Raw genomic sequence first — 107,943 nt, 5'->3', positions numbered from 1 at the left:
CTGGGTGTTCGACGACCTGTACCGCAGCGGAAGGATCGAGCTGGAACTCGTGCCGCAGGGCAACCTGGCCGAGCGGATGCGCGCTGCGGGCGCGGGCATCGGTGCCTTCTTCTGCCCCACGGCGTTCGGCACCGAGCTGGCCCGCAACGCAGACGGATCCAGCAAGGAGACGCGCGAGATCGACGGCAGGCAGTACGTGCTGGAGTACCCCATCCACGGCGACGTGGCGCTCATCAAGGCCGAGGCCGGCGACCGCTGGGGCAACCTGACCTACCGCATGGCCGCGCGCAACTTCGGCCCCGTGATGGCCATGGCCGCCAAGCAGACCATCGCTACCGTACACGAGATCAAGGCGCTGGGCGAACTCGACCCCGAGGCCATCGTCACGCCCGGCATCTTCGTGCACAGGGTGGTGCTGGTCGAGCGCGTGAAAACCCAGGCCGGCGGTTTCAAGAAATCTGCATGAAATTGGCCTCTGGCGCAGGAGATAAAAGCGTGAGTAGCTATCAAAAAAGAAGCAAAGACGAACTCGCCAAGCGCGTGGCGCAGGACATTCGCGACGGCTCTGTCGTCAACCTCGGCATCGGCCAGCCGACCCTCGTGGCCAACCACATTCCCGCCGGCATCGAAGTGGTGCTGCACAGCGAGAATGGCATCCTCGGCATGGGCCCGGCACCCGCTGAAGGCGCGGCGGACTACGACCTCATCAACGCCGGCAAGCAGCCCATCACCCTGCTGCCGGGCGGCAGCTATTTCCACCACGCCGACAGCTTCGCGATGATGCGCGGCGGCCACCTCGACATCTGCGTGCTCGGCGCGTTCCAGGTGTCGGTGTGCGGCGACCTCGCCAACTGGAGCACGGGCGAGCCCGGCGCCATCCCCGCCGTGGGCGGCGCGATGGATCTCGCCATCGGTGCCAAGCAGACCTGGGTGATGATGGACCTGCTGACCAAGAAGGGCGAGAGCAAGATCGTGCGCGAATGCACCTACCCGCTCACGGGGCTGGCCTGCGTGAAGCGCATCTTCACCGACCTGGCCACCTTCGCCTGCGGGCCCGAGGGGCTGAGGCTCATCGACAAGGTCGAGGGCCTGTCACACGGCGAGCTGGAAAAGCTCGTCGGCCTGCCCATCGCCGCCTGATCCGCGCCTGCATCATTTTCCACTTCCACTTCCACTTCGAGACAAGGAAACCGCCATGAGCACCCAAGCCTTCATCTGCGACGCCATCCGCACGCCCTTCGGGCGCTATGGCGGCGCGCTCTCCACCGTGCGCACCGACGACCTGGGCGCCGTGCCGCTGAAGGCGTTGGTGGCGCGCAATCCCGAGGTCGATTGGGAGGCCGTGACCGACGTGCTCTACGGCTGCGCCAACCAGGCCGGCGAGGATAACCGCAACGTCGCCCGCATGGCGCTGCTGCTCGCGGGTCTGCCGGTGTCGCTGTCGGGCGCCACCATCAACCGCCTCTGCGGCTCGGGGCTCGACGCCGTGGGAACGGCGGCGCGCGCCATCAAGGCCGGCGAGGCTGGCCTGATGATTGCCGGCGGCGTGGAGAGCATGAGCCGCGCGCCCTTCGTCATGCCCAAGGCCGAGAGCGCCTTCAGCCGCACCAACGCGGTCTACGACACCACCATCGGCTGGCGCTTCGTCAACAAGCGCATGAAGGAAAAGTATGGCGTCGATTCCATGCCCGAGACGGCGGAGAACGTGGCCGACGACTACAAGATCAACCGCGAAGACCAGGACAAGATGGCGCTGGCTTCGCAGTTGCGCGCCGTGGCGGCGCAAAAGGCTGGCCACCTGGCCGCCGAGATCACGCCCGTCTCCGTGCCGCAGAAGAAGGGCGACGCGCTGGTCGTGGACAAGGATGAGCACCCGCGCGAAACCAGCCTGGAGGCGCTCTCCAAGCTCAAGCCCGTGGTGCGCCCCGGCGGCACGGTGACGGCGGGCAACGCCAGCGGTGTGAACGATGGCGCCTGCGCGCTGCTGCTGGCCGACGAGGCCACGGCCAGGAAGAGTGGTCTGACGCCCAAGGCCCGCGTGGTCGGCATGGCCACCGCCGGCGTGGCGCCGCGCATCATGGGCATCGGCCCCGCGCCCGCGACGCAGAAGGTGCTGGCGCAGACCGGCCTGACGCTCGACCAGATCGACGTGATCGAACTCAACGAAGCCTTCGCTGCGCAAGGGCTGGCTGTGCTGCGTCAACTGGGCGTGGCCGACGACGACCCGCGCGTCAACGCCTGGGGCGGCGCCATCGCGCTCGGCCACCCGCTGGGCGCCAGCGGCGCGCGGCTCGCCACCACGGCGGTCAGCCGCCTGCACCGCACGGGCGGGCGCTATGCGCTGGCGACCATGTGCATCGGCGTGGGGCAGGGCATTGCCGTCATCTTCGAGAAGGTGTGAAACCCGCCATGTCCCAGCTACCCGCAGCCACCGTCGTCTCCGGCGCCAGTTCCGGCATCGGCCGTGCCATCGCCGAGGCGCTGCTCGGGCAGGGGCGCACCGTGGTCAACCTCGACTATGCTGCGCCGCAGTGGGAGCACCCGAAGCTCGCTTCGTTCCAGGCCGACCTGACGAAGGAGGACGAGACGCGCCAGCGCGCCGCCGACATCGCCGCGCGCTTCAACGTCACCGCGCTCGTCAACAACGCGGGCGCCACGCGCCCCGGCACCATCGACACGGCCACCACGCAGCAGTTGGACGACGTGGTCGGCCTGCACCTGCGCGCCGTGCTGCTGCTCACGCAGGCGTTCCTGCCGAGCCTGCGCGCCTGCAGGCAGGGGCGCATCGTCAACATGTCGTCGCGTGCCGCGCTGGGCAAGCCCGAGCGCATCGTCTACTCGGCCACCAAGGCCGGCATGATCGGCATGACGCGCACGCTGGCCATGGAGCTGGGGCGCGATGGCATCACCGTCAACGCCCTCGGCCCGGGGCCCATCGCCACCGAGCTGTTCCGCCAGAGCAACCCCGAGGGCGCGCCGCAGACCGAGCGCATCCTCAAGAGCATCGCCGTGGGACGCATGGGCACGCCGGAAGACGTGGCGCGCGCCGCGCTGTTCTTCCTCGCGCCCGAGAACGGCTTCGTCACGGGCCAGGTGCTCTACGTGTGCGGCGGCACCACGCTGGGCGTGGCGCCGGTCTGATTTCCGGCCCCTCTTTCTCTACCGTTTTTCCTGGCGGGCTGCCCTCAAGGCGGCCTGCCGCAACCCGAGTGCGCTTCGGCGGCACTATTTGATTCAGGAGGTTCTTCCATGTCTGCTTCCCGTCCCCAACTGCCGCGCCGCGCATTCGGTCTGGCTGCCCTCGCCGCCACGCTCGCGCTGGGCAGTGCCGTGCCGGCCCAGGCCCAGGGCGCCTATCCCAACAAGGTCATCACCATCGTCGTGCCGTTCGCGGCCGGCGGCACCACCGACATCCTCGCACGCGTCGTCGGCCAGTACCTCGGCCCCGAACTCGGCCAGCAGGTGGTGGTGGACAACCGCGCGGGCGCGGGCGGCAACATCGGCGGCCAGTTGGTGGCGCGCGCTGCACCCGACGGCTACACCCTCTTCATGGGCACGGTGGGCACGCACGCCATCAACCAGTCGCTCTACAAGAAGATGCCGTTCGACCCGATCAAGGACTTCGCGCCGATCTCGCGCGTGGCCAACGTGCCCAACCTGCTGGTCGCCAACCCGCAGCAGCCGTTCAAGACCGTGCCCGAGCTGATCGCGTACGCCAAGGCCAACCCGGGCAAGATCAACTTCGGTTCCGCGGGCAACGGCAGCTCGATCCACCTCTCGGGCGAGCTGTTCAAGTCGATGACGGGCGTAGCCATGCAGCACGTGCCCTACAAGGGCAGCGCGCCCGCCGTGACGGACCTGCTGGGCAACCAGATCGCCATCATGTTCGACAACATGCCGTCTTCCATCCAGCACGTGCGCTCGGGCAAGCTGCGCCCCATCGCCGTGACCACGGCCAAGCGCTCGCCCGAGCTGCCCGACGTGCCGGCCATCGGTGAGTTCGTGCCCGGCTACGAGGCCACTTCGTGGTTCGGCTTGCTGGCCCCGGCCAAGACGCCGCCCGAGGTCATCGCCAAGATCGACGCGGCGCTGTTCAAGGTTCTGAACAACCCCGAAGTGATGAAGAAGCTCAGCGAGCAGGGCGCCGACCCGGTGGTGGAGACGCCCGAGCAGTTCGCCGCCTTCATTCGGGCTGAAACCGCCAAGTGGGGCAAGGTGGTGAAGGAGTCTGGCGCCAGCGTGGACTGATTCCGCTGCGCCGCACTTACTACCAAAAAGATAGCTGCCAGCGCTTGTATATCAAGCGCTGGCAGCTTTTTTTGTATGTAACCTTGAAACGGCAGTTGACCGCTTTGCATCCCTTGCCAAGCCGCATGAAATCAACCTATTTCCGGCAGTTGAATCCCCAAAATTCGAGCAAGTGCCTGTCACGCATTGAGTTTCCATGCTTTCCAGACTCACCCATTTGGAACTGCTCTGCAGTCACTTGAAGTCTTTGGAAACCCGCATGGATATTGGGTTTCTTCAGTTTTTCGGTTGGTTCAACTGCCGGATTTAGGATCAAGCGTTGATGGCTTCGGTGGCGTTCACCTCGCAGGTGAGAGCGCTATGCACCTGCCAGCACCGCGCTCGGCGCGCCATGCGGCGTTGCTCCTCCTTGCGGGCACCAGCCCGCCGCGTCGTCTCCCTTGCAGGGCGCAGGTGCTATTGGAGCCGCAGCGCTCAGCCTTGCCTGGCACCCCGATCACGGCACCGGCGGGCGCATCCAGCTGCCGTTTCAAGGTAATCGGACGCAGCCGCTACCATACGGCCACGTTCACAAGCCGAGGAGGTTGTCATGCCGGTTGTTGTGGTTGCGAATCCCAAGGGAGGCGTCGGCAAGTCGACGCTGGCCACGAACATCGCGGGCTACTATGCCAGTCAGGGCCATGCCGTGATGCTCGGCGACGCGGACCGCCAGCAGTCCTCGCGCCTGTGGCTGGAGCTGCGGCCCCCGGCGGCGCGGCCCATTGCCACCTGGAACATCGGCTCGGAACTGATTGCCCGTCCGCCCAACGGCACCACGCACGCGGTGATCGACACCCCCGCGGGCCTGCATGGCTGGCGCTTCAAGGACGTGCTCAAGATCGCCGACAAGGTCATCGTGCCGCTGCAGCCGAGCGTGTTCGACATCTTCGCCACCAAGCCCTTCCTCGACGAGCTGGCCGAATACCGCCACGCCGACCGGCTGCAGGTGGGCATCATCGGCATGCGTGTGGACGCGCGCACCATCGCCGCCGAGCAACTGCACGGCTTCGTGGACAAGCTGGGCCTGCCGGTGCTGGGCTACCTGCGCCACACGCAGAACTACATCCATCTGGCCGCGCACGGGCTGTCGCTGTTCGACGTGGCGCCTGGGCGCGTGGGGAGGGATCTGGCCCAGTGGGAGGGCATCTGCGCGTGGCTTGACGCGTGAGCCGTGTCAGGACGTTGGCGCCAGGCGGTCCGCGCTGCCCGCGAAGCCGTTCTGGCGCCAGGCCTCGAACACCGTCACCGCCACGGCGTTCGACAGGTTCAGGCTGCGCTGGCCCGCGCGCATCGGCAGGCGCAGGCGCTGGCGCGCTGGTAATGCGTCGCGCAGTGCCGGCGCCAGCCCGCGCGTTTCCGAGCCGAACACCAGCCAGTCGCCGGGCATGAACCGCGCCGCGTGCATGGGCTGCGCGCCATGCGTGGTCATGGCGAAGATGCGTTCCGGGTCGGGCCGCGCGGCGTGCATGAAGGCGTCCCAGCCGGCATGGCGCAGCACGGTGGCGTACTCGTGGTAGTCCAGCCCCGCGCGGCGCATGAGCCGGTCTTCCATCGAGAACCCCAGCGGCTCCACCAGGTGCAGCGTGCAGCCGGTGTTGGCGGCCAGGCGGATCACATTGCCGGTGTTGGGCGGGATTTCAGGCTCGACCAGGACGATGTGGAACATGTGCGTATTGTCGCGGCGGCGTCAGCCCGGCTCGGGCGTGCGCGCCACGACGAGCGCCGCCACCGAGCGCGCGCCCGCCGTGCGCAATGCTTGTGCGGCGGCGAAAAGCGATGCGCCGCTGGTCATCACGTCGTCCACGAGCAGCACGCCTTTGCCCTGCAGCAGTGCGGCATGCAGCGGGTCGGCCATGAACGCGCCCTGCACGCTGCGCAGGCGCTCCGCGCGTGTCAGCCGGGCCTGCGGCGGCGTGGCGCGCAGGCGCAGCAGCAGGCCGCCGTGCGTCTTGCCGGGCGCCAGGTGCCGGGCCAGCAGCAGTGCCTGGTTGAAGCCGCGCTCGCGCAGGCGCGCATCCGCGAGCGGCATGGGCAGCACGAGGTCTGCCGCGTCCAGCGCGGGCTCGGCCCAGGGTGTGTGGCGCAGCAGATCGGCCAGCGGGCGAGCCCAACCGGTGTCGCCTTCGAACTTGAAGCGGGTGATCGCGTCCGACCACGGGTAGGCGTAGTCCACCGCCGCCACGCAGGCATCGAGCGGCGGCGCGTGGCGCAGGCAGGCGCCGCATTGCGCGGCACTGTCTGTCACGGATGCCGCCGGCAAGGGCAGGGCGCAGGTGCGGCAGCGTGCAATGGGCTGCGCGAAGCGCGCCACGCAGGCCCCGCACACGGGCCGGGCCGGCCAGGCGTGGCAAAACGCGCACTGGCTGGCGATGCGCGACGATATCCCTGCGAGAGCGCGGCGAAACATCGGCTCAATATACTCACACGCCCCGCCATGACTGAAGAGCGCCCTCCGACCATCGACTCCGCCGCCGCCGCGCGCTGGGCGCACGCCGCGCCGCCGCTGTCGCCCTGGCTGCACGAGGAGGTGGGGCGGCGCATGCAGGAGCGGCTGCAGTGGATCACGCTGCAGCCCGCCGCCTGGTGCGACTGGGGTGCCGTGCGCGGCGGCCTGCAGGCCCATGCGCTGGTGGCCAAGCGCTTCCCGCAGGCGCTGTGCCATGTGGTGGAGCCCGAAGGCCCGCTCGCCCAGGCCGCACGCGCGGCGCTGGAGCGCCCCTGGTGGAATGCCGCGCGCTGGACGGCGCCCGCCCTGCGCTGGGAGCCGCCCGCCTTGGGCAGCGTGCAGATGCTCTGGGCCAACATGGGGCTGCACATGGCCGCCGACCCGCGGGCGCTGATCGCGCAGTGGCACCGCTCCATCGCAGTGGACGGCTTCCTCATGTTCTCCTGCCTCGGGCCCGACACGGTGCGCGAACTGCGCGCGCTCTACGCGGCGCTGGGCTGGCCTGCGGCGGGCCATGAGTTCACCGACATGCACGACTGGGGCGACATGCTGATCCACGCCGGCTTCGCCGAGCCGGTGATGGACATGGAGCGCATCCGCCTGACCTTCGACACGCCCGCGCGGTTACTGCAGGAGCTGCGCGAACTGGGCCGCAACCTGCATCCCGCGCGCTTTCCCGCGCTGCGCGGGCGACACTGGCGGGCGCGGCTGGAGCAGGCGCTGTGCGACCGGCTGGCCGACCCGGTGGACGGCGGGCGGCTGGCGCTGACGTTCGAGGTTATCTACGGCCATGCCTTCAAGCCCGCGCCGCGCATCAAGGTGGCCGCGCAGAGCAGCGTCTCGCTGGGCGACATGCAGGCTGCGCTGCGGCAGGGGCGCGGTAAAACGCGAAGTCCTTGAGAATTGTCAAACTCTGCTGTGTGTAGGCTAAAATTTCCGTGGACAGCTTCCCAGGGCATTTTCCCGCGCAGCAGTCTTCCGAAAGCTTGGCACGTGCCCCATACCGCATTCCATTTCGCCCAGGTCTCCGGCCGCGATGTCGACTGGCGGCTGCAGCGCAACTGCTCCGTCACGCCGACCCAGCTCGGCTGGATGTATGGGGCGCTGTGCGCGCTGTCGCTCGCCATCGGCGCCTGGTTCTGGTATCTGGGTGCCAGGCTGGTGCTGGGATTCACGGGCATCGAGCTGGCCGCCGTGGGCGCCGCGCTGCTGGCCTATGCCCGACACGCTGCGGACGGCGAGCATATCCACCTGCATGATGGACGGCTCGTGGTCGAACTGGAGCAGGGTGGGCGCCTGCTGCGCGCGGAACTCGATCGCGCCTGGGTGCGCGTGGAGCCGCGCGCCGACGACCGCTCGCTGATCAGGCTGACCGCGCGGGGGCGGTCGGTGGACGTGGGGCGCTATGTGCGGCCCGAGCTGCGCCCGGCCCTGGCCTCGGAGATCCGCATGGCGCTGCGCAGCATCTGAGGGTATCCCAGTCTGGTGCGCCAGGCTGGGGGCAGACTACGATTCATAAATAGACAGAGGCAAACAACAAGTGGAAACGATGAAGCGCATCTCCAACAGGCTGGCCGTTCTGCCCTTGCTGGCCGGCACGTTGATCGGCACGGCGGCGCATGCCGTGAGCGATTTGCCCGGGGGGCCCGCGGTACGCCAGCTCAACCTCTCGCCACCCGCCACGAAGATCGCCGAGGAGCAGCATTTCCTGCACTGGATGATGCTCATCATCTGCACTGCGATCTTCATCGGCGTGTTCGCGGTCATGTTCTATTCCATCTGGAAGCATCGCAAGTCCAAGGGCCATCCCGCGGCGAGCTTTCATGAGTCCGTGGCGGTGGAGGTCGCCTGGACCATCGTCCCCTTCCTCATCGTCATCGTCATGGCGCTGCCCGCCACCAAGGTGCTGGTGGCGCAGAAGGACACCACCAACGCGGACCTGACCGTCAAGGTGACGGGCTACCAGTGGAAGTGGGGCTACGACTACATCAAGGGCGAGGGCGAGGGGCTGGCCTACATCTCCACGCTCGACAGCTCGCAGCGCGCGCTGTCCAACGCAGGTGCCAAGGGCGACGTGCCCGACAACTACCTGTTCAAGGTGGACAACCCGCTCGTCGTGCCCGTGGGCAAGAAAGTGCGCGTCATCACCACAGCCAACGACGTGATCCACTCCTTCATGGTGCCGGCCTTCGGCATCAAGCAGGACGCCATTCCCGGCTTCGTGCGCGACACCTGGTTCCGTGCCGAGAAGGTGGGCGACTACTACGGCCAGTGTGCCGAGCTGTGCGGCAAGGAGCACGCCTACATGCCGATCCACGTGAAGGTGCTCTCCGCGCAGGACTACGCAGCCTGGGTCGATGTCGAGCACAAGAAGGCCGCGGCCAAGCTCGACGACCCGAGCAAGGTCTGGGTGCTCGACGACCTCGTCAAGCGTGGCGAGAAGGTCTACGCAGCCAACTGCGCGGCCTGTCACCAGGCCAACGGCAAGGGCGCGGGCCCGATCAAGCCGCTCGACGGCTCGCCCGTGGTGCTCGATGCCGACCACAAGCAGCAGATCGACACGGTGCTCAAGGGTCGGCTCGACAAGGGCATGCCCTCGTGGGCGCAACTGTCGGACACCGACATCGCCGCCGTGGTGACCTATACCAAGAACTCCTGGTCCAACAAGACGGGCCAGTTCGTCCAACCCGCCGAAATCGTCGCCGAGCGCGGCAAGTGACGCACGCGCGCCGCCATCGATCGCATTGAGGAACCGAACATGAGTGCAGTTCTCGACAACCACGGCCACGCGGATGGCCACGCGCACGACGACGCCCACGGCCACCACGGGCCCACGGGCTGGCGCCGCTGGGTGTACGCCACCAACCACAAGGACATCGGCACGCTGTACCTGCTGTTCTCGTTCACCATGCTGATGATTGGCGGCGTGCTGGCGCTGCTGATCCGCGCCGAGCTGTTCCAGCCCGGCCTGCAACTGGTCAACCCCGAACTGTTCAACCAGCTCACCACCATGCACGGCCTCATCATGGTGTTCGGCGCCATCATGCCGGCCTTCGTGGGCTTCGCGAACTGGATGATTCCGCTGCAGATCGGCGCCTCCGACATGGCGTTCGCGCGAATGAACAACTTCAGCTTCTGGCTGCTGATTCCTGCGGGCATCATGCTCGTGGCATCGTTTTTCATGCCCGGCGGCGCGCCAGCGGCCGGCTGGACGCTCTACGCACCGCTCACACTGCAGATGGGCCCGTCGATGGACGCAGGCATCTTCGCGATGCACATCATGGGCGCGTCGTCGATCATGGGTTCGATCAACATCATCGTCACCATCCTCAACATGCGCGCCCCCGGCATGACGCTGATGAAGATGCCGATGTTCGCCTGGACATGGCTCATCACTGCCTACCTGCTGATCGCCGTGATGCCCGTGCTGGCCGGCGCCATCACCATGACGCTGACAGACCGCCACTTCGGCACCAGCTTCTTCAACCCTGCAGGCGGCGGTGACCCGGTGATGTACCAGCACATCTTCTGGTTCTTCGGCCACCCGGAGGTCTACATCATGATCCTGCCGGCCTTCGGCATCGTGAGCCAGATCGTGCCGGCCTTCGCGCGCAAGAAGCTGTTCGGCTACGCGTCCATGGTGTATGCCACGTCCAGCATCGCCATCCTGAGCTTCATCGTGTGGGCACACCACATGTTCACCACCGGCATGCCGGTCACGGGCCAGTTGTTCTTCATGTACGCCACCATGCTGATCGCCGTGCCCACGGCGGTGAAGATCTTCAACTGGATCGCCACCATGTGGCGCGGCTCCATGACCTTCGAGACGCCCATGCTGTTCGCCGTGGGCTTCATCTTCGTGTTCACCATGGGCGGCTTTACGGGGCTGATCCTGGCCATGGCGCCGATCGACATCCAGCTGCAGGACACCTACTACGTGGTGGCCCACTTCCACTACGTGCTGGTGGCGGGCTCGCTGTTCGCGCTGTTCGCGGGCGTGTACTACTGGGGCCCGAAGTGGACCGGCGTGATGTACAGCGAGGCGCGCGGCAAGCTGCATTTCTGGTGGTCCATCATTGCCTTCAACGTGACCTTCTTCCCCATGCACTTCCTGGGGCTGGCCGGCATGCCGCGCCGCTACGCCGACTACCCCATGCAGTTCGCCGACTTCAATGCCATCGCCTCGGTGGGCGCGTTCTTCTTCGGCTTCGCGCAGGTGTATTTCTTCCTCTTCATCGTGCTGCCCATGATGCGCGGCAAGGGTAAGCCCGCGCCGCAGAAACCCTGGGAAGGCGCCGAGGGGCTCGAATGGGAGGTGCCGTCGCCAGCGCCCTTTCATACCTTCGAGAACCCGCCCAGGCTCGACGCCACCGCCACCAAAGTGCTGGGCTGATGCCATGGCCGCGACACCCGAGCAAAAGAAGAACAACCTGCGCCTGGCGCTGATCCTGGCGTCGGTGGCTGTGGTGTTCTTCGTTGGCTTTCTCGCCAAGATGGTTTTCCTGGCCCGCTGAGGCGCTTGCGATGGGCCCGCACCGCCAAAACGCCAAAATGGTTGCCAAACTGGCCGTGGTGGCTGCCGGCATGTTCGCTTTCGGCTATGCGCTGATCCCGCTGTACAGGGCCATCTGCGAGGTCACGGGCATCAACATCCTGGCCATTGCCGAGCGCGAGTTGCCCGGCATGAACGCCGCCCGCGCGGCGGCCAGCGTGCGCAATACGCAGGTGGACATGGGCCGCACCATCACGGTGGAGTTCGACGCCAATACGCGCGGGCCATGGCGGTTCGCGCCCGCCGTGCGCTCGCTGCAAGTCCATCCGGGCGAACTGGCGACCGTGATGTACGAGTTCCAGAACATGCAGGATCGCCGCATGGCCGCGCAGGCCATTCCGAGCTATGCGCCGGCCCAGGCCGCCGCGCATTTCAACAAGCTCGAATGCTTCTGCTTCAACCAGTACACGCTGGATCCGGGCGAAAAGAAGCGCTGGCCCGTAGCCTTCGTCATCGACCCCCGATTGTCCAGGGACGTGACCACGATCACGCTGTCCTATACCTTCTTCGAGGTTGGCGGCAAGACCCCGCCTGCGCCCGAGTCGGTGGCCAGGGCGCCCGAGGCCGGCATGCCCGCGCTGCGGAGCGGCTCATGAGCGGCGGCACCGAGCCCGTCACCCCGGCGGCAGCGCGCAAGGGCTCGCCATGGCGCACGCTGCGTGCCGTCGCGTGGTCGTTCATCGGCTTGCGCAAGGACAGCGAATACCGGGCCGACATGGAGCGGCTCAACCCCATCCACATCATCGTCGCCGGGCTGGTTGGCGCGCTGCTGTTCGTGCTGGCGCTCGTCGCGCTGGTGCACTGGGTGGTGGCGAAGTAAAGAAAATACCGAGAACCATGGAGCATCAGGAGTTGACAACATGAGCACATCCACCACCCACGGGCAGGTGCCCTACTATTTCGTGCCGGCGCAGTCGCGCCACCCTGTCATGGCGGCGGCGGGCCTTTTCTTCGTGATTCTGGGCGCGGGGCAGTGGATCAACGGCCACGCATGGGGGATGTACGCGCTGGCGCTCGGACTGGTGTGGTGGCTGTCCGTGCTGTACCAGTGGTTTCGCGACGCGGTCCGCGAAAGCCAGGGCGGCCTGTACAGCCACAAGATCGACCTGTCGTACCGCTGGAGCATGACATGGTTCATCTTCTCGGAGGTGATGTTCTTCGGCGCCTTCTTCACCGCGCTCTGGTGGGCGCGGCAGCATTCGGTGCCTACGCTTGGCAGCATCGACAACGCGCTGCTGTGGCCCGATTTCAAGGCCGTGTGGCCCAGTTCCGCGCCCGGTGCGACGGCCTCGCCGGCGGACATCGTCGAGCCGTTCCAGACCATGACGCCGTTCTGGCTGCCCACCATCAATACGGCGCTGCTGCTGACCTCGGGCGTGACGCTGACCATCGCCCACCACGCCCTGCGCGAAGACCACCGCAGCCGCGCCGTGGCCTTCATGTGGGCGACCGTGGTGCTGGGCGTCACCTTCCTGTGCGTGCAGGGCTACGAATACTTCCATGCCTACTCGGAGCTGAACCTCAAACTGTCGTCGGGCATCTACGGTTCGACCTTCTACATGCTCACGGGCTTCCACGGCTTCCACGTCTTCGTGGGCATGCTGATGCTGCTGTTCATCACGCTGCGGCTGCAGAAGGGGCATTTCACGCCGCAGAAGCATTTTGGCTTCGAGGGTGCGGCCTGGTATTGGCACTTCGTGGACGTGGTGTGGCTGGGCCTGTACACGCTGGTGTACTGGCTGTGACGGCCCGGCCAAGCCGTCTTGGACAAAAAAGCGCCGCAAGGCGCTTTTTTGTATTTGCCGCAGCAACGGGGCGTCAACGCCCTGCAGGGATACCCGTGGGTTGGATGTAGCCCAGCTTCCAGGCCACGAGAATGCAGACGAACAGCAGAATGGAAAACCCGACACGCAGCGCCAGTGCGCGCACCATGTTGCTGGTTTTGGGCGTGCTGCGGCGGCCGTCGCGCATCATGAAGAAAAGCGCGGAGGCCAGGCTGCCGAGAATGGCTACGAAGGCGATCAGTACCAAGTACTTCATGAAGGTGATTATCCCGTGACCCGCGCCGCGCAGGCGTCGGGGCGTTTTTGGCGCATCACGCTCGCAGCGGTGGCGTGCGTGGCGGCGACCATGGCGCTCGGGCTGTGGCAGCTTTCGCGCGCCGCGCAGCGTGAGGCCCTGCAGGCAGCGGTGGAGACGCGCGCAGCGCTGCCGCCGCTCGATGCCGCAGCGCTTGCCGCCGGAGCGGGCGACGGCGTGGCGCTGCTGCACCGCCGCGTTCTTCTCGCGGGCCATTGGCTGGCCGATGCCACCGTCTACCTGGACAACCGGCAGATGCACGGCAGGCCCGGCTTTTACGTGGTGACGCCCCTGGCGCTGGAGCCGGGGCCGGCCGTGGTGGCCGTGCAGCGCGGCTGGATTGCCCGCGACTTCGAGCAGCGCACACGGCTCGCGCCGGTCGACACGCCCGCAGGCGTGGTGCAGATCGAAGGTCGCATCGACGGCGCCCCAGCGCGGCTGCTGGAATTCGGTGCCGCCGCTGCGGACGAGGGGTTTTCGCGTATCCGGCAGAATCTCGATCTGGCTGCCTATGGTGCCCAGATCCATGTCCCCCTGCTCACGGCCGTGTCGGTGCAGCAGACCGGCGCAGACAGCGAAGGCTTGCAGCGCGATTGGCCCCGCGCCGATGCAGGCGCCGCCCGCAATTACGGCTATGCGTTCCAATGGTTCGGGCTCGCAGCCCTGATTGCAGCACTCTATGTCTGGTTCCAACTTGTCCAACCCTACCGCCGCAACCGCCATGGATGAGCCGCTCGGGCTCACCGTGCATGCGCTGCCCGCCCCCGGTGACGTGGCGGCCCTGCAGCGCACGCGCAGCGGGCGCTGGAAGATGCTCGCGCTGCTGCTGGTATGCGCCGCGCCGGTGATTGCCTCCTACTTCACCTACTACGTGGTGCGTCCCGAAGGGCGCCGTGTGTTCGGCGCGCTGGTCGAGCCGCAGCGGCCCCTGCCCGACCTGCCCGCGCATGACTTGCAGGGGCGCGCCACCAACCTGCAGGCGCTTGGCGGCCAGTGGCTGCTGCTCAGCGTGGCCGACGCCGCGTGCAATGCGCTGTGCCAGCGCAACCTCTACCTGCAGCGCCAGCTGCGCGAAGCCATGGGGCGCGACAAGGACCGCGTGGACTGGGTGTGGCTCGTCACCGGCGACGGCCCGGTGAGCGACGCGCTGCAGCCAGCGCTGCAACAGGCCGACGTGCTGCGCGTGGACGCCGCCGCGCTCGCGCAGTGGCTGCAGGCCGCGCCAGGCCATGCACTCGACGAACACCTGTACGTGGTGGACCCGCTGGGCCACTGGATGATGCGTTTCCCGCCACAGATCGACGCGCAGGGCGCGGTGCAGGCCAAGCGCGACCTGGAGCGCCTGCTGCGCGCATCCTCGGCCTGGGACCAGGCCGGAAGGGCGGGGCCGCCATGATGGAGGCGCCTTCCCTGTTGTATGACTTCTCGCCCGCCGTGCGCCTCATGCTCATGGGCATTCTGGTGGCACTGGTGCCGCTGGCCTGGCTGTGGCTGCGCCAGCGCCGCGCCACCGGGCTGCAGCGGCTGCGCGCGCTGGCGGTGCTGACGCTCTTGCTGACTTTCGACCTCGTGCTGTTCGGCGCCTTCACCCGGCTCACCGACTCGGGCCTGGGCTGCCCCGACTGGCCCGGCTGTTACGGCAGCGCGAGCCCGGTGGGCGCGCGTGCCGAGATCGCCGCCGCGCAGAGTGCCATGCCCACCGGCCCCGTGACCCACGGCAAGGCCTGGGTGGAGATGGTGCACCGCTACCTGGCCACGGGCGTCGGCGTGCTCATCATCGGCCTGGCGGGGGCCAGTTGGTGGCTGCGGCGGCGCTACCCCGCCGTGCGGCCCTGGTGGGCCGCCGTCACCCTGCTCTGGGTCTGCCTGCAGGGCGCGTTCGGCGCGTGGACGGTGACGATGAAGCTGTTTCCCGCCATCGTCACGCTGCATCTCGCGGGCGGCCTGGTGCTGCTGGCGCTGCTGTGCGCGCAGGCCGTGCGGCTCGGGCAGGCAGTGCGTGGTCTGCCTGCCATCGGCATCGCGCCCGGCCTGCGCTGGCTCGCGGGCGGCGTGTTCGCGCTGGTCGTGGTGCAGATCCTGCTGGGCGGCTGGGTCAGCACCAACTACGCGGTGCTGGCCTGCACCGGGTTCCCCGTCTGCCAGGGGAGCTGGTGGCCGGTCATGGACTTCGGCCAGGGCTTCCAGATATGGCGCCCGCTGGGCATGCTGCAGGATGGCAGCCACATCAGTTTCGCGGGCCTCACCGCCATTCACTACGCCCACCGCCTGTGCGCCTATGCCGCGCTCGCGGGCCTGCTGCTGCTGGCCGCGCGGCTGCGCCGCATGCCGGCGCTGCGCCGCCAGTCCCGCTGGCTCGGCGGCCTGGCGCTTTGGCAGTTCGCCACCGGATTGTCGAACGTGGTGCTGGGCTGGCCGCTCATTGCCGCGGTGGCGCACACGGGCGGGGCCGCGGCCCTGGTCGTGGTGTTGACCTGGACGCTGTGCGCCAGCCGCGCCGCACGCCAGCCGCTGCCGCAAGAGGACGTGTGCGGGGCGCCGCTGCGGGGGGTCGCACTGTGAGCAGCATTGCCATGGCTGCGCCCTCGCGCCTGCGCCAGTTCTACGCGCTGACCAAGCCGCGCGTGGTGCAGCTCATCGTGTTCTGCGCGCTGATCGGCATGGTGCTGGCGGTGCCCGGCCTGCCCACGGGCAGCGACGTGGCGCGCGCGGCCATCGCCTGCCTGGGCATCTGGCTCGTGGCCGGGGCGGCGGCGGCGTTCAACTGTCTGGTGGAAAAAGGCATCGACGCGCGCATGAAGCGCACCGCCTGGCGCCCCACGGCCCGCGGCGAACTGCAGGACTGGCAGACGCTGCTGTTCTCCGCCGCGCTGTGCGGGGCGGGGTCGCTGCTGCTGTACCTGTGGGTCAATCCGCTCACGATGTGGCTGACCTTCGCCACCTTCGTCGGCTATGCCGTGGTCTACACCGTCATCCTCAAGCCGCTCACGCCGCAGAACATCGTGATCGGCGGCGCCTCGGGCGCCATGCCGCCGGTGCTGGGCTGGGCCGCGATGACGGGGCAGGTGGGGCCCGAGGCGCTGATCCTGTTCCTCATCATCTTCCTGTGGACGCCGCCGCATTTCTGGGCGCTGGCGCTCTACCGCGTGGAGGACTACCGCAAGTCCGGCCTGCCGATGCTGCCTGTGACGCACGGCAACGCGTTCACGCGGCTGCATGTGTTTCTCTACACGCTCATCCTGTTCGCGGGCTGCCTCATGCCGTTCATCTACGGCATGAGCTCGTGGATCTACCTGACTGCCGCCATCGTCCTGGGCCTGGGGTTCTGCGGTTACGGTTTTCGCCTGTGGCGCAACTATTCGGACGCGCTGGCACGGCGCACCTTCCGTTTTTCCCTGATCCACCTGAGCGCGCTGTTCGCCGCGCTGCTGGTGGACCACTACGTTCTGTAAGGTCTGCGATGCGCAAGCGTAATGCTCTTAAATTGATAGCTGCTTGCGCAGGAATATCAAGCGCTGCGGCCATTCTGAATGCATGTTCCAAGACGCCCGAGCAAAGCTTTCAAAGCGTGGACATCACGGGCGCCGAGTACGCCCGCGACTTCCGCCTGCCGGATTTCGACGGCCGCGAGCGCACGCTGGCGGACTTCAAGGGCAAGGCCGTCTTCGTGTTCTTCGGCTACACGCAGTGCCCCGACGTGTGTCCGACGACGCTGGCGGAACTGGCTGAAATCAAGCGCCAGTTGGGCCCCGACGGTGCGCGCCTGCAGGCGGTCTTCATCTCGGTGGACCCGGAGCGCGACACGCCCGAGGTGCTGAAGGCCTACATGGCCAGCTTCGACCCCGGTTTCATCGCCCTGCGGCCCACGCCAGAGCAACTCGTCGCGTTGGCCAAGGACTTCAAGCTCTACTACAAGAAGGTCGAAGGCAAGACACCCGGCAGCTACACCATGGACCATTCGGCGGGCAGCTACATCTATGACCCGCAGGGGCGGCTGCGGCTCTATGCGCGCTATGGCATGGGGGCGCAGGCGCTGGCGGGGGACATTGCCGCGCTGTTGCGTGGGTAACCCGCCGCAGGGGCGACGGTCATTGCGCCCGCAGGCCCTGTTCCCGGATCACCTGGCCCAGCACGGCGGTATCGGCCTCGATGCGGTTGGCCAGCCCCTCGGCATTGCTGCCGACGGTCTGCCAGCCCTGCTGGAACAGCTTGGTGCGGATGTCGGAATTGCGTGAGATCTCCACGAACAGTGCCGAGAGCCGTGCCACCAGTGCCCGCGGCATGGCGGCGGGTGCAGCGGCGGCGTTCCATATCTCCAGGTTGAAGTCGCGCACGCCGGCCTCGGCCAGACTGGCAAGCTCCGGCGCGAGGGTGCTGCGGCTGCCAGCGGTGACGCCGATGGCGCGCAGCTTGCCGGCGCGCGCCTGCGCCAGGGCCAGCGCGGGCGGCAGCAGGGCCAGTTGCAGTTCGCCGGCGATCATGGCGTTGGCCACCTGCGAGTAGCCGGGGTAGGGCACGTGCACGGGTTGGATGCCGGTGCGGGCCTTCAGCAGTTCCATGCCGATGTGGCCCACGGTGCCCACGCCGGGCGAACCGTAGCTCCAGCCGTCTCCCTCCGCGCGCGCGGCGTCGAGAAAAGCGTGCGCATCGGCGCCCGGCGCATGCTGCGGGGCGGCCAGCACCAGCGGTGAGACGCCGATCAGGCTGATGGGCTGCAGGTCGGTCAGCGGGTCGTAGGGCACCCGCGCATTGAGCAGGCGCGAGATGGTCATGTTGCCGTTGATCATCAGCCCGATGGTGTGGCTGTCCGTGGCCTTGGCCACGATGTCGGCGGCAATGTTGCCGCCCGCGCCCACGCGGTTCTCGACCACGACGGGCTGGCCCAGGGCCTTGGCGAGCGGGTCGGCGAAGGTGCGTGCCGTCAGGTCGGGGGAAGAGCCCCCCGGGAAGCCGACGACGATGCGCAGCGGCCGGGTGGGCCACGCGGGGCTGCCCGCCGCCTGGCTGTGCGTGGAGGCGAAAGGGCTGGCCATGGCGGCCAGCGCGGTGGCCAGCACGGCGCGCCGCGGTGGGGATGCGGGTGGGATGTTTTCCATGGGGCAGGTTGCAATGGGGGAAAGGAGTCCGCCCAAGACAAACCGCCTGGGCATGGGAGCAGCCGCAGGCGGTCGGGTTTGCAGGGGCGCGGAGGGGGCCGCAGGCGGGCTCAGGCGTAGGCGGCCAGCGCCTTTTTCATCTTCTTCATGGCCGCCGATTCGATCTGGCGGATGCGTTCGGCGCTCACCTTGTATTCGGCGGCCAGCTCGTGCAGCGTCATGCCGCCCGAGCCGTCGTCGTTGACCTTGAGCCAGCGCTCCTCCACGATGCGGCGGCTGCGCGGGTCCAGCTCGCCCAGGGCGGTGGCGATGCCGTCGGTGGCCAGCACGTCGCGCTGCTGCGATTCGATCATCGCGGTGGGCTCGTGGCTGCGGTCGGACAGGTAGGCGATCGGGCCGAACGCCTGCTCGCCGTCGTCGGACGGCGCCGGGTCGAGCAGCACGTCGCCGCCCGACAGGCGGGTTTCCATCTCGGTCACTTCCTCGCGCTTGACGTTGAGCCGCTCGGCCATCACGTCGATCTCATGCTCGCTCAGGACCTCGCGGTGCGCCTGCGCATCGGTCGTGTCGGCCTTGAAACCCTGCTTCATGGACCGAAGATTGAAGAACAGCTTGCGCTGCGCCTTGGTGGTCGCCACCTTGACCATGCGCCAGTTCTTCAGGATGTATTCGTGGATCTCGGCCTTGATCCAGTGCAGCGCGTAGCTCACCAGGCGCACACCCTGGTCGGGGTCGAAGCGCTTGACGGCCTTCATGAGGCCGATGTTGCCCTCCTGGATCAGGTCGCCGTGCGGCAGCCCGTAGCCCAGGTACTGGCGCGACACCGACACCACCAGGCGCAGGTGCGACATCACCAGCTTGCCGGCGGCCTCCAGGTCGTTGTCGTTCTTCAGCTTGCGGGCGTATTCCTGCTCCTCCTGCTGAGTGAGCATGGGCAGGCGGTTGACTGCCGAGATATAGGCGTCGAGGCTGCCCAAGGGCGGCACCAGCGCCCAGGCATTGACGGGAGCCAGGGCGGTAGTGGTGGATCCAGTGTGAACGGTCATTCCGGGGGTCCTTTCCTCTAACACTGCACTATGTTAGCACTCTCTTTGATGGAGTGCCAAGACAATGGTTCCCTCGGGTGGCAGACACTCGCCTCGCGCCGGCGCCAGGCCGTGGTCGATGCTCCTTGGGTTGCTCTCGATAAGACGCGGTGGTGGCGCCGTTTACGCCAACGCACTCGAAACAGACCGCCGGGGTTCTCAGGCCAGCAGCGCCTGGGCGAACTCGCGCGCGCTGAAGGTTTCCAGGTCTTCGAGCTTTTCGCCCACGCCGATGAAATAGACCGGCACGGGCCGCTCCTGTGCGATGGCCGCCAGCACGCCGCCCTTGGCCGTGCCGTCGAGCTTGGTGACGATCAGGCCCGTGAGTCCCAGCGCGTCGTCGAACGCCCGCACCTGGGCCAATGCGTTCTGGCCGGTGTTGCCGTCGATCACCAGCAGTACCTCATGGGGAGGGACATCGGCCCCCGCGCTCCGCGCCTCGCGTGGTTTGCTGCCCACCGGCGGCGGCTCGGCGCCGGCCTTGGCGATCGTGCGCTTGATCTTCTTCAATTCTTCCATCAGGTGCAGTTGCGTGGGCAACCGCCCGGCGGTATCGACCAGCACCACGTCCTTGCCGCGTGCCCTGCCGGCGGTCACGGCGTCGAAACTCACGGCCGCCGGGTCGCCGCCTTCCTGGCTCACGATCTCCACCATGTTGCGGTCGGCCCATACGCCGAGTTGCTCGCGCGCGGCGGCGCGGAAGGTGTCGGCCGCCGCCAGGATCACGCTCGCGCCTTCGTCCGCCAGGTGCCTGGTCAGCTTGCCGATGGAGGTCGTCTTGCCCGCGCCGTTCACCCCCGCCACCATGATGACGGTCGGCGTGTGCGCGCCGATCACCAGCGGCTTTTCCAGCGGCTGCAGCAGTTCGGCGATGGCGTCGGCCAGCAGACCCTTCACGGCGGCGGGCTCGGTGGCGCGGGCCTCCTTCACGCGGCGCTTCAGGTCGTCGAGCAGGTGCTGCGTGGCCTTCACGCCGGTGTCGGCCATCAGCAGCGCGGTTTCCAGCTCTTCATACAGCGCATCGTCGATCTGTGTGCCGGTGAACACCGTGGCAATGCTGGAGCCGGTCTTGCGCAGGCCCGCGCGCAGCCGGTCGAGCCAGCCTTTGCGCCCGGCGGGCGGCTCCAGGGCGGGTGCGGGTGCATCCGCATCCACGGCAGGGGCCGCCGTCTTGGCGAACGGGTTGCGCAGCCAGCCGCCCGCGCCGGAGGGCGAAGGCGCGGGGGCGGCAGGTGCAGGTGCAGGTGCAGGTGCAGGTGCAGGTGCAGGTGCAGGTGCAGGTGCAGGTGCAGGTGCAGGTGCAGGTGCAGGTGCAGGTGCAGGTGCAGGTGCAGGTGCAGGTGCAGGGACGGGGACGGGGGCGGGGGCGGGTGCCGGCGGCGCCGCGGGGGTTGCGGGCGGCGGCTTTTTCTTGAAAAAACTGAACATCGGGCGGTTCTTAGAATCGCACTATTCTATGAAACGCGCCTTTTCCACTCTGGCCCTGCTGGCAAGCCTTGCCGCGGGCGCCCATGCCGGGGCGTCCGCCGCCCCGCCCGCCGTCGAGCAGTTCACGCTCTCCAACGGCCTCACCGTCATCGTCAAGCCTGACCGCCGCGCGCCCACGGCGGTCAACATGCTCTGGGTGCGCGTGGGCGCCATGGACGAGGTGGACGGCACCTCGGGCGTGGCCCACGTGCTGGAGCACATGATGTTCAAGGGCTCGGCCAGCGTGCCGCCGGGCCAGTTCTCGCGCCGCGTGGCCGCGCTCGGCGGGCGCGAGAACGCCTTCACCGGCCGCGACAACACCGGCTTCTACCAGCAGATCCCCGCCGCCCGGCTCGAGGACGTGATGCGCCTGGAGGCCGACCGCTTCGCCCACAACCAGTGGCCCGACGAGGAGTTCGCCAAGGAGATCGAGGTCGTCAAGGAAGAGCGCCGCATGCGCACCGAGGACAGCCCCCGCGCCCTGCTGCACGAGGCGCTGAACGCGGCGGTGTTCATGGCCTCGCCCTACCACCGCCCCATCGTGGGCTGGATGGGCGATCTCGACGCCATGGCGCCCGACGACGTGCGCAACTTCTACCGCCAGTGGTACGTGCCCGCCAACGCCGCCGTGGTCGTGGCCGGCGACGTGGATGCCGCCGAGGTGCGGCGCCTGGCCGAGAAGTACTACGGCGCCATTCCCGCGCGCGCGCTGCCGGTGCGCAAGCCGCGCCCCGAGCCCGCGCAGGCGGGGCTGCGCCGCGTCTGGCTCAAGGCGCCGGCGGAGCAGGCCTACGTCGCCATGGCCTTCAAGGTGCCGCAGCTCACCGCCATCGAGCGGCCCGCCGCCGCCGACGACGAGGCGCTGGCACTCACGGTGCTGGCCGCCGTGCTCGACGGCTACGAGGGCTCGCGGCTGGACCGTGCGCTCACCCAGGGTGCCGACCGCGTGGCCGACAGCGCGGGGGCCTCCAACGGGCTGCTCGGGCGCGGGCCGCAGTTGTTCTGGCTGACCGGCGTGCCCGCGCCCGGCAAGACGCCCGAGCAGGTGCAAGCCGCGCTGCGCGCCGAGGTGGCCCGCATCGCCCGCGACGGCGTGAGCGAAGCCGAGCTGGCCCGCGTCAAGACCCAGTGGGTGGCGAGCCAGGTCTATGACCGCGACGCGGTCTTCAGCCAGGCGCAGGAGCTGGGCAGCTACTGGGTGCAGGGCCTGCCGCTCGACACGGGCGACCGCATCATCGAGCGCCTGCGGCAGGTCGGCGCCGCGCAGGTGCAGGCCGTGGCGGCCAAGTACTTCGGCGACGACCAGCTCACCGTCGGCACCCTGGTGCCCCAGCCGGTGGAGGCGGGCCGCCGCCGCGCCACCACCATGCCCGCCGACGCCATGAGATGAAACAACCCCCCAAGCGGCTGCGCCGCTGGGCTGGGTTGCGCCGGTTTCGAGCGGCGCGGGTCGCGCCAATAGCGTGGCCGAAGACTGGGCGCAACAAGAAGGAAAACCATGACGTTTACTATTAAAAAGATAGCTGCTACCGCAGGTATTGTCTGCGCTGGAGCCGTTTTTCATATGCAAGCCGCGTGGGCCGCGCTGCCCATCGCGCACTGGGTGCGGCAAAGCGGCGCGCAGGTCTACTTCGTGGAGAGCCCGACGATCCCGATGGTCGATGTGCAGATCGACTTCGACGCCGGCAGCCGCCGCGACCCCGCGCCCCAGGCCGGGCTGGCCGATGCCGTGGCCGATATGGCCGACAAAGGCGTGCGCGAGAGCGGCGCCGGCCCGGCGCTCGACGAGAACGCGCTCGGCGAAGCCTGGGCCGACCTCGGCGCGTCCTTCGGCGCCTCCGCCGACGGCGACCGCATGAGCTTCGCGCTGCGCTCGCTGACCGATCCGGCCCTGCTCGACCGCGCCGCGCAACTGGCCGCGCGCCAATTGGGCGAGCCGGCGTTTCCCGACGCGGTGTGGCTGCGCGAGCGCGAGCGCATCGCCGCCGCGCTGAAGGAGGCGCGTACCCGCCCGGCCACCGTGGCCAGCCAGGCGTTTGCCGAGGCGGTGTACGGTGGCCACCCCTACGGCTACCAGACCACGCCCGAGACGTTGGCGCGCATCGCCACCGCCGACATGCGCGCCGCCCATGCGCGTCTCATCCTGGCGTGCCGGGCCAAGGTCAGCATCGTCGGCGCCCTCACGCGCACGCAGGCCGACGGGCTGGCCGCCACGCTGCTGTCGCGCCTGCCGCAGCCCGCGGACGGCGCCTGCCCCGCGCTGCCCGCCGTGGCAGAGGTGCCGCCGCTGGCCGCCGCGCGCGACATCCGCATCCCGTTCGACGCCGCGCAGGCCCAGGTGCTGATCGGCCAGCCCGGCTACAAGCGCAGCGACCCGGACTTCTTCGCGCTGCTCGTGGGCAACTACACCCTGGGCGGCGGCGGCTTCGTCTCGCGGCTCACGGAGGAAGTGCGCGAGAAGCGGGGCCTGAGCTACAGCGTCTACAGCTACTTCGCCCCGGGCCTGCATGCGGGCGCCTTCATGGTCGGCCTGCAGACGCGGCCCGACCAGGCCGCCCAGGCCGTGGAGGTGGCGCGCGGCGTGGTGGCGCGCTTCGTGGCCGACGGCCCCAGCGAGGCCGAGCTGCGCGCCGCCAAGGACAACCTGGTGGGCGGCTTCGCGCTGCGCATCGACAGCAACCGCAAGCTGCTCGACAACGTGGCCAACATCGCCTGGAACGGCCTGCCGCTGGACTACCTGGACCACTGGACGCAGCGCGTCGAGCAGGTCACGGCGGCCGACGTGCGCGCCGCCTTCGCGCGCAAGCTGCAGCCGCAGAAGATGGTCACCGTGGTGGTGGGGGGCCAGCCGTGAGCGCCGCGCCGGCGCGGCGCGCAGGCGCTGGCGAGGTGCGCATCATCGGCGGCCAATGGCGCCGCACGCGCCTGCCCGTGGCCGACCGGCCCGGCCTGCGCCCCACGCCCGACCGCGTGCGCGAGACGCTGTTCAACTGGCTGGGCCAGGACCTGGCGGGCTGGCGCTGCATCGACGCCTTCGCCGGCACCGGCGCGCTGGGCTTCGAGGCGGCGTCGCGCGGCGCCGCCCAGGTGCTGCTGGTCGAGCAGGACGCGGCGCTGGCAGCGGGCCTGCGGGCGCTGCGCGCGCGGCTAGACGCCGCGGCGGTCACCGTGCGGCGCGGCGACGGCGTGGCGGCCCTGCGCGCGGCGGCGCCCGGCTCCGTCGATCTGGTGCTGCTGGACCCGCCGTTCGGCGCGGCGCTGTTCGCGCCCGCGCTGGCCGCCGCGGCGCCCGGCGTGAAGCCCGGCGGCTGGATATACCTGGAAGCGCCGCTCGCCTGGGGCGATGCCGAACTGCGGCCCTTCGGCCTGGCGCTGCATCGCCACCTGCGCGCGGGCGCGGTGCATGCCCACCTGCTGGAGCGCACTGCATAATGCGCCCGAACAGGCCTGGACCCCGCCAGCGCCTGCACCGAGGAGACCCTAGCCCATGGCCCAGAAAGTGATCGCCGTCTATCCCGGAACCTTCGACCCCATGACCCTGGGCCATGAGGACGTGGTGCGCCGCGCCACGCAGTTGTTCGAGCAGGTGGTCGTCGCCGTGGCCGCGGGGCACCACAAGAAGACGATGTTCAGCCTGCAGGAGCGCATCGACATGGTGCGCGAGGCGGTGGCGCCCTATGCGCAGGTGCAGGTGGAGAGCTTCTCGGGCCTGCTGCGCGACTTCGTGGTGGCCCGTGGCGGCAAGGCCATGGTGCGCGGCCTGCGCGCGGTGACCGACTTCGACTACGAGTTCCAGTTGGCCGGCATGAACCGCAGCCTCATGCCCGAGGTGGAGACGGTGTTCCTCACGCCGAGCGACAAATACCAGTTCATCAGCAGCACCTTCGTGCGCGAGATCGCCATGCTGGGCGGCGAGGTGGACAAGTTCGTCTCGCCCCAGGTGCAGCAGCGCCTGGCCGACAAGGTGCGCAGCCTCGGGCGCGCCTGAGCCCCCCGTCCTTGAACAAAATGCATACTCCTGGGGAGTATGCATGTGGTTATCGCGGATTCATTGCGGTGGCTGGGTGGTTGGTGGGGGAGTATATGCTGCGCCGACCTCGGACTGCGCGGCCACGACCGGGTGGGCCGCCTCTGCCACCACGTCGTGCACATGGCACAGCTTGTCGAGCACGCGCGCGGGCAGTGCGAACGGGTAGGCGTCCTCCTGGCCCAGGCTGCGATTCAGACTGTTGAGCATCAGCGTGAGGGGCACCCACTGGCGCACCAGCGCGTCGAACGGCAGGGGCGGGTCGGAGAACGGGTTGCCCACGCGCGTGCCGGCATCCGGCGCATCGCCGGGCACCACCACGGTGGTCTGGTAGGCCCAGGCGGTTTCCAGCAGGTCCACCATGTGCAGGTAGTGCGCCCAGGTCTCGGCCCAGTCTTCCCAGGGGTGGGAGGCGGCGTAGAAACTCACGTGGTCGTCCTGCCAGGCGGCGCTGCCGGGCGTGCGTGCGTAGTGGGCCCGCAGGGCCTGGGCGTAGTCCTGCGACTCGTCGCCGAAGACGGCGCGGAAGGATTCGGTGCGGCCCTGGTCGCGGATCAGCCGGTCCCAGTAGAAGTGCCCGGATTCGTGCCGCAGGTGGCCCAGCAGCGTGCGGTAGGGCTCGTGCAGCGCCACGCGCCGGCGCACGCGCTCGTCGTCGTCGGCCTCGGCGATGTTGAGTGTGATCACGCCGTCGGCGTGGCCCGTCATCACCGGCTCCGTACCCGGCTGGTCGGCCAGGAATTCATAGACCGGGTTGGGCACCGGGCCTTGCCCCGCAGCGGCGGCCAGCCCGAGCCGCGCCAGACTGTAGAACAGGCGCCGCTTGGCCACCTCGATGCGGTACCAGCGCTGCCGGTTCTCTGGCTGTGACAGGTCGGGCAGCAGGCGAGTCTGCCGGCACGAGATGCACAGGGGGTTGTCGTCTTCCATGGGCACGGCGAAGTTGCAGGCCTGGTAGGCATCGTGGTTGTGGCACATGCGCCAGCGCCGCGCATCGGGTGCGCCCGCATCGCTCGAACGCGTGAACAGCGCGGGCGCGGCGTTGCCATCGGCGGCGGCCAGGGCCGCCACCAGGAAAAGGTCAGGCAGATAGCCCAGCTTGCAGCCGCAGTGCAGGCACTGCACGTTCTCGAAGAAGACGGGATACCCGCAGTTGTCGCAGTTGAATACGCGCATACACGTGCCTGGCAGAAAAGGCAACAAAAAGGCAAGGCGCGGAAGGGTCCGGCCTTGCCCAGGCGATGTCCGCCAGGCCAGGGCCCGGCGGACTGCGAGTCAGCGGGCTTTAAGGGCGCACGACGATGTCGTTGCGCACGCTGCGCACGTTCTTGGTTTCGCGCGCGATCTGCTCGGCGCGGTTCTTTTCGGCCTGCGACTTGGCGAAGCCCGAGAGCTGCACCGTGCCGTTGAGCGTTTCCACGCTGATGGAAGTGGTGGCGACGGTCTTGTCGTCGGCGTACTTGGCCTTGATGGATGTGGTGATGCCCGCGTCATCCACGTAGCTGCCCAAGGTCTCCTGGTTGCGCGCGACGGCGCAGCCGGTGGCGGTGATGACGGTGATGCCGGCCATGGCGGCAAAGGCGATTGCACGAGCGTATTGCATGGAGTTTCCTCTTGAGTATTGCATGGTGTTTTCTCTGGGTGCGTTGCAGGGATTGGTTTGTCGGGGGGCGTAGTGATGAAGGGCCCGCCGCGGACTGTACCCCCCTGCCGCGCGGCGAACTGTCTGGAATCGGGGCGCTTCAGCGCTGCGCCTCAAGCGGAGCGTCAGCGTCCGGCATGGGCGGCATCAGTCGCGGCGGCGCGCCGCCATCATGACCACGGCGGTCAGGGCGGCGCCTGCCGCGGCGGCGATCAGGGCCGACTTCAGGGGCCGCGCGGCCACGTAGCGGCCCGTGGCATCGGAATAGCCATTGAGCTGCCGCCGTGCGCGGCTGGCGGCATCGGCGTAGTACCCGAGTCCGCGCTCGACGAGATGCTCGGCCCTGGCGGCCAGCCGGTCGATCGCGGGGTCGACCTCGCAGCGGATGCCCCGTACCTTGTCGCCCGCGCGTTCGAGCGAGTCGTTGGTGAAGACGCGGGTGGATTCCACCGCTTCTTCGGCGCTCTGGAGGGCGCTGTCGGCCAGGTGGCGCGCGGTGGCTGCGGCCTTGGATGTGGATGCGGATGTGGTCATGAAGGTTGTCCTTGGATGGTGTGTGGCGCGTGGCGGCTAGTGCAGTGTTCGATGCTTGGCGGCACCAATAAAAGCGATGCGTTTTGGCGCAGGGCAAGGCGCAAACCGCAGCGATAGCCGTCGCTATCGCGAGGATTTGCAACGCCGCCATGCGTCAAAAGGCGCGGTTTTATGTGCTGCTTGGCGTTGAACACTGCACTAGCCCTTGCGGATGATGCTTGCCAGGAAGCTGAGCACGGCCAGCACCACGAAAACGAAGAACAGTATCTTGGCGATGCCGACTGCGCCCGCAGCGATTCCGCCGAAGCCGAAAATCGCTGCAATGAGCGCAATCACGAGGAAAACCACGGCGTAGTGCAGCATGTTCATCTCCTTGCTTGCGGTTGTGGGGCAAGCCCCTGGTTTGCGGAGTTCGGCCTAGCCAATCACCTGAAGCCCAAGGTTATCGATGGGAGCGGGAAACCTGCATCGGCAGTGGGCCCTTTCCGGTGTCAGTGCTACCAGCGCTCGGCTGTAGGAGGATGCCGACTGCGCGGGCAGCGGCTGGTCTTACTGGTTATAAATCTAGGCGGCTTCGGCGGGCTCGGCAGCGGTTTTGCCGGCGCTGGACGCCAGACGCGGAATGTGGGCCGTGATCGTCGTGCCCTGCCCGATGGCCGACCTGATGGCGATGCGCCCGCCCGCCGCCTCCACGCGGTGGCGCATGCCCGCCAGGCCATAGGCGCTGGGCGTCATGGTGGAGGGGTCGAAGCCCTGGCCATCGTCGCGCACCTTCACGTCCACGTGGCCGCTGTAGCCGTGCATGGTGACCGTGATGTGCGATGCCTGGGCATACTTGCCGATGTTGGTCAGCGCTTCCTGCACGATGCGGTAGATCGTCAGTTGCGAGGCGTCCGATAGCCCATCGACCGGCTCCAGGTTGACATCCATGGCGATGCCCGAGCGCTCGGCGAATTCGCGCGTGAGGATTTCCAGCGACGCGACCAGCCCCAGGTGCGTCAGCGACGAGGGGCGCAGGTCCTCGATGATGCGGCGCTTGAGGGCGATGCCGCTGTTGAGCGTCTCGGTCAGGTGCTGCAGGCGCTCGACGATCTCGGGCACGGCCCCGATCTTGGACTTGAGCCGCGCCACGTCGAGTTTGGCGGCGGTGAGCAGGGAGCCGAGTTCGTCGTGCAACTCGCGCGCGAGGTGGCCCCGCTCGTCCTCGCGCACCTGCTGCAGGTGGGTGGCCAGCTCCGCCAGTGCGGCGGTGCGCTGGCGCACGAGTTCTTCGAGGCGGTCGCGCTCGTGTTCGAGCGCCTGCTGCTCGCGCTGCACGGCCTGGGCGAGCGCCAGCGTCTGGCGCAGGTACATGTAGAAGGCCAGCAGGCCGACCACGGCCACGATGGCGATGCCGATGCGCGCAATCTGCAGCGCCTGCGAAACCTGCTGCTGGCCCAGCGCCATCTGGCCGCTGCTGCGCGCGATGAGCTGGTTCGACTGCTCGCGGATGGCGTCCATGTGTTCCTTGCCCACGTCGGTGGTCAGGACGAACTTCCATGCATCCTCGTTGCCCTGCTTGCGCATGCGCACGCTGAGTTCCATCTCGGCGAGCTTGCGCGATACGTGGCCGGCGAGCAGCGAGAACTCGCGCTGGGCGTCCGCGCTGTCCGAGAAATCCCGGCGCAGCACCTCGACGTTGTCGTTGATGCGGGTGACCGCGACGTTGTAGGGCTCCAGGTACCGGTTGTCGCCCGTCAGCAGGAAGCCGCGCTGGCCTGTCTCCGCGTCCAGCACGTACTGCAGCAGGTGGTTGAGCGCCGCCCGCGTCTCCTGGGTGCGCACCATCTCGCGCACCGCCGCCGTGGACTGCATGTAGCCGGTCTCGTTGATGGCGATCAGGGCCGCGGCGGCGAGCGCCGCAAGGGGCAGGCTGAAGGCCATTCTGGAAAGTGAGGTGAACCAGCGCATGCGGAACTCCAAAAAACATTCATCGGCAATAATCGAAAATCGGGCGCCAGGCATGCATGCATGCGGTGCTGTGTGCCAAGATGGCATCTTTCTGCAGAAAGTGACCGAGATGATCAAGATCGGAATCGTGGACGACCATGCCATTGTCCGCTCGGGACTCAAGCAGTTCTTCGCCGATCATGTCGATCTGCGCGTGGTGGGCGAGGCGGCCAACGGGCGCGAGGCCATCGACCTCGTGCGCAACGCCGAGATGGACGTGCTGCTCATGGACCTGTCGATGCCGGGCCAGAGCGGGCTGGACGTGCTGGCGATGATCCGCGCCAAGGCGCCCGACGTCGGCATTCTCATCCTGAGCGGCTATCCCGAAGAGCACTATGCGATGAACATGATCCGCCAGGGAGCGAGCGGCTATCTGAACAAGGAATGTGATCCGATGGAGATCGTCAACGCCATCCGCACCATCGCGCTGGGCCGCCGCTACATCACGCCTTCGGTGGCCGACCTGCTGGCCCAGCAGCTCAATCGCAAGGAAGACGCGCTGCCGCACGAACTGCTGTCCGAGCGCGAGTTCCAGGTGTTCCTGAAGCTCGCCAAGGGCGAGACGGCGGGCGACATCGCCAAGGCCCTCTCGCTGAGTGTGAAGACGGTGAGCACCTACCGCACGCGGCTCATGGAGAAAATGAATCTTGCGTCCAACAGCGACCTGACCTACTACGCGCTGAAGAACAAGCTGATCGATTGATTTCCCCAGGCCGCAGGCGCGGTTTTCACGCGCCGTGCTGCGCGCAGTAGTCGACCAGCGCGTCGATCTCGTTGGACTTGTCGAATACCGCGTCCACCCCTAGCTGCGCACAGCGCGCACGGATGTCCGCGGTCGCGTAGTTGCTCAGCACCACCACCTTCTGCGCGGGCTGCCGGTCGCGGCAGGCAGCCACGATGCCCAGGCCGCTGCCCTGTTTCAGGAACAGATCCACGATGGCGAGATCCCAGGCGTCGCTGTGGCTTTGCAGCCAGGACGTGCCGTCCCTCTCCGATTCAGCCACCCCCACCAGCCGTATCGACGCCAGATCCTCCAGCGTATCGACCAGGTTTTCGCGGATGGTGGCGTTGTCCTCGACGATGTAGGTTCTCAGTCCCACGGTGCATCCCAACGCGCGCTCCATGCCATTCCGGATGTCGGTTCGCGCATCGGGATGTGCCATATGGGGAAGCTGGATTCCATGTCGATGGGTGGGTGAATGTCTCTGAATGTAGGGTTTCGTGCGGCACGATTCTGCCAGCGGCCAAGGTCGCTGCGTGTCGGACAATTCTTACGCTGCCTGGCATGGCATCGGCAGGTTCTTTGCCGCCCCGCGTAGGCGGGCGCTGACGGATGAACCTATGCCGTTTCCCGGTGCTGTGTGCCGCACACCGGGCACAGCGGATCGCGCGGCACCGTCAGCGTGGTCCATTCCGACGACAGGGCGTTGAAGAGCATGAGCCGCCCCTGCAGTCCGCCGGGCAGGCCCGCCGCGATCTTCAGCGCCTCCGCCGCCTGCATGCTGCCGATGACGCCGACCAGCGGCGCGAAGACGCCCAGGGTCGCGCAGCGCGTTTCCTCGAATGCGGCATCGGGCGGGAAGATGCAGGCATAGCAGGGCGAGGCGGCATCGCGGCTGTCGCAGACCGTGATCTGCCCATCGAAGCGGATGGCGGCGCCTGCAACCAGCGGCACGCGGTGCCGCACGCAGGCGGCATTGACGGCATGGCGCGTGGCGTAGTTGTCGCTGCAGTCGATGACCACCGTCGCCTGCGGCACCCATTCGTCGAGCAGGGCCGCATCGGCGCGCGCCCGCAGGGCCCGCACATCCGCCTGCGGATTGATGGCGTGGATGCCGTGCCGCGCGGATTCCACCTTGGGCTGGCCCTCGCGGTCGAGCGTGTGGGCGATCTGGCGCTGCAGGTTGGTGAGGTCGACCGTGTCGTCGTCCACCAGGGTGATGCGGCCCAGCCCCGCCGAGCCCAGGTACAAGGCCACCGGCGAACCCAGCCCGCCGGCGCCGACGACCAGCGCGTGCGCGCGCAGCAGCGCCTCCTGCCCCTCGATGCCGATCTCGTCGAGCAGGATGTGGCGCGAATAGCGCAATAGCTGGTGGTCGTCCATGGGCACGAATGAAAAACGGCCACGCCATTCCTTTGCGGGAATGCGTGGCCGCTGCGCGGTACGCGGGATCAGTTTTCTTTCTTGACCTCTTCCTTGCGCTCCACCTGCGTCTTGCTGAGCAGCACGGGGCGGCCCTTGAGCTGGTTGAGCGCCTGGGCGAGCTGGAAGTCCTTGTCGTTGCCGTATTCGGGCGGCTGGCGGTTCTCGGCTACCGGCTTCTTCTTGGCTTCTTCCTCCAGTTGCTTGCGGGCTTCCTCGCGGGCCTTGTCGCGCTCGGGGTCTTTCTCCTCGGCGCCCTGGCCGCTGCTCAGGTGCTTTTCAAGGTCGGCCTCGCGCATGCGCAGCGCCGCGAATACGTTGCCCTCGGGCGTTTCGTCGACCATCACGTCGGGCACGATGCCCTTGGCCTGGATCGATCTGCCGCTGGGCGTGTAGTAGCGTGCGGTGGTCAGCTTCAGGCCGGTGTCGGGCCCCAGGGGACGCACCGTCTGCACAGAGCCCTTGCCGAAGGTCTGGCTGCCCAGCAGGGTGGCGCGCTTGTGGTCCTGCAGCGCGCCCGCGACGATCTCGCTGGCCGAGGCGGAGCCTTCGTTGACCAGCACCACCAGCGGCACGGTCTTGAGCGCTGCGGGCAGGCGCTTGAGCGGGTCGCCGCCCAGGCCGCGCTGGTAGAACTCGGGCGCGGCCTTGTAGATGAACTTGCTTTCGGCCAACTGGCCGTCGGTGGACACCACGGTCACGTTTTCCGGCAGGAAGGCGGCGGATACGGCCACCGCCGAGTCGAGCAGGCCGCCCGGGTCGTTGCGCAGGTCGAGCACCAGGCCCTTGAGCTGGGGCTCTTCCTTGTAGATCTCTTCGACCTTGCGCACGAAGTCGTCCACCGTGCGCTCCTGGAACTGCGTCAGGCGGATCCACGCGTAGCCGGGCTCGACCACTTTGCCCTTGACGGACTGGGTCTTGATCTCCTCGCGCGTGATGGTCACGGGGAAGGATCGGTTCTCGTCCTTGCGGAAGATCGTGAGCGTGACTTTGGTGGCGGGCTCTCCGCGCATGCGCTTGACCGCATCGCCGAGCGCCAGGCCCTTGACTGCCGTGTCGTCGATCTTGGTGATCAGGTCGCCGGGCTTGAGGCCGGCGCGGAAGGCGGGCGAGCCTTCGATGGGCGAGACGATTTTGATCAGGCCGTCTTCCTGGCTGATCTCGATGCCCACGCCGACGAAGCGGCCCGTCGTGCCTTCGCGGAATTCCTTGAACGACTTCTTGTCGAAGTACTGCGAATGCGGATCCAGGCTGGCGACCATGCCGGAGATGGCGTCGGTGACGAGCTTCTTGTCGTCCACCGGCTCCACGTAGTCGCTCTTGATCATGCCGTAGACCGCTGCGAACTGCTGCAGCTCTTCCAGCGGCAGGGGGGCCATGGCGCCACGCGCCACCGTTTGCAGCGACACCGTGGTGAGCGCGCCGGCCACCACGCCAATGGAAACCCAGCCCGCGATCTTCAGTTTGTGACCCATATACCCGCAACCTTTACGGCTTCAATATACACCTTGGCTTGGTGCCGCATATCCCGTGCCAGTTCCGTGGCAGTCCGCTTTTCTTGCGGGGCGTTACAAGCGCGGCTTTCAGCGCGCCGGCCTGCCCTGCGCCGCCACGGCGGCAGCGGCACGGGCGGCGGCCTCGGCGTCGCCCAGGTAGTAGTGGCGCAGCGGCTGGAGCGCCGCATCTAGCTCGTAGACCAGCGGAATGCCGTTGGGGATGTTCAGGCCCACGATGTCGCTTTCCGAGACGCTGTCCAGGTACTTGACGAGCGCGCGGATGGAGTTGCCGTGCGCCGCCACCACCACGCGTTGGCCGGCGCGGATGGCGGGGGCCATCGCCTCGTTCCAGAACGGCAGCACGCGCGCCACGGTGTCCTTCAGGCATTCGGTCAGCGGGAACTCGGCGGCCGGCAGGTCGGCGTAGCGGCGGTCGCCGCGCTCGCTGCGCGGGTCGGCGGCGTCGAGCGCGGGCGGCGGCGTGTCGTAGCTGCGGCGCCAGGCCAGCACCTGCGCGTCGCCGTACTGCTTGGCCATCTCGGCCTTGTTCAGGCCCTGCAGCGCGCCGTAGTGGCGTTCGTTGAGGCGCCATGAGTGCGTCACCGGCAGCCAGGTGCGGTCCATCTCGTCGAGCACGTGCCACAGGGTGCGGGTAGCGCGCTTGAGCACGCTGGTGAACGCCAGGTCGAAGTCATAGCCTTCGGCGTGCAGCAGCCGGCCCGCGCTCTTGGCCTGCTCCACGCCCGCAGGGGTCAGGTCCACGTCGGTCCAGCCGGTGAACCGGTTTTCGAGGTTCCAGGTGGATTCGCCGTGGCGGATCAGGACGAGCTTGTACATGGCGGTATGGGAGTGATGCGCGCGGTTCAACAGCCCGCCATTCTAGAGGGCGGCACGCCCTAGAATCCCACGGTTTGCCACCTTCCCGAAAGACCACCCCAGTGAAATTCATCATCGACAACTGGCTGCTCATCGCCATCGCCATCGCCTCGGGCGGCATGCTGCTCGTGCCGGTGCTGCGCGGGGCCGCCGTGAGCGGCGCGCTGAGCGCCGCGCAGGCCGTGCAACTGATCAACCGCGAGAAGGCCGTGGTCATCGACGTGCGCGAGGCCGACGAATACGCCGCCGGTCACGTGGGCGGCGCGAAGAACGTGCCGCTGGACCAGTTGGAATCGCAACTGCCTGCGGCGGTGAAGAACAAGGCCCTGCCCGTCATCCTGGTCTGTGCGACCGGCAGGCGCGCCGCGCGCGCCCTGGGCGTGGCCAGGAAACTCGGCTACGAGAAGGCCCAAGTGCTCGGCGGCGGGCTGAAATCGTGGAAAGAAGAGGCTAACCTGCCCGTCGAAAAGGCCTGAGCCGAGATTGTCCCTTAGGCGGCCCCGAACCTACGCGGGTGTTGGCGGACGATTCGCGGCCATTTTGGCCCCTGCTTCGGCGGCAATGGCAGGGCTATTGCCTTCTCGCCAGCGCCCCAACTGCCGCGCGACTCGCCGTCGCGTCTTGCCTGGCACCCCGATCACGGCACCGGCAGGCGCATCCAACTGCCGTTTCTAGGTTCAATAGAATTCGCCAAAACGCATGAGCATGTCCTCCTCGCGCTCTTGCTGCCTGGCCAGTGCAGCTTGCTCGCGCAGCCAGCGCTTGAGTTCGGCGTCGTCGCGCACGCGCTCCAGATCCTGCTGCATGCCCTCTGCGGTGTGGGCCATCTCCTGCTGCAGCCTTTGCAGATGCACTGTCAGCACAGCCTCCTTCATGGTGGCATTCACCATCACGCCCAACTCACCGCTGAGCCGCATTTCCGCCTCGGCCACCTCGTGCTCCAGCACCGCCACCTGCTCCTTCAGGAGCAGCGACAGCGCCGCCAGCTTTTCGTCGGCCATGCGGGCAATATGGGCCTCATCCACCTGCTCGGCCTGCAGTTGCAGGCGTAGCAGTGTGACAAGATCACCACGCGCATTGGCGGCGTTGGCCTGGCTCATCAGCGCGCTCTTGCGCTCGCGCTCCTTGGGGTCGGTCTCCCGGTCTGGGTGCAAGGCACTGGCCAACTGCCGGTAAATGGCGCGCAGGGCCGCCTTGGCATCCAGGGCGTGCTGCTCGGCCTTGCGCTGCCTGGCCTTGGGCGGCCGCTCTGCCCTGCGCGCGGCCTGACGCTCTTGCTCGGCCTCCCGGTCGGCCTGCATTTGGCGCATCATGGCTTTGAGCAATTCCTGAGGCGAATCCACGTTGTTGATGCCATCCAGATCCAGCGGACGCCCCAGAAACTCCGCCACGGCATCCAGCACCTGCTGCTTGGCCTCCTGGCGCTCCTGCGCCTGCTGCTCCTGGACTTCGGGCGGGAAATACTGCGCGTGCAAAGCCGTCCACTGCGCCTCGTCCATTTCCGGCTGCGCCGCCAGCAGCAGGCTCTGCACCAGACCGCGCACCGATTTTTGCTGGGCCGCCGACAAGCCCTTGCGCTGCAGCCGCTCGTGCAGAAAAAGCAGCATCTGCGCCTGAGCCTGTGCAATTGCGCGCTCCAACGCGGATATTTGCGCCAGATGCGGCCCGCGCACGCTGGCCGCCAGTTGCTCGATGTCCTGCATCTGGCGGCCCAGGTTGTCCACCCGTGTCAGCAGCTTGTTGAAGCGCTGCTGCGCGGGGCTGAGCTTGCCCTGCGCGGTTTTCTGCACTTTCAGGCGCGCCACGCCATCGCCGGCAGGGTTGGTCTCGGCGGAATGGATATCGTCAAACAGATCGAGAGGGGGGGTGATTTTGATCATGCTTTCAACCTCAAGGGCGGCCGGTCAGGGGGCACGAAAACCGCGCCGCAAACGATCACCCGGCCAAGGGCAAGTGTAGCGTTCCATGTCGGCAAAGCCGTGCCTCGTCGACGCTACCATGGTGCCGTGCTTTTTACGCGCACAACAGGTGCCCCATGCTCCATCTCTACATCGGCAACAAGAACTATTCCTCGTGGTCCATGCGCCCCTGGGTGCTGCTGCGCCAGGCTGGCATTGCATTTGACGAATTGCGTGTGCGCTTCGACAGCTTCGAGGCCGGCTCCGAGTTCAAGCGCACCGTCGGCGCCGTCAGCCCCACGGGCAAGGTGCCGGTGCTGGTCGATGGCGGCCTGGTGGTGTGGGACACCCTGGCGATTGCCGAATACCTGGCGGAAACCCACCCCGACAAACAGCTCTGGCCCGCAGACCCCAGGGCGCGTGCCCGCGCCCGCAGCATCTGCGCCGAGATGCACAGCGGCTTCACTGCCCTGCGCAGCCATTGCCCCATGAACATCGAGGCGAACCTGGCCGACACCGGCGCCCTGATCTGGCGCGACCAGGCGGCCGTGCGCGCCGACGTGCAGCGCCTGGTGGACATGTGGAGCGAACTGCTGCAGGAACACGGCGGCCCGATGCTGTTTGGCGAATTCACCATCGCCGACGCCTATTTCGCCCCCGTGTGCATGCGCCTGCACAGCTATGCCCTGCCCTTGCCGCCGCACATCACCGATTACGTGCAACGCGTGCGCGCCCTGCCCGGCGTGAGGGCCTGGATCGACGAGGCGCTGGCCGAGCAGGATTTCCGCGCGTTCGAGGAGCCGTACCGGCTGGGGCGCTGAGGTGATCGGCCCCGCCGGCTCACCACATGCGGCATGGCGCATGTGGCACCTATGCGCTGCATCGACCCTGCAACTGGCGCCACCATGTCCACCGCCGTCATTCGCCTTGACCCGAGATTTTCCATGACTTACGCAAAACAGGCCCAGGCAAGCCGCCTGCCACAAAGGCATGTGCCGTTGTGGCATCCTTATTTGCGTCAGTCCCAAGCCGGCAGGGCCGGCTTGGGACGACCAATCTTGGCTGAAAGGAGCCCCTGCCGTGCAACCCGTCACTATGTACACCACCGCCGTCTGCCCGTTTTGCATCCGCGCCAAACAGATACTGAAGTCCAGGGGCGTCGAGCACATCGAGGAAATCCGCGTCGATGCCGACGCCGCGGCGCTCCGCCGCATGATGGAAACCACGGGCCGGCGCACGGTGCCGCAGATCTTCATCGGCGACACGCACGTGGGCGGCTGCGACGACCTCATGGCGCTCGATGGGCGCGGCGGCCTCATGCCGCTGTTACAGGCGGCCTGACATAATCCAAGATTGTTCCCGACGCTGACAATCTCGGATAGTCTGCGCCTGCGTGCCCGCTGGAGGGGGCCTTTCCCCGGCGGGCTTTGTTTTGACCTGAAACCAGCATTCACCCAACCACCATGGCCGATCAGCAAGACCCCGTGTTCCAGATCCAGCGCGTATACCTCAAGGACCTTTCGCTGGAGCAACCCAATTCCCCGGCCATCCTGCTCGAACTGGAGCAACCCACCGTGGACATCCAGCTCGGCGTGAACGCATTGCCGGTGGCCGACGGCATCTTCGAGGTGTCGGTCACCGCCACGGTGCAGACCAAGATCGGCGACAAGACCGTGTTCCTGGTCGAGGCCAAGCAGGCCGGCATCTTCGAGGTCCGCAACCTGCCCGAGGAGCAGATGGGCCCCATCCTCGGCATCGCCTGCCCGCAGATCGTCTACCCCTACCTGCGCGGCAACGTGGCCGACATCATCCAGCGTGGCGGCTTCCCGCCCGTGCACCTGGCCGAAATCAACTTCCAGGCCATGTACGAACAGCAGCAGGCGCAGGCCGCCAATGGCGTGTCAGCCGTGGCGCAGTGATTCAATTCCTCTAAGCGTTTTGGGCCTTCAGCGCTTGTCCCACCTGCGCGGGCAGCTATGAAAATCGTAGTGCTCGGCGCAGGCGCATGGGGCACGGCGGTGGCCGCGAGCGCGGCGGCGCACCCCGGCGCGGACCGCCGCGTCACGCTGTGGGCGCGCGACGCGCGGCAGGCCGCGCAGATCGGCAGCCAGCGTGAAAACCAGCGCTACCTGCCGGGCATCCCGCTGCCGCCCGCACTGGGCGTCGCCAGCGGCGACCCCGCTGCGCTGCTGGCGCAGGCAGACCTCGCCCTCCTTGCCGTCCCCGTATCCGCCCTGCGTGCGATGCTGGCCCAGGCCACGGGCGCGCTGGGCCGCCGGCCCGTGCCCGTCGCCTGGCTGTGCAAGGGCTTCGAGGCGGTGCAGCCCGGCGCCCAGGTGGGGCTGCTGCCGCACGAGGTCTGCGCCCAGGCCGCGCCGCAACTGCAGGCCGGCGTGCTCAGCGGCCCCAGCTTCGCCCAGGAAGTGGCGCGCGGCCAGCCGGCGGCGCTGGTCGCGGCCAGCCGTTCGCAGGCCGTGCGCGAGGCGCTGGTGCGTGCCCTGCACGGCCCCGCGCTGCGCATCTATGCCAACGACGACATCGTGGGCGTGGAGGTCGGCGGCGCGGTCAAGAACGTGCTGGCCATCGCCGCCGGCCTGTGCGACGGGCTGCGGCTGGGCACCAATGCGCGCGCCGCGCTCATTACGCGCGGCCTGGCCGAAGTCACCCGGCTGGGCCTGGCGCTGGGGGCGCAGGCGGAAACCTTCATGGGCCTGTCGGGCCTGGGCGACCTGGTGCTGACTGCCACCGGCGACCTGAGCCGCAACCGCCGCGTCGGCCTGCTGCTGGCCGAGGGGCGGGCGCTAGACGACGCCGTGCGCTCGCTGGGCCATGTGGCCGAGGGCGTGTACTGCGCGCATACCGTGGTGCAGCGCGCCGCGGCGCTGGGCGTGGACATGCCCATCGCGCGCGCCGTGGTCGCGGTGCTCGATGGCCGGCTGCGCCCCGCCGAGGCCGCGGCCGCGCTCATGGGGCGCGATCCGGCAGCCGAGTCGCACTGACCGGCGCGGCAGGCGGCGCGATGCGCGCCAGCGCCGCGGCCACGTCGGCCGCGCTGGCGGGGCGCACCAGCCGCGCCACTTCCCGCCCGTCATGTAGAAACACCAGCGTCGGCCACAGCTTGACGTGGAACGTGCGGCCCAGGGGTCGGCCCTTGCCGTCCTCCACGCGGATGTGGGGCAGGCCCGGATGCGCGGCGAGCGCCGCGGCGACGAGCGGTTGCGCGGCCTGGCAGTGGCCGCACCAGGCGGTGCCGAATTCCAGCAGCGCGGCCCCGCGCAGGGCCGCGATCGCATCCTGCGCGGGGCCGGGGTGGGCGTAGTCGGGAGTAGTGACCATGGTGCATGGATTGTGGCGCGCCGCCGTGCTGCGTGCCATGGCCAGCGCAATCCTTTCCGTTGGCCAGGCGCAGGACGCGCCGCCCGCCGAGCCGGCCGCCGTGTCGCTGCCCGGGCTGCGGCGGGTGTTGATGGCTTCGATGGGGTTCGCCTCGTGGGTGGGGGCGCCATGCACCTGCCAGCACACCGCGCTCGGCGCGCCATGCGCCATGCGGCGTTGTTCCTTCTTGCGGGCAGCACAGCCCGCCGCGTCGTCGCGGCTTGCCTGGCACCCCGATCGCGGCTCATCGGCACCACGCGCGAAGAGATGATGTCGCGCGAGCTTTCCGAACTCGTGCGCGAGGGCCTGCTGCGCAAGGAAGGCCGCGCCTGGGTGCTGCCCGGCTTCGGCGTGCTGCGCGCGCGGGTGGACGGCACGCGGCAGTAGCCAGGGCGCAACGGACTCTACAACTCCAGCACGCAGCCGTCGCCCAGCGCTTCGCGCCACACGCGCACCCGCGCGGGCGGCGGCTGCATGCCTTGCAGCGCCGCGGCGATGAACAGGCACAGGTTCTCGAGCGTCGGCGCGCCCAGGCCCGGCACCTCGTCGAGCAGGTGGTGGTCGAGCCGCTCGCGCACGCCCTGCAGCCGTTCGCGCAGCAAGCCCAGGTCGATCACCATGCCCGTGGCCGGGTCTAGAGGCCCGCGCAGGCTCACCTCGGCGTGGTAGGTGTGGCCGTGGATGCGGCGGCTGCCCTCGACCTCGATCTCGCGTTCGAGGGTGTGGGCGGCATCGAAGTAGAAGCGCTGGTTGACGGTGAAATGGGCGGTGGTGGCGGACATGATGGGGCGCGAGTGTACGGCCTCCTGGAGGCAGGCTCACTCTCCCCGGCATGGGCGCCCGCGTGGTACGCGTGGTTGCCCGTCACGAAGAAGCTGCCGTGGCGCCAGGCCAGTTGCGCCAGCCGCACCGCGTTCAGAGCCCAGGCGAGACGCGCAGCAGCGTCAGCGCGAGGAGCGGCGGGAACAGGCCCCCAGGCACACCCATCCGGCCCATGCGCGCCAGGGGGCGCGCCGCCGTCGCATGCGCGGGCAGGGAGGGGCAGAGGCCGGGAAAGACCGGCCATGGCGGCGGGCACGGGCGGGGTGCATAGCGCCCTCACCCACGAGGCGAACCCCATCGAAGCCGGCAACGCTCGATTGCATGCGGCCTGGCAAGGGATACACAGCAGCGGCCAACTGCTGTTTCCAGGATGATGTTGCCTGCAATGCCGTGCGCGTGCCGGCAGCCGCGCCCCTGCCCATGGTGCGGACCCCGGCGCTTGCGGCGCCCATCGATCACCACACGCTCATGTCCTCCATGCCTCTTTTCACCCGTCTCCTGGACCTGCAGCCGCTGCAGGACGAACTCACCGGCATGCGCCGCCACATCCACAGCCGCCCCGAGCTGGCCTTCGACGAGCACGGCACCGCCGGCTTCGTTGCCGGCAAGCTGGAGGAATGGGGCTACGCCGTGACGCGCGGCATCGGCCAGACCGGCCTCGTGGCCACGCTGCGCGCGGGCGCCGGGCCGCGCCGCCTGGGCCTGCGCGCCGACATGGACGCGCTGCCGATCCAGGAGGAAACGGGCCTGCCCTACGCCAGCACGCGCCCGGGCCTCATGCACGCCTGCGGGCACGACGGCCACACGGCCATGCTGCTGGGCGCGGCCAAGCATCTGGCGCGCACGCGCAACTTCTCAGGCACGCTGCACCTGATCTTCCAGCCCGCCGAGGAGCGTGGCTTCGACAGCGGCGGCAAGGCCATGGTGGAGGACGGCCTGTTCGAGCGCTTCCCCTGCGACCGCATCTACGCCGCGCACAACCACCCGGGCTACCCGCAAGGGCAGATCATGGTGCGCAGCGGGCCGTTCCTGGCCGCGGGCGACCGGGTGTTCGCCACCATCCATGGCGTGGGCGGCCACGCCGCGCGGCCGCATTTGGCGGTGGACCCGCTGGTCACCGCCGCGGCCATCGTGATGGCCTTGCAGACCGTGGTGGCGCGCAACGTCGATCCCAACGAATCGGCGGTGGTCACCGTGGGGCGGCTGCGCGCGGGCGACGCGCTCAACGTCATCCCGGGGCAGGCCGAGATCGGCATCAGCGTGCGCTCGTTCAGCCCCGCAGTGCGCGCGCTGCTCAAGGAGCGCATCACCACGCTGGTGGCGACCACCGCCCAGTCGTACGGCGCGCGCGCCGAGATCCGCTACGTCGAGGGCTACCCCGTGCTCGACAACGACCCCACCGCCACGGCCTTCGCCGCCGACGTGGCCGCCGAGCTGGTGGGCGAGGAGCGGGTGCTGCGTGAGATCCCGAAGCTCATGGGCAGCGAGGACTTCGCCTACATGCTGCAAAAGGTGCCCGGCGCGCTGCTGCGCATCGGCAACGGCCCGGCGGACGACGGGCGCGGGCTGCACAACGCGCGCTACGACTTCCACGACGGCAACCTCACCGTGGGGGCGGCGCTGTGGAGCCGCATCGCCGAGCGGTTCCTGGTGGATGCGCCGCTGGCCGCCTGAGACGCCGCGCGGGCCGGCGCCGGTGCTCTCTTGCGGCAGGGAGGTTTTATACTCCCCAGGAGTATGCTTCTTAGTCGCCCTATTGTTCTGCGCTGGCGCGATGATGGGTTGGGAGTATCCTGTTTTTTGCCGTTGCCGGTGCTGCCGCGGAGCATGCCGAGCGCGGCTCAGTAGCTGCGTCCGCCCTTGTACATCGCATGCTGGCGCCGGCGCAGCGACGCCGCCTGGGCGAGGCGGCCCATGGCCTGGCCCGCGTGGGCGTGGGTGATGGCCAGCCCCAGCGCATCCGCCGCGTCGGTGCCCGGCAGGCCGGGCAGGTGCAGCAGGCGGCGCACCATCTCCTGCACCTGGCTCTTGGCCGCGCGGCCATGGCCGACCACGGCCTTCTTCATCTGCAGCGCGGTGTATTCGGCCACCGGCAGGTCGCGCGAGACCAGCGCCGTGATGCACGCGCCGCGCGCCTGCCCCAGCAGCAGCGTGGACTGCGGGTTGACGTTGACGAACACGATCTCCACCGTGGCCGCGTCGGGGGCGTAGCGCTCCACCACCTCGCGCACGCCGTCGTACAGCACCTTGATGCGCGCCGGCAGGTCGCCCAGCGGCAGGTGCGTGGTGCGGATGGTGCCGCTGGCCACGTAGGCCAGCGCGTGACCGTCCACGTCCACCACGCCGAAGCCGGTGGTCTGCAGGCCGGGGTCGATGCCGAGGATGCGCATCAGTTATCCATGGCGCTCGCGCGCCACCCGCGACGCATGAAACTGGCGCAGCCCAATGCCAGGGATACCGCGCAACCGGCTTTGCCGGGCCGCCGGTATCGCCCCCGGCGCGGGGGTTGGCGGCCACACGCAGTGGGCAAGCCTGGGGGAGTGTTCCATCTCAGGGCAGCTCCGCCCCGCCCATGCGCGCCAGGATGGTCCGGCCGCGCCCGGCCAGGTAGGCGGAATCGGGCTGCTTCTCGAAGCGCTTGGGTGCGGGCAGCATCACGGCCAGGCGGGCGGCCTCGTAGGCGCTCAACTGCGCGGCGCTCTTGCGCAAGTAGTGGCGCGCGGCGGCCTCGGCGCCGAACACGCCATCGCCCCATTCCACGCTGTTGAGGTAGATCTCCAGGATGCGCTCCTTGGACAGGAAGGCTTCGAGCAGCAGTGTCAGTACGAACTCCTGCCCCTTGCGCAGCATGCTGCGCTCGCCCGAGAGCAGCAGGTTCTTGGCCAACTGCTGCGTGATGGTGGAGCCGCCGCGTATCCGCGGGGCGCGGGCGTTTGCCGCCGCGTGGGGGCGCTGCCCCGCGCGGGCCTCGGCGGCGGCGTTCTTTTGCCATGCCTGCTCCACCGCGTCCCAGTCCACGCCCTCGTGGTTGACGAAGTTGTCGTCCTCCGCCGCGATCACGGCGCGCTTGAGGTGGTCGGATATGCGCGTGTACGGCACCCATTGCTGCGCCCAGGGCAGGGCGTGGCGCGTGCGGGCGATGCGCCACGCCTCCGAGCGCTGGAAGGCGGTGGACTGCGGGTCGATCACCGCCATCGCGGCGATGCGCGCGGCGAAGAAGAGCTGCAGCGCCAGCGCGGCCAGCAGCACCAGCGCGATCCAGCGCAGCAGGGCCTTCATGCGCGGCTCATGGGATGGGCTGCGTGCGCACGCACTGCGGCGCGAGCGCCTTGGGGCGGTCGCGCGGCGCTCATGCGGCCAGGCTGGCGCGCAGCTCGGCCAGCACCCGCGCGGCGGGCGGGCGCACGCCGCGCCAGAGGGCGAAGGATTGCGCCGCCTGCTCCACCAGCATGCCCAGGCCGTCGCGCGGCACGGCGCCGTGGGCGCGTGCCCAGTCCAGGAAGCCTTGCGCGGCGGGGCCGTACATCATGTCCACCGCCAGCGTGCCGGGGCGCAGCACGTCGGCGGCCACTGGCACCGCGTCGCCGGCCAGGCTGCTGGCGGTGCCGTTGATGACTACGTCGAAGGGCTCGTGCGCATCGCCGAGCGCGCCGGCGGCCAGCGCCACGCCATGCTCGCGCGCCAGCGCGGCGTGGCGCCGCACCAGCGCATGCGCCTTGTCGGCGCTGCGGTTGACGACCAGCACGCGCGCCGGCCCCGCCGCGATCAGCGACCCCAGCACGCCGGCCGCCGCGCCGCCCGCGCCCACCAGCAGCAGCGCGCGCCCGGCCAGGGCCAGGCCGGCGTTGCGCTCGATGTCGGCCACCAGGCCGGCGCCGTCGGTGTTGTCGGCGTCGATGCCCTCGGGCGTGAACAGCAGCGTGTTGGCCGCGCCCGCCAGCGTGGCGCGCACGCTGTGGCGGCTGGCGAGCGCGAAGGCCTCGAACTTGAACGGCACCGTCACGTTGCAGCCGCGCCCGCCCAGCGCGGCGAAGCGCTGCACGGCGTCCGCGAAGCCGCGCAGCGGCACGCAATGGCGGCCATAGTCGATGCGCTGGCCCGTCAGTTCGGCGAAGCGCGCGTGGATGGCCGGCGAGCGGCTGTGCTCCACGGGGTTGCCCATGACGCAGTAGCGGTCGGGAGCGGTGGACAAGGTCATCGCGGCGATTTCATGGTGCTACCTGCCCCTGGAGGGGGGAGGCGGCTGCACGAAGTGTGCGGGCAACGGGGGGGCCATCATCGGACTGTCGTTTCCAGGGTTTCGTCGCGCGTGAAGCGAAAGCGCGATACCACCACGATCTGGTCGGCGCGCCTGCGCATGGTGGCGTCGAACGCGCCGAACGGCCCCGCGGCGCGGGCGATGGCCTGGGCGCGGCGGTCCAGCGCGGCGTTGCCCGAGCCCTGCTCCACATGGGTTTCGAGCACGCGCCCGTCGTGGTTGACGGTGATGGTCATGATGAGTTCGCCGTAGAGCTTCTTGCCGCCTTGCTGGGGGAAGTTTTCCGTGCCCTTGTCCTCCACCTTGCGGCGCAGGTTGTCGTAGTAGATGGCGTACACCTCCTCGCGCGTGGCGGGGCTGATGTAGCGCTTCTTGGGGCGGGCGTTCTCCTCGTTGATGCGGCGCTCGATCTCGGCCAGCAGCTTGAGCAACTGGCGCCGCTTCTCCTCCTGCGCGGCCTGCTCGCGCACCTCGCCGGCCAGGCGCTGGTCGGGCTGGGGCAGGGCGGCGACCTGCTCGCGCAACTGGGTCAGGAGCTGGGCCTGCTGCTCCTGCATGGCATCGACCTTGCGCTGGGCCTCCTCGAAGCTGTCGCCGATGGTGGTCAGCGCCGAGTACGGCAGCGGGCTGCTGGCGCGGCCTTGCGCGGCCTCGCCACCGCCCGCGTGCGAGGCCTGGGCGATGGCCTGGGCCTGGTCGGGCACGGCGGTGGACTGGGCGTTGACCAGGATCACCTCCAGCGGCGTGTCCTGGAACACGCGGTTGAACGCCTCGGGGTTGGCGATGCGCACCGTGAACAGCGCCGCGTGCACGGCGATGGAGGCGCCCAGCGCGATCTGCAGGGTGCTGAGGGAGCGGAAGGCGGCGCGCAGGTTCACGGGGCCGGATTATCGGGGCTGGCGGCGCTGGCCGCGCCGGTTGCGCCCTCGGCTTCGGTGACATCCACGGCGATCGCCAGCGGGCCGGCCACGGGCTCGTCGTCGGCGCCGTCTTCCTCGGGCGCGCCGGTGGCGGCGGGCGTGTCGTCGAGCCGCTCCAGCAGCGTGCCGTGCACGTCTAGGGCGATGTCGTCGATGCCGCCGAGCTTCACGCGCACATGGGCGCCGCGCGGCAGGTTCTGCGCGCCCAGCACGGGCAGCACCAGCGGCAGGGCGTCGGCGCGCACCAGGAAGCTGCCGCCCGGGCCTTCCTTGAACACCGTGGCCGTCAGCTCGGCGATGCCGTGCTGGCGCAGGTACTGCAGCGTCCAGAAGCGCTCCATGCCGGCCTGGTAGCCGTTGTAGGTGGTGTAGGCGGCGTCGAAGGCGCTGATGATGGCGAACAGGTTGGCGTCCTTCGGCTTGAACGGCGCGGCCAGCGCGGCGGCCTTGCCGTGGCGCACGCAGGCGATGATCTGCCACTGGTTCACCAGGTCCACGTAGCGGCGCAGCGGCGAGGTGCTCCAGGCATAGCTGGGCACGCCGATGCCCGCGTGCGGCAGCGCCTTGGTGCCCATGCGCACCTTCACGCCCGGCGCCAGGCTGGCCTGGCTGCGGTAGATGCCGGGCACGCCCAGCGCGCCCAGCCACTGGCCCCAGGTGCTGTTGGCGAGGATCATGGCTTCGGCCACGATCAGATCCAGCGGCGCGCCGCGCTGGCGCACGGCGATCTCCACTTGCTCGCTGCCCGTGGGTTCGGCCCCGCTGTTGCCAAGCAGGCGGAAGTTGTAGTCGGGCCGGTTGAAGGTCTCGGGCTTGCCGCGCACCGCTTCGCGCCGGGCCTTCAGCGCACGCGCCAGGCGGTATAGAAATGATAGCTGCCCGCGCAGGTTGGACAAGCGCTGGGGCTCGTTTTGATGCTCGAAACCAGGGTCGTCCAGCCAGGCCTCGGTGACCACGCCGTCGAGCTGGTCGTGGCGCAGGTTGGCGGCGATGGGCACGCGCTCCAGCCGGGTTTCGCTGCCGCGAACTTCCAGCGTGGCCTCGTCGATCGACACGTACAGCGAAAGCGCCGGGCGGGCCTGGCCTTCGCCCAGGGTGTAGCTCTGCACCACCTCGTCGGGCAGCATGGTGATCTTGTAGCCCGGCATGTAGACGGTGGACAGGCGCTGGCGCGCCACGGCGTCGAGCGCGTCGCCGGGCGCGATCGCCAGCCCCGGGGCCGCGATGTGCACGCCCAGCACCACGGTGCCGGTGCCCAGGCCCTGCAGCGAGAGCGCGTCGTCGATCTCGGTGGTCTGCGAGTCGTCGATGGAATAGGCCTGCACGCCCTCGGCCAGCGGCAGGTCGTCGGCAATGTCCGGCGCGGCCAGCGGCGGGAAGGCGGTGCCCTTGGGGAAGTTGTCGAACAGGAAGCGCTTCCAGTGGAACTGGTAGGGCGAGTCGATGGCGCCGGCCTTCTGCAGTAGCGCGAGCGGGGCGGTCTGCGTGGCGCGGCTGGCTTCCACTACGGCCTTGTATTCGGGCGCGTTCTTGTCGGGCTTGAACAGGATCTTGTAGAGATGCTCGCGGATGGGCTGCGGGCAGACGCCCCGGCCCAGCTCCGCGGCCCAGTCGGCGATCTGCTGGAGCAGCAGCTTCTTCTTCTCGATGGCCGCCAGCGCCTGCTGCACGATTTCGGCCGGCGCCTTCCTGAAGCGGCCCTTGCCGGCGCGGCGGAAGTAGTGCGGCGCTTCGAACAGCCGCAGCAGCATGGCCGTCTGCTGCTCCAGCGGGGCGCTGGCGCTGAAGTAGTCTCGCGCCAGGTCGGCGAAGCCGAATTCCTCCTCGGGCGCGAATTCCCAGGCCAGGTCCAGCTCGATGGACGGGCTGAGGGCCTGCGCTTGCGCCAGCAACTCGGCGGGCGCGGGCTTGTCGAACTTCAGCAGGACGTTGGCGGCCTTGACCTTGACCCGCTTGCCCGAGTCGAGCTCGATCTGGGCCGAGCTTTCGGCTTCGGACAGGATGCGTCCGGCGAGGAACTTGCCGGCTTCTTCGAACAGTGCGTACATGGGGCGCGATTCTCCCATGGGGGCGGCGCCCGCCCGCGGCGGGGTCAGGCCAGGCGCAGGAAGCGCATCACCGCATCGATGTGCGCGTCGAAGTCGCTGATCGCGTGGTCGCCGCCTTCGAGCAGCGCGATGCGCGCGCCGGGGTAGCGCGCGGTCATCTCGCGCCAGTCCAGCACCTCGTCGCCCTTGGCGACGATGGCGAACACCTGCTGCGGGGGTGGCTGGCCAGGACATTCGAGGGCGCGCAGTTCGTCCACGTACTCGGGCAGGAAGAAAAAGCGTTCATTCGGGTCGTGCCACGCCGTCTGCTCGCCGATGTGGCTCCGCAGGTCGCGCGCCGGGTCCACGGCGGGGTTCAGCAGCACCGCGCGGCAGCCCGTGTGCGCGGCCACCCAGGTGGCGTAGAAGCCGCCGAGCGAGGAGCCGACCACCGCCATGCGCTCGTGCGGCCAGCCGGCGATGCCCGCCTGCACCAGGTCGATGGCCGCGCGCGGCGAGGGCGGCAGTTGCGGGCACCACCACTGCACGCCGGGGTGGTCGCGCGCCACGCGGGCGGCCATCTTGCGCGCCTTCATCGATTGCGGCGAGGAGCGGAAGCCGTGCAGGTAGAGCAGGTGGGTGGCGGGCAGGGTCATGGGGCCGATGGTAGCGGCAAGCGGGCGCGATAATCGCAGGCCATGTCCGCCGTTCTCGACCAACCCACCCTGATGCGGCGGGTGCTGCCGCTGTTCCAGGGTTTCGACTGGCTGCTGCTGTGCGCGGTGCTGCTGCTGTGCGCGCTGGGGTTGGTGACCATGTATTCGTCGGGCTATGACCACGGCTCGCGCTTCTACGACCACGGCCGCAACATGCTGCTGGCCGTGGCCATCATGTTCGTGGTGGCGCAGGTGCCGCCGCAGCGCCTGATGGCCTTCGCCGTGCCGCTCTACACACTGGGCGTGGCGCTGCTGGTGGCGGTGGCGCTGTTCGGCATCACCAAGAAGGGCGCGCAGCGCTGGATCAACCTGGGGCTGGTGATACAGCCCAGCGAAATCCTCAAGATCGCCATGCCGCTGATGCTGGCCTGGTGGTTCCAGCGCCGCGAGGGGCAGTTGCGGGCGGTGGATTTCATCGCCGCGGGCCTGCTGCTGGCGCTGCCCGTGGGGCTCATCATGAAGCAGCCCGACCTGGGTACGTCGCTGCTGGTGCTGGCCGCGGGCCTGTCGGTGATCTTCTTCGCCGGCCTGGGCTGGCGCCTGGTGCTGCCACCGGTGCTGGTGGGCGCGGTGGTGGTGGGGCTGGTCATCTGGTACGAGCCACAGCTCTGCGCCGAGGGCATGCGCTGGCCCGTGCTGCACGACTACCAGCAGCAGCGCATCTGCACGCTGCTGGACCCGTCGAAGGACCCGCTGGGCCGGGGCTTCCACATCATCCAGGGCATGATCGCCATCGGCTCGGGCGGCTTCTGGGGCAAGGGCTTCATGGAGGGCACGCAGACCCACCTGGAGTTCATTCCCGAGCGCACCACGGACTTCATCTTCGCCGCCTATTCCGAGGAGTTCGGCCTGGCGGGCAACCTGCTGCTGATGGCGGGCTTCGCGCTGCTGATCCTGCGCGGCCTGCTGATAGCCCTGAACGCCCCGACCCTGTTCGCCCGGCTGCTGGCTGGGGCCGTGACGATGATCTTCTTCACCTACGCCTTCGTGAACATGGGCATGGTGAGTGGCATCCTGCCCGTGGTGGGCGTGCCGCTGCCTTTCGTGAGCTATGGCGGCACGGCCATGGTGACGCTGGGCATGGGGCTGGGCATCCTGATGTCGGTGGCGCGGTCGCGGCGGCTGATGCAGACCTGACCCCGGCCAGCGCCGGATTCGCGCGGTGCCTACAATGGCCTGATGATCTCCCGCGAACCCACCATCGAACGCCTGGCCACGGCCCGCCAACTGCTGCTGGAGCCCTTCGGGCTGGACGAAACCCACCTGGCCCGCGCCCTGGCCGAAATCCGCGCCCACCGCGTGGACGACGCGGACCTGTACTTCCAGTACACCCGCAGCGAAGGCTGGAGCCTGGAGGAGGGCATCGTCAAGACCGGCAGCTTCAGCATCGACCAGGGCGTGGGCGTGCGCGCCGTGGCGGGCGAGAAGACGGCGTTCGCCTATTCCGACGACATCTCCTGGGGCTCGCTGCTCGACGCAGCCCGCACGGTGCGGTCCATTTCGGCCACGGCGGGCGCCGGTAAAGCGCGGGTAGCTCCTAGAAAGATAGCGAAGGGGCGTTCGCTCTACCCCGGCGTGGACCCGATCGCGTCGCTGGGCAGCGCCGGGAAGATCGCCCTGCTGGGCCGCGTGGAACAACTGGCCCGCGCCAAGGACCCGCGCGTGTCGCAGGTCATGGCCGGGCTGGCCAGCGAATACGACGTGGTGCTGGTGGCCCGTGCGGACGGCACGCTGGCGGCGGATGTGCGGCCGCTGGTGCGGCTGTCGGTCACGGTGATCGCCGAGCACAATGGCCGCCGTGAAATGGGCTCGGCCGGTGGCGGCGGGCGCTTCGGCCTGGCATATTTCGACGATGCGCAGATTGCCCGGTATGTGGACGAGGCGGTGAACGCGGCGCTGGTCAATCTGGAGTCGCGCCCCGCCCCTGCGGGCGAGATGACGGTGGTTCTGGGCCCGGGCTGGCCCGGCATCCTGCTGCACGAGGCCATCGGCCATGGGCTGGAGGGGGATTTCAACCGCAAGGGCTCGAGCGCCTTCAGTGGCCGCATCGGCCAGCGCGTGGCGGCCAAGGGCGTCACGGTGCTCGATGACGGCACCATCGCCGACCGGCGCGGCTCGCTCAATGTGGACGACGAGGGCCACGCCAGCCAGCGCAATGTGCTGATCGAGGACGGCATCTTGAAGGGCTACATCCAGGACGCGCTGAACGCGCGCCTCATGGGCGTGGCGCCCACGGGCAACGGCCGGCGCGAAAGCTACGCCCACGTGCCCATGCCGCGCATGACCAACACCTACATGCTGGGCGGCGACAAGGAGCCGGCAGAGATTGTCGCCAGCATCAAGAAGGGCCTGTATGCCACCAACTTTGGCGGCGGGCAGGTGGACATCACCTCCGGCAAGTTCGTCTTCACGGCGAGCGAGGCGTACTGGGTGGAGAACGGCAAGATTCTCTACCCGGTCAAGGGCGCGACCATCGTGGGCAGCGGCCCCGATTGCCTCAAGCGCGTCACCATGATCGGCAACGACATGAGGCTCGACAGCGGCGTGGGCACCTGCGGCAAGGAAGGCCAGAGCGTGCCGGTGGGTGTGGGCCAGCCCACGATGCGCATCGACGGCCTGACCGTCGGCGGCACGGCCTGAGGCCGGCCATCCCTGCCGCGCGGTGCCCGGCTTGACCCACGGTTGCAGGCAATGACGCGGCCACGCCTCTCCCGGGACCCTTCGAGCCACCTGTTCAGCATCCAGTCGTTCGGCGGCATCAGCCGTTTCCTGCTGGAATCGGTCACCGACGAGGAAACGCGCCAGTTGCGTGAAAGCATGCGCGCGCTGGCCTTGCACATCGACAGCATCCTCGCGGCGCGTCGGCAGCAGGGCGGCGTCGCCGTGCTGGGGCAGCGCGTCACCACGCTGTGCGATTCGTCGCTGCGCCAGCACCAGAGCGCGGTAACCGCGCTGGGCCCCGATTGGTGTGCGATGTATGAATACGGCTCCTACCTGCGCAGCCTGGGCCACCTGCGCGACGCGGCGGAGCACTGGCGCGCGGCGCTCGGACGCGGAACGCCGGACGAGCCGGCATGCTTCGATGCCTTCGACTCGCTGTCGTGGCGCACGCTGGGCGAGGGGCTGTTGCTCATCGACATGTATGAGCACTGGGCGCGGCAAGGCACTGAGGCGACGTCCGCCGCGCCAGGGGCCCGGCCCGTCTCGCCGCTGGCCCGGCTGCGGCGATGGCTGCGTCGGCGTGTGGTGCGCTGACGCAACAGCCGCCATTGCGGCGGCGCACAAGGCTGTGCTACATTCGCCCCTCATGCAAGTTCGCAGCGCCTTCTATTTTTACTTTTGGTTCTCGGTCCCCGGCGGACGAGAGGTGGATGCGCAAGCGTAGAACGCAACCAGATACCCCCCAAACCGCCGGAGCCTCCAAGCCCGGCGGTTTTTTTATGTCTTTTCCAGAACCCGCCTGAAACCCCATCGCACCCGGCGACTACAAAGGAACCCGCAGCATGAATGCCAAGCCCGTCCAGCCCACCAGTGACTCCTGGTATGCGCACGTTGAGAAGACCAGCGAAACCGACAACGAACGCATCGAGGACATTACCGTGCTGCCCCCTCCCGAACACCTGATTCGCTTCTTCCCCATCCGTGGCACGGCGGTCGAATCCCTCATCACGCGCACGCGGCAGGCCATCCGCAGCATCATGACCGGCAAGGACGACCGCCTGCTGGTGGTGATCGGCCCGTGCTCCATCCATGACCCCGCCGCTGCGCTCGAATACGCGCGCCGCCTGGCCGCCGAGCGCGCCAAGTACGCCGACACGCTGGAGATCGTGATGCGCGTGTACTTCGAGAAGCCGCGCACCACGGTCGGGTGGAAGGGTCTGATCAACGATCCCTACCTCGACCAGAGCTTCCGCATCGACGAGGGCCTGCGCATCGCGCGCCAGCTACTCATGGAGATCAACCGCCTGGGCGTGCCGGCGGGCAGCGAGTTCCTCGACGTGATCTCGCCCCAGTACATCGGCGACCTGATCTCCTGGGGCGCGATCGGCGCGCGCACCACCGAAAGCCAGATCCACCGCGAACTCGCCTCGGGTCTGTCGGCGCCGATCGGCTTCAAGAACGGCACCGACGGCAACATCCGCATCGCCACCGACGCCATCCAGGCCGCCTCGCGCGGCCACCACTTCCTATCGGTGCACAAGAACGGGCAGGTGGCGATCGTGCAGACCCAGGGCAACAAGGACTGCCATGTGATCCTGCGCGGCGGCAAGGCGCCCAACTATGACGCGGCCAGCGTGGCAGAGGCCTGCGGCGACCTCGAGGCCGCGGGCCTGACCCCTTCGCTCATGGTCGACTGCAGCCACGCCAACAGCAGCAAGCAGCACGAGAGGCAGCGCGACGTGGCCCGCGACATCGCGGGCCAGATCGCGGGCGGCAGCTACAGTGTGTTCGGCGTGATGGTCGAAAGCCACCTGAGCGCAGGCGCGCAGAAGTTCACGCCTGGCAAGGACGATCCCGCGCAGCTCGAATACGGCAAGAGCATCACCGACGCTTGCCTGGGCTGGGACGATTCGGCGCACATGCTGGAGCAGTTAGCGCAGGCTGTGCGCACGCGCCGGGCGCGCTGACCGGCACCGTGAAAGGTCGGAGTTTTTCCCCTTGCATGGCGCCCACGACGGGCGCATGCTGAACGCGCTTACAAGGAGGTCGGCAATGAGCAGCGAGGTGAGATTTCTGTTTGAAGGTGGTGAAGAACGTGTGTTCGGCATGGATGACATGGCGCCCATGGCCGCCGACGTGGCGCGCTGGTGGCTCGACGACCAGTTCGTGCGCCTCGACTGCGAGCCGCTGCGACCCACCGGCAAGGTGCTGATCGCCGACAAGGCCATCTGCATCGCCCGCGCCGCGGGACTGGCGCGTTTTTCCGACATGCATTGGGGGTCCGAATTCGCCCGCGCGGTGCATGGGGCGCTGTCCAGGCCGCGGGTCGTGATCGATGTGGCGGCGATGACCGTGTCGTATTGAACCTAGAAACGGCAGTTGACCGCTTTGTATCCCTTGACAAGCCGCATGAAATCAAGCGTTGACGGCTTCGATGGCGTTCGCCTCGTGGGTGAGAGCGCTATGCACCCGCCGGCACCGCGCTCGGCGCGCCATGCGGCGTTGCTCCTCCTTGCGGGCAGCAAGCCCGCCGCGTCGTCGCCCTTGCAGGGCGCAGGCCTGCCGGAGACAGGCCTTCTTCGCACTGTCCAACAGCACGCAGGTGCTGTTGGAGCCGCAGCGCTCAGCCTTGCCTGGCACCCCGATCACGGCACCGGCAGGCGCATTCAGCTGCCGTTTCTAGGTTGAAAAAAACGGATGCCGCCTCAGCGGGATGCCGACGCCGCCAGCGCGTCCAGCAGTCGCGCATGAATGCCGTCGAAGCCGCCGTTGCTCATGCAGACCACATGGTCGCCGGGCCGGGCCTCCTCCACCACCTGGCGCACCAGGGTGTCGATGTCCGCGGCCACGCGGGCGCGGCCCCGTGGGCCTACGCCCATGGGCGCCAGGGCCTGGGCCGCGTCCCAGTCCAGCCCGCCTGTGTGGCAGAACGCGAGGTCGGCGGGCTCCAGGCTCCAGGGTAGCTGCGCCTTCATGGTGCCGAGCTTCATGGTGTTGCTGCGCGGCTCGAACACGGCCAGGATGCGCCCGCCATGCGCGCCCAGGCGCTGGCGCAGTCCGTCGAGTGTGGTGCGGATCGCCGTGGGGTGGTGGGCGAAGTCGTCGTAGACCGTGATGCCACGCACCGTGCCGCGCACTTCGAGCCGGCGCTTGACGCCCTGGAAGCTGCCGAGGGCCTGCGCGGCCACCGTGGTCGGCACGCCCAGGTGGTCGGCGGCGGCAATGGCGGCCAGGGCGTTGAGCTGGTTGTGGGCGCCGCTGAGCGCCCAGGTGACATGCGCCGCCCTCTCGCCATGCTGCAGCACGTCGAAGTCGTGCGCCACGCCTTCGGCGGTGAAGTCGCTCACGATGGCGCCGAAGCTGCGCACCTCGCTCCAGCAGCCCGCATGCAGCACGCGCGCCAAGCTTTCCTCCAGTCCGTTGACCACCACGCGCCCGCTGGCGGGCACCGTGCGCACGAGGTGGTGGAACTGGCGCTCGATGGCGGCCAGGTCGTCGAAGATGTCGGCGTGGTCGAACTCCAGGTTGTTCAGCACGGCAGTGCGGGGCCGGTAGTGCACGAACTTGCTGCGCTTGTCGAAGAAAGCGGTGTCGTACTCGTCGGCTTCGATGACGAAGGGCGCGCACGCGGCGCCGAGACCCGCCGCCGGGCCGCCCCAGGGCGGGGCAGCCCCCTCGGGGAGCGTGGGGGCTGCAAGCCGCGCCGACACGCCGAAGTCGCACGGCACGCCGCCCACGAGGAAGCCGGGCGCCAGCCCGGCCTGTTCCAGCACCCAGGCCAGCATGGAGGTGGTGGTGGTCTTGCCGTGCGTGCCTGCCACGGCCAGCACGTGGCGGCCCTGGAGCACGTGCTCGGCCAGCCACTGCGGTCCGCTGGCGTAGGGCGCGCCCGCGTCCATGATGGCTTCCATGAGCGGAAATTTGGGCGTGCCGTCGGGCAGGCGGGCACGGCTTACCACGTTGCCGACGATGAACAGGTCGGGTTTGAACGCCATCTGGCCGGCGCCGTAGCCACTGACCAGATCGATGCCCAGCGCGCGTAGCTGGTCGCTCATGGGCGGGTAGACGCCCGCGTCGCAGCCGGTGACGGTGTGCCCCGCCTCGCGGGCCAGCGCGGCAAGCCCGCCCATGAAGGTGCCGCAGATGCCGAGAATGTGGATATGCATGGCGCCCGATTCTAGTTTGCAAGCCAAATTGGCCCTCAGCGCTTTATTCATCAGCGACAGCAGCTACTTTATTGATAGCGGATGAGAAAACTGCGCAAGCCGCGCGGCGTGGTTTGCGGGTGGCGGCGCGACAATGTCCGCCATGGACGACACGCGCAAGCCCGAAATCGCCGCCGCCGCCGCGCGCATCGTGGTGGAGGAGGGGCTGGAGTACGCCCAGGCCAAGCGCCGTGCCGTCAAGCAGTTGGGGCTGCCGCCGCGCACGCCCTTGCCCGGCAACGACGATGTCGAAGCGGCCGTGCGCGAGTACATCGACATCTTCTGCGCCGACACCCAGCCTGCCGAACTGCTGGCCCTGCGACGGCTGGCATTTGTGTGGATGGAGCGGTTGGCGCAGTTTCGCCCCCACCTGGGCGGGGCCGTGTGGCACGGCACGGCGACGCGCCGCTCCGACATCTACATCCAGCTTTTCTGCGACGACCCGAAGTCCGCGGAGATCGCCCTCATCGACCACCGGGTGGACTACGACCCGCGCACGGTCACGGGCTTCCATGGCGAGCCGGTCGAGGCGCTGAGCCTGTCGGCCCCGTCGCGCGAACTGGGCGAGGTGGTTGGCGTGCATCTGCTCGTGTACGATCTGGACGATCTGCGCGGCGCCCTCAAGCCCGACGCACAGGGCCGCACGCCACGCGGCGATCTCTCGGCGGTGCGCCGGCTGCTACGGCCCGATGCCTTTTCTTCCGAATGAACGATCGCGCCCCCCCTCCCATTGCCCCTGCCGGCTCCGTCGTGCGCCGCCGCGCGGTGTTCGCGGGCGTGGCCGCGACTGCCTTGCTGGCCGGCGCGGGGGCGGCTTGGCAGGCGCTGCGGCGCCAGGCCGGGGACGCCGATGCCGAGGCGCTGTGGGGCCACGGCTTCGAAACCCCGGAAGGCGGCGTGCTTGCCTTGCAGTCATTGCGCGGCAAGCCGGTGCTGGTGAACTTCTGGGCCACATGGTGTCCGCCTTGTGTCGAGGAGATGCCGCTGCTGGAGCGCTTCTTTCGCGAAAATGCCGGCAAAGGGTGGCAAGTGGTCGGAATTGCGGCGGATCAGCGCGAGCCGGTGCGCAAGTTCCTGACCCGCGTTCCCATCTCGTACCCCATTGCCCTGGCAGGTTTCTCGGGCATCGAATTGGGCAAGGCGTTGGGCAATGCCGGGGGCGGCCTGCCGTTCACCGTGGTGCTGGGGAAGGATGGCCGGTTGGCCGGGCGTAAAATAGGCCGCTTGTCCCTGGAGGATCTGCAGCGTTGGGTGGCGCAGATCTAATGCAGTGTTCAACGCTAAGCAGCACATAAAACCGCGCCTTTTGCCGCATGGCGGCGTTGCAAATCCTCGCGATAGCGACGGCTGCGACGGCTATCGCTGTGGTTTGCGCCTTGCCCTGCGCCACAACGCATCGCTGTTATTGGTGCCGCCAAGCATCGAACACTGCGCGAGCTGCCGCGCATTTCCTTGCCGCTTTGGCACATCGCGCGGCAAGGCCCGATGCATAGCCTGTCTCAATCAATAAATGGGCGAAAAAAGCAGAAAATGAAAGAAGTAGGCTGAATTTACGGTAAATTCGCGCCTTCCTGTTTTTTGCGGATGGAGTTCCCATGGATTTGCGAAAACTCAAGACCCTGATCGATCTGGTGTCGGAGTCGAACGTCTCCGAACTTGAAATCACCGAAGCCGAAGGCAAGGTGCGCATTGTCAAGGGAGGAGGCGCCGTGGTGCAGCAGTTCGTCCAGGCGCCCATGGCCGCTACCGCACCGGTTGCCACCGCGCCTGTTGCGGCTGTTGCCGCCGTTGCCGCGCCGGCACCGACTGGCCATGTCGTCAAGTCGCCGATGGTCGGTACCTTCTATCGGTCCGCGAGCCCGGGCGCCAAGCCGTTCGTCGAGGTGGGCGCCCAGGTGAAGGAAGGCGATACGGTCTGCATCATCGAGGCCATGAAGATCCTCAACGAAATCGAGGCCGACAAGAGCGGCACGATCACCGAGATCCTCGGCGAGAACGGGCAGGCCGTGGAGTACGGCCAGCCGCTGTTCGTCATCGAGTGATGGGCGTGCCTCATGTTTAAAAATATCCTGGTGGCCAATCGCGGCGGTGTTGCCGCAGGCAAGGCGAAGCAAATCGCGCTGGAGCGCGCCAGCGCGTGGGCGATGAGCCGCGAGGTGGCCCATGTTTAAGAAGATCCTGGTGGCCAATCGCGGCGGTCTTGCCGCAGGCAAGGCGAAGCAAATCGCGCTGGAGCGCGCCAGCGCGTGGGCGATGAGCCGCGAGGTGGCCCATGTTTAAGAAGATCCTGGTGGCCAATCGCGGCGAAATCGCTCTGCGCATCCAGCGCGCCTGCAGCGAACTGGGCGTGAAGGCGGTGATGGTCTATTCCGAGGCCGACCGCGAGGCCAAGTACGTGAAACTCGCCGAGGAGGCTGTGTGCATCGGGCCCGCGCCTTCCGCGCAGAGCTATCTCAACATGCCTGCCATCATCTCCGCTGCCGAAGTGACCGATGCCGAGGCCATCCACCCGGGCTACGGCTTCCTGTCGGAAAACGCGGATTTTGCCGAGCGCGTGGAGAAAAGCGGCTTCCAGTTCATCGGCCCCACGCCCGAGTCGATCCGCATCATGGGCGACAAGGTGTCGGCCAAGCAGTCCATGATCAAGGCCGGCGTGCCCTGCGTGCCGGGCTCCGAGGGCGAACTGCCCGACGACCCGGCGCAGATCCGGCGCATCGCGAAATCCGTCGGCTACCCGGTGATCGTGAAGGCGGCGGGCGGCGGCGGCGGGCGCGGCATGCGCGTGGTGCACACGGAGGCCGCGCTGGTCAACGCGGTGCAGATGACCAAGGCCGAGGCCGGCGCGGCATTCGGCAACCCGGCGGTGTACATGGAGAAGTTCCTCCAGAACCCGCGCCACATCGAGATCCAGGTACTGGCGGACAAGTACAGGAACGCGGTGTACCTGGGCGAGCGCGACTGCTCCATGCAGCGCCGCCACCAGAAGGTGATCGAAGAGGCACCGGCGCCTGGCATCCCGCGCAAACTGATCGAGAAAATCGGCGAACGCTGCGTGGCCGCATGCAAGAAGATCGGCTACCGCGGCGCGGGCACGTTCGAGTTCCTGTACGAGAATGGCGAGTTCTATTTCATCGAGATGAACACGCGCGTGCAGGTCGAGCACCCGGTGACCGAGTGGATCACCGGCGTGGACATCGTGCGCACTCAGATCATGGTGGCCGCGGGCGAGAAACTGCCTTTCACCCAGCGTCAGATCCAGATCCGCGGGCATGCCATCGAGTGCCGCGTGAATGCAGAGGATCCTTACAAGTTCACCCCGTCGCCGGGGCGCGTCACCACCTGGCATTCGCCGGGCGGGCCGGGCGTGCGGGTGGACACGCATATCTATACCAACTACTTCGTGCCGCCCAACTACGACTCGATGGTCGGCAAGATCATTGTGCATGGGGATACGCGCGAGCAGGCGCTGGCGCGCATGCGCACGGCGCTGTCCGAAACGGTGATCGAGGGCATCAACACCAACATTCCCCTGCACCGGGAACTGATGGTGGACGCCAAGTTCAACGACGGCGGCACCAACATCCACTACCTCGAGGAATGGCTGGCCCAGCGCCAGCGTTGACGCCGCGCCATGCATGAACTGAGCCTGCTGGCACCGGAGGAGCGCATCGAGGCGTTGTGCGACGCGCTCGAAGCCCTGGGTGCGCTGTCCATCAGCGTGGAAGATGCCGACGCGCAGACCGATGCCGAACAGGCGCTGTTTGGCGAGCCCGGCCTGCCGCCGCCGCGCGAGGGCTGGCAGCGCTCGCGCGTCGTGGCGCTGTTCACCGCCGAGGCCGCGGCACGCGACGCCAGCCTGCTGCTGCAGGCGCAGGATTTCTTCGCGGAGTGCCGCGTGCTTGCCATGGCCCCGGTGCCCGATGAGGATTGGGTGCGGCTCACGCAATCGCAGTTCGCGCCGGTGGAGGTGACGCCGGAGTTCTGGATCGTCCCGACTTGGCACGAATTGCCCATGCAGGCACGCCAGTCGATCCGGCTTGATCCGGGGCTGGCGTTCGGCACCGGGACCCATCCGACCACGCGCATGTGCCTGCGCTGGATCGCCCGCCAGGGCGGCACGGGTGCCGCGCTGGGCCGCGTGCTGGACTACGGCTGCGGCTCGGGCATCCTGGCCATCGGCGCCGCCAAGTGCGGCGCGGCAGCGGTGGATGCCGTGGACATCGACCCCGCTGCGGTGGAGACCGCGGTGCGGAACGCGCAGGCCAACGGCGTCCCTATCGCCGCCGGCCCGCCCGAGCGCGCGGATGGCGTCTACCAGACCGTGCTGGCCAACATTCTGGCCACGCCGCTCAAGGTGCTGGCGCCGCTGTTGTGCGCGCATGTCGCGCCGGGCGGGCATCTCGTGCTGGCGGGCATCCTGGAGCGGCAGGCTGACGAACTGCGAGACGCCTACGCGCCATACCTCGCGCTGGGTGTCGCGGACAGCGAAGACGGCTGGATCCTGATGACAGCCACTCACCCCGGCGGCGCATGAATGGGGGGCATGGGCGGCCCCTACAATCGTGCACAGATGAGCCAGATCACCCGTTGCCCCGCCTGTCGGACGATGTTCAAAGTCGTTCCAGACCAGCTTCGGATATCCGAAGGATGGGTACGCTGCGGACGATGCGCGGAGGTGTTCGACGCCTCGACGCATCTGCAGTCAATGCCGCCCGCGCCAGTGCTGCCACCGGCGTCGGCGCCTGCCGCGCCTCCGGTGGCTGCGCCTGCAAGCACTCCGTCCGCAGAGATTCCCCGGTTCTTGCGGTCCGCTGGCGAGGAGACTGTCTCGGGTGTCGGGTCCGTCGTGCGGGTGCCCGCGCCTGCGGCGATTCCATCGGCTCCGGCGCCCGCTGCTGCTGAAGAAAAGGTAGGCGGTGAGGCGGCCTTTGCCCTGCTCGCCACGGCGCCGGCTGCACCTTTTTCACCCCCCAAGCCTGATGCCTCTGCCGGCACGGACGAACTGGCGCTGCTCGACGATGGGTCGGCGTTTCCCTCGCCGCGGAGCCAGATTGGCGGCGATGGCCTCGCGGTGCAGGAGCCGCCGGTCATGCCGAAGTCGGCAACGGCATCTCCGCGCCATGCAAGCCAGGATGGCATGGATGCCGACATGGATGCAGAGGCCGCCGATGTATCGTTCATGCGTGCCGCGCGCCGCAGAGTCTTCTGGCGGCGTCCGCTGGTGCGGCTGGGCTTGGGTACGGTATTCATCGTGCTGCTCGCGGGGCTGGCGGCACAGGTCGGTGTGCAGGAGCGCGACCGGCTGGCCGCATGGCAGCCGCGCCTGCAGCCGTTGCTGGCAGCGCTGTGCCGGCCCCTGGAATGCAGCATTGCGCCGTTCCGGCAGATCGATGCCATGGTGATCGACAGCTCCTCATTCAGCAAACTGCGTGGCGATGCCTACCAACTGGCGGTGGCACTCAAGAACACGGCAGTCTTGCCGCTGGCCACACCGTCCGTGGAGCTGACCCTGACCGACGCACAGGACCAGCCCGTATTGCGGCGCGTGCTGCGTCCCCAGGATTTGAATGCGCCCGCCGTCTTGTCGCCCGGCGGCGAATGGAGCGCGACGGTGGCGTTGCGCATTGCAGCGTCGCCCGCCAGCAGCCCGCCCCGCGTGGCGGGATACCGTCTGCTGGCCTTCTATCCGTGAGGCCCCGCGCGGCCTTCCCTTCCACATATCCTTCTTCCTGCCATGGCAGCCATCATCTGCGGTTCTCTTGCCTTCGACACCATCATGACCTTCGAGGGGCGTTTTGCCGAGCAGATACTGCCGGGCCAGTTGCACATCCTGAACGTGTCGTTTCTTGTGCCCGGTCTGCGCCGCGATTTCGGCGGCTGTGCCGGCAACATCGCCTACAGCCTGCGCCAGCTCGGCGGTGCGCCGTTGCCCATGGCTACCGTTGGCGTCGATGGCGCGGACTATGTGGCGCGCCTGCAGGCGCAGGGCATCAGCACGGAGTACGTGCGCACCGTGGAGGGGGCCTACACGGCCCAGGCGATGATCATGACGGACCGCGACAACAACCAGATCACCGCGTTCCACCCCGGCGCCATGATGCAGGCGCATGAGACGCCCATCGTGCCGCGCAGCGACATCAAGCTCGGCATCATCGCGCCGGACGGGCGCGACGCCATGCTGCGGCATGCCGAGCAGTTCCGCGCTGCCGCCATTCCATTCGTGTTCGACCCGGGCCAGGGCCTGCCGATGTTCGATGGTCGCGAACTGGCGCATTTCATCGATCTTGCGCACTGGGTCACTGTCAACGACTACGAGGGCAAGATGCTGAGCGAGCGCACCGGCTGGGGCCCGGCAGAGATTTCACGCCGCGTCGACGGCCTGGTCATCACTCTGGGCGGCGAAGGCAGCGAGGTGTGGGTTGGCGGCCAGAAAACCCGCGTGCCGCCCACCCGCGCCGAGGCCGTGGTCGACCCTACGGGGTGTGGCGACGCATGGCGGGGCGCATTGCTCTTTGGGTTGGAGCGTGGTTGGGATTTGGCGCGCTGCGCGCAATTGGGCGGCCGCGTGGGTGCCTTGAAGATCGCGCAGCGCGGTCCGCAAAACTACACCCTTGACTTCACTCCCGGTTGATCCAGTGCGCATGCGGGCTCCGGCGCATAAAAAAGCCCGGCACGCAGGCCGGGCTGGATGCGATGAACGCGTGGACCTCAGGGCTTGGTTCCCGTCGGGAACGGCCAAGCGGCTTGCGGGTTCAGCGTGGTCTGGGCAGCAGGGGCAGGTGTGGCGGCAGGGGCGGGGGCCTTGGCCGCTTTCTTGGCGGCGGGCTTCTTCGCTGCGGCCTTTTTCGCCGGCGCGGCCTTCTTGGCGACGACCTTCTTCGCTACGGCCTTCTTCGCCGGTGCGGCCTTCTTGGCGACGACCTTCTTCGCTACGGCCTTCTTCGCCGGTGCCGCCTTCTTGGCGACGACCTTCTTCGCTACGGCCTTCTTCGCCGGCGCTGCCTTCTTGGCGACGACCTTCTTCGCTACGGCCTTTTTCGCCGGCGCTGCCTTCTTCGCTACGGCCTTCTTGGCAGGCGCAGCTTTCTTCGCGGGAGCGGCCTTCTTGGCGGCCGGTTTTTTTGCAGTTGCCATCATTTTCTCCTTGATCAAATTGCAAAGAGCACTTCAAGCCTGTTGGGGGCATGAAGCGATCCATGGCGTTGGAGCCGGGCTCCAGCGCCATGAACACGGTAACGCCCTTGGGCCTTGCGTTCTGCGACGCAATCGGCAAAGGGCGCGATAGAAGAAATCATGAGATGCCGGGCCAGCGGGTCAGTCCCATGAAAGCGCACCACCCGACTGGTATTCAATCACCCGGGTTTCGAAAAAGTTGCGCTCTTTCTTCAGATCGATCATCTCGCTCATCCACGGGAATGGGTTTTCCTCGTTGGGGTAAAGCGCTTCCAAGCCGATCTGCGTGGCACGCCGGTTGGCGATGTAACGCAGATAGCCCTTGAACATGGAGGCATTCATGCCCAGCACGCCGCGCGGCATGGTGTCTTCGGCATAGCGGTATTCAAGCTCGACAGCCTTGGTGAAAAGCGCCTTGATATCGGCCTTGAACTCCGCCGTCCACAGGTGCGGATTCTCGAGCTTGATCTGGTTGATCAGGTCGATGCCGAAGTTGCAATGCATCGACTCGTCGCGCAGGATGTACTGGTACTGCTCCGCCGCGCCGGTCATCTTGTTTTGCCGGCCGAGCGCCAGGATCTGCGTGAAGCCGACGTAGAAGAACAGCCCTTCCATGAGGCACGCGAACACGATCAGCGACTTGAGCAGCGTCTGGTCGGCCTCGGGAGTGCCGGTCTTGAAGCCTGGATCCATGATGGCGCCGATGAACGGAATCAGGAACTCGTCCTTGTCGCGGATCGACTGGATTTCGTTGTAGGCGTTGAAGATTTCGCTTTCATCTAGGCCCAGCGACTCCACGATGTACTGGTAGGCGTGAGTATGGATGGCTTCCTCGAATGCCTGGCGCAGCAGGAACTGGCGGCATTCCGGCGCCGTGATATGGCGGTAGGTGCCCAGCACGATGTTGTTGGCGGCCAGTGAGTCGGCCGTGACGAAGAAGCCGAGGTTGCGCTTGACGATGCGCCGCTCGTCTTCGGTCAGGCCGTTCGGGTCCTTCCACAACGCGATGTCGCGCGTCATGTTCACCTCCTGTGGCATCCAGTGGTTGGCACAGGTGGCAAGGTATTTTTCCCAGGCCCACTTGTACTTGAAAGGCACCAACTGGTTGACGTCGGTCTGGCCGTTGATGATGCGCTTGTCGGCGGCATTCACGCGGCGGTGCTGGGTGGTGGCAGGCGCTGTGTGCGTGGAGGCACTGGGCACGGTGGATGCCGTGGGCAGCAATGCGGAGAGAGGGGGAGAAAGAGACGGCGAGTCCGCCGGATAGCTGCCGGTCAGGCCGCCATGCATCGGAGTTTGCGGTGAGGGTTTGACTTCTTCGTCCCAGGTCAACATAAGTTTTCCAATGCGCGGATTATGAAAGCAGAGGTGCGAAATGGAAAGGTTTGCCGCGTACCGCTGCCGTAATTTGTTGTTCATCAGCATCGCGTATGTCGCATGCATGCGGCACCGCGCAATGCATCACTGACATGCTTCGCAGGTTGGGTCGTCGATGGCGCAGAACTTGATGTCAGTTGCAGGCACTGCATCGGCCTGTGCGCGGGCTGCCGCGGCTGCGGCCTCCATGGCGCTGTGGGGCTGGGGGGGCTGTGCTTTCGCATGGCTGCCTTGCGGTTCGCTGCCGGATGAGACTGCGTTCATGCGGCCCGCTGCCACGGTGGATTTCTCCGCGTGCGTGGCACCCACGGTGCGCAGGTAGTAGGTTGTCTTCAGGCCGCGCAGCCACGCGAGCTTGTAGGTGTCGTCGAGCTTCTTGCCCGATGCGCCGGCCATGTAGATGTTGAGCGACTGGGCCTGGTCGATCCATTTCTGCCGCCGCGCGGCGGCCTCCACCAGCCAGGCCGGCTCGACCTCGAAAGCCGTGGCGTAGAGCGCCTTCACTTCCTGCGGCACGCGGTCGATGGGGCGCAGCGAACCGTCGAAGTGCTTGAGGTCCATGACCATGACCTCGTCCCACAGCCCGAGGCGCTTGAGGTCGCGCACGAGGTAGCCGTTGATGACGGTGAATTCGCCCGACAGGTTGGACTTGACCGACAGATTGCCGAAACAGGGCTCGATGGAAGCGTCCACGCCCACGATGTTGGAGATGGTGGCGGTCGGCGCAATGGCCACGCAGTTGGAGTTGCGCATGCCGTTGGCGGCGATCTTCTTGCGCAGGGCGTCCCAGTCGAGCGTGGACGAACGGTCCACCTGCACATAGTCGGCGTTGCCGCGCGCCTGTGCCAGCAGGTCCAGCGTGTCCAGCGGCAGCAGCCCGCGGTCCCACAGCGAGCCGCGGTAGCTCGAGTAGCGTCCGCGCTCGGCGGCCAGATCGGTGGAGGCCCAGTAGGCGTAGTAGCAGATCGCTTCCATCGACTGGTCGGCGAACTCCACCGCTTCCTGCGAGGCATAGGGAATGCGCAGCTCGTACAAGCTATCCTGGAACGCCATCAGGCCCAGGCCCACGGGGCGGTGGCGCATGTTGGAGTCGCGCGCTTTCTTGACCGCGTAGTAGTTGATGTCGATCACGTTGTCGAGCATGCGCATCGCGGTGGCGATGGTCTTCTTGAGCTTGGCGTGGTCGATGCTCCCGTCCTTCAGGTGCTGGCGCAGGTTGACCGAGCCGAGGTTGCAGACTGCGGTTTCGGTGTCGCTGGTGTTGAGCGTGATCTCGGTGCAGAGATTGGACGAATGCACCACGCCGACATGCTGCTGCGGGGAGCGGATGTTGCATGCATCCTTGAACGTGACCCAGGGATGCCCCGTTTCGAACAGCATCGATAGCATCTTGCGCCACAGGTCGGTCGCGGGCATGGTCTTGCTCGGCTTGATCTCGCCGCGGGCCGCCTTTTCTTCATAGGCGACGTAAGCGGCTTCGAAGTCGGCGCCGAACTTGTCGTGCAGGTCAGGCACGTTCGACGGCGAGAACAGCGTCCAGTTGCCCTTTTCCATTACGCGGCGCATGAACAGGTCGGGAATCCAGTTGGCCGTGTTCATGTCGTGGGTGCGGCGGCGGTCGTCGCCGGTGTTCTTGCGCAGCTCCAGAAATTCTTCGATGTCGAGGTGCCAGGTTTCGAGGTAGGTGCAGACCGCGCCCTTGCGCTTGCCGCCCTGGTTTACCGCCACCGCCGTGTCGTTCACCACCTTGAGGAACGGCACCACGCCCTGCGATTCGCCGTTGGTGCCCTTGATATGGCTGCCGAGTGCGCGCACCCGCGTCCAGTCGTTGCCAAGGCCGCCGGCGAACTTGGACAGCAAGGCGTTCTCCTTGATCGATTCGTAGATGCCGTCCAGGTCGTCGGGCACCGTGGTCAGGTAGCAGCTCGAGAGCTGCGAGCGCAGCGTGCCGCTGTTGAACAGCGTGGGCGTGGAAGACATGAAGTCGAACGACGACAGTACTTCGTAGAACTCGATGGAGCGCGCTTCGCGATCGATCTCGTTCAGCGCCAGGCCCATGGCCACGCGCATGAAGAATGCCTGCGGTAGCTCGATGCGGGTCTTCTTGACGTGCAGGAAGTAGCGGTCGTACAGCGTCTGCAGGCCGAGGTAGTCGAACTGCAGGTCGCGCTCGGCCTTCAGCGCGCCGGCCAGGCGCGGCAGGTCGTACTGCAGCAGGCGTTCGTCGAGCAGTTCGTTGTCCACGCCCTTCTTGATGAAGCGGGGGAAGTAGTCTGCATAACCCTCGGCCATCTCCGAGGGGGTGACCTCGCGGCCCAGCACCTCTTTGGCGATGGTGTGCAGCAGCAGGCGTGCAGTGGCGTAGGTGTAGTCGGGGTCTTTCTCGATCAGGGTGCGCGCCGCCAGGATGGAGGCCTTGTAGACCTCCTCGATGGGCACGCCGTCGTACAGGTTGCGCATCGTCTCGGCCAGCACCGGCGCGGGCTTGACGTCCGCGCTCAGGCCCGCGCAGGCGGTCTCGATCAACTGCTGCAGGTTCGCGGTATCGAGCGGCACCCGCTGGCCGCCGTCGATTACGTGCAGCGCAGGCGTCGCCGCCGCTTCCTGTACGCCCTGGCGGGCGCGTTCCTGGGCCCGGCGTTCGCGGTAAAGCACATAGGCGCGCGCCACCTCGTGGTGGCCGCCGCGCATCAGGCCCAGTTCGACATGGTCCTGCACGTCCTCGATGTGGAACGTCCCGCCCCCCGGGCGTGAGCGCACCAGCGCGCGCGCGACGTTCTGCGTGAGGCTGTCCACCACCTCGCGCACGCTGGCCGATGCGGCGCCCTGCGTGCCATGCACGGCCAAGAATGCCTTCATCATGGCCACGGCGATTTTCTGCGGCTCGAACGGGACCACGGCTCCGTTGCGGCGGATGATCTGGTAGTGCGCCAGCGAGTCGCTGGTCGGCTGCTCGCCCGTGCGTACGGCGGGGGCGGTGGGGTAGCCAGCGATGGGTGCAGATGGAGTGTTCGAGACGATTTGCATGGGCATTCCTCTTGCGATGTTTTTGGGGATACGCAGACCGGCCTGCGAGGGGTGTCTGCGAAGGATTCGGGCGCCGCGGAGCGGTTTGTGTTTCAGTCGCAGCACACTATATCTAGGGTGTCGGGTGAATTCAAGACACTACCTGTAGTGTACCGGCGCCTTATGGACGTGATTTTGAAACCTTGTGTTTCACACCTTTTCCCAGGCCCCCCCGAGGCCCTCGCGCCACCATGGTTTGCGGGAATGGCGCCAATGCCCGCGCGCGGTTGCAAGCCATATTGCCTCACCGGACGCATGTTTGCTGCGGTATGGCGGAAAAACGCGCGCAATCGAGGGGTGAAAAAATATTCAGGTGCTCGACGCAGGCCGTGGCGCGGGGGGGAAGCGCGTGGCATCCCATCCCAGCAGGGCCTGCAGGCGCGGCCAGTCGAAGCCTGTTCCCGGGTCGTATTTGCGGTGTGGCGCGATGTGCTCGTGGCCCGCGATATCCAGGATGGGGTAGCGTGCGGCGATCGCCTGGCAGAGCACGGCCAGCGTCCTGTACTGCGCGGGCTCGAACGTGTCGCCCTCCAGGCCCTCGAGCTCGATGCCGATGGAGTCGTCGTTGCAGTTGTCGCGCCCGCGGTAATGCGAGCGGCCCGCGTGCCAGGCGCGTGCGTCGCAGTCCACGAACTGCCATAGCGCGCCGTCGCGCCGGATGAAGAAGTGCGCCGATACCTGCAGCCCGCGGATCTGCTGGAAGTAAGGGTGCGCGTTCCAGTCCAGCGAATTGGCGAACAGTTGGAGCACCGCATCGCCGCCATAGACGCCGGGCGGCAAGCTGATCGAATGGATGACGATCAGGTCGACCGGGACATGCGCCGGGCGTGGGCCGAAATTGGGCGACGGCGCGCGTTGCGCGCCGCCATACCAGCCGCCGGCCCAGGAGGCTTCAGCCGGTATCGTCGTGGGCATCGCTTTCCTGCGGCGTGGGAATGTCGAGCCGCGCGATCCGGTAGCGGATCTGGCGCAGGCTGATGCCCAGCCGGGCCGCCGTCGCGGTGCGGTTGAAGCCGTTCTCATGGAGCGCGCGCACGAGAATTTCGCGCTCCTGCTGGTCCATGTAGGCTTGCAGGTCGCGGGGCAGGTGCTCCGGCGGGGGCGGCGTGGCCTGCGGCTCGGCCATGGGCGCTGCGGCCGCGGCGGGCTCCGGCGCATTCATGGGCACCGTTTCTGCCTGTGCCTCCAGCGCATCATGGTCCAACTGCAGTTCGTCGCTGTCGTTCAATGCCACGGCGCGGTGCAGCAGGTTTTCGAGTTCGCGCACGTTGCCGCTCAGCGGATGGCGCGCCAGTTGCGCCTGGGCTGCTGCGGACAGGCGCGGCACGGGCATGGCAGCGTCGGCGGCGATGCGGGCGAGCAGCACCTCGCAGAGCGCCGGCAGGTCTTCGCGCCGCTCGCGCAGCGGCGGCACCACGATTTCGATGACGTTGAGCCGGTAGAACAGATCCTGGCGGAAGCGCCCGGCCAGCACGTCCGCCGCCAGGTCGCGGTGCGTGGCGCTGACGATGCGCACGTCCACCGGCTCTTCCTGCGTGGCGCCCAGCGGGCGCACGCTGCGCTCCTGGATGGCGCGCAGCAGCTTGGCCTGCATGGCCAGCGGCAGGTCGCCGATCTCGTCGAGGAACAGCGTGCCGCCGCGTGCCGCCTGGAAGTAGCCTGGACGGTCCTGGCTGGCCCCGGTGTAGGAGCCCTTGCGCACGCCGAAGAATTCGGCCTCCAGCAAGTTCTCGGGGATGGCGCCGCAGTTGATGGCGACGAGCGGTCCCTCCGCGCGCTGGCTGTTGGCGTGCACGGCCTGCGCCACCAACTCCTTGCCCGTGCCTGATTCGCCGCGCACGAGCACGGGCGCCATGCCGCGCGCAACCTTCACGATGCGCTGCTTGACCATGCGCATGGACTCCGATTCGCCCGCCATGCGCTGCAGCGCCGCGTGGCCGCGGTCGCCAGGCGCGGGCTGGCGGTACGCTGGCATGCGCGGGACGCGGCTGGCCGCGGGATCGGCCTGCACGGCGGAGGCAACGACCGTGCGGAACTGCTTCAGGTCCACCGGCTTGGTCAGGTAGTCGAACGCGCCGGCCTTCAGCGCCTCCACCGCATTTTCCGCCGACCCATAGGCGGTCATGACCAGGCAACGCTCGGTGCGCATGTCCTCGCGCAACTGGCGCAGCAACTCCAGCCCCATGCCGTCGGGCAGACGCATGTCGGTGATGATGGCGTCGAAGCGGCGCCGCTCCAGATGCTGGAGCGCATCCTGCAGGCAGCCCGCAGTCTCGACCTGATAGCCCTCGCGCAGCAGGGTCAGTTCGTACAGGGTACGCAGGTCCGGCTCGTCGTCGACGACCAGGATGGTGGCTGCGGGGGCGGCGGTCATGGAGAGGAGGTCCGGGGGGTCACACCACTATTGTGTCAAACGGCGACCGCGGGGCCGTGCGGTTGCCGTGGCGGAACACGACGGTGAACGCATTGCCGCCCAGCGGGCCGCGCGCGGTGTCGTGCGTGATGCGCTGGTAGCCCATGGATGCGCCGTGGCGTTCGCACAGCTCGCGGCAGATGAACAGCCCCAGTCCGCTGGAGCGGCTTTCGGACGAGAAGAACGGCTCGAACAGATGCGACTCCACGGTCTTCTCCAGGGGCGCGCCGTCGCTCCATACTTCCAGCCGCGCGGCGCCGCCTTGGGGCGAGGCGCGCGTGGAAACCTGCAGCGAATCCGCGTGCCCGTTGGCATAGCGCTGCGCATTGTCCAGCAGGTTCACCAGGATGCGGCGCAGGTGGTCGGCGTCGAATTCGACGCGGGCAGCGCCGGCCTGCAGCGACAGCGCCGGCTGCCGGATGAGCGGTGCCTGCGACTGCCAGTCGCGGCAGATCTGCGCCACCGCATCGTCTAGCGGCAGCAGCGATGCGGGCAGGGCCGGGTGCTGGGCACGCGCGATGTCGAGTACTTCTTCCACGATGCGCGCCAGCCGCTCGGCGTTCTGCTGCACCATGAGCGTCAGCCGCTTCTGGGCGGCTTCGTGCAGTTCCTCGTCGAGCAGCGCATTGGCCTGCACGATGGCGGCCAGCGGGTTGCGGATCTCGTGCGCCACCGCCGCCGACATGCGGCCCATGGCGGCCAGCTTCTCGGTGCGCAGCTTGGCCTCCATTTCGCGCAGGTCGTGCGCGAACATCACGCAGACGCTGGGCGTTTCGGCCGCCTGCGGCACGGTCAACCGCGTGCGCAGATGCAGGCGGCGCAGGCTCTGGCCCGTGTGCTGCATGGTGACGTCCGCAGTCTGCGGCTCGCCGCTGCGAAACGTCGCCTGCGCCAGCTCCAGCAGCGGGCGCCAGGCGTCCATGCCTGCCAGCGCGAACGGCGGCGTGGCCAAGTACCGCCCGCTTGCGAGCAACTGCAGCCCGGCGGGGTTGGCTGCCTGCACGCTGCCTTGCGCGTCGATGACCAGCACACCGTCGGTCAGGTGTTCGAGCACCAGTGCGTTGACCTGCAGTTGGATGGCGTTGGCGATGCGGCTGTGACGCGAGAGCTCCTCCTCGCGCGCCAGCCGCACGGCCAACTGCTGCACCAGCGCCGCCACCACGAAGTAGCCCGTGCCGGTCAGTGCCGCCTGTAGGAACCGGGGCGCGGCATCGCCCGGCAGGTGCGCGGCCAGCCAGCCCGCGTCGGCCAGCAGCAGCAGCGTGACGCAGGCCGTGGTGCCGAGCGCGAGCGTGAGCGAGCCCAGCACCGAGGCGATCAGGATCGGGATGCCGAACAGGGGCGTGTAGTTCATCGTCCCGGTCTGCAGCCATTGCAGCGCGGCGAAGGTGGCGATGTCCACGCCGATCGTGGCGAGCCAGTGCGCGCTGGGATGCGGCGCCGGCACGGCCGGTCCGGCCAGCAGCCGGGCGGTGACCGTCAACCCCAGGTAGGCCACGCACAGTGCAGCGAACACCGGGCTGATGACCTGCCCCAGTGCGCCGGTCAGCAGTTGCAGCAGCAGCACCGCCACGGCCACCATGATGCGGGCGGTCAGAACGCCGTGCCACAGGCGCACGAACGCCTGGCTCGTGCCGGTGGGCGCACGGATGTCGCTGGCGGCCTGCTCCATCGGCGGGGCTCAGCGCCCGGTGGTGGCCTGGCGCAGGTGGTCGGCGCAGCAGTACGCCGCATCGGCGCGCACGATGGCCTCGCTGGCGGGAACGTGCATGTCGCAGACCGCGCAGCGCGCCATCGGCTGGTGCGGCAGCGGCGGGGTGGGGCGGATGGTGGGGGCGGGCGGATCGCGCCGACGCATCACGCAATAGGCCACGACCAGCACCACCAGCAGTACCAGGAACTTCATGCGGGCCGCCGCAGCAGGACTTCGAGCACGAAACGCGAGCCCACGTAGGCCAGCAGCAGCAAGATGGAGCCGACGTACAGCACCCGCACCGCGACCCGTCCGCGCCAGCCGAAGCGCGAACGCCCCAGCAGCAGCACCGCGAAGGCGAGCCACGACAGCACGGAGAACACGGTCTTGTGGTCCCAGCGCCAGGATGCGCGCCCGTACAGCGTGTCACCGAACAGCCAGCCCGCGAGCAGCGTGGCCGTCAGCAGCACGAAGCCGGCCATCACGAAGCGGAACGTCAGGCGCTCCAGCGTGAGCAGCGGCACGCCGCTCGCGGGCTCGCTGGCCTGGCGGAACTGGCGCTCGGCGTGGGTCAGCATCCAGGCGTGGATCACGGCGGCGGCGAACAGTCCGTAGGACGCGATGCCCAGCGCCCAATGCAACGGCAGCCAGGGCGAAGCCGCCATGTGCAGCGGCTGGCCCGGGAACAGCAGGGCCAGCGCTACTGCGAGCGTGCCCAGCGCGGCCAGCGCCCAGCGCGCCTGCAACTGCGGAAAGACCCGGCTTTCCACTGCGTAGACCGTCAGCACCAGCCACGCCGTCATCGACAAGGCCGGCGCGAAGCCGAAGCGTGGCGGATCACCGAGCAGGCCCCAGGCCAGGGTCAGCGCATGCAGCAGCCAGGCGGCCAGCAGCAGGCCGCGCAGGGCGGCGGCGCCCAGGCCGGAAGCGGCTGCTGCGGCCACGGCATAAGCCGCCGCAGCCGCAAGGCCGAGGCCCAGACCCGCAGGGGACGCACTGGCTAAAATCATGGGCCAAGTTTAGCCTTTCGACCCCGCCGCTCCCGGCGACCCATGCAGGCGCGCCGCCTGCCGGAACCTCTGCCCCTATGGCCTCCGCCCTGACCGACAAACTCTCCCGCCTCGTCAAGCAGATGAGCGGGCAGGCCCGCATCACCGAATCCAACGTGCAGGACATGCTGCGCGAAGTGCGCATGGCCCTGCTCGAAGCCGACGTGGCCCTGCCCGTGGTGCGCGACTTCATCGCCCGCGTGAAGGACAAGGCGCTGGGCCAGGAGGTGCTGGGCTCGCTCAAGCCCGGCCAGGCGCTGGTGGGCATCGTCAACCGCGAACTGGCCGCCACCATGGGCGAGGGCGTGGCCGACATCAACCTCGCCGCTCAACCGCCGGCAGTGATCCTGATGGCCGGTCTGCAGGGCGCGGGCAAAACCACCACCACGGCCAAGCTGGCCAAGCACCTGATCGAAAAGCGCAAGAAGAAAGTGCTGACCGTCTCGGGCGACGTGTACCGCCCGGCGGCCATCGAGCAGCTCAAGACCGTCACTGGGCAGGCCGGCGCCGAGTGGTTCCCGAGCACGCCCGAGCAGAAGCCGCTGGCCATCGCCCGCGCCGCGCTCGACTACGCCAGGAAGCACTTCTTCGACGTGCTGCTGGTCGACACCGCGGGCCGGCTGGCGATCGACGAGGCGCTGATGCAGGAAATCAAGGAGCTGCATGCGGCGCTGAATCCGGTGGAAACGCTGTTCGTCGTCGATGCGATGCAGGGCCAGGACGCCATCAACACGGCCAAGGCATTCAAGGAGGCGCTACCGCTCACTGGCATCGTCTTGACCAAGCTCGACGGCGACTCGCGCGGCGGCGCGGCGCTGTCGGTGCGGCAGGTCACGGGCGCGCCGATCAAGTTCGCCGGCGTGTCCGAGAAGATCGACGGCCTGGAGGTGTTCGACGCCGAGCGCCACGCCGGCCGCATCCTGGGCATGGGCGACATCGTGGCCCTGGTCGAGCAGGTCACTGCCGGCGTCGACATGGAGGCCGCGCAGAAGCTCGCGGCCAAGGTCAAGGCCGGCGACGGCTTCGACCTCAACGACTTCCTGGGCCAGATCCAGCAGATGAGGCAGATGGGCGGCCTCTCCAGCCTGATGGACAAACTGCCAGCCCAGCTCACCGCCAAGGCTGGTCAGATGGACCTGGACCGGGCCGAGAAAGACATCAAGCGCAAGGAAGGCATCATCCAGAGCATGACGCCGCTGGAGCGCCGCAAGCCCGACCTCATCAAGGCCACGCGCAAGAAGCGCATCGCCGGCGGCGCCGGCGTGCAAGTGCAGGAGGTCAACCGCCTGCTCAAGGAGTTCGAGCAGATGCAGGGCATGATGAAGAAGATGAAGGGCGGCGGCCTCATGAAGATGATGAAGCGCATGGGCGGCATGAAGGGCTTGGGCGGGGGCGGCCCCAAGCTGCCGTTCTGATGATTGCTATCATATATATAGCTGCCGCCGCAGGTGGAATAAGCGCTGGAGGCCTAAAAGGCTTATAAACCTGGAAACGGCAGTTGACCGCTTTGCGTCCCTTGCCAGGCCGCATGCAATCAGGCGTTGCCGGCTTCGACGGGGCGTTCACCTCGTGGGTGAGAGCGCTATGCACCTGCCAGCACCGCGCTCGGGGCGCCATGCGGCGTTGCTCCTCCTTGCGGGCAGAGTAGCCCGCCGCGTCGTCGCGCCTTGCCTGGCACCCCGATCACGGCACCGGCAGGCGCATCCAACTGCCGTTTCCAGGATAAAAAACAAAAGGCCCGCGCCATGCAGCGCGGGCCTTTTGCCGAGGGTGCGGAGCGGTTCAGGCCGCCAGTTGCGGGCGGGCCAGCCGGTGCGCGTGCATCCAGGCGCGGCGCAGCACCTTCGGCGACCAGCGTTCTTCCGGGATCAGCAGGAAGCCCTGGCCGCGCAGCGCCGTGCCCAGGCCGATGTGGCTGGTCAGTACGGTGACGGGAATCGCCAGCAGCAGCGGCAGGCCCACGGGCAGCAGCCAAACCAGTGCGCTGGGGTCGATCATGGCGATGCCGGCGGCCAGCAGGGCGATCACCAGGCTCATCGGCGCCAGGCTGGCGGTGGCATGGCCCCAGCTCACCCCGACGGCTTCCCGCGGCGGCGACTTCCATTCGAGCTTGATGCCGGTGACCGCCACCAGCACGAACAGCGAGTGCGCCAGCATGCGCACAGGCGACTGCAGCATGGCCAATACGCTTTCGAGCAGGGCGCTCTTGAGCAGGCCCGACACGCCGCCGTACATGCGCTGCTCGCCCTTCATCAGCACGGCGGCGATACCCAGGATGCGAGGCAGGAACAGCATGCTGATCGTCCAGGCCCACAGGCCCAACAACTCGGACGGCAGCAGGGCTTCATCGACGAGCGTGGCGGTATGGCTGCCAGTCAGCCACAGGGCGGTGCCCAGTGTCAGAAAGGCCAGCCACAGGGGGGCCGACACGTACGACAGCAGGCCGGTCATGAACATCGCGCGGTGCACGCGGTGGATGCCGGGCTCGGCCATCAGGCGCGCGTTCTGCAGGTTGCCCTGGCACCAGCGGCGGTCGCGCTGCAACTCGGAGATCAGGTCCGGCGGCTGCTGCTCGTAGCTGCCCACCAGGTCCGACACCAGCCACACGTGGTAGCCGGCGCGGCGCATCAGAGCGGCCTCGACGAAGTCGTGCGACAGGATGCCGCCGGACATGCCGCCCTTGCCCTTGATCGGGGCCAGCGCGCAATGCTGCATGAAGGGCTCGACGCGGATGATGGCGTTGTGGCCCCAGTAGTGCGACTCGCCGAGCTGCCAGAACTGCATGCCCAGCGTGAACAGGCGGCCGGTCATGCGGGATGCGAACTGCTGCGAACGCGCATGCAGGGTGACGTGGCCGATGGCTTGCGTGGCGGTCTGGATGATGCCGGCCCGGGGGTGGGCTTCCATCAGCTTGACCATATTGGTCAGGCAGTCGCCGCTCATCACGCTGTCGGCGTCCAACACCACCATGTAGCGGTAGTCCTTGCCCCAGCGGCGGCAGAAGTCGGCCACGTTGCCGGCCTTGCGGTGCGTACGGCGGGTGCGCAGGCGGTAGTACACCTCCACCTGCGGCTGCTCGGGGTGTTCGGCCAGCGCGGCGCGCAGGGCTTCCCAAGCCTGGAGTTCCGCCTCGGCCTTGCCGGGCTGGTAGCTGTCGGAGAGCACGAAGACATCGAACTGGCGCGCGAAGCCGGTGGCGGCAACCGATTCGCAGGTGGCGCGCAGGCCGGCGAATACCGTGGCCACGTCCTCGTTGCAGATCGGCATGATGATGGCGGTGCGGGCCTCGCGGTTCATCGCGTGGCCGCGCACCTCGCGGGCCGAAATCGTGTGCGGGTCACCGCGCAGGCTGACCCAGAAGCCCATCAGGGCCGTGGTGAAGCCCGTCACCACCCAGGCCGAAAGCAGCGCGAACAGGCCGATCTGGCCCCATTCGAGCCAGGCGTTGCCGTAGTCGGGCTGCAGGTTGGCAAACAGGGTGGTGGCGCCCGCCGTGCTGAGCAGCGTGATCAGCATGAAAACCAGGCGGCGGCGCGCAGCGGCATGCTGCCACGGTTCCAGCGACACTTCGCGCTGCGCACCAGGGCCGCGTCCCGTCAGGTGCATCAGGATGGCCGTTCCGATGCTGTTCCAGAACCCGCGCCACGGCACCGGCGCCATCGAGCCGCGATGCACGGGCGGCGCGGTCACGGCGTTGGGGTGACGCTCTTCGCGCACGCTGCTGCGGCGATGGGATGCTGGGGCAAGTTGTGTGTTCATGCCCTCTATGAAGCAAACCCTGTGCCATGTATAAAAATTCTTTGAAATCAAAGACTTGCGATGTTTTCAGGGGCGTTTTCCGGCTTCTGGCGGTGAAAGGGGCCGAAAACCACTCTTTTTGTCGCCAGGCAGCGACAGGTCTGGCCAGCTACAGGAAAATGAGATTTTGAATCAATGGCTTACGCATGTCGTCCGGGGGCGACAGGGTCCGCGGGGGCGGCGACACCCTCGGCCTTGAAGGCGCCCGGCGTGAGTGAGTGCTTTTGCAGCAGGCGGTAGAACTCCGTGCGGTTGCGGTCGGCCAGGCGCGCGGCATCGGCCACGTTGCCGTCGGTCAGCTTGAGCAGGCCCACGAGGTAGTCGCGCTCGAAGCGCTGCTTGGCGTCGGCGTAGCTCAGCACCTCCACCTGTGGCGCGCGCAGGGCGCGCTGCACCAGCGCCAGCGGCACCAGCGGCGTGGTGGAGAGCGCGCACACCTGCTCGACCACGTTGTAGAGCTGGCGCACGTTGCCGGGCCAGGATGCGCCGGCCAGCGCCTTCAGCGCCTCGGGTGCGAAACCCGACAGGCGCTTGCCGTACTTGCTGCTGAGCCTCTGCAGGAAGTGGTTGGCCAGCAGCGGAATGTCCTCGCGCCGCTCGCCCAGCGTGGGCAGCGTGAGCGTGACCACGTTGAGCCGGTAGTACAGGTCTTCGCGGAACTGGCCTGCCGCCATGGCCGCGTCCAGGTCGCGGTGCGTGGCCGAGATGATGCGCACGTCCACGGGGATGGACTGGCTCGACCCCAGGGGCCGCACCGCGCGCTCCTGCAGCACGCGCAGCAGCTTGACCTGCAGGGCCGGCGGCATGTCGCCGATTTCGTCGAGCAGCAGCGTGCCGCCGTCGGCAGCCTGGAACAGGCCCTTGTGGTTGGAGTGGGCGTCGGTGAATGCGCCCTTCATGTGGCCGAACAGCTCGGATTCGAGCAGGTTCTCGGGAATGGCGCCGCAGTTCACCGCCACGAAGGGTTTTTTCGTGCGTGGACTTGCCTTGTGGATGGCCCGCGCCAGGAGCTCCTTGCCCGCGCCGCTGTCGCCGCGCAGCAGCACCGAGGCGTCGGACTGCGCCACCATGCGCGCCTCTGCCAGCACCTCCGACATGCGGGCGGATCGGCTCACGATCTCGCTGCGCCAGGCCTCGTCGGTGTGGGCGCTGGGCAGCGCCGGCGCGGCCAGGGCCAGCGCCTGGGCGATCTTGTCGAGCAGTTCCTTGCCGTCGAAGGGCTTGGTCAGGTAGCTGAACACGCCGCGCGCTGTGGCCTCCACCGCGTCGGGGATGGTGCCGTGGGCGGTGAGCAGGATGACCGGCAGCGATGGGTGCCGCAGGCGCACCGTGTCGAACAGCGCCAACCCGTCCTTGCCGGGCAGGCGCACGTCCGACAGCACGAGCTGCGGGCGCTCCATGTCGAGCTGCGCCAGCGCCGCCTCCGCCGAACCCACGGACGTCACCCGGTAGCCCGCCGCCGTGAGGCGGATGGAGAGCAGGCGCAGCATGTCCGCGTCGTCGTCCACCACCAGGATGTGCGGCTGCTGGGTGAGTGCGGGCGTGGTTGCGGGCATGGCGGCTACTGCGCGGGGCGCGAAGGGGCTGCGGCGGGCGGGGTGCCATTGCCAGGGCGCGATGTCAGGCTGCGTTCGATGGCGCGCACGGCTTCGAGCCGCTCATTGAGCTGGTCGATGCGTCGCTGGCTGTCGCGCAACTGCTGATTCTGTTTGTCCACGATGTCCTCCACGCGCCGCTGCTCTGCGTAGCGCGCGGCCAGCAGCCGCGCCAGCGGCCACAGCGGGCGTGCCTCGGCGCCTGGGTTGGAGAGCGTGCGCTGCACCAGCGTCAGCGCGCGCTGCAGGTCGCTGCTCAGATGGGTCTGGCTCAGTGCCAGCGCGAACTGCATGTCGCCGTACGGGCCGCGCTGGGCGTCGGACTGGTCGGACAGGCGGGCGATCTCCTGCGCCAGCTCGGCGGGCGCCATGGTCCGCGTGCGCTCGGCATAACCCAGCAGGGCCAGACTGTCTTGCGCCGGCACCTGCGCGGCGGACGGTTCGGCAGGCTGTTGCGGCGCGGCGGGAGGCGGCGCGGGCGGGCGCGGCGCCGGTGCGGGGGCTTCGGCCATGGGCGGAGGTGCGGGCGGCGGCGGGGGTGGTTCGCGCAAGGCGGCGCAGCCGCACAGCAAGGTGGCGGCCAGCAGCGTGCCGCCACGCGGCAGGCGGATGCTTTCAGTTGGCATGGGGTAGTTCGATACGGAAATGGGCGCCCTGCGTACCAGGGGCGTTCGGCAGCAGCGTGATGCGCCCGCCATGGGCTGCAATGTACTCCTGCACGATGGACAGGCCGATGCCGGTGCCGCGCACCGCGTCGGTGGGCTGGCGCGCGCCGCGGTAGAAGGGCTCGAAGATGCGCTCCCGGTCCACCTCGGCCACGCCGGGGCCCTGGTCGCTGATATCGATGCATACGGCGCCGTCGGTGTGCGAGAGCGCCAGCGTGATGCGCCCGCCGTGCGGCGAGAAGCGGATGGCATTGGACAGCAGGTTCGCTACCGCGGTGGCGATCTTGCCCGCGTCCACCGGCATGCCGAGCGGCTCGCCGTCGACCCGGACCTTCAGGCCATGGGCTTGCCACTGCAGGCGCTGAAGATCCACCTGGTCTTCCAGCAGTTGCAGCAGGTCGGTTTTTTCGCGCTTGAGCTGGCGGGCCTCGAACGCCGCCGCGTTGAAGCGCAGCAGAGCCTCGATCTGCTCCTGCAGCACCACGGTGTTCTGCCGCAGGATGGTGGCGACCTCGCGCTGGCCACTGGTCAGCGCCCCCGTCACGCCGTCCTCGAGCAGTGCCACGCCCTCGCGCAGGGCCGCCAGCGGCGTCTTGAGCTCGTGCGAGATGTGGCGCAGGAAGCGCGCCTTGTCGGCGTCCAGCTCGGTCAGGCGAAGCCGCAGCCATTCGAGCTGCTGGCCCACGCGCTGTACGTCCACCGGCCCATGGATGTCGATGGGCTCGTCTAGGCGGTTCTCGCCCAGGCCGACGATGGCGCGCTCCAGCCGCTTGAAGGGCCGCGCCAGCCACACGCCGAACCAGATGGCCAGGCCCACGGCCAGCACGATGGCGCCCACCATCAGCCGCACCAGCCGCGCGCGGCTGTCTTCGAGCTGGGCGCGCAGCGCCGCGTTGCGCTGCTCGATGGAGTGCTGCACTTCCTGGCCGATGGCGGTGTTGACGGATTCCAGCTCGCGGAACTCGGCGGCCACGCGGCGGTCGCGCTCCAGTGCGGTGTCCTGCGGGCCGTCTATCAGGTTGCCGATGAGCGCGAGCTGGTCGCGCCAGCGCGCGGCCAGTTCCGGCGGTACGTCGTCGGGCTCCAGCCGCGCCAGGGTCTGGCGGCCATCGCGCGCGGCTTCGTCGAAGCGGCGGCGCAGCATGGCGTCGCCCAGCACCATCGACTGGCGGGCTGCGCGCTCCATGGTGGCGCTGCGCTCGGCCAGCGCCTGCGCGGCGGCGCTCAACTCCAGCGCGCGGGCCGAGAAGCCGTTGCTCTGCGCCATCAGCCCGTCGAAGGTGAACGCCGTGTGCAGCGAGATGCCGCCCAGCAACCCCGCGATGAGCAGGAACGCGACCAGCAACAACTGCTGGAACGAGCCGATGCGCCTGCGCCCGCCGTTCATGCCGCGGCGCGGTCGGGTGCGTGCGCGGGTAGTGGCGTGTGCGTGCGGTCGTGCGTGACGATCTCGCCGCGCAGCGTGTGGCCCGTTGCCTGGGTGATGTGCACGTCGGCCATCCGCCCCACCAGGCGCCGCGCCGCGGGCGTGGCGTCGAAGTTGACCACGCGGTTGCATTCGGTGCGGCCCATGAGTTCTGGCTGCGCAGGTGTGGAGCGGCGCGAGGGGCCTTCCACCAGGATGCGCTGCACCGTGCCTACGCGGGCCAGGCTGATGGCGCGCATGTTGTCCTCGATGGCAGCCTGCAGGTGCTGCAGCCGCGCCAGCTTGACCGCGTGCGGCGTGTCGTCGTGCAGGTTGGCCGCGGGCGTGCCGGGGCGCGGGCTGAAGATGAAGCTGAAGCTGTTGTCGAAGCCCACCTCGTGGATGAGCTTCATCATCTTGCCGAAGTCCTCGTCCGTCTCGCCGGGGAAGCCGACGATGAAGTCGCTGCTCATGGCAATGCCCGGACGCACGGCGCGCAGCCTGCGCACGGTGCTCTTGTATTCCATGGCGGTGTAGCCGCGCTTCATCGCCATCAGGATGCGGTCGCTGCCATGCTGCACCGGCAGGTGCAGGTGGCTCGCGAGCTGCGGCACGCGGCCATACACGTCGATGAGCCGCTGCGTGAACTCGTTGGGGTGGCTGGTGGTGTAGCGGATGCGCTCGATGCCGGGAATCTCGGCCACGTACTCGATGAGCAGCGCGAAGTCGGCAATCTCGCTGGTGTCGCCCATCCTGCCGCGGTAGGCGTTCACGTTCTGGCCCAGCAGCGTCACCTCGCGCACACCCTGGTCGGCCAGGCCGGCGATCTCGGTCAGCACGTCGTCGAAAGGGCGGCTCACCTCCTCGCCGCGTGTGTAGGGCACCACGCAGTAGCTGCAGTACTTGGAGCAGCCCTCCATGATGGAGACGAAGGCTGTCGCGTTTTCCACCCGCGCGGGCGGCAGATGGTCGAACTTCTCGATCTCGGGAAAGCTGATGTCCACCTGCGGCGCCTGCTGCTGCGCGCGCGCGGCCAGCAGTTCAGGCAGGCGGTGCAGCGTCTGCGGGCCGAACACCACGTCCACGTAGGGCGCGCGCGCGATGATGGCTGCGCCCTCCTGGCTCGCCACGCAGCCACCCACGCCGATCAGCGCGCCGCGTTCCTTCAAATGCTTGACGCGGCCCAGGTCGCTGAACACCTTCTCCTGCGCTTTCTCGCGCACCGAGCAAGTGTTGAACAGGATCAGGTCAGCTTCCTCCACGTCCTGTGTGGGTTCGTAGCCCTGGGCGGCGCCTAGCACGTCGGCCATCTTGTCCGAGTCGTACTCGTTCATCTGGCAGCCGAAGGTTTTGATGAAGACTTTCTTGGCCATGGCGTTGCTTCTCATCGTGGAACAGGGGGCGGCGGCATGCCTGTCTGCGTGGCATGCCAACCTGCGGTGGCGGGGGCCGGCTACTTGCGTGGCGCGGGCAACTGCGACTCGAAGACGATGTTGTTGGTATCGCTGTTGCCGCGGCGCTTGAGCGCGGCCTCGGCGGGGGTCAGGATCCACACGTCCTTGATCAGGCCCAGGTCGTCGCGCACGTAGTTCACCACCAGCGACTGACCCGCAATGGTGCCCGAGAGCACCATCATGCTGTTGGTGCTGCGGATGCGCGCGCCGGGCGCCAGCCGGTCGGGCTTGCCGTCGAGCTGGACCGCGGGGGGGCTGACCACTTCCAGCTTGCCGCGCAGCGCCTGGATGGGAAAGTCGCGGATGCTGGCGTCTGCCGGCTTGGCGTACTGCGCCAGGGCAGAGCCTGCCGCCAGCGCCAATGCCGCGCAGAGGGCGGCGCGCGCGAGCGGTGGGAAAGGGAAGGTGCGCAAACAGCGGGTCATGGTGTGCATCCAGAGGCTGAAGGCGTCATTCTACCTGGGGGATGCCTGGCTGCCGTGCTGCGGCCGCACGCAGGGAAGATGGCTGTTGCTATCCAATCAATAGCTGCCACTGCCCTAAAAATGGGCGCTGGAGGCCAATTTTGCATCGAACTCAGAGGATGCCCGTGGTGCCGCCCACTCATTTGAACCTAGAAATGGCGGTTCGATGTGTATCCCTTGCCAGGCCGCAGGAAATCAAGCGTTGACGGGTTCGATGGCGTTCGCCTCGTGGGTGAGGACGCCATGCACCTGCCAGCACCGCGCTCGGCGCGCCATGCGGCGTTGCTCCTCCTTGCGGGCAGCAAAGCCCGCCGCGTCGTCGCGTCTTGCCTGGCACCCCGATCACGGCACCGGCAGGCGCATCCAACTGCCGTTTCCAGGTGCGCCTTCGCCTTCATTTGGAGCAAACGGATGAGCACCAACAAAAGAGCCACCCGGAGGTGGCTTTTGCTTCCCAAGGGCGCGCGGCGCTTGAAGGAAATTTGGTGGCGCTTCACGGACTCGAACCGCGGACCTGTGGATTATGATTCCATCGCTCTAACCGACTGAGCTAAAGCGCCACAGCCTTCCATTATAGCAAGCTCCTTACCGGTTCTTGAACGCGGCCTTGCGCTTGTTCAGGAACGCATCCATGCCTTCTTTCTGATCCTCGGTGGCGAACAATGCGTGGAACAGCCGGCGTTCGTACATCAGTCCGTCGGACAGGCCGCTCTCGAAGGCACGGTTGACCGATTCCTTGGCCGCCATGGTGGCGATCTGCGAGAACTCGCAGATCTGCAGCGCCGCGCCGAGTGCTTCGTCCATGAGATTGCCGTACGGCACGACGCGGCTCACGAGGCCCGCGCGCTCGGCCTCGGCGGCGTCCATCATGCGGCCTGTCAGCGTCAGATCCATGGCCTTGGCCTTGCCGATGGCGCGCGGCAGACGCTGCGTGCCGCCGGCGCCGGGGATCACGCCGAGCTTGACTTCGGGCTGGCCGAACTTCGCTGTGTCGGACGCGATGATGAAGTCGCACATCATCGCCAGTTCGCAGCCGCCGCCGAGCGCGTAGCCGGCGACTGCGGCGATGATGGGTTTGCGTACGCTGCGGATGCGTTCCCAGTTGCGGGTGATGAAGTCGCCCTTGTAGGCGTCGGCGAAGCCGTAGCGGGCCATGGCCGCGATGTCCGCGCCTGCAGCGAAGGCTTTTTCGCTGCCGGTCACGACGATGCAGCCGATGGCGCTGTCGCCGTCGAACGCGGCCAGTGCATCGCCCAGTTCGTCCATGAGCTGGTCGTTGAGTGCGTTGAGCTGTTTGGGCCGGTTGAGCGTGATGACGCCGACCTTGCCGGCCTCGGTACGCACTTCGATCGTTTCGTATGCCATGTCTCTGTTCTCCTGGAAAGGGTGGCAGGCACTATAGCAAGCCCGTGGCGGGGGCTGTGCGCTATCGCGTAGCGCGCTGCTGGCGCGGCTTACCGGACGGCGTGGCGCCCGCATGGCCGAGCCAGGCGTCGAGCAGTGCGCTATCGCGCGGCAGCAGACGCGCGGTGCGGGATTCCGTGCCCAGCTCCAGGGGCAGGCGCAGCAGTCGGCGGTCGCGCGCGATGATGGCGGTCGCATGCTTGGCGCTGCCCGCATAGAGCGCGATGTCGTCAAGCCGCGCGATCCGCCAGCCCTGGCCGGCAGCTTCCACGCCCAGCCATTCGTCGCCAGCCGCCATGCCGGCGCGCTCGGCGGCGGCGCCGCGCAGCACGGTCTTGATCTGTACGCTGCCGCCGTTCTCGGCCACGCGCAGACCCAGGCGCTGCGCGGGTTGGGAGGGCTCGTCGAGCATGGTGGCGCCGTGGCGCTCCAGCAGTTCGCGCAGCGGCAGCTCACCTGTGCCGTGCACCCAGGCGGCCATCTCGGCGGCGAACGGGCGTCCGGCCAGTTCTTCTAGCACGGCCAGCACGTCAGCTTCCTCCATGGGGCCGGCCCTGCAGCGCTTCCACAGGCTGCGCATCACTGCGTCGAGCGTGGTGCGGCCCTCGGCGCGCAGCGTCAGGTCCAGGCACAGGGCCACCAGCGCGCCCTTGGTGTAGTAGCTGACCGTAGCGTTGGGCGTGTTCTCGTCGGGCCGGTAGTACTTGACCCAGGCGTCGAAGCTGGCCTGTGCTACCGACTGCACCAGGCGGCCCGGGGTCTGCATCACCTGGTTGACGGTCTTGCCCAGCAGGCGCAGGTAGGAGGCGTTGTCGATCAGGCCGGCGCGGCGCAGCAGCAGGTCGTCGTAGTAGCTCGTGAAGCCCTCGAAGAACCACAGCAGGTGCGTGTAGTTCTCGGCGGCATAGTCGTAGCGAGCGAAGTCAGCGGGGCGCAGGCGTTTGACGTTCCAGGTGTGGAAGTATTCGTGGCTGATGAGCCCCTGCAGGGTGGTGTAGCCGTCGGGTGTGCGGCTCTCACCCAGGCGCGGCAGGTCGCGCCGGCTGCAGATGAGCGCGGTGGAATTGCGGTGCTCCAGCCCGCCATAGCTGTCGTCCACCGCGTTGAGCAGGAACAGGTAGTTTCGGTGCGGCGGCTTGCCGCGGGGGTGCCAGAAGCGGATGGCGGCTTCGCAGATCTTCTGCGCGTCGGCGGCCAGGCGGGCGCCGTCGAAGCTCGCGGGCGCGCCCGCCACCACGAGGCGGTGTGGCACCCCGCAGGCGGTGAAGTGCGTGCTCCAGAAGGGGCCCATCTCGACCGGGCAGTCCACGAGTTCGTCGTAGTCCGCAGCTGTGTAGGAGCCGAAACCTGCGGCGTCGGTTTTTATGGGCACGAGTCCGGTGGCGAGTTGCCAGCGTGGCGTGGCCGCGGGCGCCGCGATCTCAATGTGATGTTCCGCCGCTTCCCGGCCCTCCACCTGCAGGCACAGGCTGGTGCCGTTGAAGAAGCCGCGCCCGGCGTCGAGCCAGGCCGTGCGCACCGAGTTGTCGAAGGCATAGACCTCGTAGTGCAGCACCAGCGGCCTAGCGGGATTGCAGGCGACGGCCCAGGTGTGCTTGTCCTCCTGCGCCACGGCCAGTGCACGTGTGCCCTGGCGCGCCTGCAGGCGCTGCAGGTTCTTGGAGAACTCGCGCACCAGGTAGCTGCCCGGTATCCATACCGGCAGGCGCACACGCTGCCGCGCCGCGGGCGTGGCGATCGTGAGGGTGACACGGAACAGATGGGCGTGGAGATCGGCGATGTCGATGCGGTAGGCGACGGGAGCGCTGCTGCGGGCGGTGAGGGGCATGGATCGGAAGGGGCGGCTGGCGTCGCTGCGGTTGCCGGGGGTCAGTTCTGCGCCGACAGGCGCTGCTCGACGTCCTGCGCGGTGATGGCGCCGGGCACGCGCGTGCCGTCGGAGAAGATGAGCGTCGGCGTGCCGGTGATGCGGTATTTCTTGCCGAAGGCGAGGTTGCGCTGCAAGGTCGCGGTGGCGCTGTCGCAGGCGGCGGCGGGCGTCACCTTGTCGCGCAGCATGTGGTCCTGCCAGGCCAGTGCCTTGTCCTTGGCGCACCAGATGTTGCGCGACTTGTCGGCAGAATCAGGGCTCAGGATCGGATAGAGGAACAGGTGGACGGTGATGTTGTCCACGTTCTGCAGGTCGCGCTCGAAGCGCTTGCAGTAGCCGCAGTTGGGGTCTTCGAACACCGCGATCCTGCGTTTGCCGTTGCCGCGCACGATGGTAAATGCGTCCTGAAGCGGCAGTTCGCCGAAGTCCACGGCGGTGATCTTGTTGATACGCTCCTCTGTCAGATTGCGGCGCGCCTTGGTGTCGATGAGCTGGCCCTGGATCAGGTAGTTGCCCTTGGCGTCGCTGTAGAACAGGTCGCTGCCCACGCGGATCTCGAACAGCCCGGGCATGCTTGATGGGCGAACTTCGTCGATGGTGCCGAGTTGCGGCAGGCGTTCGCCCAGGGCCTTGCGGATGGCCGCATCCTGTGCGCTGGCGCCCGCGGATGCGAGCAGTGCCGCGTAGGCCAAGAGGGTGGAGAGGATCAGTTTCATGGTGCTTCCATTGCGCAACTGTCAAAAGTGGCTTGGTTCAACGCAGTCCCATGGCGTGCTGCGTCATCCAGCCTTTCACCGGGCCGCTGTACTCAAAGCCCCGCATGCCCCAGTCCCGCAGCGCCTGCCACGTGCTGCCGTGCCGGGCGAACAACTGCTGCAGCATGTCGGAGGCCAGGCCCATCGGCAGGATGTCCGTCTTGCGCGCCCGCTCGTAGCGGCGCAGAAGATGAGGGTCGCCCACGCTGCGCCAGGCGGCCTTGCCATGCAGAACGGTGGCCAGTTCCGCCGCATCGCCAAGCCCCAGGTTCAACCCCTGACCGGCCAGTGGATGCACGTTGTGCGCCGCGTCACCGGCCAGGGCCCAGCCGGCCAGTTCTCCATCCATTTGCCAGCTACCGGTCCACTTGCGTGCACGCGCGTGCTGCAAGGGCCATGCCTGGCGCTCGCCGGCAAGCCGCAAACTACCTGCGGCATGCTGGCTCGCCGTCTCAAGCCGCTGCGAGAATTCACCGGCATCGAGCGCCAGCAACTCCAGCGCCTGCTCCTGGGGAACAGACCAGACGACGGCCACGGAGTTCCCCTGCGGCCCGCCCAGCGGCAGGAATGCCAGCACGCCGCCCAGCGGCAGGAACCATTGCCGGGCCACGCCCGAGTGCGGGTGCTCGCATTCCAGCCGCGTGGCGATCGCTTGCTGGCGATAGGGTACCGTGTTGAATTCAACACCGAATTCCTGGCGCGTGCTGCTCGTGCGTCCCTCGCAGGCCACGGTCAGCGCGGCGGGTGCGGGGGCACTGAGCGCTTCCACCATGGGCTGGAATGCGACGGCGTGCTCCAGCCGCAATTCCAGCGCAGGCACGTCCACGATCCAGGCCAGCGCATCGGCGCGATGGTCTTCGGCGCGGAACACGATGCGGACGCCGCCCGGCACCTGCACGTGCATTTCCCGCACGGCGGTCGTGTTGCCTTCGTCGGGCCAGCAGCGCAGCGATTGCAGCAGCGTGCGCGATGCCGCATTGAGTGCATAGGCCCGCACGTCGGGTTGTTGTGCTGCGGGGGGGCGGGGCAGGCCCGCGAGCGCCACGCGCAGCCGGTCGCGTGCGAGAAGCAGGGCCAGCGTCCGGCCCACGATGCCGCTGCCGCGGATGCATACGTCGAAGGGGTGCGCCATGCAAGGGATTGTAGAAGGCATGCACAATTGCGCGCTCTTGCATGAAGGAGTGCCCTGTGTCCGTGAGTCCGATTGAACTTGGGGATTTCGACGTTGCAGCCACCGTGGCGAGGCTGTTCGTGTATCCCATCAAATCGTGTGCCGGCATAGAGTTGAACGAAGCATTGCTTACCGAGACCGGCCTGGCTTTCGACCGCACCTGGATGGTCGTCGATGAGGCTGGCGGATTCGTCACCCAGCGTGAATTGCCGCGCATGGCGCTGATTCGCCCCATGCTGCGCCAGTACGACATGGTGTTGCGCGCGCCTGGCATGCTGGCTCTGCACGTGGCGCTCGACGCTGCGGAGCAGTCCATGGCGGTGCGTGTCTGGCGCGATACGGTACGGGCGTGGGACATGGGTGCGGTCGCGGCGCAGTGGTTCAGCGACTTTCTGGGGCGGCGCCTGCGGCTGGTGCGCTTCGACCCGGAGCAGAGGCGGCTATCGAACATGCGCTGGACCCATGGCGTCGAGGTGCCCAACCAGTTCGCCGACGGCTTTCCGCTGCTGGTGGCGAGCGATGCCTCGATGGCGGAACTCAATGCCCGCCTGGCTGCGGCGGGCCATGCGTGCGTGGGCATGGAGCGCTTCCGTCCCAATCTGGTACTGGCCGGCACCATGGCCCATGACGAAGACCGCATGGACATGCTGCACATCGCGACAGGGGAGGGCGTCGTGCAATTGGATCCGGTCAAGCCCTGCGCGCGCTGTCCCATTCCCAACGTGGACCCCGCCACCGGTGCCAGCAGCCCCGAGGTGGGCGACATGCTGCAAACCTACCGCCACGACCACCGGCTCGACGGCGCCGTCACTTTCGGCATGAATGCCATCGTCTGCGCTGGCGTTGGGGCGTGGCTGCGCACGGGGCAATCCGTGGGCGGCAACTTCCGCTTCGATTGACGCCGGCAAGTCCGCCGCAGGCGGCCAAGACCCCGCGAGCGAGCGCTGCGCGGTGAATTGTCATCCTTTATCATCGCCCACTTGGCGCCTGTGCGCGCCATCTTCTCCCATGCCTGCATCCCCTGACTCTCCCCTTGTAGAACTGCGCGACGTCACCTTCGGGTATGGCGAACGCGTGATTCTCGACGGCATCAGCTTGACCGTGCCGCGTGGCAAGGTGACGGCGCTGATGGGGGCCTCGGGCGGCGGCAAGACCACCGTGCTGCGCCTGATCGGCGGGCAGTACGCCGCGCAGAAAGGCGCGGTGCTGTTCGATGGCCAGGATGTCGGGTGCCTCGATTCCCAAAACCTGTACGCCGCACGTCGGCGCATGGGCATGCTGTTCCAGTTCGGGGCCCTGTTCACCGACCTGGACGTGTTCGACAACGTCGCTTTTCCGCTGCGCGAGCTGACGGACCTGTCCGAGCCGATGGTGCGCGACATCGTGCTCATGAAGCTCGACGCCGTGGGGCTGCGCGGCGCGCGCGGCCTGATGCCCGCCGAGATTTCCGGCGGCATGGCGCGCCGCGTGGCGCTGGCGCGCGCCATCGTGCTCGACCCGGAACTCGTGATGTACGACGAGCCATTCGCCGGGCTGGACCCGATCTCGCTGGGCACCGCCGCGCGCCTGATCCGCCAACTGGGCGATGCTCTGGGGCTGACGACCATCCTGGTGTCGCACGACCTGGACGAAACCTTCCGCATCGCCGACTACGTGGTCGTATTGGCCAACGGCAAGATCGCCGCCCAGGGCACGCCCGATGAGGTGCGCGGCAGCACCGACCCGCTGGTGCACCAGTTCGTCAACGCACTGCCTGAAGGTCCGGTGCATTTCCAGTACCCCGCACCGACGATCGAGGAAGATTTCGGCGCTGCCGGGGGGGCGGTGCGATGAGCTGGTACAACCCCGCCGACGTGGGTTTCGCGGTGCGCCGCAAGCTGGCCGATATCGGCCAGGCCACACGCTTGTTCTGGCAGCTCGTGCGGCTGGGCGGCGCTTGCGCCCGGCGCTTTGGCCTGGTGCGTGACCAGATTCATTTCCTGGGCAACTATTCGCTGGCGATCATCGGCGTATCGGGCCTGTTCGTGGGTTTCGTGCTGGGGCTGCAGGTTTACTACATGCTGCAGCGCTTCGGCTCGGCGGAGGCGCTGGGCGTGGTCGTCACGCTGGCCCTGGTGCGCGAGCTGGGGCCCGTCATCGCGGCGCTGCTGTTCGCGGGGCGCGCCGGCACCTCGCTGACCGCCGAGATCGGCCTGATGAAGGCCGGCGAGCAGCTCAGCGCGATGGAGATGATGGCCATCGATCCGGTACGCCGCATCCTCGCGCCCCGCTTCTGGGGCGGCGTGATAGCCATGCCATTGCTCACTGCCGTGTTCAATGCGGTGGGCATCCTCGGCGCCTACGTGGTGGGCGTGGTGATGCTTCGCATCGATGCCGGCGCGTTCTGGGGCCAGATGCAGGGCGGCGTCGATGTGTTTACCGACATCGGCAACGGCATCTTGAAAAGCGTGGTGTTCGGCGTGACGGTGACTTTCGTGGCACTGCTGCAGGGCTATGCCGCGCAGGCTACGCCCGATGGCGTGTCGCATGCGACGACGCGTACCGTGGTCACGGCCTCGCTGGCCGTGCTGGGCCTGGATTTCATCCTGACGGCCATGATGTTCAGTATTTGATTGCAAGGAGAGTGGAATGCAACGCTCCAGAAACGATATTTGGGTGGGTCTTTTCGTCATGCTCGGCGCGGCTGCTGTGCTGTTCCTGGCGCTGCAGTCGGCCAACTTGCTGACCCTCTCGTTCCAGGCGCGCTACCGCGTCAGTGCCAAGTTCGACAACATCGGCGGCCTGAAGCCCCAGGCCGCGGTGAAGAGCGCCGGCGTGGTGGTGGGGCGCGTGGAGTCCATCGCGTTCGATGACAAGTCATTCCAGGCGCGCGTGACGCTGGCGCTCGATAACCGCTATGCTTTCCCGAAGGACAGCTCGCTGAAGATTCTGACCAGCGGCCTGCTCGGGGAGCAGTACATCGGCATCGAGGCGGGCGCCGACGACAAGAACCTGGCGGCCGGCGACACCCTCACCTCCACGCAGTCCGCCGTGGTGCTGGAAAACCTGATTGGCCAGTTTCTCTACAGCAAGGCCGCAGACGGCGGCAGCGATACGGGAGGCGGGAGCAGCAAAAAATGAAAACACGAACCTACTACGATGATCTCCATGGCGCGGGCATGGCTCGCCATCGCGCATTCCCCGTCCTGCGCAGCCTGTGGTGGCTGGCCGCTGCAATGTGCGCGCTGCTGCTCGGCGGTTGCGCGACGGGTCCGCAGGCCAACCCGTCGGATCCGTTCGAGCCATTCAACCGCCAGATGTACGGCTTCAACGATGCCGTGGACCGCGCCGTTCTGAAGCCGGTGGCAATCGCCTACCGAGACGCCACGCCGGACATGGCCCGCACGGGCGTGCGCAACTTCTTCGCCAATTTGGGCGACGCGTGGTCGTTCGTGAACAACGTGCTGCAGCTCAAGCCGCAGGCGGCGAGCGAAAGCTTCATCCGCTTCAACGTCAACACGCTCTTCGGGCTGGGCGGTCTGCTCGACATCGCCAGCGAGATGGATATCGACCGCCACAAGCAGGACTTCGGCCAGACGCTGGCGCGGTGGGGCGTTCCTTCGGGGCCCTACCTCGTGCTGCCGATTCTCGGGCCTTCGACGGTGCGCGACACGGCGGCGTTGCCGGTGGATGCCCAGGGCGATCTGCTGTCCCAAGTACACGACATTCCCGTGCGCAATTCGATATTCGTGCTGCGCGGCGTAGACACGCGCGCCAACCTGCTGCGTGCCGGCGATGTGCTAGATGATGCCGCGCTGGACCGCTACAGCTTCACGCGCGACGTCTACCTGCAACTGCGCAAGGGCGGCCCGAAGTCCGCGAGCGGCGGCGATGGCGAAGTGCCCGAAGAAGATGCGAAATAAGCCCGCCCCGCGGGCGCGCGTTGCAGACGGTTGCATCCCCGGCATGGAATCGGGGTTTCATCTCTGTTTCCAATGCGGAAGCGGCAAACGAAAGGAGTTGTGCTGATGATGAATCGACGTGGACTGGGGCGCATGACCCTGGTGCTGGGGTTTGCGTGGGCGCTGGCGGCACCCCTCATGGCGCATGCCGCCGATGAAGCGCCCGATGCGCTCATCAAGCGGCTGTCGGTGGATGTGCTCGACACGATCAAGTCCGACAAGTCCTACCGCACGGGCGACATCACGAAGATCATGGCGCTGGTCGACAGCAAGATCATGCCCAACGTGAATTTCCGCCGCATGACCTCGGCGGCTGTCGGCCCGGCTTGGCGCCAGGCCACGCCCGAGCAGCAGCAGCGCCTGCAGGCCGAGTTCAAGACCCTGCTCGTGCGCACCTATGCGGGCGCGCTGGCCCAGGTGTCGGACCAGACCATCGCCATGCGGCCCCTGCGCGCCGCGCCCGACGACAAGGACGTGGTGGTGCGCACGCAGGTCACCGGCAGCGGCGACCCGGTGCAACTCGACTACCGCCTGGAGAAAACGCCCGGCGACGGCGCGGGCTGGAAGATCTACAACCTCAACGTGCTCGGCGTCTGGCTCGTCGATACCTACCGCAGCCAGTTCGCGCAGGAGATCAATGCCAAGGGCATCGATGGCCTGATCGCCACGCTCGAAGCGCGCAACAAGGGCAATGCCGCCGGGCAGAAGACCTGATGGTCGCCGATGCCACGGCGCCTGCCGAACCGCTGACGCTGGTGCTGCCCGCCGCGCTGACCCATGCCCAGGCCCGCGCCAGCCTCGACATGCTGCTGCAGGGCCTGCGCGCCCACCGCGGCCCTGCCATGGCCGTGGTGGCTGATGCCACGGCGCTGGTTGCGTTCGATTCCTCCGCGCTCGCGGTGCTGCTCGAATGCCGGCGCGAGGCGCTGGCGCAGGGGCACCGCTTTTCCGTCAAAGGCTTGCCGCCTGACCTGGGCAACCTGGCCAAGCTCTATGGCGTGGGCGCGTTGCTGGCGTCGGCCTGAAAGCAATGGCTGAAGCCGTGCAGCCCATGCGGCTGCTGGCGGAGTCGGAGTCAGCGTGCCCGCACCGCGGGCTTTAGAATCGCAGGCTCTCATGCCTGCCGTCTCCTTCCAGTCCGTCACCAAGACCTACAACACGCCCAAAGGACCCTTCCAGGCGCTCGACGGCGTGAGTCTGGACATCGAGGAGGGCGAGTTCTTCGGCCTCCTCGGCCCCAACGGCGCGGGCAAGACCACCCTGATCAGCATCCTGGCCGGCCTCACGCGCGCCACGCAGGGCCGCGTGCTGGCGCGCGGCCACGACGTGCGCATCGACCCCGCCCAGGCCCGGCGGCAGCTCGGCATCGTGCCGCAGGAACTGGTGTTCGACCCGTTCTTCAACGTGCGCGAGACGCTGCGCATCCAGTCCGGCTATTTCGGCGTGAAGAACAACGACGCCTGGATCGACGAACTGCTGGAAAACCTCGGCCTGGCCGACAAGGCCAATGCCAACATGCGGCAACTGTCGGGCGGCATGAAGCGCCGCGTGCTGGTGGCGCAGGCGCTGGTGCACAAGCCGCCCATCATCGTGCTCGACGAGCCCACCGCCGGCGTGGACGTGGAACTGCGCCAGTCCCTCTGGCAGTTCGTCGCGCGGCTCAACCGCCAGGGGCACACGGTGCTGCTCACCACTCACTACCTCGAGGAGGCCGAGGCGCTGTGCCGGCGCATCGCGATGCTCAAGAGCGGACGCATCGTCGCGCTGGACCGCACCAGCGAGCTGTTGCGCAAGGGGTCGGGCAGCGTGCTGCACCTGCGGCTGGACGGCGTGCTGCCGCCCGCGCTGGCGGCGCGGGCGCGCGTAACGGGCAACATGGTGCAGTTGCCGGTGCGCGACGCGCACGACATCGAATCCAGCCTGGCCGCCCTGCGTGCGGCGGGGCTGCAGGCGCAGGACGTGGAAATCCGCCGCGCCGACCTGGAGGACGTGTTTCTCCACCTCATGGCCGCGCCCGCGCCGCTGGCGCCCGAGAACATCGCGGTATGACGACCATGACCGGCTGGCGGACGCTTTTCCACAAGGAGGTGCTGCGGTTCTGGAAGGTGAGCTTCCAGACCGTGGCCGCGCCGGTGCTGACCGCCGTGCTCTACCTGCTGATCTTTGGCCACGTGCTCGAAGACCATGTGCAGGTCTATGGCCACATCGGCTACACGGCCTTCCTCGTGCCGGGGCTCGTGATGATGAGCGTGCTGCAGAACGCCTTCGCCAACAGCTCGTCCTCGCTGATCCAGAGCAAGATCATGGGCAGCCTGGTGTTCGTGCTGCTCACGCCCGTGCCGCCGGCGGGCTGGTTCCTGGCCTACGTGGGCTCCTCCGTCGTGCGCGGGCTGGTCGTGGGGCTGGGGGTGTTCGTGGTCACGCTGGCCTTTGCCCATCCGTCGTTCGCGGCGCCGCTGTGGATCGCGGCATTCGCCCTGCTGGGCGCGACGCTGCTCGGCACGCTGGGCCTGATCGCCGGGCTCTGGGCCGAGAAGTTCGACCAGATGGCCGCGTTCCAGAACTTCCTCATCATGCCCATGACGTTTCTCTCGGGCGTGTTCTATTCCATCGGCTCGCTGCCGCCCTTCTGGCAGAAGGTCAGCCACCTCAACCCGTTCTTCTACATGATCGACGGCTTCCGCTACGGCTTCTTCGGCGTGAGCGACGTCTCGCCCTGGCTCAGCCTGTCCATCGTCGGCACGGCCTGCGTGGCGGTGAGCGCCGTGGCGCTGCAACTGCTGCGCACCGGCTACAAAATACGCAACTGACTTCTCAGGGGACTCCACCATGACTGCCGACCAATTGCAAGCCATCATCGCCGCAGGTCTGCCGTGCGAGCGCATCGCGCTCGAAGGCGACGGTCGGCACTGGTACGCCACCATCGTCTCGGCGGAATTCGAGGGCCGGCGGATCATCGAGCGCCACCAGCGGGTCTACGCCGCGCTGGGTGAGAAAATACATACCGACGAGGTGCACGCCTTGTCGATGAAGACCTACACGCCGGACGAATGGGCGGCGCTGGGCGCGAACGGCCAATAGACAAACAGACGACGGCCCGTCGCACCGCGGCGCTGCCGGATACGGGATTTCTCCATGGACAAACTGCTCATCCGCGGCGGGCGCACGCTGCATGGCGAAGTCGCCATCTCCGGCGCCAAGAACGCCGCCCTGCCCGAACTCTGCGCCGCGCTGCTCACGGCGGACCCGGTCACGCTCGCCAACGTGCCGCGTCTGCAGGACGTGACCACCATGCTCAAGCTGATCCGCAACATGGGCGTGGCCGCCGAACGCGGCGACGACGGCGCGGTGCGCATCGACGCCAGCGCGCTCAGCTCGCCCGAGGCGCCCTACGAGCTGGTGAAGACCATGCGCGCCTCGGTGCTGGCGCTGGGCCCGCTGCTGGCGCGCTTCGGCGAGGCCACGGTCTCGCTGCCCGGCGGCTGTGCCATTGGCTCGCGGCCCGTGGACCAGCACATCAAGGGCCTGCAGGCCATGGGCGCGGAGATCGTGGTCGCGCACGGCTACATGATCGCCAAGCTGCCCGCAGGCTGGCGCCGGCTGCGCGGCGCGCGCATCGCCACCGACATGGTCACCGTCACCGGCACAGAGAACCTGCTGATGGCCGCCACGCTGGCCGAGGGCGAGACGGTGCTGGAAAACGCCGCGCAGGAGCCCGAGATCCCCGACCTGGCCGAAATGCTGATCGCCATGGGCGCGCGCATCGAAGGCCACGGCACCAGCCGCATCCGCATCGAGGGCGTGGACCGCCTGCGCGGTTGCGCGCATGCCGTGGTGCCCGACCGAATCGAGGCCGGCACCTTCCTCTGCGCCGTGGCCGCAGCGGGCGGCGACGTGCTGCTGCGCCACGCCCGCGCCGAGCATCTGGACGCGGTGATCGACAAGCTGCGCGAGGCCGGCGCCGTGGTCGAGACCGTTCCCGGCGGCGTGCGCATCCGCGCCAGCGGGCGGCTCAAGGCGCAGTCGTTTCGCACCACCGAGTACCCCGGCTTCCCGACCGACATGCAGGCGCAGTTCATGGCGCTCAACGTGGTGTCCGAAGGCACGTCCAAGGTCGCCGAAACCATCTTCGAGAACCGCTTCATGCACGTCAACGAACTCGTGCGCCTGGGCGCGCGCATCGCCGCCGACGGCAAGGTCGCGGTGGTCGAAGGCGTGGAGCGCCTCTCCGGCGCCACCGTCATGGCCACCGACCTGCGCGCCTCCGCCAGCCTGGTGATCGCCGGCTTGGTGGCCGACGGCGAGACACTGGTGGACCGCATCTACCACCTCGACCGCGGCTACGACCGCATGGAAGCCAAGCTGCGCGGCCTGGGCGCCGACATCGAGCGGATATGACCCCCACGCTCCCCACTGCGTGTGGTTCGCCGCCTCCCGAAGGGGCCTGCGCGCCTTGGGGCGGCCCGGCGGCGCTCAATTCAGGATACTTATGACCATGATCACGCTGGCGCTCTCCAAGGGCCGCATCTTCGACGAGACCCTGCCGCTGCTGGCCACCGCCGGCATCGAGGTGCTCGAAGACCCCGAAAAATCCCGCAAGCTCATCTTGCCCACCAACCGGCCCGAGGTGCGGGTGGTGCTGGTGCGCGCCACCGACGTGCCCACCTACGTGCAGTACGGCGGGGCCGATCTGGGCGTGACCGGCAAGGACACGCTGATCGAGCACGGCGCATCCTCGGGAAGTGGCGCCAGCGCCACCGGCCTGTACCAGCCGCTGGACCTGCGCATCGCCCAATGCCGCATGAGCGTGGCCGTGCGCGCCGACTTCGACTACGCCCACGCCGTGCGCCAGGGCTCGCGCCTGAAGGTCGCCACCAAGTACCTGGGCATCGCGCGCGAATTCTTCGCCGCCAAGGGTGTGCACGTGGACCTCATCAAGCTCTACGGCAGCATGGAGCTGGCGCCGCTCATCGGCCTGGCCGACGCCATCGTCGATTTGGTCTCCACCGGCAACACCCTCAAGGCCAACCACCTCGTGGAGGTGGAGCGCATCATGGACATCAGCGCCCGGCTGGTGGTCAACCAGGCCGCGCTCAAACTCAAGCAGGCGCCCATACGCCACATCATCGACGCCTTCGCGGGCGCTGTCGCTCCCGAGTGAATGCTATGACATTGATAGCTATCCCCGCCCGTATTTCCTGCGCTGATGCCACTTTTGAGTCGGATTTCGCGGCACGCCTGCACTGGTCAGCCGATACCGACGCGGCCATCGAGCAGCGCGTGGCCGACATCCTGGCCGACGTGCGGCGGCGCGGTGACGCGGCGGTGCTGGAATACACCCAGCGCTTCGACGGCCTGCAGGCCGCTGCGCTGGCCGAGCTCGAGCTCACGCAGGCCGAACTGAAGGCGGCCTTCGACGGCCTGCCCGCCGCGCAGCGCGACGCGCTGCAGGCCGCCGCCCGCCGCGTGCGCGCCTACCACGAGGCGCAGAAGCAGGCCTGCGGCGAAAGCTGGAGCTACCGCGACGAGGACGGCACGCTTCTGGGCCAGAAGGTCACGCCGCTGGACCGCGTGGGCATCTACGTGCCCGGCGGCAAGGCGGCGTATCCGTCGTCGGTGCTGATGAACGCCATTCCCGCCAACGTGGCCGGCGTGGGCGAGATCGTCATGGTGGTGCCCACCCCGAAGGGCGAGAAGAACCCGCTGGTGCTGGCCGCCGCCCATGTGGCAGGCGTCACCCGTGCCTTTGCCATCGGCGGCGCGCAGGCCATCGCCGCGCTGGCCTATGGCACCGCCACGGTGCCCAAGGTGGACAAGATCACAGGCCCCGGCAATGCCTACGTGGCCAGCGCCAAGAAGCGCGTGTTCGGCACCGTGGGCATCGACATGATCGCCGGCCCCAGCGAAATCCTCGTGCTGGCCGACGCCAGCACCCCGCCCGAGTGGGTGGCGATGGACCTGTTCAGCCAGGCCGAGCATGACGAGCTGGCGCAAAGCATCCTGCTCTGCCCCGACGCGGCCTACATCGACGCCGTGCAGCGCGAGATCGACCGCCTGCTGCCCGCCATGCCGCGTGCCGAGATCATCGCCAAAAGCCTGACCGGGCGCGGCGCATTGATCCACACGCGCAGCATGGAAGAAGCCTGCGCCATCAGCAACCGCATCGCGCCCGAGCACCTGGAAATCTCCAGCCGCGAACCCCACCGATGGGAGCCGCTGCTCAGGCACGCCGGCGCCATCTTTCTCGGCGCTTACACCAGCGAGAGCCTGGGCGACTACTGCGCCGGGCCGAACCACGTGCTCCCCACCAGCGGCACGGCGCGCTTCTCCAGCCCGCTGGGCGTCTACGATTTCCAGAAGCGCAGCAGCCTCATCGAGGTGAGCGAGGCGGGCGCGCAGGTGCTCGGGCCGATTGCCGCCACGCTGGCCCATGGCGAGGGGTTGCAGGCGCATGCAAGGGCTGCGGAAATGAGACTGAAGCCATGATGAGCACCGCTGCCGCCCTGTCCCGCATCCGCCCCGACGTGCGCGCCATGCATGCCTACGCCGTGCAGGACGCGGCGGGCATGGTCAAGCTCGACGCGATGGAGAACCCCCATGGCCTGCCGCCCGAACTGCGGGCCGCGCTGGGCGAGCGCCTGGGAGCGCTGGCGCTCAACCGCTACCCGGGCGAGTGCGTCAACGATCTGAAGCGCGCGCTGGCCGCCCATGCCGACTTGCCCGCCGGCTGGGGGCTGATGCTCGGCAACGGCTCGGACGAACTGATCTCGCTGCTGGCGATGGCCTGCAACGTGCCCGGCGCGGCGGTGCTCGCGCCCGTGCCCGGTTTCGTGATGTACGCAGTGAGCGCTCAGTTGCAGGGCCTGAAGTTCGTCGGCGTGGATCTGACCCCCGACTTCGAACTCGACGAGGCCGCCATGCTGGCCGCCATCGCGGCGCACCGGCCCGCCATCACCTACCTGGCCTATCCCAACAACCCCACGGCCAACCTGTGGGACGAAGGGGCGATGGCGCGCATCATCGACGCCGTGGGCCGGCAGGGCGGCCTGGCGGTGCTCGACGAGGCATACCAGCCCTTCGCCAGCCGCAGTTGGATCGACGCCATCCGCCGCGACCCGGCGCGCCACGGCCATGTGCTGCTGATGCGCACGCTGAGCAAGTTCGGCCTCGCGGGCGTGCGCATCGGCTACCTCATGGGGCCGCAGACGCTCGTCAACGAGCTGGACAAGCTGCGCCCGCCGTACAACGTCAGCGTGCTGAATTGCGAGTGCGCGCTATTCGCGCTCGGCTACCAGGAGGTGTTTGTGGCGCAGGCCGCCGACATCTGCCGCCAGCGCGCCATCGTGCTGGCGGCCCTCGGCGCGTGGCCGCGGGTCAAGGTCTGGCCGAGCGAGGCAAACATGGTGCTGGTGCGCGTGCCCGACGCCGCGAAAGCCTTTGCCGGCATGCGGGCGCGCGGCGTGCTGGTCAAGAACGTTTCTACAATGCACCCATTGCTGGCCAATTGCCTGCGCCTGACCGTCGGCACGCCGGACGAGAACGCGCAGATGCTCGCGGCCCTGGCAGCCTCGCTATGACCACCACCGCCCCCGCTCCATCCGCCGAGCCCGCCGCTGCCGACCGCGTGGCCGAGGTGGCCCGCAACACCGCCGAGACGCGCATCGCCGTGCGCCTGAACCTCGACGGCACGGGCCGCGCCGCGCTGGCCACGGGTATCGGCTTCTTCGACCACATGCTCGACCAGATCGCCCGCCACGGCCTGATCGACCTGGACGTGCGCTGCGAGGGCGACCTGCACATCGACGGCCACCATTCGGTGGAGGACGTGGGCATCACGCTCGGCCAGGCCATGGCCCGCGCCGTGGGCGACAAGCGCGGCATCCGCCGCTACGGCCACGCCTACGTGCCGCTCGACGAGGCGCTGTCGCGCGTGGTGGTCGATTTCTCGGGCCGCCCGGGCCTGCACATGGACGTGGCTTTCACGAGCGGCATGATCGGCGGCCTCGACACCCAGCTCGTGTTCGAGTTCTTCCAGGGCTTCGCCAACCACGCGGGCGTCACGCTGCACATCGACAACCTCAAGGGCGCCAACGCGCACCACCAGTGCGAAACCATCTTCAAGGCCTTCGCGCGCGCGCTGCGCGCCGCGCTGGAGCACGATCCGCGGGCCGTGGGCATCATCCCCTCGACCAAGGGATCGCTCTGATTTTTTAATGAGCCAAATCGGCCTCCACCGCAGATAAACAAAGCGCTAGCAGCTATGGAAACGATAGCAAACACGGTCGCTGTCGTCGACTACGGCATGGGCAACCTGCGTTCCGTGTCGCAGGCCGTGCAGGCCGCGGCGCAGGACACGGGCGTGCGCGTTGTCGTCACCCAGCGGCCCGATGAGGTGCGCGCCGCCACCCGCGTGGTGCTGCCGGGCCAGGGCGCCATGCCCGACTGCATGCGCGAGCTGCGCGAATCCGGCCTGCTCGAATCCGTGCTGGAGGCGGCGGCCACCAAGCCCCTGTTCGGCGTCTGCGTGGGCATGCAGATGCTGCTCGACCGCAGCCACGAAGGGCCGACCGATGGCCTGGGCCTGGTCCACGGCGAGGTGGCCAAGTTCAGCCTGGCCGGCCGGCTGCAGCCTGACGGCAGCCGCTACAAGGTGCCGCAGATGGGCTGGAACCGCGTCGCCCAGACCCAGCCGCATGCGCTGTGGGAGGGCGTGCCCGACGATAGCTGGTTCTATTTCGTGCACAGTTTCTACGCCCGTCCGTCGGATGCGCGCCACAGCGTGGGCGAGGCGGACTACGGCGGGCGCTTTACCGCGGCAATAGCCCACGATAATATTTTTGCCACCCAGTTCCACCCGGAGAAAAGCGCGCAGCAGGGCCTGATGCTGTACCGCAACTTCCTGCACTGGGCTCCCTGACCCCCTTTCTTCCTTTTCCAGCGTCCTTCCGCTTCTTCACGGAACCATGCTCCTCATTCCTGCCATCGACCTGAAAGACGGTCACTGCGTGCGCCTCAAGCAAGGCGATATGGACCAGTCCACCACTTTTGGCGAAGACCCTGCGGCCATGGCGCTGCGCTGGGTGGAGCAGGGCGCGCGCCGGCTGCACCTGGTGGACCTGAACGGCGCCTTCGCCGGCAAGCCGCAGAACTACGCGGCCATCAAGTCCATCCTCAAGGCCGTCGGCGACGACATCCCGGTGCAGTTGGGCGGCGGCATCCGCGACCTCGACACGATCGAGAAGTACATCGACGGCGGCCTGCGCTACGTCATCATCGGCACCGCGGCGGTCAAGAACCCGGGCTTTCTGAAAGACGCCTGCAGCGCCTTCGGCGGCCACATCATCGTGGGCCTAGACGCCAAGGACGGCAAGGTGGCCACCGACGGCTGGAGCAAGCTCACGGGCCACGAGGTGGTGGACCTGGCGCGCAAGTTCCAGGACTGGGGCGTCGAATCCATCGTCTACACCGACATCGGGCGCGACGGCATGCTCAGCGGCATCAACGTCGACGCCACGGTCAAGCTGGCGCAGGCGCTCACCATCCCCGTGATCGCCTCGGGCGGTCTGTCGAGCATGGCCGACATCGAGCAGCTCTGCGCCGTGGAGAGCGAAGGCGTGGAAGGCGTGATCTGCGGGCGGGCCATCTACAGCGGCGACCTCGACTTCGCCGCCGCGCAGACGCGCGCCGATGAACTCAACGGGGCAGCGGGCTGATGCTTTGCCGCCGGGCCGCCCCAAGGCTGAACGCGACCCCTTGCACCAGCGAAGCGCAGGGCAAGCCTGCGCATGGGGGCAGGCAGCTACACGCAGTGGGCGACCGTGGGGGTTTACATGCTGGCTAAGCGCATCATCCCCTGCCTCGACGTGACCGGCGGCCGGGTCGTCAAGGGCGTCAACTTCGTCGAACTGCGCGACGCCGGCGACCCGGTGGAGATCGCCGCGCGCTACAACGAGCAGGGCGCCGACGAACTCACCTTCCTCGACATCACCGCCACCAGCGACGGGCGCGACCTGATCCTGCACATCATCGAGGCCGTGGCGGCGCAGGTGTTCATCCCGCTCACCGTGGGCGGCGGCGTGCGCACGGTGGACGACGTGCGCCGGCTGCTCAACGCGGGTGCGGACAAGACCAGCTTCAACTCCGCGGCCATCGCCAACCCGCAGGTCATCAGCGACGCCTCGGCCAAGTACGGCGCGCAGTGCATCGTGGTGGCCATCGACGCCAAGCGCCGTTACGGCGACGACATGCTCGACCGCGGCGAGGGCTGGGACGTCTACAGCCATGGCGGGCGCAAGAACACGGGCCTGGACGCCGTGCAGTGGGCGCGCGAGATGGCGCGGCGCGGCGCGGGCGAAATCCTGCTCACCAGCATGGACCGCGACGGCACCAAGGCCGGTTTCGACCTGGCCTTGACGCGCGCCGTCAGCGATGCGGTGGACGTGCCCGTGATCGCCTCCGGCGGCGTGGGCAACCTCGACCACCTGGCCGACGGCATCCAGCAGGGCGGCGCCGACGCGGTGCTGGCCGCCAGCATCTTCCACTACGGCGAATACACCGTGGGCCAGGCCAAGCGGCGCATGGCCGAGCGCGGCATCCCGGTGCGGCTCTGATGCGCGTGCAGCCCGGGCGCCGGAGGGACGCAACTGCCGCATGGTGCAAATCGCCGACAATCTCGCCATGGACTGGCTTGACGAAGTGAAATGGGATGCGCACGGCCTGGTGCCCGTGATCGCGCAGGAGCGCGGCACGAACGATGTGCTGATGTTCGCCTGGATGAACCGCGAGGCGCTGGCCAGGACGGCAGAACTGGGCCGCGCGGTGTACTTCAGCCGCTCGCGCGGCAGGCTGTGGTTCAAGGGCGAGGAGTCGGGCCACGTGCAGACGGTGCACGAGATCCGCCTCGACTGCGACAACGACGTGGTGCTGCTGCAGGTCACGCAACTGGGGCACGAGCCCGGCATCGCCTGCCACACGGGGCGGCATAGCTGTTTTTTCCAGCGCTACGAGAATGGCGCCTGGAAGGCCGCCGAGCCCGTGCTCAAGGACCCGCAGACCATCTACAGTAAATAATGCAGACATGAGCTCCAGTGATGATTCCCTCGCGCGCCTGGCTGCCGTGATAGAAAGCCGCAAGCCTGCCAATGGTGGCGATCCGGAGAAAAGCTACGTGTCGCGCCTGCTTGCCGAGGGGCCCGACGCTTTTCTGAAGAAGATCGGCGAGGAGGCCACCGAAACCGTCATGGCCGCCAAGGACGGCGATCCGCAGAAGATCGTCTACGAGGTGGCCGATCTATGGTTCCACAGCATGGTGGCGCTGGCCTACTATGGCCTGTCGCCGCAGAACGTGCTCGACGAACTGGAGCGCCGCGAAGGCACCAGCGGCATTGAAGAAAAGGCGCTGCGCAAGGTGCGCGAACGCAGCGTCGCCGAAATGGGGAAGGACATGCCATGAGCAACGAGGCACTGGTGGTGGAGATCGCGGACAGCGGCAATGGCAAGACCGACGAGCAGCTCGCAAGCCTGCGCCAGCTCACGCTGGTGATCTACATCCTCTACGCGTTCGCGTGGGTCACGGGCCTGACGGCCATCGTGGCCATCGTCATCAACTACGTCAAGCGCGAGGACGCGGCGGGCACGCTGTACGAGAGCCATTTCACCTGGCAGATCCGCACCTTCTGGTGGAGCATCGTCTGGGGCGTGGTGGGCGTCATCACCATCTGGGTGGGCATCGGTTTCGTCGTTTTCTTCGTGCTCTTCATCTGGATGATCTACCGGCTCGTCAAGGGCCTGCTGTACTGGAACGACCGCAAACCGCTGCCCGTGCAATAAGCCCCAAGCAAACATGAACCACGACCCCGACTGCATTTTCTGCAAGATCATCTCCGGCGCGATTCCCTCGCGCAAGGTGTATGAAGACGACGAGGTTTTCGCCTTCCACGACATCCACCCCTGGGCGCCGGTGCACTTCCTGCTCGTCCCCAAGACCCACATTCCCTCGATGGCACAGGCCGGACCCGGGCATGCGCCGCTGCTTGGCAGGATGATGGTACTGGCGCCCCTGCTTGCCGCGGAGCAGGGCTGCAGGCCGTACCCCGAGGGCGGTTTCCGCATTCTGGTAAACACCGGCGGCGACGGCGGCCAGGAGGTGCACCACCTGCACTTGCACGTGATCGGTGGTCCGCGCCCCTGGCTCAAGGGCTGATACCCGCAGAAACGATGCGTGGCTGAGGGATATTCACCGGCGCTGCACGCGCCTGGCGTACCCTCGGCGACTAAAATCCGACCATTCACTAGGAGAGATCCATGGGTTCCCTGTCCATCTGGCACTGGCTGATCGTGCTGCTCATCGTCGTCATGGTGTTCGGCACCAAGAAGCTCAAGAACATCGGCTCCGACCTCGGCGGCGCCGTCAAGGGTTTCAAGGACGGCATGAAGGAAGGCTCCAGCACCGAGGAGAAGCCTGCCGGCCAGGTCGCCAACGCGGCCACCGACAAGGCCACCATCGACGTCGAAGCCAAGACCAAGTCCTGACCCGCGGTCAGAAGACAACCGTGCTCGACCTCGGCATTTCCAAGATGGCGCTGATCGGCGCCGTGGCGTTGATCGTCATCGGCCCCGAGAAGCTGCCGCGCGTGGCCCGCACCGTGGGCACGCTGCTGGGCAAGGCCCAGCGCTACGTGAACGACGTGAAGGCCGAGGTCAACCGCTCCATGGAGCTCGACGAACTGCGCAAGATGAAGGACACGGTGGAAGGCGCCGCGCGCGACGTGGAGCATTCCATCCAGACCCAGGCCAGCGATTTCGACCGGCAATGGTCGTCGCCCGGGGAAGGCGTGGACGCCGCCGTGCCTGCCATCGGAGCCGACCCACCCGCACCCATCTACAAGAACCCCGGCAAGAACTGGCGCCTCAAGCGCGGCACCGTGCCGCAGTGGTACAAGGCGCGCAACGGCGTGCGCACCAAGGCGCTTTCGGGCGCCGCCCGCGTGGCGCGCTACCGGCCCCAGAAATTCCATTGAGCGCGGCTGCGCAACCGGCGCCGTCGGCGCCCGCCGCGCGCGGGCAACGTCCCTCCCCACCCCACCACCATGTCCGACACTCCCGATAAAGAAGACGAACTCGCAGGCACCGAACAGCCGTTCGTGGAGCATCTGGTCGAGTTGCGCGACCGGCTCATCCGCGCGCTGCTGGCCGTGGGCGTGGTGGCCAGTGTGCTTTTTTTCTTCCCCGGCCCGGGCACGCTGTACGACCTGCTGGCCGCGCCCCTGGTTGCGCACCTGCCCAAGGGCGCCACGCTGATCGCCACCTCGGTCATCTCGCCTTTCATGGTGCCGCTGAAGATCCTGCTCATGGCGGCCTTCCTGGTCGCGCTGCCCGTGGTGCTCTACCAGGTCTGGGCCTTCGTCGCGCCGGGCCTGTATTCGCACGAGAAGAAGCTCGTGCTGCCGCTGGTCGTCTCCAGCACGCTGCTGTTCTTCATGGGCGTGGCGTTCTGCTATTTCTTCGTGTTCGGCAAAGTGTTCGCCTTCATCCAGGGCTTCGCGCCCAAGAGCATCACTGCGGCGCCCGACATCGAGGCATATCTCAGCTTCGTGCTTACCATGTTCCTGGCCTTCGGCATCGCCTTCGAAGTGCCCATTGCCGTGGTCGTGCTGGCGCGCATGGGGCTGGTCAGCATCGACAAGTTCAAGTCTTTCCGCGGCTATTTCATCGTAGTGGCCTTCGTGGTCGCGGCCGTGGTCACGCCGCCCGATGTGGTGTCGCAGCTCGCGCTGGCGCTGCCCATGTGCGTACTGTACGAAGTCGGCATCTGGGCCGCGCAGATTTTCATCAGGCACACCAAGGCTCCGGATGACGGGGCCGAGGAAAAAAAGGCCGAGGCCGCGAACTGACCCCGGCTGGCCAAGCGCATCAGAGCATGCGCGCGATGAGCCGGTCGCGCACCCAGAACTGGTGCCACAGCGCCGCCGCCGCGTGTCCGCCCACCAGCACGTAGACCAGCGTGGCGCCGTTCTCGTGGATATCCTTGAGCGTGCCGGACAGGCCCTTGTTGGCGGCCAGCCCCAGGTCCAGCGGGATACCGAAGAAGTTCAGCGGGTACCCCGCCGTCGCCACCGTCAGCAGGCCCAGCACCGGCATGGCCAGCATCAGGAGGTACAGCGCCAGATGCATGGCCTGGGCAGCGCGCGCGATCAGCGGGTTGCCGGGTACTGGCGGCGGCACGGTGGAGGCCAGCCGCACGAAGATGCGCACCGTCATCAGCAGCAGCACCAGCAGGCCCGCGCTTTCATGGGCGATGAAGGCGAGCGAGCGCTCGCTGCTGTCGCGTGGAAACAGCTCGCGCACCTGGATGGCAGCGACGGCCATGACCACCGCGGCCAGCACCAGCCAGTGCAGCAGCCGCATGGGCATGGAATAGCGGTTCAGTGGAGGATCGGTGGGATTCGTCATGATTTTTCTGGAGGAGTGGGGTTCATACGCTGCAGACACCGGTGCGCGAAGACTATCACGCCGGCAGGCCGCAGCAACTCAAGGCACGGGCATGTCTCCACGTGGAAACTGCCGGCCAGCGGGCGTCTCTGGCGCGGGCAGGCGGCGCCAGCGCGGGTGGTGGTGCATTGGGGCGGTGCCAGCGCGGCGGTGGGAGGCGCCAGACGGGCTGCAGCGCAGATCTTGTCTGTAAGGCGAAGCTGGCGCCGAGCAGCAGGAGCGAAACTGCGGCGATTGCAACGAACCACAGTGCCGCCTGCTGGTCGATCGGATGCGCAGGCCGCTCGACTGGCTGCGGGCCCTGCTCCACATCTACCTCCGCGGCATCGTACGCATGGGCCAGCGCTGGCTGCGGCGCGGCGCTCCAGGCCACTTTAGCGGCATGGTCCATGGTGGAGCGTTGCACGTGGATGTGCCAACCATGCAGGTGCGAGCCGCCGAAATGCGTGTGCAGGAAGGGCGCCAAAACTTGCAGCATGGACAGCATGGCGAGAATTGCCAGGCGGCGGCGATAGGAAGTGCACAGAGTGGCCATTGTACGAACCGGGGATGGGGTGCGCATGCTAGTGCAGTGTTCAACGCTAAACAGCACATAAAACCGCGCCTTTTGCCGCATGGCGGCGTTGCAAATCCTCGCGATAGCTGCGGCTATCGCTGTGGTTTGCGCCTTGCCCTGCGCCAAAACGCATCGCTTTTATTGGTGCCGCCAAGCGGTGAACACCGCACTAGCGCCGCGACACATCGGCCTTGGGCCTGGTGCCGGGCGTCACGTCGATGCTCAGCTTGTCATTGTGGCGCAGCACACCGAACGGTGCGGGCACACCCGGCTTCAGCGCGGCCACCGCGGTCAGCAGTTCCGCCGTCTTGCCGACGGTTCTGCCAGCGACCTGCACGATCACGTCGCCGGGCCGGATGCCTGCCTGGGCCGCCGGGCCGTTCTGCAGCACGCCGGTGATGATCACGCCCTCGGTTGCGTCCACGCCGAAGGTTTCGGCCAGCTCGGGCGAGAGGTCGTTGGGCTCCACCCCAATCCAGCCGCGCGTGACCTGGCCGTCCTGCACGATGCCTTCGAGCACCTGCCGCGCCGTGGACACCGGAATGGCGAAGCCGATGCCCATGCTGCCGCCCGAGCGCGAGTAGATCGCGGTGTTGATGCCCAGCAGGTTGCCGTTCACGTCCACTAGCGCGCCACCCGAGTTGCCGGGGTTGATGGCGGCGTCGGTCTGGATGAAATTTTCAAACGTGTTGATGCCGAGCTGATTGCGCCCGAGCGCCGAGACGATGCCGCTGGTCACCGTCTGCCCCACGCCGAAGGGGTTGCCGATGGCCAGCACCTGATCGCCCACCTGCAGTGCGTCGGAGTCGCCCAGCACGATGACGGGCAGGCGGTCGAGGGCGATTTTTACGATGGCGAGGTCGGTGTCGGGGTCGGTGCCGATCACCTTCGCGCTGGCGTGGCGACCATCGTTGAGCGCCACCTCGATCTCGTCGGCGCCTTCCACGACATGGTTGTTGGTCAGGATGTAGCCGCTGGGGCTCACGATCACGCCGCTGCCCAGCCCGGTCTGGAACTGGCTGCCCTGGTCGCCGAAGAAGAAGCGGAACCACGGGTCATCGCTGCGCGGGTGGCGCACGGCCTTGCTGGTGTTGATGCTGACGACGGCGGGCGACGCCTTCTTCGCTGCCGCGCTCAGGCTGCCCGGCGCGGGCTGGGGGGGGCCGGAGGCAGGGGCCTCGAACAGCGCCACGGCGCCGCCCGTGCGTAGCGAGCTACGGTTGAGCCATTCCGGCTTGAGCGTGGCAACGACGAAATAGGCCGCGACGAGGACGGTCACGGCCTGCGAGAACAACAACCAGAAGCGTTTCATGAAAGCGCATTGTCTCCGATGCGCCCGGCTGTCCGGCTGCACGGCCTTGGTGGATTGAAAATCGGGTAAGTGACGTGCTGAATGCGGACGCCGGTGGCATCGCAGTGCACGAGGCCACCGATTCCAGCATCCTGAAGGTCCGCATAAGGCCGTGGTCTATCAGACCATCACGGTTGAGATAGGCGTTAGATTGGCAAGTTGGGCAGCAAGCTCCTTTTGGCGCACCGGGTCATTGCCGCCTACCCACTTGCTGTTGATGGGGTGCGTGGCAGCGCTCCAAGTCGACTTGAAGTCGGTCTTGAAGGTTTCGAGCACACCGTACATGTTGAGCACCGTGGCGAGAACGTTCAGGTGGTCCACCTTGGTGTCGATGCGGCCCGGCTTGATACGGGAAGACGGGCCGAAGAACAAGGTCGTGATGGGATCGACGCCGTACATGTAGCTGCCCCCGCCACCATACGCTTTGGCGATCAGGCCATCCATGCCGACATTGGACACGCCATTGCTGGCATCGGTAAAACCATCCTCATCGGTGGTCACGATCAGCAGGCTGTCGTTTTGGGCCGCCCAGTCAGCGAACGGTTTGATGTACTTGGCCAGCCACGCATCGCACGCCGCCTTGGTGCCGGTGTGGATGTTGCTTTGGTTATCCGGCACCACCAGCGAGACAGTGGGCAACTGATCGAAGGCCACGGCCTTGCCGTCCTTGTCGACGCCAAAGCCCGGGTACTTGGTGCCGTCCGGGTCCGTGGTGTTGGTCATCGCCAGATTGGCGCCGAGCGGCAGGGTAAAGCGCAGTTTGTCCGCCGGCACGGTCTTGCCGTAGGCCGCGAAGTTGATCCAGTTGATGGCCGGGTTGTGGCGGCGGGCGTAGCCGTCGGTGGCACCGTTGCTGACGGCCTTGGCGTCCTTGCCGTTGTAGGACGGATAGGGCAACGATTCGGAGAAAGTCGCGAACGTGAAACCTGCGCCGATCACTGCCGCGCCCAGGTTGGGCGTGGTGAATGGCAGTGACACGTTGGGAAATGATGTCACCAACTCGTTCGAGAGGCCGATTTCACCGCTGAAGACCGGCTTGGGCAGCCCATTGGCGTCCACCAGCAGGTTGCCGTACTGGTCCTGGAACGCCACGTTGTTTGGAGGCGACGCAGTCAGGTTGCGGCCCGAGCCGGGCTGCAGGAACCAGTCAGGCAGAAAACCTTGGTTATGTCCGGCAAACTGGTAGAAGTAATTGGTCTGACTGCCCCGGGCGGCCAGACCATGCGTGAAGGGCGCACCCTTGGTCCAGGTCGTGGTGGTCAGGTTGGCCGGATCCGCTGCCATGGGCGCGCCACCACTGGGGATGATGCCGTAGGGCGTTGGCGCAGCATAAGACTTCGTCAGCAGCGCGCTGGCGGCGGCCAACTGGTTGAGGTAGGGCATGAGGATATTGCCGGCGCTGTCCTTGCTGTCGATCAACTCGCTGAACGACTTGTTTTCCAAAATCACGATCACCGTCCGCTTGGGGCGCCAGGTGTCCTCGTCGTCCCCGCCACAAGCAGTCAGTCCAATGGACCCTGCGCTAGATAGAAGGCCAGCAGCAACACTACCCTTGAGCAGGTTGCGTCGGGAAATATTCAATTTAGGACTTACGCAAACCAGTATAAAATTATATCAGCCGCTCTGTTATTTTGTGCATGTTGATGGGATAA

The 107,943-nt window shown here is 67.8% G+C and carries 117 protein-coding genes and 1 tRNA gene (1 of these 118 only partly in view); 70 read left to right on the top strand and 48 right to left on the bottom strand.

Annotation, left to right across the window (positions count from 1 at the left end; genetic code table 11):
* From PY257_RS06470 to PY257_RS06445, 6 genes are all read left to right on the top strand, one after another.
* Positions 1-466: the 3' portion of a 3-oxoacid CoA-transferase subunit A gene (locus PY257_RS06470; RefSeq protein ID WP_275740082.1), read on the top strand. The gene continues 251 nt to the left of window position 1, outside the view; the window shows 466 of its 717 coding nt (coding positions 252-717); its start codon lies off the left edge, out of view; it ends in the stop codon at positions 464-466.
* Positions 467-495: 29 nt separating this feature from the next.
* On the top strand, positions 496-1,140 hold the full coding sequence (locus PY257_RS06465) for a 3-oxoacid CoA-transferase subunit B (RefSeq protein ID WP_275740080.1): 645 nt from the start codon (positions 496-498) through the stop codon (positions 1,138-1,140).
* Between the two features lie 55 nt (positions 1,141-1,195).
* Positions 1,196-2,401: a 3-oxoadipyl-CoA thiolase gene (pcaF, locus tag PY257_RS06460; protein ID WP_275740078.1), complete on the top strand. Its 1,206-nt coding sequence runs from the start codon at positions 1,196-1,198 to the stop codon at positions 2,399-2,401.
* An 8-nt stretch (positions 2,402-2,409) separates the two neighbouring features.
* Positions 2,410-3,141, top strand: coding sequence for an SDR family NAD(P)-dependent oxidoreductase (locus PY257_RS06455; RefSeq protein ID WP_275740076.1), 732 nt, complete (start codon positions 2,410-2,412; stop codon positions 3,139-3,141).
* A 108-nt stretch (positions 3,142-3,249) separates the two neighbouring features.
* Complete coding sequence (locus PY257_RS06450; protein WP_275740074.1) at positions 3,250-4,248, top strand: Bug family tripartite tricarboxylate transporter substrate binding protein; 999 nt, start codon at positions 3,250-3,252, stop codon at positions 4,246-4,248.
* A gap of 589 nt (positions 4,249-4,837) precedes the next feature.
* On the top strand, positions 4,838-5,455 hold the full coding sequence (locus PY257_RS06445) for a ParA family protein (RefSeq protein WP_275740072.1): 618 nt from the start codon (positions 4,838-4,840) through the stop codon (positions 5,453-5,455).
* A gap of 6 nt (positions 5,456-5,461) precedes the next feature.
* On the opposite strand, the gene PY257_RS06440 is transcribed toward PY257_RS06445, so the two are convergent.
* Positions 5,462-5,953, bottom strand: coding sequence for a tRNA (cytidine(34)-2'-O)-methyltransferase (locus tag PY257_RS06440; protein WP_275740070.1), 492 nt, complete (start codon positions 5,951-5,953; stop codon positions 5,462-5,464).
* A gap of 21 nt (positions 5,954-5,974) precedes the next feature.
* Positions 5,975-6,694, bottom strand: a complete 720-nt coding sequence (locus PY257_RS06435; RefSeq protein ID WP_275740069.1) for a ComF family protein — start codon at positions 6,692-6,694, stop codon at positions 5,975-5,977.
* A 27-nt stretch (positions 6,695-6,721) separates the two neighbouring features.
* Between PY257_RS06435 and PY257_RS06430 the strand changes: the two genes are divergently transcribed.
* The 8 genes from PY257_RS06430 to PY257_RS06395 all read left to right on the top strand — a co-directional run bounded on the left by PY257_RS06430 (position 6,722) and on the right by PY257_RS06395 (position 13,030).
* Positions 6,722-7,633, top strand: a complete 912-nt coding sequence (locus tag PY257_RS06430; RefSeq protein ID WP_275740067.1) for a class I SAM-dependent methyltransferase — start codon at positions 6,722-6,724, stop codon at positions 7,631-7,633.
* Positions 7,634-7,726: 93 nt separating this feature from the next.
* Positions 7,727-8,203 (top strand): DUF2244 domain-containing protein, encoded by a 477-nt coding sequence (locus PY257_RS06425; RefSeq protein WP_275740065.1) that lies wholly within the window; start codon positions 7,727-7,729, stop codon positions 8,201-8,203.
* Positions 8,204-8,282: 79 nt separating this feature from the next.
* Positions 8,283-9,452, top strand: coding sequence for a cytochrome c oxidase subunit II (coxB, locus tag PY257_RS06420; RefSeq protein WP_275740063.1), 1,170 nt, complete (start codon positions 8,283-8,285; stop codon positions 9,450-9,452).
* A 39-nt stretch (positions 9,453-9,491) separates the two neighbouring features.
* A complete protein-coding gene (ctaD, locus tag PY257_RS06415) occupies positions 9,492-11,126 on the top strand; it encodes a cytochrome c oxidase subunit I (protein WP_275740061.1) in 1,635 nt (544 codons plus the stop codon).
* Between the two features lie 4 nt (positions 11,127-11,130).
* Positions 11,131-11,247, top strand: a complete 117-nt coding sequence (locus PY257_RS06410) for a cytochrome oxidase small assembly protein (RefSeq protein ID WP_275740059.1) — start codon at positions 11,131-11,133, stop codon at positions 11,245-11,247.
* Between the two features lie 10 nt (positions 11,248-11,257).
* Entirely contained in the window at positions 11,258-11,881 is a 624-nt protein-coding gene (locus PY257_RS06405) for a cytochrome c oxidase assembly protein (RefSeq protein ID WP_275740057.1), read from the top strand.
* The gene (locus PY257_RS06400) at positions 11,878-12,105 is read left to right on the top strand and encodes a DUF2970 domain-containing protein (protein ID WP_275740054.1); all 228 of its coding nucleotides are present in this window, start codon (positions 11,878-11,880) and stop codon (positions 12,103-12,105) included. Before PY257_RS06405 ends, PY257_RS06400 begins: the two co-directional genes overlap by 4 nt.
* 40 nt (positions 12,106-12,145) lie before the next feature.
* Positions 12,146-13,030 carry a cytochrome c oxidase subunit 3 gene (locus PY257_RS06395; protein ID WP_275740052.1) on the top strand — a complete coding sequence of 295 codons (885 nt, stop codon included), beginning with the start codon at positions 12,146-12,148 and terminating at the stop codon, positions 13,028-13,030.
* 73 nt (positions 13,031-13,103) lie between these two features.
* Here the strand turns inward: PY257_RS06395 and PY257_RS06390 are convergent, their stop codons facing one another.
* The gene (locus PY257_RS06390) at positions 13,104-13,325 is read right to left on the bottom strand and encodes a twin transmembrane helix small protein (RefSeq protein WP_275740050.1); all 222 of its coding nucleotides are present in this window, start codon (positions 13,323-13,325) and stop codon (positions 13,104-13,106) included.
* A gap of 15 nt (positions 13,326-13,340) precedes the next feature.
* Between PY257_RS06390 and PY257_RS06385 the strand changes: the two genes are divergently transcribed.
* From PY257_RS06385 to PY257_RS06365, 5 genes are read left to right on the top strand one after another with little or no spacing between them, the layout of a single operon-like run.
* Positions 13,341-14,093 carry an SURF1 family protein gene (locus tag PY257_RS06385; RefSeq protein WP_275740048.1) on the top strand — a complete coding sequence of 251 codons (753 nt, stop codon included), beginning with the start codon at positions 13,341-13,343 and terminating at the stop codon, positions 14,091-14,093.
* Positions 14,044-14,760, top strand: coding sequence for a hypothetical protein (locus tag PY257_RS06380; protein ID WP_275740046.1), 717 nt, complete (start codon positions 14,044-14,046; stop codon positions 14,758-14,760). Before PY257_RS06385 ends, PY257_RS06380 begins: the two co-directional genes overlap by 50 nt.
* On the top strand, positions 14,760-15,926 hold the full coding sequence (locus tag PY257_RS06375; RefSeq protein WP_275740217.1) for a COX15/CtaA family protein: 1,167 nt from the start codon (positions 14,760-14,762) through the stop codon (positions 15,924-15,926). Before PY257_RS06380 ends, PY257_RS06375 begins: the two co-directional genes overlap by 1 nt.
* Before the next feature lie 11 nt (positions 15,927-15,937).
* Positions 15,938-16,816: a heme o synthase gene (cyoE, locus tag PY257_RS06370; protein ID WP_275740044.1), complete on the top strand. Its 879-nt coding sequence runs from the start codon at positions 15,938-15,940 to the stop codon at positions 16,814-16,816.
* An 8-nt stretch (positions 16,817-16,824) separates the two neighbouring features.
* On the top strand, positions 16,825-17,433 hold the full coding sequence (locus PY257_RS06365) for an SCO family protein (RefSeq protein WP_275740042.1): 609 nt from the start codon (positions 16,825-16,827) through the stop codon (positions 17,431-17,433).
* Positions 17,434-17,452: 19 nt separating this feature from the next.
* Here PY257_RS06365 and PY257_RS06360 read toward each other — a convergent pair whose 3' ends face one another.
* From PY257_RS06360 to ftsY, 3 genes are all read right to left on the bottom strand, one after another.
* Positions 17,453-18,460 (bottom strand): Bug family tripartite tricarboxylate transporter substrate binding protein, encoded by a 1,008-nt coding sequence (locus PY257_RS06360; RefSeq protein ID WP_419095663.1) that lies wholly within the window; start codon positions 18,458-18,460, stop codon positions 17,453-17,455.
* 110 nt (positions 18,461-18,570) lie between these two features.
* Positions 18,571-19,506 (bottom strand): RNA polymerase sigma factor RpoH, encoded by a 936-nt coding sequence (gene rpoH, locus PY257_RS06355; RefSeq protein WP_275740040.1) that lies wholly within the window; start codon positions 19,504-19,506, stop codon positions 18,571-18,573.
* Positions 19,507-19,704: 198 nt separating this feature from the next.
* A complete protein-coding gene (gene ftsY, locus PY257_RS06350; protein ID WP_275740038.1) occupies positions 19,705-20,973 on the bottom strand; it encodes a signal recognition particle-docking protein FtsY in 1,269 nt (422 codons plus the stop codon).
* A gap of 28 nt (positions 20,974-21,001) precedes the next feature.
* Between ftsY and PY257_RS06345 the strand changes: the two genes are divergently transcribed.
* The 4 genes from PY257_RS06345 (at position 21,002) to coaD (ending at position 25,000) form a co-directional block, all read left to right on the top strand.
* Entirely contained in the window at positions 21,002-22,402 is a 1,401-nt protein-coding gene (locus tag PY257_RS06345; RefSeq protein ID WP_275740036.1) for a M16 family metallopeptidase, read from the top strand.
* A gap of 108 nt (positions 22,403-22,510) precedes the next feature.
* Entirely contained in the window at positions 22,511-23,866 is a 1,356-nt protein-coding gene (locus PY257_RS06340) for a M16 family metallopeptidase (RefSeq protein ID WP_275740034.1), read from the top strand.
* Entirely contained in the window at positions 23,863-24,444 is a 582-nt protein-coding gene (gene rsmD / locus PY257_RS06335) for a 16S rRNA (guanine(966)-N(2))-methyltransferase RsmD (RefSeq protein WP_275740032.1), read from the top strand. The genes PY257_RS06340 and rsmD overlap by 4 nt, the downstream gene beginning before the upstream one ends.
* 55 nt (positions 24,445-24,499) lie before the next feature.
* Complete coding sequence (gene coaD / locus PY257_RS06330) at positions 24,500-25,000, top strand: pantetheine-phosphate adenylyltransferase (RefSeq protein WP_275740030.1); 501 nt, start codon at positions 24,500-24,502, stop codon at positions 24,998-25,000.
* A 60-nt stretch (positions 25,001-25,060) separates the two neighbouring features.
* Here coaD and PY257_RS06325 read toward each other — a convergent pair whose 3' ends face one another.
* The 5 genes from PY257_RS06325 to PY257_RS06305 all read right to left on the bottom strand — a co-directional run bounded on the left by PY257_RS06325 (position 25,061) and on the right by PY257_RS06305 (position 29,165).
* On the bottom strand, positions 25,061-26,215 hold the full coding sequence (locus tag PY257_RS06325) for a zinc-binding metallopeptidase family protein (RefSeq protein WP_275740028.1): 1,155 nt from the start codon (positions 26,213-26,215) through the stop codon (positions 25,061-25,063).
* Positions 26,216-26,324: 109 nt separating this feature from the next.
* Positions 26,325-26,642, bottom strand: a complete 318-nt coding sequence (locus PY257_RS06320) for a BON domain-containing protein (protein WP_275740026.1) — start codon at positions 26,640-26,642, stop codon at positions 26,325-26,327.
* 186 nt (positions 26,643-26,828) lie between these two features.
* Positions 26,829-27,215, bottom strand: a complete 387-nt coding sequence (locus PY257_RS06315) for a hypothetical protein (protein WP_275740024.1) — start codon at positions 27,213-27,215, stop codon at positions 26,829-26,831.
* 198 nt (positions 27,216-27,413) lie between these two features.
* A complete protein-coding gene (locus tag PY257_RS06310) occupies positions 27,414-27,578 on the bottom strand; it encodes a DUF1328 domain-containing protein (protein ID WP_275740022.1) in 165 nt (54 codons plus the stop codon).
* Positions 27,579-27,779: 201 nt separating this feature from the next.
* Positions 27,780-29,165: a CHASE3 domain-containing protein gene (locus tag PY257_RS06305; protein ID WP_275740020.1), complete on the bottom strand. Its 1,386-nt coding sequence runs from the start codon at positions 29,163-29,165 to the stop codon at positions 27,780-27,782.
* A gap of 109 nt (positions 29,166-29,274) precedes the next feature.
* Here PY257_RS06305 and PY257_RS06300 point away from each other — a divergent pair, with 109 nt between their 5' ends.
* A complete protein-coding gene (locus tag PY257_RS06300) occupies positions 29,275-29,907 on the top strand; it encodes a response regulator (RefSeq protein ID WP_275740018.1) in 633 nt (210 codons plus the stop codon).
* A 25-nt stretch (positions 29,908-29,932) separates the two neighbouring features.
* On the opposite strand, the gene PY257_RS06295 is transcribed toward PY257_RS06300, so the two are convergent.
* The 4 genes from PY257_RS06295 to gpmA all read right to left on the bottom strand — a co-directional run bounded on the left by PY257_RS06295 (position 29,933) and on the right by gpmA (position 33,680).
* On the bottom strand, positions 29,933-30,304 hold the full coding sequence (locus tag PY257_RS06295; protein WP_275740016.1) for a response regulator: 372 nt from the start codon (positions 30,302-30,304) through the stop codon (positions 29,933-29,935).
* Positions 30,305-30,543: 239 nt separating this feature from the next.
* Positions 30,544-31,308 carry a HesA/MoeB/ThiF family protein gene (locus PY257_RS06290; protein ID WP_275740014.1) on the bottom strand — a complete coding sequence of 255 codons (765 nt, stop codon included), beginning with the start codon at positions 31,306-31,308 and terminating at the stop codon, positions 30,544-30,546.
* Between the two features lie 68 nt (positions 31,309-31,376).
* Positions 31,377-32,822 carry a S41 family peptidase gene (locus tag PY257_RS06285; RefSeq protein ID WP_275740012.1) on the bottom strand — a complete coding sequence of 482 codons (1,446 nt, stop codon included), beginning with the start codon at positions 32,820-32,822 and terminating at the stop codon, positions 31,377-31,379.
* A 108-nt stretch (positions 32,823-32,930) separates the two neighbouring features.
* On the bottom strand, positions 32,931-33,680 hold the full coding sequence (gpmA, locus tag PY257_RS06280) for a 2,3-diphosphoglycerate-dependent phosphoglycerate mutase (protein WP_275740010.1): 750 nt from the start codon (positions 33,678-33,680) through the stop codon (positions 32,931-32,933).
* 101 nt (positions 33,681-33,781) lie between these two features.
* Here gpmA and PY257_RS06275 point away from each other — a divergent pair, with 101 nt between their 5' ends.
* Positions 33,782-34,195, top strand: a complete 414-nt coding sequence (locus PY257_RS06275) for a rhodanese-like domain-containing protein (protein ID WP_275740008.1) — start codon at positions 33,782-33,784, stop codon at positions 34,193-34,195.
* 201 nt (positions 34,196-34,396) lie between these two features.
* Here PY257_RS06275 and PY257_RS06270 read toward each other — a convergent pair whose 3' ends face one another.
* Complete coding sequence (locus PY257_RS06270; protein WP_275740006.1) at positions 34,397-35,599, bottom strand: coiled-coil domain-containing protein; 1,203 nt, start codon at positions 35,597-35,599, stop codon at positions 34,397-34,399.
* Positions 35,600-35,754: 155 nt separating this feature from the next.
* On the opposite strand from PY257_RS06270, the gene PY257_RS06265 reads away from it, so the two are divergent.
* From PY257_RS06265 to PY257_RS06250, 4 genes are all read left to right on the top strand, one after another.
* A complete protein-coding gene (locus PY257_RS06265; RefSeq protein WP_275740004.1) occupies positions 35,755-36,438 on the top strand; it encodes a glutathione S-transferase family protein in 684 nt (227 codons plus the stop codon).
* A gap of 259 nt (positions 36,439-36,697) precedes the next feature.
* The gene (gene grxC, locus PY257_RS06260; protein WP_275740002.1) at positions 36,698-36,958 is read left to right on the top strand and encodes a glutaredoxin 3; all 261 of its coding nucleotides are present in this window, start codon (positions 36,698-36,700) and stop codon (positions 36,956-36,958) included.
* A 122-nt stretch (positions 36,959-37,080) separates the two neighbouring features.
* A complete protein-coding gene (secB, locus tag PY257_RS06255; protein WP_275740000.1) occupies positions 37,081-37,536 on the top strand; it encodes a protein-export chaperone SecB in 456 nt (151 codons plus the stop codon).
* A gap of 57 nt (positions 37,537-37,593) precedes the next feature.
* Positions 37,594-38,616, top strand: coding sequence for an NAD(P)H-dependent glycerol-3-phosphate dehydrogenase (locus PY257_RS06250; RefSeq protein ID WP_275739998.1), 1,023 nt, complete (start codon positions 37,594-37,596; stop codon positions 38,614-38,616).
* Here the strand turns inward: PY257_RS06250 and PY257_RS06245 are convergent.
* Positions 38,582-38,953, bottom strand: coding sequence for a thioredoxin family protein (locus PY257_RS06245; protein WP_275740213.1), 372 nt, complete (start codon positions 38,951-38,953; stop codon positions 38,582-38,584). The two genes, PY257_RS06250 and PY257_RS06245, sit on opposite strands and share 35 nt — an antisense overlap.
* A 201-nt stretch (positions 38,954-39,154) precedes the next feature.
* Between PY257_RS06245 and PY257_RS06240 the strand changes: the two genes are divergently transcribed.
* Positions 39,155-39,379 (top strand): hypothetical protein, encoded by a 225-nt coding sequence (locus PY257_RS06240; protein WP_275739996.1) that lies wholly within the window; start codon positions 39,155-39,157, stop codon positions 39,377-39,379.
* 17 nt (positions 39,380-39,396) lie between these two features.
* On the opposite strand, the gene PY257_RS06235 is transcribed toward PY257_RS06240, so the two are convergent.
* Positions 39,397-39,774 carry a 6-pyruvoyl trahydropterin synthase family protein gene (locus PY257_RS06235; protein ID WP_275739994.1) on the bottom strand — a complete coding sequence of 126 codons (378 nt, stop codon included), beginning with the start codon at positions 39,772-39,774 and terminating at the stop codon, positions 39,397-39,399.
* A 508-nt stretch (positions 39,775-40,282) separates the two neighbouring features.
* Between PY257_RS06235 and PY257_RS06230 the strand changes: the two genes are divergently transcribed.
* A complete protein-coding gene (locus PY257_RS06230) occupies positions 40,283-41,488 on the top strand; it encodes a M20 aminoacylase family protein (RefSeq protein ID WP_419095662.1) in 1,206 nt (401 codons plus the stop codon).
* Between the two features lie 167 nt (positions 41,489-41,655).
* On the opposite strand, the gene ruvC is transcribed toward PY257_RS06230, so the two are convergent.
* The 6 genes from ruvC to PY257_RS06200 form a co-directional block, all read right to left on the bottom strand.
* Positions 41,656-42,204: a crossover junction endodeoxyribonuclease RuvC gene (gene ruvC / locus PY257_RS06225; RefSeq protein ID WP_275739990.1), complete on the bottom strand. Its 549-nt coding sequence runs from the start codon at positions 42,202-42,204 to the stop codon at positions 41,656-41,658.
* A gap of 160 nt (positions 42,205-42,364) precedes the next feature.
* Positions 42,365-43,093: a monofunctional biosynthetic peptidoglycan transglycosylase gene (mtgA, locus tag PY257_RS06220; RefSeq protein WP_275739988.1), complete on the bottom strand. Its 729-nt coding sequence runs from the start codon at positions 43,091-43,093 to the stop codon at positions 42,365-42,367.
* Between the two features lie 70 nt (positions 43,094-43,163).
* A complete protein-coding gene (gene aroE, locus PY257_RS06215; RefSeq protein ID WP_275739986.1) occupies positions 43,164-44,012 on the bottom strand; it encodes a shikimate dehydrogenase in 849 nt (282 codons plus the stop codon).
* Positions 44,013-44,089: 77 nt separating this feature from the next.
* A complete protein-coding gene (locus tag PY257_RS06210) occupies positions 44,090-44,950 on the bottom strand; it encodes a TonB family protein (RefSeq protein ID WP_275739985.1) in 861 nt (286 codons plus the stop codon).
* Entirely contained in the window at positions 44,947-47,040 is a 2,094-nt protein-coding gene (locus tag PY257_RS06205) for a ribonuclease catalytic domain-containing protein (protein WP_275739983.1), read from the bottom strand. The genes PY257_RS06210 and PY257_RS06205 overlap by 4 nt, the downstream gene beginning before the upstream one ends.
* A 44-nt stretch (positions 47,041-47,084) precedes the next feature.
* Entirely contained in the window at positions 47,085-47,675 is a 591-nt protein-coding gene (locus tag PY257_RS06200) for a YqiA/YcfP family alpha/beta fold hydrolase (protein ID WP_275739981.1), read from the bottom strand.
* A 42-nt stretch (positions 47,676-47,717) separates the two neighbouring features.
* Here PY257_RS06200 and rodA point away from each other — a divergent pair, with 42 nt between their 5' ends.
* The 6 genes from rodA to PY257_RS06170 all read left to right on the top strand — a co-directional run bounded on the left by rodA (position 47,718) and on the right by PY257_RS06170 (position 53,084).
* Positions 47,718-48,872 carry a rod shape-determining protein RodA gene (gene rodA, locus PY257_RS06195; protein WP_275739979.1) on the top strand — a complete coding sequence of 385 codons (1,155 nt, stop codon included), beginning with the start codon at positions 47,718-47,720 and terminating at the stop codon, positions 48,870-48,872.
* 42 nt (positions 48,873-48,914) lie between these two features.
* A complete protein-coding gene (gene tldD, locus PY257_RS06190) occupies positions 48,915-50,375 on the top strand; it encodes a metalloprotease TldD (RefSeq protein WP_275739976.1) in 1,461 nt (486 codons plus the stop codon).
* Positions 50,376-50,426: 51 nt separating this feature from the next.
* Positions 50,427-50,990, top strand: coding sequence for a hypothetical protein (locus PY257_RS06185; protein WP_275739974.1), 564 nt, complete (start codon positions 50,427-50,429; stop codon positions 50,988-50,990).
* Between the two features lie 248 nt (positions 50,991-51,238).
* On the top strand, positions 51,239-52,363 hold the full coding sequence (locus PY257_RS06180) for a 3-deoxy-7-phosphoheptulonate synthase (RefSeq protein ID WP_275739972.1): 1,125 nt from the start codon (positions 51,239-51,241) through the stop codon (positions 52,361-52,363).
* 85 nt (positions 52,364-52,448) lie between these two features.
* A complete protein-coding gene (locus tag PY257_RS06175; RefSeq protein ID WP_275739970.1) occupies positions 52,449-52,760 on the top strand; it encodes a hypothetical protein in 312 nt (103 codons plus the stop codon).
* 45 nt (positions 52,761-52,805) lie between these two features.
* Positions 52,806-53,084 carry a hypothetical protein gene (locus PY257_RS06170; protein WP_275739968.1) on the top strand — a complete coding sequence of 93 codons (279 nt, stop codon included), beginning with the start codon at positions 52,806-52,808 and terminating at the stop codon, positions 53,082-53,084.
* A 17-nt stretch (positions 53,085-53,101) separates the two neighbouring features.
* On the opposite strand, the gene mpl is transcribed toward PY257_RS06170, so the two are convergent.
* The gene (gene mpl / locus PY257_RS06165) at positions 53,102-54,562 is read right to left on the bottom strand and encodes a UDP-N-acetylmuramate:L-alanyl-gamma-D-glutamyl-meso-diaminopimelate ligase (protein ID WP_275739966.1); all 1,461 of its coding nucleotides are present in this window, start codon (positions 54,560-54,562) and stop codon (positions 53,102-53,104) included.
* A 142-nt stretch (positions 54,563-54,704) separates the two neighbouring features.
* Between mpl and PY257_RS06160 the strand changes: the two genes are divergently transcribed.
* From PY257_RS06160 to PY257_RS06130, 7 genes are all read left to right on the top strand, one after another.
* On the top strand, positions 54,705-55,310 hold the full coding sequence (locus PY257_RS06160) for a hypothetical protein (protein WP_275739964.1): 606 nt from the start codon (positions 54,705-54,707) through the stop codon (positions 55,308-55,310).
* A complete protein-coding gene (locus PY257_RS06155) occupies positions 55,307-55,867 on the top strand; it encodes a TlpA family protein disulfide reductase (protein ID WP_419095661.1) in 561 nt (186 codons plus the stop codon). Before PY257_RS06160 ends, PY257_RS06155 begins: the two co-directional genes overlap by 4 nt.
* Positions 55,868-56,196: 329 nt before the next feature.
* Complete coding sequence (accB, locus tag PY257_RS06150; RefSeq protein ID WP_275739960.1) at positions 56,197-56,643, top strand: acetyl-CoA carboxylase biotin carboxyl carrier protein; 447 nt, start codon at positions 56,197-56,199, stop codon at positions 56,641-56,643.
* 230 nt (positions 56,644-56,873) lie between these two features.
* Entirely contained in the window at positions 56,874-58,223 is a 1,350-nt protein-coding gene (gene accC / locus PY257_RS06145; protein ID WP_275739958.1) for an acetyl-CoA carboxylase biotin carboxylase subunit, read from the top strand.
* Between the two features lie 9 nt (positions 58,224-58,232).
* Complete coding sequence (gene prmA / locus PY257_RS06140) at positions 58,233-59,135, top strand: 50S ribosomal protein L11 methyltransferase (RefSeq protein ID WP_275739956.1); 903 nt, start codon at positions 58,233-58,235, stop codon at positions 59,133-59,135.
* Positions 59,136-59,171: 36 nt separating this feature from the next.
* Positions 59,172-60,293, top strand: coding sequence for a DUF3426 domain-containing protein (locus PY257_RS06135; protein ID WP_275739954.1), 1,122 nt, complete (start codon positions 59,172-59,174; stop codon positions 60,291-60,293).
* 42 nt (positions 60,294-60,335) lie between these two features.
* Positions 60,336-61,232, top strand: coding sequence for a carbohydrate kinase family protein (locus PY257_RS06130; RefSeq protein ID WP_275739952.1), 897 nt, complete (start codon positions 60,336-60,338; stop codon positions 61,230-61,232).
* 77 nt (positions 61,233-61,309) lie between these two features.
* On the opposite strand, the gene PY257_RS06125 is transcribed toward PY257_RS06130, so the two are convergent.
* From PY257_RS06125 to PY257_RS06090, 8 genes are all read right to left on the bottom strand, one after another.
* Positions 61,310-61,735 carry a histone H1-like repetitive region-containing protein gene (locus tag PY257_RS06125; RefSeq protein ID WP_275739950.1) on the bottom strand — a complete coding sequence of 142 codons (426 nt, stop codon included), beginning with the start codon at positions 61,733-61,735 and terminating at the stop codon, positions 61,310-61,312.
* 180 nt (positions 61,736-61,915) lie between these two features.
* Positions 61,916-63,109 (bottom strand): ribonucleotide-diphosphate reductase subunit beta, encoded by a 1,194-nt coding sequence (locus PY257_RS06120; RefSeq protein ID WP_275739948.1) that lies wholly within the window; start codon positions 63,107-63,109, stop codon positions 61,916-61,918.
* A 126-nt stretch (positions 63,110-63,235) separates the two neighbouring features.
* Positions 63,236-66,178, bottom strand: a complete 2,943-nt coding sequence (locus PY257_RS06115; protein WP_275739946.1) for a ribonucleoside-diphosphate reductase subunit alpha — start codon at positions 66,176-66,178, stop codon at positions 63,236-63,238.
* 348 nt (positions 66,179-66,526) lie between these two features.
* Positions 66,527-67,132 (bottom strand): 1,6-anhydro-N-acetylmuramyl-L-alanine amidase AmpD, encoded by a 606-nt coding sequence (gene ampD, locus PY257_RS06110; protein WP_275739944.1) that lies wholly within the window; start codon positions 67,130-67,132, stop codon positions 66,527-66,529.
* On the bottom strand, positions 67,110-68,591 hold the full coding sequence (locus tag PY257_RS06105) for a sigma-54-dependent transcriptional regulator (RefSeq protein ID WP_275739942.1): 1,482 nt from the start codon (positions 68,589-68,591) through the stop codon (positions 67,110-67,112). Before PY257_RS06105 ends, ampD begins: the two co-directional genes overlap by 23 nt.
* A 19-nt stretch (positions 68,592-68,610) precedes the next feature.
* Entirely contained in the window at positions 68,611-70,302 is a 1,692-nt protein-coding gene (locus tag PY257_RS06100) for an ATP-binding protein (RefSeq protein WP_275739940.1), read from the bottom strand.
* A gap of 9 nt (positions 70,303-70,311) precedes the next feature.
* Entirely contained in the window at positions 70,312-70,536 is a 225-nt protein-coding gene (locus PY257_RS06095) for a PP0621 family protein (protein ID WP_275739938.1), read from the bottom strand.
* Positions 70,533-71,333 carry a cytochrome C assembly family protein gene (locus PY257_RS06090; RefSeq protein ID WP_275739936.1) on the bottom strand — a complete coding sequence of 267 codons (801 nt, stop codon included), beginning with the start codon at positions 71,331-71,333 and terminating at the stop codon, positions 70,533-70,535. Before PY257_RS06090 ends, PY257_RS06095 begins: the two co-directional genes overlap by 4 nt.
* 77 nt (positions 71,334-71,410) lie before the next feature.
* Here PY257_RS06090 and ffh point away from each other — a divergent pair, with 77 nt between their 5' ends.
* A complete protein-coding gene (gene ffh / locus PY257_RS06085; protein WP_275739934.1) occupies positions 71,411-72,787 on the top strand; it encodes a signal recognition particle protein in 1,377 nt (458 codons plus the stop codon).
* A 367-nt stretch (positions 72,788-73,154) separates the two neighbouring features.
* Here ffh and mdoH read toward each other — a convergent pair whose 3' ends face one another.
* From mdoH to PY257_RS06030, 11 genes are all read right to left on the bottom strand, one after another.
* On the bottom strand, positions 73,155-75,131 hold the full coding sequence (gene mdoH / locus PY257_RS06080) for a glucans biosynthesis glucosyltransferase MdoH (RefSeq protein WP_275739933.1): 1,977 nt from the start codon (positions 75,129-75,131) through the stop codon (positions 73,155-73,157).
* Positions 75,132-75,310: 179 nt separating this feature from the next.
* Positions 75,311-76,726 (bottom strand): sigma 54-interacting transcriptional regulator, encoded by a 1,416-nt coding sequence (locus PY257_RS06075; protein WP_275739932.1) that lies wholly within the window; start codon positions 76,724-76,726, stop codon positions 75,311-75,313.
* Positions 76,727-76,731: 5 nt separating this feature from the next.
* Positions 76,732-77,391 carry a hypothetical protein gene (locus tag PY257_RS06070; RefSeq protein ID WP_275739930.1) on the bottom strand — a complete coding sequence of 220 codons (660 nt, stop codon included), beginning with the start codon at positions 77,389-77,391 and terminating at the stop codon, positions 76,732-76,734.
* The gene (locus PY257_RS06065; protein WP_275739928.1) at positions 77,381-78,817 is read right to left on the bottom strand and encodes a HAMP domain-containing sensor histidine kinase; all 1,437 of its coding nucleotides are present in this window, start codon (positions 78,815-78,817) and stop codon (positions 77,381-77,383) included. The genes PY257_RS06070 and PY257_RS06065 overlap by 11 nt, the downstream gene beginning before the upstream one ends.
* Complete coding sequence (miaB, locus tag PY257_RS06060; protein ID WP_275739926.1) at positions 78,814-80,208, bottom strand: tRNA (N6-isopentenyl adenosine(37)-C2)-methylthiotransferase MiaB; 1,395 nt, start codon at positions 80,206-80,208, stop codon at positions 78,814-78,816. The genes PY257_RS06065 and miaB overlap by 4 nt, the downstream gene beginning before the upstream one ends.
* 80 nt (positions 80,209-80,288) lie before the next feature.
* Complete coding sequence (locus PY257_RS06055; RefSeq protein ID WP_275739924.1) at positions 80,289-80,714, bottom strand: hypothetical protein; 426 nt, start codon at positions 80,712-80,714, stop codon at positions 80,289-80,291.
* A gap of 522 nt (positions 80,715-81,236) precedes the next feature.
* Positions 81,237-81,313: transfer RNA gene (locus PY257_RS06050), tRNA-Met, on the bottom strand.
* Between the two features lie 25 nt (positions 81,314-81,338).
* A complete protein-coding gene (locus PY257_RS06045; protein ID WP_275739922.1) occupies positions 81,339-82,118 on the bottom strand; it encodes an enoyl-CoA hydratase in 780 nt (259 codons plus the stop codon).
* A gap of 61 nt (positions 82,119-82,179) precedes the next feature.
* Positions 82,180-83,985, bottom strand: a complete 1,806-nt coding sequence (locus PY257_RS06040) for a M61 family metallopeptidase (protein WP_275739920.1) — start codon at positions 83,983-83,985, stop codon at positions 82,180-82,182.
* A gap of 41 nt (positions 83,986-84,026) precedes the next feature.
* Positions 84,027-84,743 carry a DsbC family protein gene (locus PY257_RS06035; RefSeq protein ID WP_275739917.1) on the bottom strand — a complete coding sequence of 239 codons (717 nt, stop codon included), beginning with the start codon at positions 84,741-84,743 and terminating at the stop codon, positions 84,027-84,029.
* A 37-nt stretch (positions 84,744-84,780) separates the two neighbouring features.
* On the bottom strand, positions 84,781-85,914 hold the full coding sequence (locus PY257_RS06030; protein WP_275739915.1) for an FAD-dependent monooxygenase: 1,134 nt from the start codon (positions 85,912-85,914) through the stop codon (positions 84,781-84,783).
* A 62-nt stretch (positions 85,915-85,976) separates the two neighbouring features.
* Here PY257_RS06030 and PY257_RS06025 point away from each other — a divergent pair, with 62 nt between their 5' ends.
* The 25 genes from PY257_RS06025 (at position 85,977) to tatC (ending at position 103,786) form a co-directional block, all read left to right on the top strand.
* Positions 85,977-86,852 (top strand): MOSC domain-containing protein, encoded by an 876-nt coding sequence (locus PY257_RS06025; protein ID WP_275739913.1) that lies wholly within the window; start codon positions 85,977-85,979, stop codon positions 86,850-86,852.
* A 109-nt stretch (positions 86,853-86,961) separates the two neighbouring features.
* On the top strand, positions 86,962-87,786 hold the full coding sequence (locus PY257_RS06020) for an ABC transporter ATP-binding protein (RefSeq protein WP_275739911.1): 825 nt from the start codon (positions 86,962-86,964) through the stop codon (positions 87,784-87,786).
* Entirely contained in the window at positions 87,783-88,565 is a 783-nt protein-coding gene (gene mlaE, locus PY257_RS06015) for a lipid asymmetry maintenance ABC transporter permease subunit MlaE (protein ID WP_275739909.1), read from the top strand. Before PY257_RS06020 ends, mlaE begins: the two co-directional genes overlap by 4 nt.
* A gap of 16 nt (positions 88,566-88,581) precedes the next feature.
* Positions 88,582-89,073 carry an outer membrane lipid asymmetry maintenance protein MlaD gene (mlaD, locus tag PY257_RS06010; RefSeq protein ID WP_275739907.1) on the top strand — a complete coding sequence of 164 codons (492 nt, stop codon included), beginning with the start codon at positions 88,582-88,584 and terminating at the stop codon, positions 89,071-89,073.
* A 38-nt stretch (positions 89,074-89,111) separates the two neighbouring features.
* The gene (locus tag PY257_RS06005) at positions 89,112-89,855 is read left to right on the top strand and encodes an MlaA family lipoprotein (RefSeq protein WP_419095666.1); all 744 of its coding nucleotides are present in this window, start codon (positions 89,112-89,114) and stop codon (positions 89,853-89,855) included.
* A 105-nt stretch (positions 89,856-89,960) separates the two neighbouring features.
* A complete protein-coding gene (locus PY257_RS06000; protein ID WP_275739905.1) occupies positions 89,961-90,608 on the top strand; it encodes an MlaC/ttg2D family ABC transporter substrate-binding protein in 648 nt (215 codons plus the stop codon).
* Positions 90,608-90,919 (top strand): STAS domain-containing protein, encoded by a 312-nt coding sequence (locus PY257_RS05995; RefSeq protein WP_275739903.1) that lies wholly within the window; start codon positions 90,608-90,610, stop codon positions 90,917-90,919. The genes PY257_RS06000 and PY257_RS05995 overlap by 1 nt, the downstream gene beginning before the upstream one ends.
* Positions 90,920-91,010: 91 nt before the next feature.
* On the top strand, positions 91,011-91,943 hold the full coding sequence (locus PY257_RS05990; RefSeq protein WP_275739901.1) for an ABC transporter ATP-binding protein: 933 nt from the start codon (positions 91,011-91,013) through the stop codon (positions 91,941-91,943).
* A 5-nt stretch (positions 91,944-91,948) separates the two neighbouring features.
* On the top strand, positions 91,949-92,704 hold the full coding sequence (locus PY257_RS05985; protein ID WP_275739899.1) for an ABC transporter permease: 756 nt from the start codon (positions 91,949-91,951) through the stop codon (positions 92,702-92,704).
* A gap of 19 nt (positions 92,705-92,723) precedes the next feature.
* On the top strand, positions 92,724-92,975 hold the full coding sequence (locus PY257_RS05980; RefSeq protein WP_275739897.1) for a BolA family protein: 252 nt from the start codon (positions 92,724-92,726) through the stop codon (positions 92,973-92,975).
* Positions 92,976-93,029: 54 nt separating this feature from the next.
* A complete protein-coding gene (gene murA / locus PY257_RS05975) occupies positions 93,030-94,292 on the top strand; it encodes a UDP-N-acetylglucosamine 1-carboxyvinyltransferase (protein WP_275739895.1) in 1,263 nt (420 codons plus the stop codon).
* Between the two features lie 97 nt (positions 94,293-94,389).
* Positions 94,390-95,055 (top strand): ATP phosphoribosyltransferase, encoded by a 666-nt coding sequence (gene hisG / locus PY257_RS05970; protein ID WP_275740209.1) that lies wholly within the window; start codon positions 94,390-94,392, stop codon positions 95,053-95,055.
* Between the two features lie 5 nt (positions 95,056-95,060).
* Positions 95,061-96,380 carry a histidinol dehydrogenase gene (gene hisD, locus PY257_RS05965; protein ID WP_275739893.1) on the top strand — a complete coding sequence of 440 codons (1,320 nt, stop codon included), beginning with the start codon at positions 95,061-95,063 and terminating at the stop codon, positions 96,378-96,380.
* Positions 96,377-97,471 (top strand): histidinol-phosphate transaminase, encoded by a 1,095-nt coding sequence (hisC, locus tag PY257_RS05960; RefSeq protein ID WP_275739891.1) that lies wholly within the window; start codon positions 96,377-96,379, stop codon positions 97,469-97,471. The genes hisD and hisC overlap by 4 nt, the downstream gene beginning before the upstream one ends.
* Complete coding sequence (gene hisB, locus PY257_RS05955; RefSeq protein WP_275739889.1) at positions 97,468-98,100, top strand: imidazoleglycerol-phosphate dehydratase HisB; 633 nt, start codon at positions 97,468-97,470, stop codon at positions 98,098-98,100. The genes hisC and hisB overlap by 4 nt, the downstream gene beginning before the upstream one ends.
* A gap of 54 nt (positions 98,101-98,154) precedes the next feature.
* Entirely contained in the window at positions 98,155-98,811 is a 657-nt protein-coding gene (hisH, locus tag PY257_RS05950) for an imidazole glycerol phosphate synthase subunit HisH (protein WP_275739887.1), read from the top strand.
* A 46-nt stretch (positions 98,812-98,857) separates the two neighbouring features.
* The gene (gene hisA / locus PY257_RS05945; RefSeq protein ID WP_275739885.1) at positions 98,858-99,607 is read left to right on the top strand and encodes a 1-(5-phosphoribosyl)-5-[(5-phosphoribosylamino)methylideneamino]imidazole-4-carboxamide isomerase; all 750 of its coding nucleotides are present in this window, start codon (positions 98,858-98,860) and stop codon (positions 99,605-99,607) included.
* A 117-nt stretch (positions 99,608-99,724) separates the two neighbouring features.
* Positions 99,725-100,504, top strand: coding sequence for an imidazole glycerol phosphate synthase subunit HisF (gene hisF, locus PY257_RS05940; protein ID WP_275739883.1), 780 nt, complete (start codon positions 99,725-99,727; stop codon positions 100,502-100,504).
* A gap of 67 nt (positions 100,505-100,571) precedes the next feature.
* Positions 100,572-100,964 (top strand): phosphoribosyl-AMP cyclohydrolase, encoded by a 393-nt coding sequence (gene hisI / locus PY257_RS05935; protein ID WP_275740207.1) that lies wholly within the window; start codon positions 100,572-100,574, stop codon positions 100,962-100,964.
* Between the two features lie 7 nt (positions 100,965-100,971).
* Positions 100,972-101,346, top strand: coding sequence for a phosphoribosyl-ATP diphosphatase (locus PY257_RS05930; protein WP_275739881.1), 375 nt, complete (start codon positions 100,972-100,974; stop codon positions 101,344-101,346).
* A complete protein-coding gene (locus PY257_RS05925; RefSeq protein WP_275739879.1) occupies positions 101,343-101,723 on the top strand; it encodes a DUF4870 family protein in 381 nt (126 codons plus the stop codon). Before PY257_RS05930 ends, PY257_RS05925 begins: the two co-directional genes overlap by 4 nt.
* A gap of 13 nt (positions 101,724-101,736) precedes the next feature.
* On the top strand, positions 101,737-102,096 hold the full coding sequence (locus tag PY257_RS05920; protein ID WP_275739877.1) for a histidine triad nucleotide-binding protein: 360 nt from the start codon (positions 101,737-101,739) through the stop codon (positions 102,094-102,096).
* A 101-nt stretch (positions 102,097-102,197) separates the two neighbouring features.
* Positions 102,198-102,425 carry a Sec-independent protein translocase subunit TatA gene (tatA, locus tag PY257_RS05915; RefSeq protein ID WP_275739875.1) on the top strand — a complete coding sequence of 76 codons (228 nt, stop codon included), beginning with the start codon at positions 102,198-102,200 and terminating at the stop codon, positions 102,423-102,425.
* A 20-nt stretch (positions 102,426-102,445) separates the two neighbouring features.
* The gene (tatB, locus tag PY257_RS05910) at positions 102,446-102,913 is read left to right on the top strand and encodes a Sec-independent protein translocase protein TatB (RefSeq protein ID WP_275739873.1); all 468 of its coding nucleotides are present in this window, start codon (positions 102,446-102,448) and stop codon (positions 102,911-102,913) included.
* A gap of 69 nt (positions 102,914-102,982) precedes the next feature.
* Positions 102,983-103,786 (top strand): twin-arginine translocase subunit TatC, encoded by an 804-nt coding sequence (gene tatC / locus PY257_RS05905; RefSeq protein WP_275739871.1) that lies wholly within the window; start codon positions 102,983-102,985, stop codon positions 103,784-103,786.
* Positions 103,787-103,805: 19 nt separating this feature from the next.
* Here the strand turns inward: tatC and PY257_RS05900 are convergent, their stop codons facing one another.
* The 4 genes from PY257_RS05900 to PY257_RS05885 all read right to left on the bottom strand — a co-directional run bounded on the left by PY257_RS05900 (position 103,806) and on the right by PY257_RS05885 (position 107,740).
* Entirely contained in the window at positions 103,806-104,345 is a 540-nt protein-coding gene (locus PY257_RS05900) for a cytochrome b (RefSeq protein WP_275739869.1), read from the bottom strand.
* 55 nt (positions 104,346-104,400) lie between these two features.
* Positions 104,401-104,871 (bottom strand): hypothetical protein, encoded by a 471-nt coding sequence (locus tag PY257_RS05895; protein WP_275739867.1) that lies wholly within the window; start codon positions 104,869-104,871, stop codon positions 104,401-104,403.
* A gap of 238 nt (positions 104,872-105,109) precedes the next feature.
* Positions 105,110-106,252: a S1C family serine protease gene (locus tag PY257_RS05890; RefSeq protein WP_275739865.1), complete on the bottom strand. Its 1,143-nt coding sequence runs from the start codon at positions 106,250-106,252 to the stop codon at positions 105,110-105,112.
* Between the two features lie 159 nt (positions 106,253-106,411).
* The gene (locus tag PY257_RS05885; protein WP_275739863.1) at positions 106,412-107,740 is read right to left on the bottom strand and encodes an alkaline phosphatase family protein; all 1,329 of its coding nucleotides are present in this window, start codon (positions 107,738-107,740) and stop codon (positions 106,412-106,414) included.
* Positions 107,741-107,943: the final 203 nt, after the last annotated feature.

The sequence above is a fragment of the Curvibacter soli genome (assembly GCF_029211125.1).
In the GTDB taxonomy this organism is placed as follows: domain Bacteria; phylum Pseudomonadota; class Gammaproteobacteria; order Burkholderiales; family Burkholderiaceae_C; genus Curvibacter_A; species Curvibacter_A soli.
Note: the sequence above shows the minus strand (reverse complement) of the source record. Positions and strands in the feature narration are given on the sequence as shown.

What these genes read in the sequence shown, in the direction of transcription:
- pcaF (WP_275740078.1), top strand. Translation starts at nt 1,196, where the DNA reads ATGAGCACCCAAGCCTTCATCTGCGACGCCATCCGCACGCCCTTCGGG.
- PY257_RS06455 (WP_275740076.1), top strand. Translation starts at nt 2,410, where the DNA reads ATGTCCCAGCTACCCGCAGCCACCGTCGTCTCCGGCGCCAGTTCCGGC.
- PY257_RS06450 (WP_275740074.1), top strand. Translation starts at nt 3,250, where the DNA reads ATGTCTGCTTCCCGTCCCCAACTGCCGCGCCGCGCATTCGGTCTGGCT.
- PY257_RS06445 (WP_275740072.1), top strand. Translation starts at nt 4,838, where the DNA reads ATGCCGGTTGTTGTGGTTGCGAATCCCAAGGGAGGCGTCGGCAAGTCG.
- PY257_RS06440 (WP_275740070.1), bottom strand. Translation starts at nt 5,953, where the DNA reads ATGTTCCACATCGTCCTGGTCGAGCCTGAAATCCCGCCCAACACCGGC.
- PY257_RS06435 (WP_275740069.1), bottom strand. Translation starts at nt 6,694, where the DNA reads ATGTTTCGCCGCGCTCTCGCAGGGATATCGTCGCGCATCGCCAGCCAG.
- PY257_RS06430 (WP_275740067.1), top strand. Translation starts at nt 6,722, where the DNA reads ATGACTGAAGAGCGCCCTCCGACCATCGACTCCGCCGCCGCCGCGCGC.
- coxB (WP_275740063.1), top strand. Translation starts at nt 8,283, where the DNA reads ATGAAGCGCATCTCCAACAGGCTGGCCGTTCTGCCCTTGCTGGCCGGC.
- ctaD (WP_275740061.1), top strand. Translation starts at nt 9,492, where the DNA reads ATGAGTGCAGTTCTCGACAACCACGGCCACGCGGATGGCCACGCGCAC.
- PY257_RS06410 (WP_275740059.1), top strand. Translation starts at nt 11,131, where the DNA reads ATGGCCGCGACACCCGAGCAAAAGAAGAACAACCTGCGCCTGGCGCTG.
- PY257_RS06405 (WP_275740057.1), top strand. Translation starts at nt 11,258, where the DNA reads ATGGGCCCGCACCGCCAAAACGCCAAAATGGTTGCCAAACTGGCCGTG.
- PY257_RS06400 (WP_275740054.1), top strand. Translation starts at nt 11,878, where the DNA reads ATGAGCGGCGGCACCGAGCCCGTCACCCCGGCGGCAGCGCGCAAGGGC.
- PY257_RS06395 (WP_275740052.1), top strand. Translation starts at nt 12,146, where the DNA reads ATGAGCACATCCACCACCCACGGGCAGGTGCCCTACTATTTCGTGCCG.
- PY257_RS06390 (WP_275740050.1), bottom strand. Translation starts at nt 13,325, where the DNA reads ATGAAGTACTTGGTACTGATCGCCTTCGTAGCCATTCTCGGCAGCCTG.
- PY257_RS06380 (WP_275740046.1), top strand. Translation starts at nt 14,044, where the DNA reads ATGTCTGGTTCCAACTTGTCCAACCCTACCGCCGCAACCGCCATGGAT.
- PY257_RS06375 (WP_275740217.1), top strand. Translation starts at nt 14,760, where the DNA reads ATGGAGGCGCCTTCCCTGTTGTATGACTTCTCGCCCGCCGTGCGCCTC.
- cyoE (WP_275740044.1), top strand. Translation starts at nt 15,938, where the DNA reads ATGGCTGCGCCCTCGCGCCTGCGCCAGTTCTACGCGCTGACCAAGCCG.
- PY257_RS06365 (WP_275740042.1), top strand. Translation starts at nt 16,825, where the DNA reads ATGCGCAAGCGTAATGCTCTTAAATTGATAGCTGCTTGCGCAGGAATA.
- PY257_RS06360 (WP_419095663.1), bottom strand. Translation starts at nt 18,460, where the DNA reads ATGGAAAACATCCCACCCGCATCCCCACCGCGGCGCGCCGTGCTGGCC.
- rpoH (WP_275740040.1), bottom strand. Translation starts at nt 19,506, where the DNA reads ATGACCGTTCACACTGGATCCACCACTACCGCCCTGGCTCCCGTCAAT.
- ftsY (WP_275740038.1), bottom strand. Translation starts at nt 20,973, where the DNA reads ATGTTCAGTTTTTTCAAGAAAAAGCCGCCGCCCGCAACCCCCGCGGCG.
- PY257_RS06345 (WP_275740036.1), top strand. Translation starts at nt 21,002, where the DNA reads ATGAAACGCGCCTTTTCCACTCTGGCCCTGCTGGCAAGCCTTGCCGCG.
- PY257_RS06340 (WP_275740034.1), top strand. Translation starts at nt 22,511, where the DNA reads ATGACGTTTACTATTAAAAAGATAGCTGCTACCGCAGGTATTGTCTGC.
- coaD (WP_275740030.1), top strand. Translation starts at nt 24,500, where the DNA reads ATGGCCCAGAAAGTGATCGCCGTCTATCCCGGAACCTTCGACCCCATG.
- PY257_RS06325 (WP_275740028.1), bottom strand. Translation starts at nt 26,215, where the DNA reads ATGCGCGTATTCAACTGCGACAACTGCGGGTATCCCGTCTTCTTCGAG.
- PY257_RS06320 (WP_275740026.1), bottom strand. Translation starts at nt 26,642, where the DNA reads ATGCAATACGCTCGTGCAATCGCCTTTGCCGCCATGGCCGGCATCACC.
- PY257_RS06315 (WP_275740024.1), bottom strand. Translation starts at nt 27,215, where the DNA reads ATGACCACATCCGCATCCACATCCAAGGCCGCAGCCACCGCGCGCCAC.
- PY257_RS06310 (WP_275740022.1), bottom strand. Translation starts at nt 27,578, where the DNA reads ATGCTGCACTACGCCGTGGTTTTCCTCGTGATTGCGCTCATTGCAGCG.
- PY257_RS06305 (WP_275740020.1), bottom strand. Translation starts at nt 29,165, where the DNA reads ATGCGCTGGTTCACCTCACTTTCCAGAATGGCCTTCAGCCTGCCCCTT.
- PY257_RS06300 (WP_275740018.1), top strand. Translation starts at nt 29,275, where the DNA reads ATGATCAAGATCGGAATCGTGGACGACCATGCCATTGTCCGCTCGGGA.
- PY257_RS06290 (WP_275740014.1), bottom strand. Translation starts at nt 31,308, where the DNA reads ATGGACGACCACCAGCTATTGCGCTATTCGCGCCACATCCTGCTCGAC.
- PY257_RS06285 (WP_275740012.1), bottom strand. Translation starts at nt 32,822, where the DNA reads ATGGGTCACAAACTGAAGATCGCGGGCTGGGTTTCCATTGGCGTGGTG.
- gpmA (WP_275740010.1), bottom strand. Translation starts at nt 33,680, where the DNA reads ATGTACAAGCTCGTCCTGATCCGCCACGGCGAATCCACCTGGAACCTC.
- PY257_RS06270 (WP_275740006.1), bottom strand. Translation starts at nt 35,599, where the DNA reads ATGATCAAAATCACCCCCCCTCTCGATCTGTTTGACGATATCCATTCC.
- PY257_RS06265 (WP_275740004.1), top strand. Translation starts at nt 35,755, where the DNA reads ATGCTCCATCTCTACATCGGCAACAAGAACTATTCCTCGTGGTCCATG.
- secB (WP_275740000.1), top strand. Translation starts at nt 37,081, where the DNA reads ATGGCCGATCAGCAAGACCCCGTGTTCCAGATCCAGCGCGTATACCTC.
- PY257_RS06250 (WP_275739998.1), top strand. Translation starts at nt 37,594, where the DNA reads ATGAAAATCGTAGTGCTCGGCGCAGGCGCATGGGGCACGGCGGTGGCC.
- PY257_RS06245 (WP_275740213.1), bottom strand. Translation starts at nt 38,953, where the DNA reads ATGGTCACTACTCCCGACTACGCCCACCCCGGCCCCGCGCAGGATGCG.
- PY257_RS06240 (WP_275739996.1), top strand. Translation starts at nt 39,155, where the DNA reads ATGCGCCATGCGGCGTTGTTCCTTCTTGCGGGCAGCACAGCCCGCCGC.
- PY257_RS06235 (WP_275739994.1), bottom strand. Translation starts at nt 39,774, where the DNA reads ATGTCCGCCACCACCGCCCATTTCACCGTCAACCAGCGCTTCTACTTC.
- PY257_RS06230 (WP_419095662.1), top strand. Translation starts at nt 40,283, where the DNA reads ATGTCCTCCATGCCTCTTTTCACCCGTCTCCTGGACCTGCAGCCGCTG.
- ruvC (WP_275739990.1), bottom strand. Translation starts at nt 42,204, where the DNA reads ATGCGCATCCTCGGCATCGACCCCGGCCTGCAGACCACCGGCTTCGGC.
- mtgA (WP_275739988.1), bottom strand. Translation starts at nt 43,093, where the DNA reads ATGAAGGCCCTGCTGCGCTGGATCGCGCTGGTGCTGCTGGCCGCGCTG.
- aroE (WP_275739986.1), bottom strand. Translation starts at nt 44,012, where the DNA reads ATGACCTTGTCCACCGCTCCCGACCGCTACTGCGTCATGGGCAACCCC.
- PY257_RS06205 (WP_275739983.1), bottom strand. Translation starts at nt 47,040, where the DNA reads ATGTACGCACTGTTCGAAGAAGCCGGCAAGTTCCTCGCCGGACGCATC.
- PY257_RS06200 (WP_275739981.1), bottom strand. Translation starts at nt 47,675, where the DNA reads ATGACCCTGCCCGCCACCCACCTGCTCTACCTGCACGGCTTCCGCTCC.
- rodA (WP_275739979.1), top strand. Translation starts at nt 47,718, where the DNA reads ATGTCCGCCGTTCTCGACCAACCCACCCTGATGCGGCGGGTGCTGCCG.
- tldD (WP_275739976.1), top strand. Translation starts at nt 48,915, where the DNA reads ATGATCTCCCGCGAACCCACCATCGAACGCCTGGCCACGGCCCGCCAA.
- PY257_RS06185 (WP_275739974.1), top strand. Translation starts at nt 50,427, where the DNA reads ATGACGCGGCCACGCCTCTCCCGGGACCCTTCGAGCCACCTGTTCAGC.
- PY257_RS06180 (WP_275739972.1), top strand. Translation starts at nt 51,239, where the DNA reads ATGAATGCCAAGCCCGTCCAGCCCACCAGTGACTCCTGGTATGCGCAC.
- PY257_RS06175 (WP_275739970.1), top strand. Translation starts at nt 52,449, where the DNA reads ATGAGCAGCGAGGTGAGATTTCTGTTTGAAGGTGGTGAAGAACGTGTG.
- PY257_RS06170 (WP_275739968.1), top strand. Translation starts at nt 52,806, where the DNA reads ATGAAATCAAGCGTTGACGGCTTCGATGGCGTTCGCCTCGTGGGTGAG.
- mpl (WP_275739966.1), bottom strand. Translation starts at nt 54,562, where the DNA reads ATGCATATCCACATTCTCGGCATCTGCGGCACCTTCATGGGCGGGCTT.
- PY257_RS06160 (WP_275739964.1), top strand. Translation starts at nt 54,705, where the DNA reads ATGGACGACACGCGCAAGCCCGAAATCGCCGCCGCCGCCGCGCGCATC.
- PY257_RS06155 (WP_419095661.1), top strand. Translation starts at nt 55,307, where the DNA reads ATGAACGATCGCGCCCCCCCTCCCATTGCCCCTGCCGGCTCCGTCGTG.
- accB (WP_275739960.1), top strand. Translation starts at nt 56,197, where the DNA reads ATGGATTTGCGAAAACTCAAGACCCTGATCGATCTGGTGTCGGAGTCG.
- accC (WP_275739958.1), top strand. Translation starts at nt 56,874, where the DNA reads ATGTTTAAGAAGATCCTGGTGGCCAATCGCGGCGAAATCGCTCTGCGC.
- prmA (WP_275739956.1), top strand. Translation starts at nt 58,233, where the DNA reads ATGCATGAACTGAGCCTGCTGGCACCGGAGGAGCGCATCGAGGCGTTG.
- PY257_RS06135 (WP_275739954.1), top strand. Translation starts at nt 59,172, where the DNA reads ATGAGCCAGATCACCCGTTGCCCCGCCTGTCGGACGATGTTCAAAGTC.
- PY257_RS06130 (WP_275739952.1), top strand. Translation starts at nt 60,336, where the DNA reads ATGGCAGCCATCATCTGCGGTTCTCTTGCCTTCGACACCATCATGACC.
- PY257_RS06125 (WP_275739950.1), bottom strand. Translation starts at nt 61,735, where the DNA reads ATGGCAACTGCAAAAAAACCGGCCGCCAAGAAGGCCGCTCCCGCGAAG.
- PY257_RS06120 (WP_275739948.1), bottom strand. Translation starts at nt 63,109, where the DNA reads ATGTTGACCTGGGACGAAGAAGTCAAACCCTCACCGCAAACTCCGATG.
- PY257_RS06115 (WP_275739946.1), bottom strand. Translation starts at nt 66,178, where the DNA reads ATGCAAATCGTCTCGAACACTCCATCTGCACCCATCGCTGGCTACCCC.
- ampD (WP_275739944.1), bottom strand. Translation starts at nt 67,132, where the DNA reads ATGCCCACGACGATACCGGCTGAAGCCTCCTGGGCCGGCGGCTGGTAT.
- PY257_RS06105 (WP_275739942.1), bottom strand. Translation starts at nt 68,591, where the DNA reads ATGACCGCCGCCCCCGCAGCCACCATCCTGGTCGTCGACGACGAGCCG.
- PY257_RS06100 (WP_275739940.1), bottom strand. Translation starts at nt 70,302, where the DNA reads ATGGAGCAGGCCGCCAGCGACATCCGTGCGCCCACCGGCACGAGCCAG.
- PY257_RS06095 (WP_275739938.1), bottom strand. Translation starts at nt 70,536, where the DNA reads ATGAAGTTCCTGGTACTGCTGGTGGTGCTGGTCGTGGCCTATTGCGTG.
- PY257_RS06090 (WP_275739936.1), bottom strand. Translation starts at nt 71,333, where the DNA reads ATGATTTTAGCCAGTGCGTCCCCTGCGGGTCTGGGCCTCGGCCTTGCG.
- ffh (WP_275739934.1), top strand. Translation starts at nt 71,411, where the DNA reads ATGGCCTCCGCCCTGACCGACAAACTCTCCCGCCTCGTCAAGCAGATG.
- mdoH (WP_275739933.1), bottom strand. Translation starts at nt 75,131, where the DNA reads ATGAACACACAACTTGCCCCAGCATCCCATCGCCGCAGCAGCGTGCGC.
- PY257_RS06075 (WP_275739932.1), bottom strand. Translation starts at nt 76,726, where the DNA reads ATGCCCGCAACCACGCCCGCACTCACCCAGCAGCCGCACATCCTGGTG.
- PY257_RS06070 (WP_275739930.1), bottom strand. Translation starts at nt 77,391, where the DNA reads ATGCCAACTGAAAGCATCCGCCTGCCGCGTGGCGGCACGCTGCTGGCC.
- PY257_RS06065 (WP_275739928.1), bottom strand. Translation starts at nt 78,817, where the DNA reads ATGAACGGCGGGCGCAGGCGCATCGGCTCGTTCCAGCAGTTGTTGCTG.
- miaB (WP_275739926.1), bottom strand. Translation starts at nt 80,208, where the DNA reads ATGGCCAAGAAAGTCTTCATCAAAACCTTCGGCTGCCAGATGAACGAG.
- PY257_RS06055 (WP_275739924.1), bottom strand. Translation starts at nt 80,714, where the DNA reads ATGACCCGCTGTTTGCGCACCTTCCCTTTCCCACCGCTCGCGCGCGCC.
- PY257_RS06045 (WP_275739922.1), bottom strand. Translation starts at nt 82,118, where the DNA reads ATGGCATACGAAACGATCGAAGTGCGTACCGAGGCCGGCAAGGTCGGC.
- PY257_RS06040 (WP_275739920.1), bottom strand. Translation starts at nt 83,985, where the DNA reads ATGCCCCTCACCGCCCGCAGCAGCGCTCCCGTCGCCTACCGCATCGAC.
- PY257_RS06035 (WP_275739917.1), bottom strand. Translation starts at nt 84,743, where the DNA reads ATGAAACTGATCCTCTCCACCCTCTTGGCCTACGCGGCACTGCTCGCA.
- PY257_RS06030 (WP_275739915.1), bottom strand. Translation starts at nt 85,914, where the DNA reads ATGGCGCACCCCTTCGACGTATGCATCCGCGGCAGCGGCATCGTGGGC.
- PY257_RS06020 (WP_275739911.1), top strand. Translation starts at nt 86,962, where the DNA reads ATGCCTGCATCCCCTGACTCTCCCCTTGTAGAACTGCGCGACGTCACC.
- mlaE (WP_275739909.1), top strand. Translation starts at nt 87,783, where the DNA reads ATGAGCTGGTACAACCCCGCCGACGTGGGTTTCGCGGTGCGCCGCAAG.
- mlaD (WP_275739907.1), top strand. Translation starts at nt 88,582, where the DNA reads ATGCAACGCTCCAGAAACGATATTTGGGTGGGTCTTTTCGTCATGCTC.
- PY257_RS06005 (WP_419095666.1), top strand. Translation starts at nt 89,112, where the DNA reads ATGGCTCGCCATCGCGCATTCCCCGTCCTGCGCAGCCTGTGGTGGCTG.
- PY257_RS06000 (WP_275739905.1), top strand. Translation starts at nt 89,961, where the DNA reads ATGATGAATCGACGTGGACTGGGGCGCATGACCCTGGTGCTGGGGTTT.
- PY257_RS05995 (WP_275739903.1), top strand. Translation starts at nt 90,608, where the DNA reads ATGGTCGCCGATGCCACGGCGCCTGCCGAACCGCTGACGCTGGTGCTG.
- PY257_RS05990 (WP_275739901.1), top strand. Translation starts at nt 91,011, where the DNA reads ATGCCTGCCGTCTCCTTCCAGTCCGTCACCAAGACCTACAACACGCCC.
- PY257_RS05985 (WP_275739899.1), top strand. Translation starts at nt 91,949, where the DNA reads ATGACCGGCTGGCGGACGCTTTTCCACAAGGAGGTGCTGCGGTTCTGG.
- PY257_RS05980 (WP_275739897.1), top strand. Translation starts at nt 92,724, where the DNA reads ATGACTGCCGACCAATTGCAAGCCATCATCGCCGCAGGTCTGCCGTGC.
- murA (WP_275739895.1), top strand. Translation starts at nt 93,030, where the DNA reads ATGGACAAACTGCTCATCCGCGGCGGGCGCACGCTGCATGGCGAAGTC.
- hisG (WP_275740209.1), top strand. Translation starts at nt 94,390, where the DNA reads ATGATCACGCTGGCGCTCTCCAAGGGCCGCATCTTCGACGAGACCCTG.
- hisD (WP_275739893.1), top strand. Translation starts at nt 95,061, where the DNA reads ATGACATTGATAGCTATCCCCGCCCGTATTTCCTGCGCTGATGCCACT.
- hisC (WP_275739891.1), top strand. Translation starts at nt 96,377, where the DNA reads ATGATGAGCACCGCTGCCGCCCTGTCCCGCATCCGCCCCGACGTGCGC.
- hisB (WP_275739889.1), top strand. Translation starts at nt 97,468, where the DNA reads ATGACCACCACCGCCCCCGCTCCATCCGCCGAGCCCGCCGCTGCCGAC.
- hisH (WP_275739887.1), top strand. Translation starts at nt 98,155, where the DNA reads ATGGAAACGATAGCAAACACGGTCGCTGTCGTCGACTACGGCATGGGC.
- hisA (WP_275739885.1), top strand. Translation starts at nt 98,858, where the DNA reads ATGCTCCTCATTCCTGCCATCGACCTGAAAGACGGTCACTGCGTGCGC.
- hisF (WP_275739883.1), top strand. Translation starts at nt 99,725, where the DNA reads ATGCTGGCTAAGCGCATCATCCCCTGCCTCGACGTGACCGGCGGCCGG.
- hisI (WP_275740207.1), top strand. Translation starts at nt 100,572, where the DNA reads ATGGACTGGCTTGACGAAGTGAAATGGGATGCGCACGGCCTGGTGCCC.
- PY257_RS05930 (WP_275739881.1), top strand. Translation starts at nt 100,972, where the DNA reads ATGAGCTCCAGTGATGATTCCCTCGCGCGCCTGGCTGCCGTGATAGAA.
- PY257_RS05925 (WP_275739879.1), top strand. Translation starts at nt 101,343, where the DNA reads ATGAGCAACGAGGCACTGGTGGTGGAGATCGCGGACAGCGGCAATGGC.
- PY257_RS05920 (WP_275739877.1), top strand. Translation starts at nt 101,737, where the DNA reads ATGAACCACGACCCCGACTGCATTTTCTGCAAGATCATCTCCGGCGCG.
- tatA (WP_275739875.1), top strand. Translation starts at nt 102,198, where the DNA reads ATGGGTTCCCTGTCCATCTGGCACTGGCTGATCGTGCTGCTCATCGTC.
- tatC (WP_275739871.1), top strand. Translation starts at nt 102,983, where the DNA reads ATGTCCGACACTCCCGATAAAGAAGACGAACTCGCAGGCACCGAACAG.
- PY257_RS05900 (WP_275739869.1), bottom strand. Translation starts at nt 104,345, where the DNA reads ATGACGAATCCCACCGATCCTCCACTGAACCGCTATTCCATGCCCATG.
- PY257_RS05895 (WP_275739867.1), bottom strand. Translation starts at nt 104,871, where the DNA reads ATGCTGTCCATGCTGCAAGTTTTGGCGCCCTTCCTGCACACGCATTTC.
- PY257_RS05890 (WP_275739865.1), bottom strand. Translation starts at nt 106,252, where the DNA reads ATGAAACGCTTCTGGTTGTTGTTCTCGCAGGCCGTGACCGTCCTCGTC.